At 61.9% G+C, this 108957-nt stretch carries 91 protein-coding genes, 2 tRNA genes, 3 pseudogenes and 1 other annotated feature (1 of these 97 running past the window's edge); of the genes and pseudogenes, 55 read left to right on the top strand and 41 right to left on the bottom strand.

All coding sequences use genetic code 11. The annotated features are described in order from the left end of the window. Window positions 1-131: 131 nt before the first annotated feature. Window positions 132-359, bottom strand: coding sequence for a hypothetical protein (locus ACSZPK_RS08500; RefSeq protein WP_437880989.1), 228 nt, complete (start codon window positions 357-359; stop codon window positions 132-134). A gap of 193 nt (window positions 360-552) precedes the next feature. Between ACSZPK_RS08500 and ACSZPK_RS08495 the strand changes: the two genes are divergently transcribed. The 5 genes from ACSZPK_RS08495 to ACSZPK_RS08475 all read left to right on the top strand — a co-directional run bounded on the left by ACSZPK_RS08495 (window position 553) and on the right by ACSZPK_RS08475 (window position 5796). After that, window positions 553-855: a His-Xaa-Ser system protein HxsD gene (locus ACSZPK_RS08495; RefSeq protein WP_437880988.1), complete on the top strand. Its 303-nt coding sequence runs from the start codon at window positions 553-555 to the stop codon at window positions 853-855. Beyond that, window positions 848-2347 carry a His-Xaa-Ser system radical SAM maturase HxsB gene (gene hxsB / locus ACSZPK_RS08490; protein ID WP_437880987.1) on the top strand — a complete coding sequence of 500 codons (1500 nt, stop codon included), beginning with the start codon at window positions 848-850 and terminating at the stop codon, window positions 2345-2347. The genes ACSZPK_RS08495 and hxsB overlap by 8 nt, the downstream gene beginning before the upstream one ends. Before the next feature lie 2 nt (window positions 2348-2349). Next, window positions 2350-3579 (top strand): His-Xaa-Ser system radical SAM maturase HxsC, encoded by a 1230-nt coding sequence (gene hxsC / locus ACSZPK_RS08485; RefSeq protein ID WP_437880986.1) that lies wholly within the window; start codon window positions 2350-2352, stop codon window positions 3577-3579. Beyond that, complete coding sequence (hxsA, locus tag ACSZPK_RS08480) at window positions 3576-4202, top strand: His-Xaa-Ser repeat protein HxsA (RefSeq protein ID WP_437880985.1); 627 nt, start codon at window positions 3576-3578, stop codon at window positions 4200-4202. Before hxsC ends, hxsA begins: the two co-directional genes overlap by 4 nt. A gap of 730 nt (window positions 4203-4932) precedes the next feature. Then, on the top strand, window positions 4933-5796 hold the full coding sequence (locus ACSZPK_RS08475) for a phage integrase N-terminal domain-containing protein (protein WP_437880984.1): 864 nt from the start codon (window positions 4933-4935) through the stop codon (window positions 5794-5796). Window positions 5797-5834: 38 nt separating this feature from the next. On the opposite strand, the gene ACSZPK_RS08470 is transcribed toward ACSZPK_RS08475, so the two are convergent. Together ACSZPK_RS08470 and ACSZPK_RS08465 are read right to left on the bottom strand one after the other, a co-directional pair. Beyond that, window positions 5835-6632, bottom strand: coding sequence for a hypothetical protein (locus tag ACSZPK_RS08470; protein ID WP_437880983.1), 798 nt, complete (start codon window positions 6630-6632; stop codon window positions 5835-5837). Window positions 6633-6885: 253 nt separating this feature from the next. Further along, a pseudogene (locus ACSZPK_RS08465) lies at window positions 6886-7180 on the bottom strand (tyrosine-type recombinase/integrase); the annotation flags it as partial. Between the two features lie 542 nt (window positions 7181-7722). Between ACSZPK_RS08465 and ACSZPK_RS08460 the strand changes: the two are divergent. Then, complete coding sequence (locus ACSZPK_RS08460) at window positions 7723-8040, top strand: type II toxin-antitoxin system PrlF family antitoxin (RefSeq protein WP_437880982.1); 318 nt, start codon at window positions 7723-7725, stop codon at window positions 8038-8040. Next, window positions 8040-8510: a type II toxin-antitoxin system YhaV family toxin gene (locus tag ACSZPK_RS08455; RefSeq protein ID WP_437880981.1), complete on the top strand. Its 471-nt coding sequence runs from the start codon at window positions 8040-8042 to the stop codon at window positions 8508-8510. The genes ACSZPK_RS08460 and ACSZPK_RS08455 overlap by 1 nt, the downstream gene beginning before the upstream one ends. A 215-nt stretch (window positions 8511-8725) precedes the next feature. Here ACSZPK_RS08455 and ACSZPK_RS08450 read toward each other — a convergent pair whose 3' ends face one another. Beyond that, entirely contained in the window at window positions 8726-9421 is a 696-nt protein-coding gene (locus ACSZPK_RS08450; RefSeq protein WP_437880980.1) for an XRE family transcriptional regulator, read from the bottom strand. Window positions 9422-9598: 177 nt separating this feature from the next. On the opposite strand from ACSZPK_RS08450, the gene ACSZPK_RS08445 reads away from it, so the two are divergent. From ACSZPK_RS08445 to ACSZPK_RS08385, 13 genes are all read left to right on the top strand, one after another. Next, window positions 9599-10591 (top strand): ABC transporter substrate-binding protein, encoded by a 993-nt coding sequence (locus ACSZPK_RS08445; RefSeq protein ID WP_437880979.1) that lies wholly within the window; start codon window positions 9599-9601, stop codon window positions 10589-10591. Between the two features lie 37 nt (window positions 10592-10628). Then, a complete protein-coding gene (locus tag ACSZPK_RS08440) occupies window positions 10629-12818 on the top strand; it encodes a TonB-dependent receptor (protein WP_437880978.1) in 2190 nt (729 codons plus the stop codon). A 13-nt stretch (window positions 12819-12831) separates the two neighbouring features. Next, window positions 12832-13923 carry an ABC transporter substrate-binding protein gene (locus ACSZPK_RS08435; protein ID WP_437880977.1) on the top strand — a complete coding sequence of 364 codons (1092 nt, stop codon included), beginning with the start codon at window positions 12832-12834 and terminating at the stop codon, window positions 13921-13923. Continuing rightward, a complete protein-coding gene (locus tag ACSZPK_RS08430) occupies window positions 13913-14659 on the top strand; it encodes a nitroreductase family protein (protein WP_437880976.1) in 747 nt (248 codons plus the stop codon). The genes ACSZPK_RS08435 and ACSZPK_RS08430 overlap by 11 nt, the downstream gene beginning before the upstream one ends. A gap of 23 nt (window positions 14660-14682) precedes the next feature. After that, the gene (locus ACSZPK_RS08425) at window positions 14683-16182 is read left to right on the top strand and encodes an NAD(P)-binding domain-containing protein (protein ID WP_437880975.1); all 1500 of its coding nucleotides are present in this window, start codon (window positions 14683-14685) and stop codon (window positions 16180-16182) included. Between the two features lie 73 nt (window positions 16183-16255). Further along, the gene (locus tag ACSZPK_RS08420) at window positions 16256-17467 is read left to right on the top strand and encodes an acyl-CoA dehydrogenase family protein (RefSeq protein WP_437880974.1); all 1212 of its coding nucleotides are present in this window, start codon (window positions 16256-16258) and stop codon (window positions 17465-17467) included. Beyond that, a complete protein-coding gene (locus tag ACSZPK_RS08415; RefSeq protein ID WP_437880973.1) occupies window positions 17467-18282 on the top strand; it encodes an ABC transporter permease in 816 nt (271 codons plus the stop codon). Before ACSZPK_RS08420 ends, ACSZPK_RS08415 begins: the two co-directional genes overlap by 1 nt. Further along, entirely contained in the window at window positions 18279-19046 is a 768-nt protein-coding gene (locus ACSZPK_RS08410) for an ABC transporter ATP-binding protein (RefSeq protein ID WP_437880972.1), read from the top strand. Before ACSZPK_RS08415 ends, ACSZPK_RS08410 begins: the two co-directional genes overlap by 4 nt. Window positions 19047-19096: 50 nt before the next feature. Further along, on the top strand, window positions 19097-20248 hold the full coding sequence (locus tag ACSZPK_RS08405; RefSeq protein ID WP_437880971.1) for an MFS transporter: 1152 nt from the start codon (window positions 19097-19099) through the stop codon (window positions 20246-20248). 172 nt (window positions 20249-20420) lie between these two features. Further along, window positions 20421-22868 carry a TonB-dependent receptor plug domain-containing protein gene (locus ACSZPK_RS08400; RefSeq protein WP_437880970.1) on the top strand — a complete coding sequence of 816 codons (2448 nt, stop codon included), beginning with the start codon at window positions 20421-20423 and terminating at the stop codon, window positions 22866-22868. A gap of 7 nt (window positions 22869-22875) precedes the next feature. Further along, the gene (locus ACSZPK_RS08395; protein ID WP_437880969.1) at window positions 22876-24342 is read left to right on the top strand and encodes a DUF3526 domain-containing protein; all 1467 of its coding nucleotides are present in this window, start codon (window positions 22876-22878) and stop codon (window positions 24340-24342) included. Further along, window positions 24339-25697, top strand: a complete 1359-nt coding sequence (locus tag ACSZPK_RS08390) for an ABC transporter permease subunit (RefSeq protein ID WP_437880968.1) — start codon at window positions 24339-24341, stop codon at window positions 25695-25697. Before ACSZPK_RS08395 ends, ACSZPK_RS08390 begins: the two co-directional genes overlap by 4 nt. A 10-nt stretch (window positions 25698-25707) precedes the next feature. Next, window positions 25708-26418, top strand: a complete 711-nt coding sequence (locus ACSZPK_RS08385; protein ID WP_437880967.1) for an ABC transporter ATP-binding protein — start codon at window positions 25708-25710, stop codon at window positions 26416-26418. Here ACSZPK_RS08385 and ACSZPK_RS08380 read toward each other — a convergent pair. The 3 genes from ACSZPK_RS08380 to ACSZPK_RS08370 all read right to left on the bottom strand — a co-directional run bounded on the left by ACSZPK_RS08380 (window position 26415) and on the right by ACSZPK_RS08370 (window position 29216). After that, entirely contained in the window at window positions 26415-28265 is a 1851-nt protein-coding gene (locus ACSZPK_RS08380) for an asparagine synthase-related protein (protein ID WP_437880966.1), read from the bottom strand. The two genes, ACSZPK_RS08385 and ACSZPK_RS08380, sit on opposite strands and share 4 nt — an antisense overlap. A gap of 12 nt (window positions 28266-28277) precedes the next feature. Further along, window positions 28278-28988 (bottom strand): lasso peptide biosynthesis B2 protein, encoded by a 711-nt coding sequence (locus ACSZPK_RS08375; RefSeq protein ID WP_437880965.1) that lies wholly within the window; start codon window positions 28986-28988, stop codon window positions 28278-28280. A 72-nt stretch (window positions 28989-29060) separates the two neighbouring features. Next, a complete protein-coding gene (locus ACSZPK_RS08370; protein ID WP_437880964.1) occupies window positions 29061-29216 on the bottom strand; it encodes a hypothetical protein in 156 nt (51 codons plus the stop codon). A gap of 228 nt (window positions 29217-29444) precedes the next feature. Between ACSZPK_RS08370 and ACSZPK_RS08365 the strand changes: the two genes are divergently transcribed. Then, window positions 29445-30371 (top strand): hypothetical protein, encoded by a 927-nt coding sequence (locus tag ACSZPK_RS08365; protein WP_437880963.1) that lies wholly within the window; start codon window positions 29445-29447, stop codon window positions 30369-30371. Here the strand turns inward: ACSZPK_RS08365 and ACSZPK_RS08360 are convergent. From ACSZPK_RS08360 to ACSZPK_RS08350, 3 genes are all read right to left on the bottom strand, one after another. Beyond that, window positions 30368-32146: an ABC transporter ATP-binding protein gene (locus ACSZPK_RS08360; RefSeq protein WP_437880962.1), complete on the bottom strand. Its 1779-nt coding sequence runs from the start codon at window positions 32144-32146 to the stop codon at window positions 30368-30370. The genes ACSZPK_RS08365 and ACSZPK_RS08360 overlap by 4 nt on opposite strands. A gap of 115 nt (window positions 32147-32261) precedes the next feature. Next, a complete protein-coding gene (locus tag ACSZPK_RS08355; RefSeq protein WP_437880961.1) occupies window positions 32262-33536 on the bottom strand; it encodes a lipase family protein in 1275 nt (424 codons plus the stop codon). Between the two features lie 70 nt (window positions 33537-33606). Then, entirely contained in the window at window positions 33607-36015 is a 2409-nt protein-coding gene (locus ACSZPK_RS08350) for a TonB-dependent receptor plug domain-containing protein (protein WP_437880960.1), read from the bottom strand. Window positions 36016-36381: 366 nt separating this feature from the next. Here ACSZPK_RS08350 and ACSZPK_RS08345 point away from each other — a divergent pair, with 366 nt between their 5' ends. Further along, window positions 36382-36891: a MarR family winged helix-turn-helix transcriptional regulator gene (locus tag ACSZPK_RS08345; RefSeq protein ID WP_437880959.1), complete on the top strand. Its 510-nt coding sequence runs from the start codon at window positions 36382-36384 to the stop codon at window positions 36889-36891. A 20-nt stretch (window positions 36892-36911) separates the two neighbouring features. Here ACSZPK_RS08345 and ACSZPK_RS08340 read toward each other — a convergent pair whose 3' ends face one another. The 3 genes from ACSZPK_RS08340 to ACSZPK_RS08330 all read right to left on the bottom strand — a co-directional run bounded on the left by ACSZPK_RS08340 (window position 36912) and on the right by ACSZPK_RS08330 (window position 40744). Further along, window positions 36912-37940 carry an aldo/keto reductase gene (locus tag ACSZPK_RS08340; RefSeq protein WP_437880958.1) on the bottom strand — a complete coding sequence of 343 codons (1029 nt, stop codon included), beginning with the start codon at window positions 37938-37940 and terminating at the stop codon, window positions 36912-36914. Continuing rightward, entirely contained in the window at window positions 37937-39361 is a 1425-nt protein-coding gene (locus ACSZPK_RS08335; protein WP_437880957.1) for an NAD(P)-binding domain-containing protein, read from the bottom strand. Before ACSZPK_RS08335 ends, ACSZPK_RS08340 begins: the two co-directional genes overlap by 4 nt. Before the next feature lie 63 nt (window positions 39362-39424). Then, a complete protein-coding gene (locus ACSZPK_RS08330) occupies window positions 39425-40744 on the bottom strand; it encodes an LLM class flavin-dependent oxidoreductase (RefSeq protein ID WP_437880956.1) in 1320 nt (439 codons plus the stop codon). Window positions 40745-40865: 121 nt separating this feature from the next. Here ACSZPK_RS08330 and ACSZPK_RS08325 point away from each other — a divergent pair, with 121 nt between their 5' ends. From ACSZPK_RS08325 to nikE, 6 genes are read left to right on the top strand one after another with little or no spacing between them, the layout of a single operon-like run. After that, entirely contained in the window at window positions 40866-41927 is a 1062-nt protein-coding gene (locus ACSZPK_RS08325; protein ID WP_437880955.1) for an ABC transporter substrate-binding protein, read from the top strand. 9 nt (window positions 41928-41936) lie between these two features. Continuing rightward, window positions 41937-43484 carry an ABC transporter substrate-binding protein gene (locus ACSZPK_RS08320; protein WP_437880954.1) on the top strand — a complete coding sequence of 516 codons (1548 nt, stop codon included), beginning with the start codon at window positions 41937-41939 and terminating at the stop codon, window positions 43482-43484. Window positions 43485-43486: 2 nt separating this feature from the next. After that, on the top strand, window positions 43487-44665 hold the full coding sequence (locus ACSZPK_RS08315) for a MalY/PatB family protein (protein WP_437880953.1): 1179 nt from the start codon (window positions 43487-43489) through the stop codon (window positions 44663-44665). Further along, window positions 44662-45606, top strand: coding sequence for an ABC transporter permease (locus tag ACSZPK_RS08310; RefSeq protein WP_437880952.1), 945 nt, complete (start codon window positions 44662-44664; stop codon window positions 45604-45606). The genes ACSZPK_RS08315 and ACSZPK_RS08310 overlap by 4 nt, the downstream gene beginning before the upstream one ends. A gap of 8 nt (window positions 45607-45614) precedes the next feature. After that, window positions 45615-46448 carry an ABC transporter permease gene (locus ACSZPK_RS08305; RefSeq protein WP_437880951.1) on the top strand — a complete coding sequence of 278 codons (834 nt, stop codon included), beginning with the start codon at window positions 45615-45617 and terminating at the stop codon, window positions 46446-46448. After that, on the top strand, window positions 46445-48067 hold the full coding sequence (gene nikE / locus ACSZPK_RS08300; RefSeq protein ID WP_437880950.1) for a nickel ABC transporter ATP-binding protein NikE: 1623 nt from the start codon (window positions 46445-46447) through the stop codon (window positions 48065-48067). The genes ACSZPK_RS08305 and nikE overlap by 4 nt, the downstream gene beginning before the upstream one ends. Before the next feature lie 400 nt (window positions 48068-48467). Here nikE and aqpZ read toward each other — a convergent pair whose 3' ends face one another. Beyond that, window positions 48468-49166 carry an aquaporin Z gene (gene aqpZ / locus ACSZPK_RS08295; protein ID WP_437880949.1) on the bottom strand — a complete coding sequence of 233 codons (699 nt, stop codon included), beginning with the start codon at window positions 49164-49166 and terminating at the stop codon, window positions 48468-48470. Between the two features lie 444 nt (window positions 49167-49610). Then, window positions 49611-49736, bottom strand: a pseudogene (locus ACSZPK_RS08290) (DUF4113 domain-containing protein); the annotation flags it as partial. 107 nt (window positions 49737-49843) lie between these two features. On the opposite strand from ACSZPK_RS08290, the gene ACSZPK_RS08285 reads away from it, so the two are divergent. Then, window positions 49844-50812 carry a hypothetical protein gene (locus ACSZPK_RS08285; protein ID WP_437880948.1) on the top strand — a complete coding sequence of 323 codons (969 nt, stop codon included), beginning with the start codon at window positions 49844-49846 and terminating at the stop codon, window positions 50810-50812. 29 nt (window positions 50813-50841) lie between these two features. Here ACSZPK_RS08285 and ACSZPK_RS08280 read toward each other — a convergent pair whose 3' ends face one another. The 5 genes from ACSZPK_RS08280 to ACSZPK_RS08260 form a co-directional block, all read right to left on the bottom strand. Further along, entirely contained in the window at window positions 50842-51102 is a 261-nt protein-coding gene (locus ACSZPK_RS08280; protein ID WP_437880947.1) for a hypothetical protein, read from the bottom strand. Beyond that, window positions 51099-51458, bottom strand: coding sequence for a hypothetical protein (locus ACSZPK_RS08275; RefSeq protein WP_437880946.1), 360 nt, complete (start codon window positions 51456-51458; stop codon window positions 51099-51101). Before ACSZPK_RS08275 ends, ACSZPK_RS08280 begins: the two co-directional genes overlap by 4 nt. 137 nt (window positions 51459-51595) lie before the next feature. Next, a tRNA-Cys gene (locus ACSZPK_RS08270) sits at window positions 51596-51669 on the bottom strand. A 340-nt stretch (window positions 51670-52009) separates the two neighbouring features. Beyond that, window positions 52010-52333 (bottom strand): YbaN family protein, encoded by a 324-nt coding sequence (locus tag ACSZPK_RS08265; RefSeq protein WP_437881019.1) that lies wholly within the window; start codon window positions 52331-52333, stop codon window positions 52010-52012. 72 nt (window positions 52334-52405) lie between these two features. Then, complete coding sequence (locus ACSZPK_RS08260) at window positions 52406-52996, bottom strand: biliverdin-producing heme oxygenase (RefSeq protein WP_437880945.1); 591 nt, start codon at window positions 52994-52996, stop codon at window positions 52406-52408. Between the two features lie 339 nt (window positions 52997-53335). On the opposite strand from ACSZPK_RS08260, the gene ACSZPK_RS08255 reads away from it, so the two are divergent. From ACSZPK_RS08255 to ACSZPK_RS08245, 3 genes are all read left to right on the top strand, one after another. Further along, the gene (locus ACSZPK_RS08255; protein ID WP_437880944.1) at window positions 53336-53899 is read left to right on the top strand and encodes an RNA polymerase sigma factor; all 564 of its coding nucleotides are present in this window, start codon (window positions 53336-53338) and stop codon (window positions 53897-53899) included. 98 nt (window positions 53900-53997) lie between these two features. Further along, entirely contained in the window at window positions 53998-54912 is a 915-nt protein-coding gene (locus ACSZPK_RS08250) for a FecR family protein (protein ID WP_437880943.1), read from the top strand. Between the two features lie 97 nt (window positions 54913-55009). Beyond that, on the top strand, window positions 55010-57580 hold the full coding sequence (locus ACSZPK_RS08245) for a TonB-dependent receptor (RefSeq protein ID WP_437880942.1): 2571 nt from the start codon (window positions 55010-55012) through the stop codon (window positions 57578-57580). A 217-nt stretch (window positions 57581-57797) separates the two neighbouring features. On the opposite strand, the gene ACSZPK_RS08240 is transcribed toward ACSZPK_RS08245, so the two are convergent. After that, the gene (locus ACSZPK_RS08240; protein WP_437880941.1) at window positions 57798-58901 is read right to left on the bottom strand and encodes an AraC family transcriptional regulator; all 1104 of its coding nucleotides are present in this window, start codon (window positions 58899-58901) and stop codon (window positions 57798-57800) included. Between the two features lie 244 nt (window positions 58902-59145). Here ACSZPK_RS08240 and phbB point away from each other — a divergent pair, with 244 nt between their 5' ends. The 7 genes from phbB (at window position 59146) to ACSZPK_RS08205 (ending at window position 69366) form a co-directional block, all read left to right on the top strand. Next, window positions 59146-59892, top strand: a complete 747-nt coding sequence (phbB, locus tag ACSZPK_RS08235; RefSeq protein WP_437880940.1) for an acetoacetyl-CoA reductase — start codon at window positions 59146-59148, stop codon at window positions 59890-59892. 57 nt (window positions 59893-59949) lie between these two features. After that, window positions 59950-61128, top strand: coding sequence for an acetyl-CoA C-acetyltransferase (locus ACSZPK_RS08230; RefSeq protein WP_437880939.1), 1179 nt, complete (start codon window positions 59950-59952; stop codon window positions 61126-61128). Window positions 61129-61209: 81 nt separating this feature from the next. Beyond that, window positions 61210-62904 (top strand): class I poly(R)-hydroxyalkanoic acid synthase, encoded by a 1695-nt coding sequence (gene phaC / locus ACSZPK_RS08225; protein WP_437880938.1) that lies wholly within the window; start codon window positions 61210-61212, stop codon window positions 62902-62904. Window positions 62905-62929: 25 nt separating this feature from the next. Next, window positions 62930-64003, top strand: a complete 1074-nt coding sequence (locus ACSZPK_RS08220) for an HlyD family secretion protein (RefSeq protein WP_437880937.1) — start codon at window positions 62930-62932, stop codon at window positions 64001-64003. Then, window positions 64000-66744, top strand: a complete 2745-nt coding sequence (gene rbbA / locus ACSZPK_RS08215) for a ribosome-associated ATPase/putative transporter RbbA (protein WP_437880936.1) — start codon at window positions 64000-64002, stop codon at window positions 66742-66744. The genes ACSZPK_RS08220 and rbbA overlap by 4 nt, the downstream gene beginning before the upstream one ends. Before the next feature lies 1 nt (window position 66745). Next, entirely contained in the window at window positions 66746-67861 is a 1116-nt protein-coding gene (locus ACSZPK_RS08210) for an ABC transporter permease (protein ID WP_437880935.1), read from the top strand. A gap of 128 nt (window positions 67862-67989) precedes the next feature. Continuing rightward, window positions 67990-69366 carry a TolC family outer membrane protein gene (locus tag ACSZPK_RS08205; protein ID WP_437881018.1) on the top strand — a complete coding sequence of 459 codons (1377 nt, stop codon included), beginning with the start codon at window positions 67990-67992 and terminating at the stop codon, window positions 69364-69366. A 216-nt stretch (window positions 69367-69582) separates the two neighbouring features. On the opposite strand, the gene ACSZPK_RS08200 is transcribed toward ACSZPK_RS08205, so the two are convergent. The 3 genes from ACSZPK_RS08200 to ACSZPK_RS08190 are packed head-to-tail and all read right to left on the bottom strand — an operon-like array spanning window position 69583 to window position 74287. Then, window positions 69583-70791 carry an acetate/propionate family kinase gene (locus ACSZPK_RS08200; protein WP_437880934.1) on the bottom strand — a complete coding sequence of 403 codons (1209 nt, stop codon included), beginning with the start codon at window positions 70789-70791 and terminating at the stop codon, window positions 69583-69585. After that, window positions 70788-71726, bottom strand: a complete 939-nt coding sequence (locus ACSZPK_RS08195; RefSeq protein ID WP_437880933.1) for a bifunctional enoyl-CoA hydratase/phosphate acetyltransferase — start codon at window positions 71724-71726, stop codon at window positions 70788-70790. Before ACSZPK_RS08195 ends, ACSZPK_RS08200 begins: the two co-directional genes overlap by 4 nt. Further along, window positions 71723-74287 carry a DUF3141 domain-containing protein gene (locus ACSZPK_RS08190; RefSeq protein WP_437880932.1) on the bottom strand — a complete coding sequence of 855 codons (2565 nt, stop codon included), beginning with the start codon at window positions 74285-74287 and terminating at the stop codon, window positions 71723-71725. Before ACSZPK_RS08190 ends, ACSZPK_RS08195 begins: the two co-directional genes overlap by 4 nt. A gap of 331 nt (window positions 74288-74618) precedes the next feature. Between ACSZPK_RS08190 and ACSZPK_RS08185 the strand changes: the two genes are divergently transcribed. The 3 genes from ACSZPK_RS08185 (at window position 74619) to ACSZPK_RS08175 (ending at window position 77643) form a co-directional block, all read left to right on the top strand. After that, window positions 74619-75194: a phasin family protein gene (locus tag ACSZPK_RS08185; RefSeq protein ID WP_437880931.1), complete on the top strand. Its 576-nt coding sequence runs from the start codon at window positions 74619-74621 to the stop codon at window positions 75192-75194. Window positions 75195-75352: 158 nt separating this feature from the next. After that, on the top strand, window positions 75353-76165 hold the full coding sequence (gene xthA / locus ACSZPK_RS08180) for an exodeoxyribonuclease III (protein ID WP_437880930.1): 813 nt from the start codon (window positions 75353-75355) through the stop codon (window positions 76163-76165). A 110-nt stretch (window positions 76166-76275) separates the two neighbouring features. Then, a complete protein-coding gene (locus tag ACSZPK_RS08175) occupies window positions 76276-77643 on the top strand; it encodes a phosphate ABC transporter substrate-binding/OmpA family protein (protein ID WP_437880929.1) in 1368 nt (455 codons plus the stop codon). A gap of 18 nt (window positions 77644-77661) precedes the next feature. On the opposite strand, the gene ACSZPK_RS08170 is transcribed toward ACSZPK_RS08175, so the two are convergent. After that, entirely contained in the window at window positions 77662-78879 is a 1218-nt protein-coding gene (locus ACSZPK_RS08170; RefSeq protein ID WP_437880928.1) for an acyl-CoA dehydrogenase, read from the bottom strand. Between the two features lie 129 nt (window positions 78880-79008). Between ACSZPK_RS08170 and ACSZPK_RS08165 the strand changes: the two genes are divergently transcribed. The 4 genes from ACSZPK_RS08165 to ACSZPK_RS08150 all read left to right on the top strand — a co-directional run bounded on the left by ACSZPK_RS08165 (window position 79009) and on the right by ACSZPK_RS08150 (window position 83943). Continuing rightward, window positions 79009-79956 (top strand): LysR family transcriptional regulator, encoded by a 948-nt coding sequence (locus ACSZPK_RS08165; protein ID WP_437880927.1) that lies wholly within the window; start codon window positions 79009-79011, stop codon window positions 79954-79956. Window positions 79957-80058: 102 nt separating this feature from the next. Continuing rightward, window positions 80059-82014: an acetoacetate--CoA ligase gene (locus tag ACSZPK_RS08160; protein ID WP_437880926.1), complete on the top strand. Its 1956-nt coding sequence runs from the start codon at window positions 80059-80061 to the stop codon at window positions 82012-82014. An 85-nt stretch (window positions 82015-82099) separates the two neighbouring features. Further along, entirely contained in the window at window positions 82100-83062 is a 963-nt protein-coding gene (locus ACSZPK_RS08155) for a DUF4431 domain-containing protein (protein ID WP_437880925.1), read from the top strand. A gap of 143 nt (window positions 83063-83205) precedes the next feature. Then, window positions 83206-83943 carry a substrate-binding periplasmic protein gene (locus ACSZPK_RS08150; protein ID WP_437880924.1) on the top strand — a complete coding sequence of 246 codons (738 nt, stop codon included), beginning with the start codon at window positions 83206-83208 and terminating at the stop codon, window positions 83941-83943. Window positions 83944-84355: 412 nt separating this feature from the next. Here the strand turns inward: ACSZPK_RS08150 and ACSZPK_RS08145 are convergent. The 8 genes and pseudogenes from ACSZPK_RS08145 to aroC form a co-directional block, all read right to left on the bottom strand. Then, window positions 84356-84946 (bottom strand): annotated as a pseudogene (locus tag ACSZPK_RS08145) (IS3 family transposase); the annotation flags it as partial. Next, window positions 84590-84720, bottom strand: a sequence feature (AL1L pseudoknot). It overlaps the preceding pseudogene by 131 nt. 351 nt (window positions 84947-85297) lie before the next feature. After that, a tRNA-Gly gene (locus ACSZPK_RS08140) sits at window positions 85298-85373 on the bottom strand. 67 nt (window positions 85374-85440) lie between these two features. Then, the gene (gene pgsA / locus ACSZPK_RS08135) at window positions 85441-86016 is read right to left on the bottom strand and encodes a CDP-diacylglycerol--glycerol-3-phosphate 3-phosphatidyltransferase (protein ID WP_437880923.1); all 576 of its coding nucleotides are present in this window, start codon (window positions 86014-86016) and stop codon (window positions 85441-85443) included. Between the two features lie 33 nt (window positions 86017-86049). After that, window positions 86050-87870 carry an excinuclease ABC subunit UvrC gene (gene uvrC, locus ACSZPK_RS08130; protein ID WP_437881017.1) on the bottom strand — a complete coding sequence of 607 codons (1821 nt, stop codon included), beginning with the start codon at window positions 87868-87870 and terminating at the stop codon, window positions 86050-86052. Between the two features lies 1 nt (window position 87871). Next, window positions 87872-88516 carry a response regulator transcription factor GacA gene (gacA, locus tag ACSZPK_RS08125; RefSeq protein ID WP_437880922.1) on the bottom strand — a complete coding sequence of 215 codons (645 nt, stop codon included), beginning with the start codon at window positions 88514-88516 and terminating at the stop codon, window positions 87872-87874. 384 nt (window positions 88517-88900) lie between these two features. Next, window positions 88901-89446 carry an acireductone dioxygenase gene (locus ACSZPK_RS08120; RefSeq protein WP_437880921.1) on the bottom strand — a complete coding sequence of 182 codons (546 nt, stop codon included), beginning with the start codon at window positions 89444-89446 and terminating at the stop codon, window positions 88901-88903. A 45-nt stretch (window positions 89447-89491) separates the two neighbouring features. Then, window positions 89492-90649, bottom strand: a complete 1158-nt coding sequence (locus ACSZPK_RS08115) for an MFS transporter (RefSeq protein ID WP_437880920.1) — start codon at window positions 90647-90649, stop codon at window positions 89492-89494. Further along, window positions 90646-91737, bottom strand: a complete 1092-nt coding sequence (gene aroC / locus ACSZPK_RS08110) for a chorismate synthase (protein ID WP_437880919.1) — start codon at window positions 91735-91737, stop codon at window positions 90646-90648. The genes ACSZPK_RS08115 and aroC overlap by 4 nt, the downstream gene beginning before the upstream one ends. A gap of 121 nt (window positions 91738-91858) precedes the next feature. On the opposite strand from aroC, the gene ACSZPK_RS08105 reads away from it, so the two are divergent. Then, window positions 91859-92824 carry an alpha/beta hydrolase gene (locus ACSZPK_RS08105; protein ID WP_437880918.1) on the top strand — a complete coding sequence of 322 codons (966 nt, stop codon included), beginning with the start codon at window positions 91859-91861 and terminating at the stop codon, window positions 92822-92824. A gap of 58 nt (window positions 92825-92882) precedes the next feature. After that, on the top strand, window positions 92883-93659 hold the full coding sequence (locus ACSZPK_RS08100; RefSeq protein WP_437881016.1) for a hypothetical protein: 777 nt from the start codon (window positions 92883-92885) through the stop codon (window positions 93657-93659). Window positions 93660-93670: 11 nt separating this feature from the next. Here the strand turns inward: ACSZPK_RS08100 and prmB are convergent, their stop codons facing one another. Next, complete coding sequence (gene prmB, locus ACSZPK_RS08095; protein WP_437880917.1) at window positions 93671-94585, bottom strand: 50S ribosomal protein L3 N(5)-glutamine methyltransferase; 915 nt, start codon at window positions 94583-94585, stop codon at window positions 93671-93673. Between the two features lie 158 nt (window positions 94586-94743). Between prmB and ACSZPK_RS08090 the strand changes: the two genes are divergently transcribed. The 3 genes from ACSZPK_RS08090 (at window position 94744) to ACSZPK_RS08080 (ending at window position 96245) form a co-directional block, all read left to right on the top strand. Then, complete coding sequence (locus ACSZPK_RS08090; protein WP_437880916.1) at window positions 94744-95337, top strand: cysteine hydrolase family protein; 594 nt, start codon at window positions 94744-94746, stop codon at window positions 95335-95337. Between the two features lie 14 nt (window positions 95338-95351). Next, window positions 95352-95909, top strand: coding sequence for a Smr/MutS family protein (locus tag ACSZPK_RS08085; protein WP_437880915.1), 558 nt, complete (start codon window positions 95352-95354; stop codon window positions 95907-95909). 120 nt (window positions 95910-96029) lie between these two features. Continuing rightward, window positions 96030-96245, top strand: coding sequence for a bacterioferritin-associated ferredoxin (locus ACSZPK_RS08080; RefSeq protein WP_437880914.1), 216 nt, complete (start codon window positions 96030-96032; stop codon window positions 96243-96245). 106 nt (window positions 96246-96351) lie between these two features. Here the strand turns inward: ACSZPK_RS08080 and cysG are convergent, their stop codons facing one another. The 6 genes from cysG to ftsK form a co-directional block, all read right to left on the bottom strand. Further along, entirely contained in the window at window positions 96352-97743 is a 1392-nt protein-coding gene (cysG, locus tag ACSZPK_RS08075) for a siroheme synthase CysG (protein WP_437880913.1), read from the bottom strand. A gap of 70 nt (window positions 97744-97813) precedes the next feature. Further along, the gene (gene serS / locus ACSZPK_RS08070) at window positions 97814-99094 is read right to left on the bottom strand and encodes a serine--tRNA ligase (RefSeq protein ID WP_437880912.1); all 1281 of its coding nucleotides are present in this window, start codon (window positions 99092-99094) and stop codon (window positions 97814-97816) included. 27 nt (window positions 99095-99121) lie between these two features. Next, complete coding sequence (crcB, locus tag ACSZPK_RS08065; protein WP_437880911.1) at window positions 99122-99496, bottom strand: fluoride efflux transporter CrcB; 375 nt, start codon at window positions 99494-99496, stop codon at window positions 99122-99124. Continuing rightward, entirely contained in the window at window positions 99493-100818 is a 1326-nt protein-coding gene (locus ACSZPK_RS08060; RefSeq protein WP_437880910.1) for a replication-associated recombination protein A, read from the bottom strand. The genes crcB and ACSZPK_RS08060 overlap by 4 nt, the downstream gene beginning before the upstream one ends. Window positions 100819-100827: 9 nt before the next feature. Then, the gene (gene lolA, locus ACSZPK_RS08055; RefSeq protein ID WP_437880909.1) at window positions 100828-101454 is read right to left on the bottom strand and encodes an outer membrane lipoprotein chaperone LolA; all 627 of its coding nucleotides are present in this window, start codon (window positions 101452-101454) and stop codon (window positions 100828-100830) included. Window positions 101455-101473: 19 nt separating this feature from the next. Beyond that, window positions 101474-103900, bottom strand: coding sequence for a DNA translocase FtsK (ftsK, locus tag ACSZPK_RS08050; protein ID WP_437881015.1), 2427 nt, complete (start codon window positions 103898-103900; stop codon window positions 101474-101476). A gap of 198 nt (window positions 103901-104098) precedes the next feature. Here ftsK and trxB point away from each other — a divergent pair, with 198 nt between their 5' ends. From trxB to infA, 4 genes are all read left to right on the top strand, one after another. Continuing rightward, complete coding sequence (gene trxB, locus ACSZPK_RS08045; protein ID WP_437880908.1) at window positions 104099-105046, top strand: thioredoxin-disulfide reductase; 948 nt, start codon at window positions 104099-104101, stop codon at window positions 105044-105046. A 33-nt stretch (window positions 105047-105079) separates the two neighbouring features. Then, window positions 105080-105784, top strand: coding sequence for a leucyl/phenylalanyl-tRNA--protein transferase (gene aat / locus ACSZPK_RS08040; RefSeq protein ID WP_437880907.1), 705 nt, complete (start codon window positions 105080-105082; stop codon window positions 105782-105784). A 17-nt stretch (window positions 105785-105801) separates the two neighbouring features. After that, window positions 105802-106509, top strand: a complete 708-nt coding sequence (locus ACSZPK_RS08035) for an arginyltransferase (protein WP_437880906.1) — start codon at window positions 105802-105804, stop codon at window positions 106507-106509. Window positions 106510-106607: 98 nt separating this feature from the next. Continuing rightward, on the top strand, window positions 106608-106826 hold the full coding sequence (gene infA, locus ACSZPK_RS08030; RefSeq protein ID WP_002553999.1) for a translation initiation factor IF-1: 219 nt from the start codon (window positions 106608-106610) through the stop codon (window positions 106824-106826). A 62-nt stretch (window positions 106827-106888) separates the two neighbouring features. Here the strand turns inward: infA and clpA are convergent, their stop codons facing one another. Continuing rightward, a protein-coding gene (clpA, locus tag ACSZPK_RS08025) for an ATP-dependent Clp protease ATP-binding subunit ClpA (protein WP_437880905.1) crosses the window boundary here: on the bottom strand, window positions 106889-108957 show its 3' portion. The gene runs 202 nt beyond the window's last position; 2069 of the gene's 2271 nt are visible here — the last part of the coding sequence; its start codon lies beyond the right edge, outside the window — the gene reads right to left on this strand; it ends in the stop codon at window positions 106889-106891.

The following is a 108957-nucleotide window of genomic DNA, read 5'->3' as shown; positions in this document are numbered from 1 at the left end:
CCCTGGGAGGCATCACCCCCAAACAGAAGCTGGCCATTGCGGCCCGACATCTACTTCTGGCGAGTACTAAAAATGGGGGGATTACTCTCATGAGCACATGGGTATCAAACAGGGACCCGCAGTATAAAGGGCTAGAAGCGCCACTGGATTTCGACGGCATTGGTGCCCGGGGCAACATATCCGGCAACGGTCTTCCAGCCACCCCACACAAGGAGACCGCGCCCTTCGTACTGGAAGATCAATGGAGGAATCGTCGTGGGGACTTGGGCATCGCCTCTTTGAAGCAAGACGGTCAGGTAACTGGAGCCCAATGCGGCCAGCACGACGAATAGCAGATAGTTGAGCGCTCGAAGACGCATATCAAAATCCTTTTCAGTGAAGCCTTCCTAGCCAAAACAAATTAGATCAGAAGCAGCATGGCGCCAAGGCTGCACCAGCTCAGACGAAAGTCGGGCTCTACTCTAAGCACAGCTGGAATATTCTTGCATGGCAAATTGCCTTCATCTCTGGCAATATCCTTTTGAAGGATAAGGCTAAGGAAGGCGAACTCACGTGGTGTGGACACAGATCATCGTAATCGACGAGAGCGCGTATCCGCTCAACGTGGCGCAGAAAGCTGCATATGCCTTAGCCGCAACGCTCTCGATACTGATTACTCGCCAGGACGGCAACCTGCATCTGACGGTTACCCCAGCAGACCTGCGAATCGACACTCCTCATTTAAGCGAAGCTCAAGCACGTATCTTGATTACCCGCTCGCTGAATGACTTTGCACTCCGGCAGCAAATCCAACTGGAAACCTTCGGCCTACGGGAGCTTCTAGCCGGCGTCGCGCTCAGAGAGGCAGGTGTCTAAGGTGACGGCAGCGATCCTGACCAGGGAAGTCGGTTACAAGCTTCTACCCTTTCGGTTTCTCCGGCTGGATGACACCAGTCCAAACAATCTGCTGATTACCGCAGAAACCGGCGAGTACCTGTTTGTCTCTGAGCAGCAGCTTCGGCAGCTTGTAGGCAAACAGCTTGAGCGCGGCACCCCGCTCTACAAAGATCTCTTGGCCCGGCACTTCATCTACGAGCCGCAAAGACACAATCCTATCGCCGAGATCGCCGCGCAGTACCGCAGCAGAAAAGAATTTCTGTTTGGCGGGTCGGCTCTGCATCTGTTCGTGGTGACACTGCGCTGCAATCACACCTGCCAGTACTGCCAGGTGTCACGGGCACCACTGGGCGGATCTGGCCATGACATGTCGCAAGAGCATGCAAGCCATGCCGTAAACCGGCTGTTCGAATCGCCCTCGCCCGTCCTTACCGTGGAGTTTCAGGGCGGAGAGCCGCTGCTAGCCTTTGATCGCATTCGGCAAATTGTGGAAGAGATCGCTGAGCGAAACGAACACGAGAAACGCAGCATCCAGTTCGTCATCAGCAGCACGCTTCATCACCTGACAGATGAAATACTGGATTTCGCAAAGATCCATGGCATCCAGTTTTCTACGTCCTTGGATGGCCCTGCTTTCCTGCACAACGCCAACCGTCCTACCCCTGGTAAAGACGCCTACGAACGTACGCTAAAGGGCATCCAGTGGGTCAGGGAGCGTCTGGGGAATGATGCGGTATCGGCGCTGACAACTTTGACGGCCAATAGCCTGCAGCACCCTCACGCTATTGTTGATGAGTACGTGCAGCAGGGTTTCAACAGCATCGCGTTACGACCTCTCAGCCCATACGGATTTGCGAAGAAGTCCAGCCAACGCTTGGATTACTCGATGGCTGAATACATCGACTTCTACAAGACCTCGCTGGCCTACCTGATAAACATCAATCAGCAGGGTACGTACCTATCCGAAGGCTACACATCCCTTTTACTCAGCAATGTCCTGACTCCATTTTCATCAGGCTATGTGGATCTCCGATCGCCCGTTGGCGCAGGGATAGGCACCCTCCTCTACAACTACGACGGCGACGTCTATCCCTCGGATGAAGCACGCATGCTGCTCGAGATGGGAGAAGACGGTTTGAAGTTGGGCTACGTGGCGCAGCCGTTACAGGAGCTTTTGGGCTCGCCAGTGATTGAACTACTTCTCTCCGCTGGCGTGGCCGAGGCGCTTCCAGGCTGCTCGGATTGTGCGCTGGTACCTTACTGCGGCGCCGACCCTATAGAGCATTTCGCGCGTCTAGGAGATCCCATCGGCCACCGCGCATTCAGCACCTTCTGCCAAAAGAACTCGGAGCTGCTTACTCACCTGTTTCGCCTGCTCCGTGATAATGACGACGACACACAGAGAGTGCTGCTCTCCTGGTTAGCCCGGCGATCCCTAGGGGATCTGCCAGTAGCCGACTACAGGGGGTAACGATGCTTCGTCTCGATACTCAATTCGATATTCATAACTTGGCGCGCACCCGGCTCTTCAAGGTCACTACTCCTGCAGAGCTGATTGAGAAAGGCACGGCGGTGTGCGCAGGTGAGCCAAGCTTGAGCGATCTTGCACTCTGGCTAGACGAGCCTGAGTCAGACTATTCGAAGCAGCTGCTGGCGCTACCTGTCGGCTGCCTGCTGCTCCCAACAAGTGACACTGCCGTTGATGGGTTTGATGGCACTCAGCTGGTTAATCCGAATGACTCGACCATCGTTCAGCCCGGGGATGTAATCGTCGTTTCTCCAGACTCCCGGGTTGTTCGGGTACTCTATCGTCGCGGCTCCAACAGCAATCTGTTGTTCATGACAGATCGCTGCAACAGCCTCTGTTTGATGTGCTCTCAGCCGCCCAAAGACATCGATGATCTGTGGCACGTCGAGGAGAATCTGAGGCTAATCGACTTGATGGATCCTGGCGAAGAGCAGATTGGGATCAGCGGTGGCGAGCCCACACTCTACAGAGAGGGTCTGCTCGAAATCATTGCCAAGGCCAAGCTGGTCATCCCAGAAAAATCCCTGCATCTCTTGAGCAATGGCCGCCTACAGAGCGACCCAAGTTGGATCGCTTATCTGCAGGCTTTAGCTCATCCGCAGTTGACCTGGGGCATCCCCCTGTATGCCGACAACGTTGATGATCACGACCATGTCGTCCAGGCGCCCGGGGCTTTCAGCGAGACGTTACGTGGCCTCTACAACCTCGCCCGTGCAAATCAGCGCATTGAGATTCGTGTCGTTCTGAGCAAGCTCACGGCCCCAAGGCTGCCAGAGCTGGCGCATTTCATTTTCAGGAACATGCCCTTTGTGCAACACGTTGCCTTGATGGGCATCGAGAACATGGGGCTGGCGAAGAAGCACTATGACGAGTTGTGGATTGACCCACTGGACTACCAAAAGGAGCTGAGTCAGGCGGCTCATTTCCTGGATGTTCGTGGCTTGCCCGTTTCGGTCTACAACCTTCCTCTCTGCGTGCTTGAGCCCTCGCTCTACCCGTTTTACCGGCAGAGCATTTCGGACTGGAAGAACCTGTTCATCGAAGCTTGCCAGGGCTGTGCGGCTGTCACGCAGTGCGCTGGTTTCTTCAAATCCCATTCAGCTCGGTGGCAAAGCCGAGGCATCCATCCAATATCAGCAACAGAGCTGGGCACATACGCAAGGAGAGCACTATGAAACTCATCAGTCGATGGAAGCTACTGATTGGCCAAGCCGTGACCATGCTTCCGGTGGTCGCCACCTCCATGGCCCATGCCAACCAGGCAGCCTTGGCGGGTGTCGACTGGACGCCTCAAACAACTGATGAGCCGCCGGTGTTCAAGAACACGCTGAACTCGGTCGACGCTGTGAACATTTATGCGGCGCACCGATCTCACAGCTCCCATCGTTCACACAGCTCTCATCGCTCGCACTACAGCGGCTCCGGTGGCGGCTATAGCGCACCGCGGGCATACACACCGCCTTCCGCCCCTGCTCCGCGAACCACCTACAGCGTTCCCAGTTCATCGACTCCGTCCTATGGCTCAAGCTCCAACTTGAGCGGCTCCGCAAGGAATTCAGCACCGAGCACGCAAACAAGTCCTCAACGCGCGCGGTCGACTAGTGAAGATCTATCGCTCGTGATCATGCGCGTGCAGATGGCATTGATGGTGAAGAAGTATTACACCGGGAGTATCGACGGCCTTATGGGTAACGGCACGCGTGGCGCGTTGATGGCGTTTCAGATGGATTCCGGACTTCCGGTTAACGGGAAGATGGATACGCAGACACTGAATGCATTGGGTGTGGCGATTCCATAACGGATACGAATGCCCGCTATCGCCCAGCAGCCGCTCCTGGCCAGAAACAGCAGCTTGAAAGAGTTTACGAATCTATGGTCGATTCAATACCCTCATTTCCTAGGTACAGTTGATTGGGAGCAGCCCGCCGACATCCTGAGCCACCACAGCTACTTCCCGAAATGCGGTCTGGCGCAGCATCCTATTGTCTCTGTCGCACATGATGATGGCCCGCGATACTGGCCCAGCAGTGACCTACCGGCAGGTGTAACGCCGGACATGCTGGCGCAGCTTCCATGCGCCGTCATTGCGCGGGCCGTATCCATCCGGCCACCCCAAAGGCACCGGCTTCTGCAAGTGCCAGTCCGCAAGGATGAAGCCACCCCAGGCGCGCCAGGCTCGTTCGCGCGCCGCCCTGTAACAGGGTGAGCCACCTTCCTCATCAAGCCATCCGACGTCGTCCCATCCGCCGCAGCGTCCTGCTGCCTGTCTGTCCCATGCCCCGCTGTCGTCATCTGCCGGGAGCTTTCCCTTATCCCATCCACAGGTGGTTTATCCATGCACTACGCACGATGACTGGCCGCCCGGTCTTCCCACAGGAAGCAAGACGGACGCCTCATTCCGAGGCAACGGGTGTGCTGAGCACCCAGGCCCTTCGCCCTTCGGGGATCTCGCAATAGCGAGTTGGCAATAACACTAACCGATCAAGTTCTCAGCATGGCGCTACAGCCAGGACACAGAGAGGCAGGCGGTGGATGATTTGACGTGGACGCTGAAACAGCTGTGCCGACGCAACCGTGACGGCAGCTTCGCCACACAGGCCGACCGGCAGCGCTCCCTGACGCTGATGGCCCGCCAGTTGCGTGACACCGGGTTCAACCAGATGCAGGCCCGCTCGCTCAAGGGCAAACACGTCGATGCGCTGCTCAACCAGTGGCAGGCGCAGGGGCTGTCGACCGGCACCCTGAAGAACCGCCTGAGCCATCTGCGCTGGTGGGCCGAGAAGATCGGCAAGGGTGGTCTGTTGCCTGCTGACAACCGCCACTTCGGCATTCCCGAGCGCCAGTACAGCACCAATCAGAGCAAGGCGCAGACCCTGGACGAGCGCCTGGAGGCCATCCGCAACCCGCATGTGCAGATGAGCCTGCGCCTACAGGCCGCCTTTGGGTTACGCCGCCAGGAGTGCATCAAGTTCCAGCCAGCCTGGGCCGACCGGGGCGACCACATCGCGCTCAAAGGCTCATGGACAAAGGGCGGCAGGCCGCGCAGTGTGCCCATCACCACGCCGCAGCAACGGACGGTGCTCGATGCAGCCCGGACGCTAGCGGGCGCCGGTTCGCTGATCCCGGCGCACAAGTCCTATATCCAGCAGCAACATGTGTATGACGGCCAGTGCAAGGCGGCAGGCCTGAGCAACATGCACGGCCTGCGCCATCAGTATGCCCAGGCAAGGTATGAGACGCTAACCGGCTGGCAGGCACCGGCCACAGGTGGGCCGACTGCGAGTGCGCTGACCCCGGCCCAACGCCAGATCGACGCACAGGCCCGCCAAATCATCAGCCACGAACTCGGCCACGAGCGCCCTCAGATCGTCTCCCAATATGTAGGGCGCTAGTATCCATAGCTGCCATCTTGCCGCTCAGCAGTCCCCGGCTAGCCTCGTCGCAGCCAGAGATCATACGCATGACCCGAGAGCATGAAGTAGGCCGCACCGAGCAGTATGATGAGAAGTACGACGCCGCTGATTTGCGCGGAAAATCGGGTGTAACGCGCCAGGCCAAACCAGAACGAGGACAGTGCGCCGCTGGTACGTTGGTTCATCAGGGCAAGGTAATGCAGTGATCGCAACGCAGCGACAAACGTTGCACCGATCCCCATCACAACCCCGAAAAGCTGGGACAGTATCCAGATGCGATGCTCATTCTTCAGCACCTCAAAATAGTAATCGATGATCCCGTAACGAAAAGCCGCCTCACGTGCGCCGGCAATAATCCCCGCTTGAGCAAGCTCCGTCAGGTAGATCGATGCGCCCACCGCGACCAGGGGCGTGAAGATGTACCAGCCCCACTCTGCGCTGTTGTACTGCCCACGGATAGCAGAGGCAAAACCTGCGGCAAGGATAAAAGCCGTGCAGGAAAACACCCCATTCAACCAATAGTGCAGGATGTCACTGGCGTAACGGCTGTATCCCCAGATAACAACGGCCACGACCATAAACACAGCACCAACATAACCCCATACATCGCCCGAAGACGATGATGTTCCGCGATTTTTATTCACCACGACCGTTTGCCTGAAGATAACAACGGTCTGCTGTACCGTTGCAGGTGCCGCAGGCGAAGGTGAATGGTTGAATCCGGCAAACAGCAGACCCAGAATTACGCTCACAAGCGGAGAAATAACGGCACTTTGTACAAGTGGGTTATTGACCCAGGTAACAAACGCGTCCAAGAAATACTCCTTTCGATGCTCTAGTCGTTATACGGCTCGACAGAAAAAGCCGCCTACGGAGCAAGGCTGTCAGTGAATGACACCCCTTACCGCAGACGGCTTAACTATTGGTTTCGCCGCAATTTACTGTATTTTTATACAGATTAAAATTATGAAACGAGCATCACACCGGCTGCGCCAGCAGTCACAGATAGCTTTCGATCCCCGCCATGCTGTGCGGCGGCGCCTGCGGGAGTACGGGCTGAGCGATCAGCTCGCAGGCATCAAGCCGGTCAGCCCAGTCCCGCATCATCATCCGGCGCTGCTCCACATAGTCCGCATGGTTGTAGGCCGCGCGGATCTTGTTGGGATGCATGGGACAACTGCACCTCGATCCATTCCTTCGGATAGCCCAGTTCGTTGAGCGCCGTAGAAATCGTCGCCCGGATGCCGTGTCCGGTCAGCCGGTCGGCATAGCCCATGCGATGCAGCGCGCCGTTGATCGTGTTTTCGCTGATGCACTCCTTGAGGCGGCTGCGATGCAACAGCAGGTAGTGCTGCGCGGGGCGCGCGAGCTTGCTCGTCGATCAGCACGCGCACAATGCGATGGCCTGCTGGGGCAGCGGCACGATGTATCGCGACAATTCGTAAACCCTTGGCGGCGATCCTCCGTCGACCTAGCCTATGAACCGAATACCTTCCTAAGAGCAACCCGCCTACGCCTTCCGTATCTTTCAAGCATGCCCCTACTGGTCTGAAGGCCCGATTTTTCTGCTACCAAGCCCCTTCGACAGTGATTTCCAAGCTCCGAAGGCAAAAACTGCCCTGCCCGAAATCGCCATTCTTGATCGCCGATCCACCGTGCGCGAGCGGGGGTACATTTGGGGGTATTTTCATCATAAAAAACTTCTAAAGCATTGTTCTAGAAGCATGTCAAAATGTTCTGCGGCGATCCGGAGAGTCTTTAACGATCGAGTCCCTGGACGTGGTGTAACTCATGCTGCGGTGCTAATGGACGTCCACCCTGCCTCTGCTTGACCAGCAGAAAACCAAGATTGTCAGCGTAAGGATTATTCCTTACCATCCAATCAACTCATCCAGGAGAGCGCTCATGCCTACCATCCACGAAATCGCCACCCTGACCTCAAAAGGCCAGGTCACCTTACCCAAATCCGTTCGCCAGCTACTGGGCCTAGATACCGGTGGCAAGATCGCGTTCGATGTGCGCGCCGGTGAAGTGGTGGTCAGCCGCGTGGAAGCCATTCATGAAGACCCTGCCATCGGCGCATTCCTAGGTTTGCTGGAGGCCGACATCCGCAACGGGCGCAACCTCACCACGCTACCGCAAGACCTGGCCCAAAGCATGCTCGCCAACGTAGGCCGCGATGTGAATCTGGACGAAGATATTGACGGTGAGGTCGCGCTCTGATGCAGCGACATGGCTGGACGCTGTTGTTCCATGAAGGTGTGATCGTACAGCTACGTAAACTGCAAGAAGCTACTGCACGGGCTGAACAGAACGACCCGCAGGGCTTTGAAACCAATGCCAACGTCAAGCTGTTCCAGGCCTTGAGCCAATTGATTCTGGACGTGGTGCCAAGGGATCCGGCATGCGATAAGTTCCGCCAGGGCAATACACTGGGAACAGCCTACCGCCATTGGCGGCGAGCGAAGATCGGCAGACGATTCCGGCTGTTCTTTCGTTACGACTCGAAATCCAGGGTGATTGTCTACGCATGGGTCAACGACGAAGACACCTTGAGGTCAGCAGGCAGCAAATCCGATCCTTATGCTGTGTTCGAGAAAATGCTGGGCCGGGGCAATCCTCCGGATGACTGGGATACGCTGATCGCCGCCACGAGAAGCGACTGGAGCGAATCCGAGCCCTATGTTCTTTGAGCTTCGTCGCTCGAAAAAACACCCGGATGGCCCCTACTCGCTCACCAGACTCACTTAGGGGTATCGCTAGAGGCATATCTCCGCTTTTTTGAAAACGGCACCCAGGCCATGCCTTCCGATCATCCCCCGGTTTCTCGGCGACAACTCGGCGATGCTTTTATCCCCTCGCGGGCAGAGCCAGCAAAAACGCCTCATGCACTTTCCGCCTGAGCGCTCTAGAAAAGACTGCCACGCCAGACCACCCGACCAATCACATCAATCGTATCGCGGTCGACTTCAATGGGTTTGATGATCGGGTTGTCGCTGATCAGCCTGAGATGACCATCCAGATCATTCTGCACCCGCTTGATCAATACGGTTCGCTCCTTTCGTAGGGCGTAGATATCGCCATCCACGATATCCCGCTGGGTAATGTTGACCAGCACCGTATCGCCATTGGATATCGTCGGTTCCATGCTTTGGCCAGACATATAGAGGCCGGCCAGGCTCGCATCATCCATGCCGTGTTTACTCAGCCAGAAGCGACAGAATCCAAGCCCAGCCAGGGTTTCTGGCTTCAATGGCAGTTCCGCGTCCATATCTTCTTCGCGCAACGCACGCCTGCCCTTGTACATGGGCAAGAGCGTGAGGCTGCTGGTATCCCCCTTGACTACAGGCGACTCCATCCGATCAGGTCGCCCTTCCCCCGTCATCAACCAGAGCAGATCGACACGGGCAGCGCGTGCCAAGGCTATCAGCACCCTGCGAGTGGGCTGCCCTCCAGCCAGGTAGCGCTGGAAGCCGCTTTGCGAAACGCCCGCGCTCTTGGCCAAGGCATTGGCACTGCCCACCCGGGCAATCAACACACGCAGCCGCTCGATGAATGCCGACTCTTCCTCATGCTCGACCTGATCAGCTTCCAAATTATCCATGACACACCTTATAAGGTTATATTAATTCGTTATAGAGAATTATATTTAAACTAAAGAACTAATAATGTCTAATCATACAACACATATTAACTCTATAACGATATATATTTATTTTTTAACTTTATAGAGATAGAGCCAAGGGGCAGTACCGTGCGCATGCAGAGAACACTATCGAATATGACGTCCGCGAGTCGCCGCAGCTTCCTGTGGAAAGCCTTTGTCGTCAGCGCCGTCGGCTGCGGTTTTCCACTCGCACGGGTGCTGGCGAAAAGTGACGATCTGGCCCGGGTCGTACTGCGCATCGCCAATGCCAAAGGCAGTGACGAAACATTCTTCAGCCAGGCAGGCGTCGACGACACGCCTTATCAGATTCGTCCGGTCAGGCTGGGCCAGGCCTCTCTTTCCGCCGAGGCGTTGAACGCAGGGGCCTACGACTTCGCTCTGCAGTCGAACATCTCCTCGGTATTCCTGCCAGCGCAGACGCCCATTCGCCTGGCGGGCTTCATCGGCTTTCGCGGCGAAGCGTTCAAACTCTATGTGCGCAAAGGCGCCGGCATCGATACGCCAGGCCAGATCAAGGGCAAACGCGTCGCCTTCATGCGTGGCGGCCCATTGCACCTGATGCTTCTGGAGGTTCTCAAGCAGGAAAAGCTGACTCTTGCCGATATCCGCCCGGTCGCCCTGAGTGCCCAGGACTCCGCCTCGGCCTTCATCTCCGGTGACGTGGATGTGGTGCTTGCCGGCATGTATGCGCCCAGCTACCAGATCGAACAGAGCGGTGGCGAGTTACTGGTGGGCGGCGAGCACTTTCCCGGCTTCGCCAACAATAATGGCTATGCGGTCGCGGTACACCGCCAGGTTCTCACGGACCCGGCGAAAAAACAGGCCGTCAGCGACTACATCAAGCGTCTGAAGGAAACCTGGAGCTGGCTCGACCAGCATGAAGACCTATGGGCAGCAGAGCTGGGCCGCCTGTTCGGCGTACCCGCGCAATTCATCCTCAAGCACAGGCCTCGACCGTATCAGACGGAGATTCTTGCGAGTAGTGACGGGCGTTCGCGCCTGGATTATGTAGCGCGCTCGTTCCTCGACGGAGGAGCGATTCCCGCGCTACCCGATACGAGCAGGTTATGGGATGACGAGTTGGAGTCCCTCATACCTGCAACTTGATCCGCTGGATCTTCGCTAGTTCTCAACTGGAGTCATCATGGAACTTTCTGTTCGCAGAGGGCAGGCCCCTTTTCGCCGAAAAAAACTCGCCGCATTCCTGGCGCAGGCAGCATTCGTCACCGTACCGGCTGTCAGCCAGGCGCAACAGGCAACCGCCACAGACAATCAATCGACTGCGCTCGAGGTGGTGAAAGTGACCGCCGAGCGTCGCGAAACTGAACTGCAGAAAACCCCTGTCTCGGTGGGCGTCGTCAGCAGTGCGGACCTCGAAAAAACCGGCTTCCAGCACCTCTTCGACATCGAGAAGAACGTCGCTGGCGTGTCCTTCTTCAAGGGCGCCTCCAACCAGCAGTCATCGATTTTCATCCGCGGCGTAGGTACGACCAACCAGGGCTATACCCAGGCCGTTGGCGTCTATATCGATGACGTGCCCCTCGCCCGTTCGGTCGCCGCCGGACAATGGGATCTGCCTGACCTGGAGCGTATCGAAGTGCTTCGTGGCCCCCAGGGCACCCTGTACGGGCAGAACTCCTCGGCGGGAGCGGTCAGGATCATCTCGCGCAAGCCCACCGATGAAAAAGTTGCCTGGGTATCCGCCGGGATCGGTAACTACGAAGCCCGGGAGTACAAGGGTTATGTCTCCGGGCCCCTGGTCGAGGAGCGCCTGTCAGGCAGCGTGGCGTTTTCCTACAACGAGCGCGACGGCTTCGGTCGTAACCTGTCGACCGGCGATCACATCAACGGTGCCGATACGATTTCCGGCCGGGCCAAGTTGCGCTTCACCCCGAGCGATGACTGGGACGCCATCTTGACGGTCGATGGTCTCGTCGACAAATCCGACAACGGCACCAACACCACGCCGCTGAACTATGGCAACACCAGCCCGCGCGACAGCTGGGCGATCCAGGACCTGACCAAAAGCAGGCTCGAACGCAGCGGCGTGAGCCTGAACGTCACCAAGGAGCTCAACGACACGTTGAGCCTGCGCTCGATCACCTCGTACCGCACCTACGAGCACGATCCAGACTACATGGACATCGGCGGCCTGCCGCGCTACAGCAATACCTGGCACCAGACCATCGAGCAGGACCTGTTGTTCCAGGAATTCCAGTTGCTCGGAGAAGTCAACGACGCTCTTTCCTATACCGCTGGCGTGTTGTTCCAGAATGAGAAGTGGGCAAACGATAACTGGAGTTATCGCGGTAACGGCGGCCCGATCACCCGGCAGTTGGCACGTACCCGCTACGACACCGACGACATTGCCCTGTACGGCCAGTTCGACTATCGCCTGAGCGAACGCTGGACGATCACCGCGGGCGCCCGCTATTGGAAAACCGAGCAGACCTACGACGCCAGCGCCTACACACTCGATGCCAACCTTGACCCGCTGTCACGCACGTTCGCGGTCAGTGACTTCGAGAAAACCTCTCATGGCGTGACTCCGCGCCTGACCATCGGCTACCAAGTGACCCCCGAGGCGTATCTGTATGCGAGCTATACCGAGGGCGCCAAGTTCGGAGGCTACAACCGCAGCGCCGCGAACAGCCAGGTCGCCAGCGTCGCCGCCGATCCCGAGGAAGTGAAGGCCTACGAGATCGGTCTCAAGACCAATTCATTCGACAACCGCCTGCAGATCAACGCGGCATTGTTCTACAACGACTACAGCGATTACCTGGCCGTCGTCTCCAACCCGACGATCAACGGCACTACATACGGCGGCTCGGTGCTGATGAACGCGGCCAAGGCCGAGACCTACGGTGCCGAACTGGAGGTTCGCGCAAAGATCACGCGAGGCCTGGACTGGAACTTCTCGTTCGCCTACGTCGAAAGCGAGTTCAAGGAGTTCTTCGACCCCTATGGCAACAGCCCCTATGAAGGCAACCAGTTGCCGTTCGCGCCGAAGTACCAGGCCGCCACCGGGCTCAGCTACACCCACGGCCTGAGCAACGGCGACGAAGTCAGCCTGTACGGCTCGGTGCAGTTCACCGATAGACAATTCAGCGACCAGGTCAACAACCCGCGTGCGGCGATCCCCAGCCGTACCACTGTCGATCTCGGCGCCGACTACCGTTTCGCCGACGGCCACTGGAGCGCCGGGATCAAGGTGCGCAACCTGACCGACAAGGACCACATCATCCTCAAGAGCTACATACCGGCCTACGGGATCGAGTCCGCCGCCTACGATGAACCACGCACAGTCGTCGCCAGTGTGCGTTATGACTTCTAAGCCGGAGACGATGATGAACAAGCCTCATCTGGACCGTCTCTGGTACACCCGCTGTGGCGTACCGACAAGCTTTGGCGTGGCCATGCACCATGGCTGGATCGGCGAACGCCTGGCCCTGGATGGCACTCGCATCGAGTCGCTGAAGGAGTCGGCGGACCCGGTGATCCGTGCCTCGCACTTCGACCACTCACTGCCCTTCTCGGTACGTTACGGCGGCGCGAGCCCGGCGATCTGGGCCCGTTCGACGGGACGCGAGACACGCCTCATCGGCCTGGCGACGACGCGTGCCCGACAACTGCTGGTGACCACCCCGGAGTCCGCCCTTGAGTCGATAGCCGACCTCAAGGGCAAGCGCTTCGGCGTGCCGCTCTGGCACAACCAGCCGATCGACTTCCAGCGGGCAACGACCCTGCGCAACCTGGAGAACGCCCTGCGCGAGCAGGGGCTGAGCCTGGCGGACGTGGAACTGGTGGACTATCCGGTCGGCGCGCGCTATGCCGACGAGGCCATGCACCGGGTGCCCGGCACCCAGGCGTTCGGGCCACGCAAGCTGCCGGGCAAGAACAGCGAAATCCTCGGTCTCATTCGCGGCGAGGTGGACGCCATCTACCTGCACGGCGCCCACAGCGCGGCGATGGCTGACGGGCTGCAATTGAACGTGCTGGCCGATGTCAGCGAGGTGAGCGATCCCCTGCGCTGGGCGCACAACGACAACCCGCTGCTGCTGACCGTGGACAAGCAACTGCTCGACGAGCACCTCGACGTCGCGGTCAGCCTCGTCGAGCAGATCCTGTGTGCCGAACAGTGGGGACGCGAGCAGCCGCAGGCGCTACGCCAGATAGCGGCGCGGGAAGTCAACAGCAGTGAGTACTGGATCTGGAAGACCTACGGTGACGACGGCCTGCAACTGCGCACCGACCTGGCGGCACCATCGCTCGCCGCCGTACAGGATTTCGCCGACTTCCTGCTCCGCGGGCAATTCATCGAACGCCCCGTGACGGTCGCCGAATGGATCGACCCGCGCCCCTTGGAACTGGCGCGAGCGCGCCTGCATGCCGCCGAAACCATCATCGAATCGACAACGGATCACACCCATGCCCAATGAAACCATCAGGCTGCTGCAATCCCATCGCAGCGACCGCCATTTCACCGACGAACCGATCGCCGAAGACGTGCTGGACGCGATCATTCGTTCAGCGCAGCAATCGCCCACTCATCGCCATGGCCAGCAGATCAGCCTGGTGGTGGTGCGTGACGCACAGACCCGACAGCGCTTGTTCGAGGTAACGGCCGGCCCCCAGCCGCAGATTCTCAAGGCGCCGGTGTTCATCCTGGTGACGGTGGACTATCACAAGACCGGCATCGCCGTGGCCAATGGCGGCAGCGAACAGCACATCCAGGAAAGCCTGGAAGGCTGGACGGTCGGCGCTGTCGATGGCGGCATCACCCTGGCGACCCTGAGCATCGCCGCCCGCTCGTTCGGTCTCGGCGCGGTGGCGATCGGCGCCATTCGCCACGATCCGCAGCCGGTCATCGACCTGCTTGGCCTGCCGCGCTGGACCTTTCCCCTCGTAGGCATCTGCATCGGCCACCTGGCCAGTCGGTCCGAGGTGAAACCGCGCCTGCCGATGGCGACCTATCGCCATGATGAGCGCTATGACGCCGCTGCACTGACAGCGGAAATCCTCGCCGCCTACGACCGCACCCTGCTCGCCCACTGGGCGTCGGTGGGGCGCCCCGACGGCACCTCCTGGACGCAGCGAGTACAGCCCTACAGCACCTCCGTCCACCCTGAAACCAAGATCGTGGCCGAACGCCAGGGTTTTACCAACGTCGAGTGACGGCTTCGCAGCAAGGAAACACGATGAGCACTTTGCAACAACTCCAGGATAACCTCGCCCAGTCCTTCCGCTGGTCGGCGCCGCAGCCGGCCGCCTGGGTCCCGCCCCTGGCCGGCAGCGACCATGACGTGGTCGTCGTCGGTGGTGGCCAGAATGGCGTGGCGATCGCCTACGGCTTGCGCCGCCAGGGCGTCAACAATGTACTGGTGATCGACCAGGCCGAGAGAGGCAATGCCGGCATCTGGAGCAACATCGCACGCATGAAGCAACTGCGTACCAGTAAATTCATCGCCGGCCCCGAACTCGGCAATCCGGCCCTGAGCTTTCGCGCCTGGTTCGAGACCCAGTTCGGGGCACAAGCCTTCGATGACCTCGACCGCATCCGGCGCGAAGATTGGGCCGCGTATCTGGCCTGGTACCAGCAGGCGGTACAGGTCGAGGTGCAATACGCTACGCGCTTGCTGCGCATCGAGCCGCTGAGCGGCGGCCTGTTGCGCCTGCACCTGCAGCAAGCCGGCAAGACACGCAGTGTGGTCAGTCGCAAACTGGTACTGGCGACCGGTTTCGGCGGCGCCGGGGAGAACAATATTCCGCCGGTGTTCCACGGGTTGCCCAAGGCACTCTGGGCGCATACCAGCGAGAACATCGATTTCGCCGCGCTGGCCGGCAAGCGCGTGGCCATCGTCGGGGCGGGGCCTTCAGCCTTCGACGCCGCTGGCGTGGCCCTCGAACAGGGTGCCGGCGACGTACACCTGCTGTGCCGCCGCAGCGCCATTCACCATCAGCCCAACACGCCGAAAGGCACGACGCTGCCGCAGCCTCCGGCAGCTGTCGCGGCGCCAGCCAAGGTGCCTTACGGGCGCAACTATCCGGGCGCCTTCCAGCACTTCCATCACCTGCCGGATGAAGTGCGCTGGAATTATCACTTCAACATCAAGATGGGCCCGGACTCGACGCCCGAAGACTCGATCCGGCGTGCCACCGCGTTCGCCAACTTCCACATCCACCTGAATGCGCCCTGGGATGGCGCGAGCCCTGGCGCAGACAACACGAGCGTCGAGTGGCGTACCCCGGACGGCGATGTGCTCGCATTCGATTTCGTCATCGCCGGCACCGGTTTTCGCATCGACCTGGCGACCCGTCCCGAACTCCAGGGAATCATCGAGGACGTCGCCCTGTGGGGCGATCGCCATAAACCTGCCAGCGGTCGTGAACTGGCCTCCGCGGCCCTGTATCCGTATCTGGGCGACAGTTTCCAGTTCCTCGAAAAGCGCCCCGGAACGGCCGCCCATATCGAGAACATCCATTGCTACAACTGGTCGGCGAGCCTGAGCTGCGGCAAGAACCTGAGCGACGTGCCCAGCATGCCCGAACTCGACCGGCTGATCGGCGGCATTACCCGCAGCCTGTTCCTGCAGGACCTCGAACTGCATACGGCACGCATCACCGGCTCCGAGGCCCAAGGCGGCACTGACAATCCCCACGCGGTCTATGCCGAAGCGCTCTGGCCGAAGAGACGCTGAAGGTCGCCGATTTCGCGCCAGGAGCGCCCCCTCCTGGCCCTGTACTCACCCTCCCATTTGCAGAAGTATTTCCATGAACCTCGATACCCGCTCCAGCATCGATAATGCGTTAGCTGCCGCCCGCGAACTGGCCACGACGTTCGCCACCGGCGCGGCCCAGGCCGACCGCCAGGCACGCCTGCCCCTGGACAATTTCAAGGCCCTGCACGAAGCGCGCCTGCTGTCGCTGGTCACCCGTAGCGAACACGGCGGCCTGGGCGGCGGCCTGGAGCACGCGCTCAAGGCAGTCAGCAGTATCGCCCAGGGCGAACCCGCCACGGCGCTGATCCTGGCCATGCACTATATCCAGCACGGCCAGATCGCCTTCGAAGACGGTTTCTGGCCCCAGACCCTGGCGGATCAACTGGTGACCTCGTCGAACGAGCGAGGCGCCCTGATCAATGCCGCCTATGTAGACCCCGGCAAGGGTTCCCTGTCCCATGGCGCACTGCCCGAGACCTCGGCGCGTCGCGAGGGCGACCACTGGGTCCTCAATGGCCACAAGCGCTACGTGACTGGCGCCGAATCGCTGAGCTGGATCCGGGTTTCCGGCGTGACCGATGAAGAACACCCCCGGGTCGGTTACTTCCTGGTCCCAGCACAACATCCTGGCATCCATATCGAGCGCACCTGGGACACCCTTGGCATGCGCGCCACCGACAGCCAGGACGTCAAATTCACTGAAGTACCGCTGCCGCTGGAGAACTTCTTCGCCGGCACCCCGGTAGGCCAGGACCGCCAGCAAGGTCCGCTGGACGCCGTCTGGTACCTGACGCTAGTCGCCGCCGTCTACCATGGCATCGGCCAGGCGGCTCGCAATGCCTTTGTCGAGTTCATCGCTGGATTCGTGCCAGGCGCCTTGGGCGCACCGCTCTCCAGCCTGCCGCGATTCCAGGATGCGCTCGGCGAAATCGAAGCCTTGCAACGCGCCTCAGAACGCCTGCTGAGCAGCATTGGCCACGACTATGACGAATTGATCGCACAGGGCGATCCGCTGCAGATCGAGCTACGTCTCAACGGCGATGCCGAAACCGCCCGCCTGCTGGTGCTGCGCAACGCCACCCAGGCCACCGCGCTCGCCCTGGAACTCGCCGGCAACCAGGGCCTGTCACGCAGCAACGACTTCGAGCGTTATCACCGCGATGTACTCTCGGCCAAGGCGCACAGCCCGAATGCCTGGCTGCTCAAGGCCAGCCTCACCCGCCGGGCCCTGAAGCGGCATGAGGCCGACAAGGCGAACGACTGATGGCCACGTCCACCATTGCACCTGGCCTGCCGCGTGCTCGTCCACGCAGTCGCGAGTTCATGTTGCGCTCGATCAGCCCGGTCGCCTTGCTGCTGATCTGGGAAGTGTCGTCTCGACTGGGCTGGCTGCCGAGCCACATCCTCGCGGCGCCCACTGCCATCAGCGTGAGCTTCTGGGATCTGCTCGAATCCGGCGAACTGGCCGGGCATCTGCTCGTATCCCTGGGCCGCGCCCTGTCCGGGCTGGCCATCGGGGTCTCCCTGGGGGTCGCGCTGGCCTTGTTCGCCGGCCTCAGCCGCGGCGGCGAATATGCCGTCGATGCGCCGCTGCAGATGCTGCGCACCCTACCCTCGCTGGCCCTGGTACCGCTGTTCATCCTGTGGCTGGGAGTGGGTGAGCAGATGAAAATCACCATGATCGCCAGTAGCACGGTCTTCGTCATCTACCAGACCCTGTTCTCCGGAATCCGCGGGGTCGATGCCAAGCTCGTGGAAGCGGCCAAGACCCTGGGACTGAACCGTTACGAGATGATCCGCTTCGTGATCCTGCCGGGAGCCCTGCCGTCGTTCTTCGTCGGCCTGCGCTTCGCCCTCGGGATTTCCTGGCTGAGCCTGGTGGTCGTGGAACAGGTCAACGCGATCAGCGGCATCGGTTTCCTGGCCAACGACGCCCGCGACTTTTCGCGCACCGACGTGATCGTTATCTGCCTGCTGATCTATGCATTGCTCGGGCTCGCCATCGACATGCTGGTGCGCTGGCTGGAGGCACGCGCCCTGGCCTGGCGCCCCAGCTTCATCGGAGGGCCCGCCACATGAACCGCGCCACGTCTCCCGTCGTAAGGCTGCGCGGTATCAGCCGGCAGTTCCATGGGCACCAGGTCATCGATGGACTCGACCTGGATATCCTCCCCGGCGAATTCGTGGTGCTGCTGGGCGCCAGCGGCTCCGGCAAGACGACCCTGCTACGCCTGCTGGCTGGCCTGGACCGTGCCGACGCCGGGCTACTGCAGGTTCCACCGGCAGTGGCCACGGTGTTCCAGGAACCCAGGCTGATGCCATGGATGCGAGTGCTGGACAACATCACCCTGGGCGTCCGCACCCGGGATGCCCGGCAAAAGGCGCAACAGGCCCTCGCCGAGGTCGGCCTGGCTCACCGTATCGATGCCTGGCCGAGCACCCTGTCAGGTGGAGAGGCACAGCGCACCGCCCTGGCTCGCGGTCTAATTCGCCAACCACAGTTGTTCCTGCTGGACGAGCCGTTTGCCGCGCTGGACGCCCTTACCCGCATTCGCATGCACGCGCTACTGCTGAACCTCTGGGTTCGCCATGATCCGGCGATCCTGCTGGTCACTCATGACATCAACGAAGCCGTGCTGCTCGCCGACCGTATCGTGGTGCTGAAACAGGGCAGCATCGAGCAGGATATCCGTGTGCCATGGCCACGGCCGCGACAACAGGGCGCTGCAGATTTCGACCAGGTGAGAAAGCAGCTACTGGCCATGCTGGGTGTGTTCGATGGTGTGGCCGACGGACTGTTGGAGCATTTCGAGGCGTTACCCGCCAAGCAGAATGCTTCGTGACGCCTGTGTCGAGCTGCGCTCACCCACGCAACGACTTCGTCCTGTTCTCGATGGGCGCGGGAATCCTTTCCGCAGGAACCTGGGCCCAACGCACCGCCATCGGATGGCTAGCATGGGACTTGACCCGTTCGGTACCCGCTGCCGGCCTGTTCATCCTGGTGGAGCTGTTCGCCGCGCTGTGGGTGGCACCGCTGGCGGGCGTGGTAACCGACCGCAGCCGCCCTCAGATATTGCTGACGATCACTACAGCAGGCTCGTGCATCCTGGCGTTATCGCTCGGCGGCCTGGCACAAAGCGCTCAGCTCACGCTGCCACTGCTGTGGATCATCGCCCTGCTCGATGCCAGCCTGAGGGGCTTCGCCCAGCCCTCACAGATGCTCGCCCCGGGGCTGCTGTGCAAGCAGGGGCAACTGCCGCGGGCCGTAGCCACGTCCGCAGTGACCATCGCCCTGTCCATCAGCCTCGGCCCCGCCATCGCCGGGGCGATCATGCACCTGCTGGGAAGTGTCTCGCTGGTCTTCCTGCTGAATGCTTTCACGCAAGTGTCCTTCCTGGCGGTGGTACGCACCCTGAAACGACGCTTGGATCGTCGGCCGCATCTGGCTGGCAACGGCATATGGCAAGAAATGCGAGAAGGCTTCGGTTATGCGTTAAAGACCACGAGCATTCGCCAAGTGCTTGGCCTCGCGCTGCTCTTCTCCTTTCTGGGGCGCCCCTTTATCGAGCTGCTGCCGACCCTGGTCGGCAATGTCTTCCAGGGTAACGCGGGTCTCCTCGCGTCATTGATGAGTGCGCAGGGCTTCGGTGCGCTCATCGGCTCGGTGTTCATGCTGTGCTACCGACAGGACACCAGCCAACTGTTCAAAACCCTTTGCTTCGCGGGTATAGGCATCGCCTGCGCGGTGCTCGGCATGGTCGCGACTGAGCAGCGGGAACTCATGCTGATTGCGATCTGCCTGGCCGGGCTGTTCCACGTCATCTGCAATATCTGCATGCAGTCCTTGTGTCAGTTGCGCAGCGAAACGAGGATCAAGGGACGGGTAATCGCGTTGTACAGCCTGATCTTTCGCGTCGTGCCATCGACCAGTGCATTTCTCGTCAGCCAAGCCGCGCCTTTGATTCCGATCAGCCTGCTCCTTTCAATCCTGGCGGTTATCCAACTGATCCTCTTCGCCAAAGCACTGATATTCGAAGCTGGATGAGCCATCACGTGGGCATATCCTGATGCCACACGCGTCAGTCCAGGCGCAACCGAGAGCCAGGCAGGCAACATCGCGTCTGGACGCAGGATGGCAATCGGCATGTTTGTACAATGTCTAAATACGTTATACAATAACATTACATTCTTGTAGACATGACAACTTGGCGGCGCGCATGGACGTGCTCCCAACATCAGCCACGCTCAATACACGCCAGCCAATGATAAAAAAATTCTCCGTTGTCAGGCCGCCAGCGCTGCTGGCGGCAAGCCTCATGGTTTTCTTGTCCGATACCTTGCCAGCGCTGGCGCAACAGCCCGCCATTCCAGATACAGTCGACAATACGGACGCTACGGATGCGGCGCCCGACGCCTGGGACACGACACTTGCGCCGATACTCGTCACCGGCAGCCATATCCGCGAGACTGCGACAAGCGGCTCGTCTCCGGTCATCGTCTTCGAGAAACAAGACATCGAGCGCATTGGCGTGGCCACGCTGCCGCAATTCTTCGAGAAGCTCCCACAAAACTTCGGCGGTGGCGCCAATGGCGCTAACGTCGCCAACCTGGGTCTGGATCGCGACACCGCGAGCAATTTTGGCCAAGGCACATCGATCAACCTGCGTGGCCTTGGCACAGGCACGACACTGACCCTGGTCAACGGGCACCGCGTGGCCTCGTCCAACCGTTACCAATATGTCGACGTATCGTTGATTCCACTCAGCGCGGTGGAGCGTGTGGAGATACTGACGGATGGAGCCTCCGCCATTTACGGCGCTGACGCGGTCGGTGGTGTCGTCAACATCATTCTTCGCCGTGATTTCACTGGATATGAAAGCGCAGCACGCGTTGGCACCACCACGAGTGGAGGCATGAACGAATACCAAGTCTCCCAGGCTGGCGGTTGGGCATGGGACGGGGGCCATCTCATGGCCACCTATGAATTTATGAAGCAGGGCTCTCTTTCCGCGACCGACAGGGATTTTTCGGAAAACGTCACCGTCAAGCCCTACGATCTCTATCCGGCTTCAGAGCGAAACAGCCTATACGTCGATGGCTCCCAGCAACTGAGCGACGTACTGACGCTCACCTTGACGGGTAGCCTTGCCAAGCGCGAAGTGGAAACCACGATCTCCGGAACCGCCGATGAAACCCGCCTATTCCCGCAGACACGGCAGTTCGATCTCTTCGCCGGACTGACTCTGGACCTGCCGCGCCAGTGGCAGGCCCGACTGAATGCCGGATATGGCAGGAACACCGTGCGCTACGAGCGAACCACGATCGCGGGCTCCTCCGCGACGACCGCCCAGCCGACCGACATGCAGTCGGACACCCGTTACCTGGAGCTGATCGCAGACGGCGAGCTGGCGACCCTGCCCGCCGGAGCCGTACGTGCAGCCTTGGGGACCAGCATCCGCCGCGATGGCTACGACTTTTTCGATTACCGCGGATTGGAGAAGCCGTATGACGTGCACCGCAACATTGCGTCCGTCTTTGGCGAGTTGAACGTCCCGCTGCTGAAAGACCTTCCAGGCATGCGCATGCTGTCGATGACGGCAGCGGCGCGCTACGACGATTACAGCGACTTCGGCTCCACGGTGAACCCCAAGTTCGGCCTGCAATGGGAAGTCACTGAGGATTTCACCTTGCGCAGCACCTACGGACGCTCATACCGGGCGCCGGTTTATCAGGACATGCAACCGAACAATACGGCCGTGGTGGCCCGCATTCCTAATCCAAACGCGCCCAGTGGAAGCACGGTGCTGATGATGCTTGCCAATGGCAATCCCGATCTCGGCCCCGAGCGCGCAAAGACCTGGACCGGCGGCTTTTCGTTCACGCCACGAGCACTGCCGGGGCTGAAGATCGACGCGAACTACTATCGCATCACTTACGAAGACCGGATCGATAGCGGCTACGCGGGCAGCTTCCCCTCCTTGTTCCTGGGGTCTACCGCAGCCTACTCGGATATCCTGACCTTCAACCCGACACCCGAACAAATCCAAAACGCTCGACAGATTGGATTGGCCGGACTTGGCTTGTTCGTTTCCCGGGTCGGCCCCTACGCCCTTCCCCAAGGAATGGACGAAACCAGCACTGAGGTCATCCTCGACAATCGCTTCCGCAACAACGCGTCCACCTCGCAGCGCGGGGTGGATCTGGATGCGTCTTATGACTTCAACATCGGCCAGACCGACGTCGCGCTCAGCCTTGCGGGGCAGTACATCATCGACTCCAAGCGCCGGGTCACCAGCACCGCTGCGGAAGTCGATGCCCTGAATGCCGTGTACCTGCCAGTGGATCTCAAGCTGCGCGGTGGAGTGGCCCTGACCCGCCAGCAGCTGGCGCTCGGTGTCTTCGTCAACTATGCCGACCATTATCGCGACTCCGCAAATCTCGACGATCCACACGTCGCGTCCTGGACCACCGTGGACCTGAATATCGGATACCGTTTCGCGCCCTCGTCATCGTCGCAGGAAGAAACACACCTCGCCTTGAACGTGCAAAACATCTTTGACCGGGACCCGCCCTTCGTCGTCAACAGCATCAACACCGGCTTCGATCCCACCAACGCCACCGCCTTGGGGCGTTTTGTCTCCATGACCCTGACGCATCAGTGGTAATCCGGCGATGGCCACTCGCCTTGCGGATGGCACCGTGACGCTGCTCGCACACTCCCAGACACTCGGCGTCGCTGCGACGCAGCTCACCCTGATGTGGCGTGAGCGGCGCGTGGTGTGGCTGGCGCTGGTGCTGCTGTGTCTCACCGCGACGTCGGTCGGCACCAGCGCCATACGCCTATCGGCCCAGGCACAAGAGCGGCAGGCGGTCGCCGAGGAGGAGGCTCGGCTGTGGGACGCTCAAGGCATGATCGATCCGCACGCCGCCGCGCACGTCGGCCGTGCGATCCCGGCACCGGTAAATCCACTGGCGACCTTCGATCCGGGGTTGTCTGACGTGGTGGGTGCTTCGGTGTTCATCGAGGGGCACGCGCAGAACCCGGCGCGTCACCGGCCGATCGAGGAAGGCGCGGCGCTGAGTCGCTTCGGCGGCTTTTCGGCCGCCTGGGCACTTCAGGTCGTTGCGCCACTGCTGCTCATTCTTGCCGGTTTCTCCACCCTGTCCGGCGACGTGGCACGGGAGCGGCTTCGCCAGGAGCTTGCCGTCGGCGGCGCCGCCACGGCCCTGGTCGGTGGACGGTTGCTCGCATTGGCGACCGTCGCTGGGCTGCTCGCCCTCGCCCTGTTTGGCGTCAGCCTTCCGGCCATCTTGCTGCAGGACGCGGCGGGCACTGAGCCAGGAGCACTGCTGGCTATCGGCGGTGCCTACCTGCTCTACCTGCTGGCATTCTGCGCCCTGACCGTTGCCATCTCCGGGCTGTGTCTTTCGGCACGTACGTCCCTGGTCGTGTTGTTGTGTTTTTGGGTCGTGGCGACCCTGCTCGTACCGCGCATGGCGCCAGCGGTTGCCGAAAGCCTGGTGCCCACGCCCTCCGCCCCGGCGTTCAGGGCAGCCGTCACCGAGGAGGCGGAGAGTGGCGCCGACGGCCATGATCCGGCCGACAAGCGGCTTGAGGCCATCAAAGCCGAGCTCATGGCCCACTACAACGTTGACGACGTCGCCGACCTACCGCTCAACTTCAGAGGCGTTGCCCTGGAGTTTGCCGAGAGAAATTCCACGCAAACCTATGCGCGGCACTTCGAGCGTATCTACGCCGCCTATCGGCAGCAGGAACGCGTACAGCGCGCCTTCGCGGCAGTCTCTCCGACACTCGCATTGCAGCCGTGGTCGCGCGCCTTCGCCGGAACCGACTTCGCGGCTCACCTGGCCTACCTGCGTGGCGTCGAGGACTATCGCTATCGGTTGATTCAAGCGCTGAATCACGAGGTAAAAACCCACAAGCCCCCGCCTGGCGAGCACTACCACCTTGCGGATATCGCGACGCTCTCGCGCGCCGTCGTCTATGCGCCGCAAGAGCAGAATCTGGCCGCCACGGCCTCAGCGCAGGCTCCCAACCTGGCGATTCTGCTGGGCTGGACGCTGCTGAGCCTCTGCCTGACGCTCGTCTCCGCAGCGCGCCTGGGACGGGTGGCATGAGCAGCATCGCCGTCGCAGGGTATGAGATGCGTCGCCTCCTGCGCGACCGCGCATTGGTGGGCCTGCTGCTCCTGCTCGTAGCGCTGGGCGCCTATGCCGCGTGGAACGGTACCGAGTGGGTCGGCCAGCGCATGACAGCCATCGACTTGCTCGCTACCGAAGAGCAAAAGATGCTCACGCGCGCGCGCACCTTCGTCGGGAAGGCTCCGTCGGTGCTGCCGCGCGTGCAACCCGTGCTGTCTCCGGGGGCAATGGCGGTGGTATCGATCGGGCAGGCCGATACCTATCCCTTCACCGCCGACGTCGTTGCGCTGGGGGATGCCACCCTGTTGTTCAAGCGTGTCTGGGCAGATATCGGCAGCCCAACCGCGCGTGCAGCCGGTCGCTTCGATCTGGCCTTCGTCATCGTTTTCCTGCTGCCCCTGGTCGTGCTCGCCGCCAGCTATGACCTGTGGTCGCGCGAGCGTGAACGCGGTGTCGCGGCCATGCTGCTGTCGCAGCCGGTCGCCCTGGGCCGGTTGATTGTCGTCAAGGCACTGGCGCGCGGCCTGGTCGTGCTGCTGCCCTCTGCCATGATCCTCACTGCCGCAGCCGCGTGGGCTGGCGCGCGCGACCCAGCCGGCCTGGCCTGCCTCGCTCTGATCGTCTTTACTTACGGCGGCTTCTGGCTGGCAGTGGCGGTGATGATCGGCCTGCGCGCACGGCGCTCCACAGAGGCGGCTATCGCCGCTGGCGCGGTCTGGCTGTTGCTCGTGGTCATCGCACCGTCGCTCGTGCTGGCCGGTATCGATCTGCTTGCGCCGCCGCCATCGGAAATACGCTTTGCCACCAACGTGAAGGCGCGGATGGCCCAGGTTACTGAACGTCAGCGCCTGCATCACGCGGTCAATCCCGCACCCGTTCGGGCACCCTCCCCCACCATTCCCGACTCGATGCGCGCCAGCTATGCCGACCTGGTTGATGCTGATCGGCAACTGGCGCCCATGCTCGCCGACCACAAGCGAGCCCGGGATGCGCGCCGCCAGGTGATGGACAACGTGCGCTTCCTGCTGCCGTCGGTCGCCGTGCAGGATGCGCTGGATCGCCTCGCTGGCGCGGATGCCGACCGTGCGCTCGCCTTCCAGGAGCAAGTCACCGTGTTCTGGCAGCAGCGTCGGCTCCTGCACCAGGCCTACCTGGAGCGCGACGCGATGCAGACGCTTGCCGAGTACGACCATCTGCCGCGCTTTGCGTTTCACGACACCGACAGCGTCTTGCAAACGGGCGTGCTGGCCGACCTGGCAGCGCTGATCGTTGCCGCCGGACTGCTCCTGATCGCCGCCTGGATCATGCGCGGCCAAGCGACGCAGCCATGAGGACCCGCACATGCTTTGCGCAAAGAACTTGACCAAGCACCACGGCCTGCACCGGGCGCTGGATGACGTGAGCTTCACTGTGGCGCCTGGGGAAATCTACTGCCTGCTCGGTGCCAACGGCGCCGGCAAGTCGACGACGATCAAGCTGTTCCTGGGCTTCATGGCACCGACGTCAGGCTCGGCCGAAGTGGACGGTCTCAACGCCCAGTTGGAAGCGCATGCGGTGCGCCGTCGACTGCTTTACATTCCCGAGACGGTCGCCCTATACGAAGAGCTGAGCGGCTATGAGAACCTGGACTATCTTGCGCGGTTGGCGAAGGTGGCCGATCGCTCCCCCGATCGCTTGCGCGAGGCTTTGAAGGCGGCGGGATTGAAGCCGGAGGTGTTCGACCGGCGGGTCGGCCACTATTCGAAGGGGATGCGTCAGAAGGTCGGCATTGCCCTGGCCATCGTCAAGGAAGCCAAGGCCTTGCTGCTGGACGAACCCACCTCTGGCCTGGACCCTGAGGCGTCCGCCGAATTCCACGATCTGCTCGTGCGCCAGCGCGACCGTGGGGCGGCAATCCTGATGGCGACCCACGACCTGTTCCGTGCGCGGGAAGTCGCTACCACCATCGGTCTCATGCAGGCGGGCCGCCTGCGACGGACGTTGCAGGCCGAAACAATCACTGCCAACGACCTGGAAAACCTTTATCTGGAGGAAATGAACCGGCATCGCTAGATTGCGGCGACTTCCGCGCTGCCAATGTTCGCCGCGCAACGTCGCAGCCATGCCTCGATATTGAGCTGGGGACCAAAGATTCCCAGCGCCTGCTTGGAGTGGTCCGGGCTGACGCGGCAGATGCCGGCATCGGCCAATCGACTGTCGATCCATCCGCGTTCTGCCAGGCGCCCGTCGACCAGCAGGCCCCTGATGAAGTCCCGGTGATGCCGAATAACGGCAACGGAGTGGTCGTCCAGGTAGCACTTCACCTTGCGCGACAGGACGGCCTGCGGAAGCAGGCCTTCGAAGGCTCGACGGGCAACCGTTCGATCCTCGGCATCGGCCATGAGCAGGTGCAGCGGGATGCGGGCAAACAACTCCACGACCGGCTGCGCGCTGATCGGCGAAACCCCGTGCCATTGTCCCGCGCCCTCGAACGGGTCCAGCACACTGACCGGGAACACCATCCTGCCGATGTGCGCCATCTTGTATGGCGAGACGCGATGCCCCCGGGAGATAGCGTGCCGCATCCATGCCGGCTGGGTAGCGGCATACGCGCCTGCCTCCATCTGAACCCACTCGCACGGATTGCCCCAGTTCTCGTTGATGCGTGGAGGCTTCTTGAAGATGCCATGCAACAGCGCATCCTTGAGCACGCCGTAGAGCGAGTCTCCCGACTGCGCGGTCTCGAACGCCACGCGCAGGAAGGTGCGATCGATACCATGCTGCCAGGCATAATCGATGGCGGGCGCGTTACCCTTGAAGCGCAGAAACACCGCATCGCCGCCGACCCCGGTAAACTGAACCAACTCCTGGCCCGGTTCCTTACCCAGGCAGGGGCGTCGATGAAGCAGATAGCCCGAGCAATGCGCCGGCCGCGCGGTCACCGGAAAGGCCATGATGTCTTCCAGCGAACAATGCTCTGCTCGCTCGTACTCGATGAACTCGCAACTGCGCCCGGATGAAGCGCACGCCCCCGTGACGGCCATTCGTGCAAACGCTCTTTCGTCCGCGCCGATGCCCGAATCGTAATGATGCACGCATTGCACGTGTGGACGGGAAGGCGCATGGAGCAACCCGGCCAGGATGATCGATGAGTCCAGGCCACCGGAAAGCTGCAACTGCACCTGGTCATGCTGGCTGGCCAGCGCACCGATGCATCCCAGCAAGGTCGAGCGCGCCAGTTGGACGGCCTCATTCAAATCCGTTATCGGATTCTCCGCAGCCTCCTTCACCACGTCCCAGTGACACTGGCGGGCAACGGGCCTGCCGTTGTGGATCGTGATGCCCTCACCGCCCTCAAGGGCGTCTACCTCTTCAAAAGCGGTCTGGCAGCTTTCTCGGAATGGGAACTGCAGCGAGTAGGCCAGATAGGACCAACGAATGGAGAACGTCCTCAGCTGCAGTTTCAGACAGTCTTCCATGTTGGAAAACACGATGGTCAGTGAATCGACAACCGTGATGAAGCATGGCAGTTCTGCAGAAGGATCACGGACGGCGAACCAGTTGCGCGTGGACGCGTCATGGCCGAAGGCGACGTAGCGACCCCAGTAACGCTGCACGAGGCCGCGGCCCTGCGTGCCGCACAGCGCATGCGCATCCCCCTCATCGAAAGTGGCTGGACTGGGCACCTCGCCTCCGGCGAAGGTCTTGGGGAAGAGCTTGCCAAGGACGACGAGCCGGCCTGCGTGGGTGCAGTCAAAGAAGCCCGGGTTGTCGCTCTGGTAATAGATCGCCGCACCTTCCTCGCGCAGCGCGCACGCAATGCCCGGGAAGGCCACCTCGATCTGCTCGGTGACCTTCTCGGCCTGCTCCACCGATGCGCATGACAGGCCATTCCAGAAGACAGCGATATAGCGATACATAGGCAGGCAACGTCATAACACCAGGATGGGAACCATCCGGCGCAGGTTGAAGGGAATGTCGGTCAGCACGTAGTCGCCATGCTGCAACCAGCAATGAGCCGTGAAAGGCGCAGTACGTACGGCGAACACCCACGAAGGGAAAAAACCGTACTTCGACAGAAACTCGCTCAGGGCAAAGCAATACAAAAAGCACTCGTCCGTCTTTTTGAAAGCAAGCGGGCGCAGCCAATCGAACATACGCACCAACAACGCCAACCGCTCCAGTTGCTCCTGTTCCTGCGGCTTGCGCTCGGCTCTGCGCTGAGCTCTAGCCACGATGGACTTGAATGGCACGAACTTTTTGCAGCAGGCGGCAAACGCCACCGAGACGGCGAACCTGTGCACATCACGCAATGTGATGCCTGGCTGCCCACGCGGCTCGCCCTCACGCATCCATCGCGTTGGCAGCGCAAGCATGGTGGACGTGGCCGGTTTGCCCAGCACCGGATCGCGGGTGACCAGACGGTGATCGATCAGTGACTGGAGAATCCTTGGGGTGCCTTGGCGACTATCTGCCTGCATGGGCCAGCCCAGGATATGGTCACCCAGCATCATCGCTTGGTGTTTGCCGATGGACAGGTACTTTCCCGAGTCCACATCCAGCAGCACGACGACCCCGCTGGCAACGCACACATGCGCATGACTGCTCAGCAGATAAGGACGCGATGGCTCCATCTCGCGCATGGAATCTCCCCTTCGAAACAGAAACGGTGCATACACCACATGCACCGCTACTTCTTCAACGACTCCGGCTAATCACGGCGAGGTGGTCGGGAAGATGCCATCCCACAGGGTTCCATGATTGTGCGCCTTGGTTTCAGAAACCACTGTGCCCAGATCGATGAGATCACTGCCATCCTGGTCCTGCTGGACGGCGTCTTCTGCTAGTCCAAGCTCAATCAACTCGTTCATGAACATTTCCTCTAGTCAGTATGTGGTCACACCCAATAACGACGACGGATGCGTGCGAACAGCCGCTGCAAGGGCCTTGGGGCAATTGCGTACGCGACAGCTAAAAGCTACTTTATAACGTAACCTTTGTGTAGCCTTTTATTTTTAGTCGTCAGGATGGCGACATGACGATGGCCCTGGACGAAGGAACTCAGATTGCATTCACTCAACCACGACACAGGGACAGAAATGAGTGCCAAGAGCAACGACGACGCGTTCGACCCCACCCTTGTTTTGCGTGGTCTGTTTCCATTATCGAGGTTGATTCGTTTCGTCCGGGAGCGTTGCCTGCCTGGGCATGTGGACGAATCGGTGCAGCTGGAGCAATGGCGCCAGGCAAAAGCAGTTGCACTTGGGCTCATCGATGAAGAAGCGGGATATGCCGACGATGTCGGCGTACAGGCGCTACCGGACGACTTGCAGCCGCTGGGTGCGGCGGCGTTGCGACAACCGTCGATGCATCGGATCACCAGTCAGGTGCCACGCTCCTGGTGCATGGTCGAAGTGGATCGCATGGTCGTCTTCCAGGATTCTCTCAACCTGCGCCATCTTGATGAGCTCAAGGGCTCTTTTCCCAGTGTTCCAAGCGCACGGGAGATCATGGAGCTTGCCGCCGGCCACGGGTCAAGTGCGCAACCGCCAGTGCATTACTCGCCGGCAGACGGCGACCATGCCTTCTCCTCGAAATCCAATGACCTGCGCTTTCTCGACGTGGCTGTCGTCGATCCATCCACGATTGCGCACTACGAGCCGTTTGGCGCGGCCAGCCATGCCATCGTTGTCTACCTCGGCTTCAGCGACAATGTCATCAGCGCCACCCGCGTTGGCAAGCGCGTCATTTTGACGAACGGCTCCCATCGCGCCTATCTGCTGCGCTCGCTCGGCTTTCGCCATATCCCATGCCTGGTGACAGATGCCAGCGACAGCGACCTCTCCGACATCCTGCTACCTGCAGCGATCAAGCAGGACCGCGAGTTTTATCTACGCTCGGCCAGGCCACCACTGTTCAAGGACTACAACGATGCACGCCTGACACAGGTCGTTCCGGTTATCAGGAAGAACTACGTTCTGCGCGCCAAGCTGGATCTGAAAAGAACCACGGTGCCCGCTACTTAGTTAGCCCGCGATCCGGGGGCATCAATGGAGTCTCCGCACTGGCTGCTGCTCTTGTCGCCGCCCAGCCAGATCACCCGGTCGCCGGGCGCAATGCTGGTCTGCCGATGGGTTATGGCAACCACCGTCACCTCGGATGCGAGGGCACGGATATGCACCATCACCTCTTGCTGGGTCGAATCATCCAGGGCGGAACTCGCTTCATCCAGCAACAGGATCGCGGGTTCTCCGTAAAGCGCACGCGCAATGGCGATGCGCTGGCGTTCGCCGCCCGATAGCTTCAGGCCACGCTCGCCAACGATGGTATCCAGGCCGTGTGGCAGCGCATCGATGAGCGCCAGGATCGCCGCTTTGGCTGCGACCTGGCGAAGGCGGGCGTCGTCTCGCAGGCGACCGAGCAGAATATTGTCCGCCAAGGTCTCGTTGAGCAGCATCACATCCTGTGGCACCACGGCGACCATTGCGTGCCAGTTGGCGCGGTCGATGCCCGCCAGGTCGATGCCATCGACCAGGATGCGGCCGGCATCGGGTTCGATGGTCTTCAGCGCCAGCTTGAAGATCGTGGATTTTCCAGCACCGGTTTCGCCCATCAAAAAGGTGATGCCGCCCCGCTCGATATCGAAGGTCACGCCTGTCACGCCGCGGCCATTGTCATACCGATAATCGACACTGTCGAATGTGATCCGCCCGTCAGCAGGAACGAATTGGCTTGCATCATGGAGACGCGGTTCCTCGGGGGCACGCCACAGCCTCAGCAGCGGGACCAGCATCGCCCGCGCACGCGCCACATCGTCGATGGCGCGCGCGATCGCCTCGAACGGAGTATTGAGCTGCAGCAGCAACAGATTGAACAGGACCAGATCGCCGATGCTGAGCGCGCCAACGTCGTAACGCGGGAGAAGCAGCATGAAGGTAATGATGAACTGGATCGCCAGCCCAGCCCCGAGCAAGCCGATGCAGCACAGACGCTGCAGCACATAGGCACGCCAGTTGTCTCGTACCCGCTGCGCTCTATCCGCGAACCGTTGGCTCATCCATACGTGACTCCCGAACTGGCGCAATGTCTCCATCGCATTCATGGCATTACCGACAAACCGGGCATTCTCCTGCCCCGCGTTGGTGGCTGCCTCCAGATAGGCGCGTGCACGCCGGGTGGCGATCGTCGAAAGACCGATGGCGGCGACGCCATAGATCACCACGACCAACACGAGCTGAAGATTGATCAACGCGCCCAGGGTGAACAGGCTCAGCAGGATCTGCAAGATGCCGGGAATAAAGGCAACCAGGGCCAACTGCACCAGGACTTTCAGTCCGCTGCGGCCCTTCTCGCCTGCCGCCTGGATTTCTGCCGGGTTATGGTCAATGAAGAATGCCGTGGTCTTCTTGAGGATGGCCGCAAAGTAGCGGGTGCTGGTGATGAAACCGAGGTTCTCCGACGTCATGAAGGACAAGTACTGCACCATCTGTTGCAGCGCCGAACCCAAGCCGAGCAATGCGCCATAGGCCACGAACGCCCAGAGCAACGCCGGCGCGCCTTCTTGCGGTAATCGATCGAGCAGGCGTGAAAACAGATAGGGCGCGGCCACGGTCGCCACGCTGGCCAGCACAACGATGGCGGCGACCCGTAGCAAGGCCCATCGGTCGGACTTCCAATAGGCAACCAGGATTTCAGATACAGGAGAGACCATGGCTGTGACCACCACCGGGGAAAAAGCCGCGTTACAGGCGCGGCAGTGGATGACGCCCCCGCCAGTTCCGCCGGCAGCGACCACAGCCATCGCCACGATAGAGGCGGATAGCCTTAGAGGGCGACCGCGATCATGCCTGCCATGGACCCTACATCAATATGTTACGATATAACAACCCATAAAGTCGGCCGACGCCCCCAAACCATCAGTGATCCCCCTGGGCTGTCGCCTGGTCACGGGGGCACGCAACTGCAGTGTGCCGTTGCACCCTTCGAGCGAACGCAATGGCATCGTCGAAAGAACGAGCGGCGGTATCGCCATGCCCTGCCCCGGCGTAGATGCGAGATTCAGCATGGGTCCCGGCGTCACAGATATCTTTGACCAGCTGCAACTGGTTGCTCGCGGGTAATGCAAGGTCGCTCGCACCTATCGGGATGAATGCGGGGAAGGCAAAGTCCAGACGTGGGAATGTCTGGTAGCGCTCGATCAATTCGGGCCGTTTGCGCAAGAAAGCCTGATAACGCTCAGCATGCATGACCAGTAGCTGGCTTCTCGGCCGACCGAGCGCAATGGCATCGGTGATTACGTCTGCCGTGCAAGCGGTTCTCAATCGGTTCAGCAAAGGAATGGCATCTGGCTTGAAACGATCTTCATCCATTAGCTCTGGCTCTAGCTGCTGGGCCACCATGAAGTTCAGCAGGTCATACCGGATGGATGAAGGATCGCCCCCTTCGCTGTCGGCCGGATCACGATCATCAGGCAAGGGGCCGGCGTGGCGATGGCGTTGGAAAACGATGCCCGAGGCTACTACTCCCGCAATCTGCAGATCCGGCGTGTAGCTGGAAGCGTATGAAGCGGCCGCGATGGCCGCCGTGCCGCCCTGGGAATGGCCGACCAGAAACAGCGGGCCACTCAACGCTGGAAAACCGGAGCGCGCGCCGAGCACCGCATCCAGCATGCTGAAGGCAAGGGCCGGTACGTTCATCAATGGATGCGGGCCTGTCACGCCGAGCCCCTGATAATCGCTGGCCACGATGGCGAAGCCGCTGGCAAGCCACTGGTTCAGGTACTGCTGGTCCTTTTGTGAGTAGCCCGCCCAGGATGGCGCGCATACGTCAGCCAGCCCCTTCGCGCCATGTCCCCAGATCAGCGTTGGCCATCCCCCTGCGGGCACCTGGCCACGGGGGATGAATACCTGGGCCGAGGCGTAAATGCGGCTTTGGCCGTCAAGACCGTCGGTCGAACTGTAGAGAATTCGTTCGCCAATGAGGGCGTTTTGCAAAACCTGGGAAGCAGGCAACGGTTGGTGACGGAGCAAGGCTCCATGTGCTGGAACCCTGGCGCTCCAGGCATAGAATGGGGACAGCTCCATGTCTCCTTGCCGTGCATCAAATACCTGCGTGGCATAACTTGGCGACCCAGACAACAGCAGTGCCACACACCCAAGCAGCGTCCGGCAACGCGGGTAGAAATCGCTCATGCTCGTCACTCAGACAAATGAAAAACCATGCAGCCGCGACCGACTGCATGAGTTCTACCTGTGTTGGTCCTCAGAAGTTGTAATCGAGACCGGCATACAGGAAGGTGCCGAAGGCGCCGTCCGGAGCGAATGCCGAATACTCGTAGACAACCGGTGCGCGCCCCGCGACATCCAGCTTCTCGGGATGGGTGTTGAACAGGTTGTCCGCGCCGACCCGCAACTTGAGCTTGTCGTTGACGTGATAGCCGATGTTCAGGTTGGTCACCCATTGGGCCGCCAGTTCCTGGCGATAACCCGGCGATGCATCGCGATACTCGCCATAGCGGATGAAGGCCAGGTCGATATCGAAGTCATCCACGCTATACAGGGCGCCGAAGCGCAGCTTGTTCTTCGGGCTGGCATCGGTCACCACGGTACGCGCCACATTGCCCAGCAGGTTCAGGCCTGAACCCTGCAACTGCGACGGCAGGTCGCGAACGCCGGTGATGACGGTATTCGATACGCTGGCGGCGGCCGACAGCTTGAGCGGATGCCGTGCCAGCTGGGTGCTGTAGTCGAACACCAGGTCCGCCCCCCGGGTCCGGGTGTCCAGGCCATTGGTGAAGAACGCCACGTTGCTGTAGTTGGTCACGCCTGCCCGCTGCAGTGCGGCGGTTACATAGGTGCCGCTCAGGCGATCGGTGAAGACCAGGCGGTCATCGATGTCGATCTGATAGGCATCCAGCGTCACCGAGACATTGGACGCCGGCCGGTAGACGAAGCCCAAGGTCAGGTTGAGCGACTTCTCTGGCTTGAGATCGGTCGCCCCGAGCGCTTGAGCGACCGGGCTGCTGACCGGCAGCACCGCTGACTGGTACAGCACGCCGTTGATCGGCACGGTCGAGGTCGATGAATAGGTCTGCTGCGCCAGCGACGGCGCATGGAACCCCGTGCTCACCGAGCCACGCAGGGCGAACTCGGGCGTGAAGTCGTAACGACCGCTGAGCTTGCCGGTGGTCTTGCTGCCGAAGTCGGAATAGCGCTCGAAGCGTATCGCCGAACCCAGCTGGAGCTTATCGGTGACCTGGTTTTCCAGGCCGAAATAGGCGCTGAAGTTATCGCGCCGGAAAGTCCCCGCGTCGGAGGGCTGCAATCCGCCATAACCCTGGGCCCCCGAGGGTGCCGAGTTACCGGCGTTGGGACCATCGGCAATCGGCACACCGCCGTTGATGTAGGACGCCGGATCGCCCGCGCGAGTCTGGATGCGCTCGTTGCGATAACCGATCCCGGCGGCGACTTCCAATGGCTTGGCCAGGCCGGCGACATCGATGCTGTTCTTGTACTCCAGGTTGGTGGAAACCTCGCTGCCGACCCGACCGCCACTGTAAAAACTGGTCGGGCTGTCGCTGCCCATGGAAACGTTCACCGAGTCATGCACGGATTCGTCATAGGCGTTGCGCCCATAACCGACGCTGAAGTCGAACTGCCCGCTGTCCCCTGCATCGAAACGCAGGCCAGTGGTCAGCGCCAGATCTTCGGTATCGGTGGAGTTGCCGGGCTGGTAGCCATCGGGGTAGTAAGCCCGATAGGTGTTGTTGTCCCGTGGCGGGCGCAGAAAACCGATGATGTCGGTGTTGCCCTTGGCATAGGTGGCGAAGGTATATCCGCGCAGCGTGTCGCTGAAGCCGTACTCGGAGTTCAGGCCCAGGGAATACTGGTCCGCCTCGCCCGAACCGTAGAACCATTTGCGCTGGGCGAAACTCGACTCGCGGGCATCGCCGGCGAAATACATCTGCCGGGTATCGGCGATGCCGTTATAGGCTTTCTGCCGGTCGAAGGTGTCGAGGCTCAGGGTCACGAAACCGTCGTTGGGCAGGGTAATGCCGTAGTAACCATTGATCGACTTGCGCAGGCCGTCGCCCTTGCTGAACTGGCCGACCTGGGTGGAGATGCCGCCGTGACCGTCATCGACTTCCTTGAGCACGATGTTGATCACCCCGGCGATGGCATCGGAGCCATACAGGGCCGAGGCACCGTCACGCAGCACCTCGATGTGGTCGATGGCACTGATCGGGATGGTGTCCAGATCCGAGACGTTGGCACCGGCACCAAACATTTCCGAAGGCGCCACGCGGGCTGACTTGTGGCGGCGCTTGCCGTTTACCAGCACCAGGGTTTCGTCGGGCGACAGCCCGCGCAGGCTGAACGAACGCACGGACTGGGCCGGACGGTTGGTGGTGTTGTTCTGCGGGAAGTTGAACGACGGCAGCAGGTTCTGCAGCGCCTGGGACAAGCTGGTGGTACCGCTGCGGGTCAGTTGCTCATTGCTGATCACGTCGACGGGCGCGGCACTGGTCAGGCGTGTCTGGTCGGTACGGCGCGAGCCGACCACCACCACGGTGTCCAGGCTGGCATCCGCTTTGGCACCGCCCTGCACCTCGGCGGACTGCGCGGGCACGCTGGCCAGGGCAGCACTGCCAAGCATGATGGCGCGCAGCAAGGTGTTCGTTCGGGCAAGCCTGAAGCCTTGCCGGGATAAAGGGTCTCGGGTATTTGGACTCGGCATGATGTTCCTCGTTGGATCATTTATACGTTCTCGTCGCCATCGCGCTCGGAACGACTTCTAAGCGCCTCGCAAGAGGCCAATGATCGGAAGCACCCCGCCTGGTTGTCCGGTTGAGGTTGATACGACCAACTGTTGACATCCTCAACAATAATGTTGAGAAGATCAACAGTCTGTTTTGTCTTTGCATATACCCAAAAGAAATAGAATTTGTACAATCGCCGCTGCGCCATCAGCGCTGCTCACTCCTGGCCCAAGGTGGTAACCTGCCGCCAATCGCCCACAGCATCCAAGGACACCGGTTTGGCACGAAACAAGACCCCCTCGCCTCCCGCCACGGCTACCCACGACAAGCAGGTCGACCTACTGGACAGCGGTTTTTTCTCCGAACTGACCAGCGTGTATTTCCGAATGGTGGCGAAGGAGCTCGGCCACGCCAGTGACACGCTGCTGGCCTCCACGCCGCTCGGCGCCGGGGCGGGTAAATCCTCCACGCTGTTCATGATCGCCGAACGCCCGGGCATCAGCCAGATGGAGATCGCCGACGCCTTCTGCAATGACCGCTCCGGCACCTTCCGCATCGTGCAGGGGCTGGAGAAGCAAGGACTGCTCAGGCGCGAAGTGGACCAGACGGAAAAACGCCGCCAGAACCTCTATCTCACCGTCGAGGGCGAGCAGGTCGCCACAGCGCTCAAGCGGGATATCCGCAAGCAGGAAGAAACCTTCTTCCAGGCCCTGCAGCCCAAGGAGCGCGTCGAATTGCGGCGCCTGCTGGCGAAACTCTGGAACTCCGGGGTCAAGCCCAACCTTTGAAAGTCGGGCTCGCCGCCGCCCTACTCCACGCGGTAGCTCGCCCCCTTGCGACGATAGTCCGGTTTCACCGCATCAACGCGCGTGCCCCAGGAGGCGCGCGGGTCCACCACGTCCTTGTCCACCCAGAAACGCTGCAGTTCCTCACGCACTACAGTGGCACCGATTCGCTGCAGGATATCCAGCGCCTGCAGATTCTCGTCCAGTTGTTCGAGCCGGGAAACGCCCACCACCACACCGCTGACATGGGGATTGGCCAGGCAGAAGACCAGGCCCAGTTGCGCCGGCGTCGCGCCAAGGCGCCGTGCCACGGCTTCGTACCCGGGTAACAGCTCGACCATGCGCGGCCTCAGTTGGCCATGATCGTAGGCCACCGGCCGGCTGGCATCCCGGCGTCCCGCCACCACACCGCCTTCCAGGCAATCGCTGGCATGAATGGTCATGCCGTAGGTTTCGAGCACCTCACGCATCGGCTCGCCCTCCGCCACCGAACGGCGGAACAGGTTGTAGCGCAGGTGTGTGGTCTGCGGTCCGGGCAGCCCGAGCCGAAGCGCGTGCTGCCAGCTCTGCTGCAACTGCTCGGCTGACCAGTTGGCCACGCCCCAGTGGGAAAACAGCCCTGCGCCGATCAGCTCGCCGACCTCGGCGACCAGCCCGGCCAGGTCGACCTGCTCATAGATGTCGCCCAGAATCAGAAAGTCCGCGCGAGTCTCGCCCAGGCGATGCAATTGCCGGCGTACCTGCTCGGCGATCGGCACGCTACCCACCCAGGCCTTGATCGACAGGGTGTAGCGCTCGCGGGCGATACCGGCGACACGAACGGCATGGGCGAACAGCACGTCGGTGAACGAGCCGATGTCCTCGTCGTCAGGGCGCACCAGCGTGCTGCCATACATACCCACGTCGAAGGCATTGACGCCCCTCGCGTGAGCCTGCCTCAGCAATTCAACGGTGCGCTCGAACGGCATGCGGTCATAGGTGTGCCAGGACCCCAGGGTCAGGGCGGAGACCTCCGGCCCGCCCGCCCCGATGCGCCGCGTGGCGATGCTCATCGCGCCTCTCGTCCGTGCCACAGGTTGGCGACGTATTCCTCACCGCTCAGGTCTGGCTCGACGTCACGGGTGAGACGCGCCAGATGCGCTTCGCGGTCGGCCAGGAACAGGTCCTCGCTGATGCCGCTGACCAGGCGCGGTACGGCGACGCGCAGGCTCGGAATGTCGCCCAGCACACGGCAGAAGGTGACGAACGCCGAGTAGTTGAAGGCGTGGATGTTCTTCAGGTACTCGCCATTCCCTGCGACCCTGGGCTGCAACTCGTACTTGTTGCCCAGGTAGGGATAACGCCCAACCGCCGCGTTGTTCGCCTCGGCCGGCGGCGTGTAGCGGTCCTGCCACAATGCGATATCGTCGGCGATGGCCTTGAGCTCGGGACGCAGTGCGGGGTCGACGGCAAAGCCGGTGGCCAGGATCAGGTGATCGAACGGCAGGCTTTCCTCAGCGCTGCGCACCCGTACCTGATCGCCTTCGACAGTCAGTTCGTCCCAGGCGGAGTCCAGGTGAATCCAGAAATTCTTGAACGCGGTGGCGCGCAGTACCGAGTCGGTCGGCGGGTTGGTACCCCGGGACAGGAAGTGATTGACCACCTGCCAGCGATCCGCATCGGGCAGCAGATGGAAACTGTCAGCGCCGGGGTAGACCGCTGCGCGATAGGCCGGGGTGCGTACCAGGTCCTTGCCACGTACGTACAGGTGCACCTCGCTGGCGCCCGCCTCCAGCGCCGTGGCGGCCTGGTCGAAGGCGGACGGGCCGGCCCCCAGCACGGCCACGCGCTTGTCGGCGAAGGAACTGAAATCGATGGACGAGTCGCTATGGCTGTAGAAGCGTTCCGGCAACTCCCTGACCAGCGCCGGGATGTTCGCCCCGCCCAAGCCCCCCAGACCGGTGGCCAGCACCAGCTTGCGCACCGTCAGCACCTGCTGCCCGGCTGGCGCTTGCAGGGTCACCGCGACATGCTCGCCCCTGGGCTCCACGGCCACCAGGCGGGTAGCGAAGCGGACCGGCACCTTGAGCACACCGCGCAGCCAATCCAGGTACTCGGCCCACAGCGGCGTCGGGATGCGGCCGATGGCGGCGAACGCCTCCGCGCCGTTGCGCGTCTCGAACCAGGCCTGGAAGCCGAGCACCGGGTTGCCCAGCTCCGGGCCAGGGGCCGTCTTCGGCGTACGCAGGGTTTTCATGCGTGCCCGCCCACGCCAGATGCTCTGCTGGCCTTCTTCGGCGGCATCGATCACCAGGCTGTTGGCGATGCCGGCACGCTGCAGGGCGTAGCCCAGGCTCAGGCCGGTGTGGCCGGCGCCGACGACCAGCACGTCGACATCCACGCCCGGCGTGGCCGGCACCCAGTTTTCCGGGGCCGGGCCGAGGTAGCCGAGGTAGCGCTGGACGAGTTCATCGGGGTTTGTCACTTCAGACACGTGTTGTTCTCCAGATCAAATACATGGCCGAACTCCACCCGGAGCATCGGTCCGCTGGCGGTCTCACTGACCGCGAAGGTGTTCGCGCAGCGTCGTTGCGCTGTACCGGGTACGGAACAGCCCGCGACGCTGTAGCTCGGGAACGACGCCACGAACGAATTGCTCGAAGGTGCCGGGGTAAGTGGTGGGCGCCAGCATGAAGCCGTCGCAGGCCTGTTCGGTGAACAGTTCTTCCAGGTAATCGGCGACCTGCTTCGGCGTGCCGACCACCTGTGGCGACATGGCACCAGCGCCATAACGGCGCGCAGTCTGCGCCAGGGTGAGGTTGTCGGCGGCAGCGGTGGCGCGGACCATTTCGAACTGGCCGAGCGAGCCTTCGCCCGGTTCGATCTCGGCCATCGGCTGGTCGGGCGAGTAACGCGAGAAATCGATACCCAGGTGCATCGACAGCAGCCCCATCGCCAGCTTGGGATGGATCAGGCTTTCCAGGTACTCGGCCTTCTCGCGGGCGATGCTCTCCGTCTCGCCGAGGACCACGTCGATCGACGGCAGGATCGCGCAATGCGCGGGGTTTCTGCCGGCCTGCTCCACACGCGTCTTGATGTCACGGTAGAACGCCTGCATCTGTTGCTTGCTCGACAGGATGGTGTAGACGATCTCCGCATGCCGGGCCGCGAACGCGCGCCCCTGCTCGGACGAGCCCGCCTGCATGATCACCGGGCTGACCTGTGGCGAGCGCGGGATCGACAACGGGCCGCGGGTGCTCACATGCTGGCCGGCGAAATCGGCGTAGCGGACCTTGGTGTGATCGGCGAACACGCCGCTTTCGCGGTCCATCTTCAGCACGTCGGGCTCCCAGCCCTGCCACAGCGCATGGCAGGCCGCCAGCACTTCATCGGCGCGCCCGTAGCGGGTATCGCGGGGCGGCAGTTGCTCGTGGCCGAAGTTGCGCGCCTCGATGGCGCTGTTGGACGTCACCACGTTCCACGCCACCCGGCCGTTGCTCAGGTGGTCGAGCGTGGCGAAGGTCCGGGCGATATGGTACGGCTCATAGAACGTGCTCGACAGCGTGACACCCAGGCCGATGTGCGACGTGGCCCGCGCCATCAGCGGCAGTACCAGCAATGGATCGAGCAGGCTCAGTTGCCCGCCGAGCCCCAGCGTCGCCTCGAAACTGCCCTGATAGTGATCGGAAAGCCCCAGGAAATCGGCGAAGAAACAGGCGTCGAAACAGCCCTGCTCCAGGACTCGCGCGATGTGCTCGTAACGCGATGGCCGCAACAGGTCCTCGATGTCCGAATCCGGGTGGCGCCACATTCCGTGGTGATGGCTCGTAGGGCCGGTCTTGAGAAAACCCACGAGATGCATTTTGCCTTGTGCCACTGCGGTTACTCCTGCCATCTTGTGCGCATCGACGGGCATGCTCTGCGCGATTTCATTGTTGACACTCTCAACAGATACGTTGATCCTGTCAACGAATTTTTCGCAGGATGTCTTCGCCATCATGATCCAGCCAGCGCTCCCCGATACCCTCTGGTACACCCGCTGCCCAGTGCCCTCGGCGCTGAGCATCGCCCTGCATCTCGGCTGGCTGGAGGAGACGTTCGCCGAGGTTGGGGTACAGGTTCGCTCCCTCGCATCGTCGAGCGAAAAAGCCACGCGCCAGGCGCACTTCGACTACAGCCAGCCCGCACTCTTTCGCCATGGCGGCAATGGCCCGCCATTGATGCAGCTCGCCAAGGGCAGCGACATCCGCATCATCGGCTGCTCCAGCCACCGCTCCTGGCGGCCGATCCTGAGCCTGCCCGAATCGGCGATCCGCGGCCCCGCCGACCTGCGTGGCAAGCGCCTGGGCATGCCCTTTCGCGACAGCGACAGCACCGACTTCTGGCGTGCCGCCGCACTGCGCGGTCGCGAAGGCCTGCTGGCAGTCGCCGGCCTCGGCGAGCAGGACGTCGAATCCACCCCGGTGCGTACCAACCGCTCGTTCATGGACGGCTCCAGCACCTCGAAGGCAGCGCGGGCAAGCCTCTGGGACGCCACCTACATGCTCGGTCACCAGCGCGAAGAAGCCTTCGCCCTGATCCGTGGCGAAGTCGATGCCTTCTACAGCCACGGCGCCATGGCCGCGCTGGTCAGCGGTTTTCTCGGCGCCCACGAGGTGGTCGACCTGGGCCAGCCGGGCAGCCCCATCGAAGCCAACAACGACACCCCGTTGCTATTGACCGTCAGCGGCGAACTGCTGGATCGCCATCCCGAACGGGTGACGCGCTGGCTGGTCCAGGTGCTGCGTGCCGTCGACTGGGCACGCGAGCACCAGCAGGCGGCCCGGGCGTTCATCGCACAGGATGCCGGCCTGATGCCGGAATTGGTCGAACGCGCCTACTCGGAGCGGATCATCGACCAGCTCGGCATCGATCTTTCCACACGCCACGTCGATCTGCTGGCCGCGCAGCATGACCACCTGCTACAACATGGCTTTCTCGGCGCAGCGGTCGATCTGCAACGCGCCATCGACCCCGCGCCACTCGCCGCCGCCCAGGCGCAACTCAATCGGACAGCTTGAATTCCTACCATGGCAAAACGCTCCCCGTTCCAAGGCTCCGGCATGTTTCGCCGGGACTTCCTGCGCAATTCGGCCAGCCTGGGCCTGGTCGCGCTGCTGCCAATGCCCTTGTTCGCCGGGACAACCGCCGGCAAGCGTGGCGGCGTGCTGCGCATGGCCTTCGCCAACGCTCCCGACAACCTGGACCCGCAGGCGACCGCGAGCATCTCCACCCTGCAATATGCCGTGGCGGTCTACGAAGCGCTGACCGTACTCGACGAGCAGAACCAAGCGCAGCCGCAATTGGCGCTGTCCTGGGCCGCCGAGCAGGAGGGTCGCGAATGGGTCTTGCAGTTGCGCCAGGGCGTGCGCTTCCACGATGGCCAGCCTTTCACCGCCAAGGATGTGGTCGCCAGCGTCGAACGCGCCCATGACAGCAAGCGCGGCCTCAGTGCCCAGGGCGTATTCGGCCCGCTGCTGCAGGTCATCGCGGAGCACGACCACCAGGTGCGCTTTCGACTCAGCCAGCCGTTCGCCGAGTTTCCCGTACAGTTGGCCCATCGCTGGGCCCGCATCCTGCCCGCGCACAATCTGGAGAACCTGCAGGACAAGCCGATCGGCACCGGCCCGTTCGTGTTCCAGGACTTCCAGCCCGGCAGCTCGTTGAGCCTGACGCGCAACGAAAGCCACTGGAGCGAATCCAAGGCCTACCTCGACGGCGTGAAGATCGTCGCCATCGGTGATGCGGTCGCCCAGCAGGCCGCTCTGCGCTCCGGCGTGATCGACTGCATCACGCAGATTTCACCGGAAACCTTCTTCGCCCTGCGCAGCGCGCGTGGCATCCAGGCCTATTCGGTGGCCTCCAAGGCATTCCAGCAGGTGACGCTCAATGCCGGCATCGCGCCATTCGACAATCCGACCCTGCGCGAAGCCTTCAAATACCTGCTCGACCGCAACTTCCTGCTGGCTTCGGCGCTGCTCGGCCAGGGCCAGGTCGGCAACGACATTCCCATGCCGGCCGGCAGCGCCCTGCCCGCGCTGCCAGCGCACGGCCGCGACCTGGACAAGGCTCGCGCGCTGTACCAGGCCTCGGGGGTCGGTCCGCTCGAGCTGAGCATCTATACCTGCAGCGAGCGCCCACCGCTGCCCAAGATCGCCCTGGCGCTGTCACAGGCCGCCGGGCAGATCGGCATCCGGCTGAATATCGTCGACGTACCGTTCAGCGAGTACATCAGCAAGGTAGTGCGCAAGCAGGCGATCTACACCAGCAACTGGTCGGCCGGGGCAACCCTCTATGAAAACCTCTACCTCAACTACCACAGCAAATCGCGCTTGAACTACAGCGGCGTGGAAGTGCTGCCGGGGCTGGACGCGCAACTCGATGACCTGCTGGGCGAGGCCGACCCGCAGGCGCGCCAGGGCAAACTGGAAAAACTGCTGCCGGAACTGCATGCCAAGGGTGATCGGCTGATTCCCTACTTCCGCAACCAGATGGGCGCCACCCGTGACTCGGTGCGGGGCTTCGCGCCGCCCGCCTACGACGTCATCGACCTGGCCAAGATCTGGCTGGACACTTGAGCATGTCGCCCATGGCCGCTACGCAACTGCAACTGTCGCCGGTATCGCAGGCACGCCGGGTGAATCTCAAATGGTCACGGTTCGCCGATGACGTCATCCCGGCCTGGGTCGCAGAATCCGACCTGGGACCCGGCCCCGCCGCGCTCGACCTGCTCAGGCAACGCGTGGATGAAGCGAACCTGGGTTACGACGCCGATGAGGAGCGTCTCGGCGCCTTGCTCGGCGATGCGTTGTCCAGCCATCTGCAGCGACGTTACGACTGGGCCTTGCCGGCCGCTCACATCCGCCCGCTCAACGACATTGGCCAGGGCATCGTCGCCGCACTGTGCGCCTACACCGAGCCGGGCGACGGCATCGTGGTGCAGACCCCCAGCTACCCGCGCTTCAGAAAACTGATCGAAAGCTGTGGCCGGCGCTTCGTCGCCAACCCGCTGCGCCGCGGGCCCGAAGGTTACCAACTGGATCTTGAGCACCTGGCCGACTGCCTTGCCCAGGGTGCGCGCGCCATCGTCCTGTGCAATCCGCACAATCCGACCGGACGGGTCTTTAGCGTCGACGAGTTGCGGGCCATTGCCGCGCAGGCCGAACAGCATGGGGCCTACCTCATCGTCGACGAGGTGCATGCCGACCTGGTGTTCGACGGCCAGCACGTACCGCTGGCGAGCCTGCAGGCCAGCGAGCGTGTCGTCACCCTCGCCTCGACCTCCAAGAGCTTCAACCTGCAGGCACTGCGTTGCGCGGCCATCGCCTTCGGCAGTGAAGAACTGCTGCGGCGCTTCGACCAGAAAATTCCTGCGGCCTTGCTCGGCAGCCCCAGCCCGATTGGCATAAAGGCCAGCGCAGCCTGCTGGGCCCACGGCGACGCCTACCTGCACGCCCTGCTGGAGCACCTGCGCAACCAGCGTGACCGCATCACCCGCTTCTTCCAGCGGCAACAGCCCCGTGTCGGCTTCGCCAGCCCCCAGGCCACCTACCTGTACTGGCTGGACTTCTCAGACTTCGACCTGCCGCAGGACGCCGCCAGCTACCTGCTCGCCAATGCCAGGGTCGCCCTCAGCGCGGGCCAGCATTTCTCGGCGGATGCCTCGGCCTTCGCCCGGCTCAACTTTGCCACTTCGACGACCTTGCTGGACGAACTGCTCGAACGTATCGGCGCCGCCCTGGCCGGGAGCGGTCGATGATCATCGGATTCATCCTGCGTCGCTCGGCATTCCTGCTGCTCAACCTGTTGCTGGTCTCGATCCTGATCTTCCTGATCGTCAACGTACTGCCGGGCGACATCGCGCGCATGATCCTCGGCGAACACGCCAGCGACGCCGAGGTTGCCCAGTTGCGCGAAACCCTGGGACTCAACCTGCCCCTGCTGGCGCGTTACCTCGACTGGCTGGGCGACCTGCTGCACGGCGACCTTGGCCAGTCACTCAGCCTGCATCGCCCGGTGGCCGAACTGATTCATGGACGCCTGCTCAATTCCCTGATTCTCGCCGGCCTGGCACTGGCCATGGCGGTGCCGCTGGCCCTGCTGCTCGCCAGCGTGGCGGCCAACCGGCCGGGACGCCTGGCAGACCGGCTGATCAGCCGCACCACCACCCTGTTCTTCTCGCTGCCGGAATACGTGATCGCGATCCTGCTGACCCTGATCTTCAGTCTCTGGCTGGATGTACTGCCCGGTTCGAGCCTGATGGACGCCAATGCGTCGCCGTTGAGCGATCCGCTCGCACTGGTCCTGCCGGTGCTCGCCACCTGCCTGCCGATGCTCGCCTACCTGGTACAGATCACCCGCGCGGGCCTCATCGATATCCTGCATAGCGAATACGTACGCACGGCAACCCTCAAGGGCCTGTCTCGGCGCACGGTGATCATTCGCCATGCCCTGCCCAATGCGCTGCCACCGACGGTCACCGAGATGGGCCTGAACTTCGGCTACCTGCTGTCCGGGCTGGTGCTGATCGAAACCATCTTCTCCTACGCCGGCATCGGCCAGCTCACCGTTCTGGCCATCAACAACCGCGACCTGCCATTGATCCAGGGCTGCGTGCTGGTCAGCGCCTTCGCCTACAGCGCGGCCAACCTGCTCGCCGACGTCGTCGCCCTGCTGCTGACGCCGCGCGTGCGTAACTGATCCAGCTCATGTCTTTTTTGGTTGCCCAGCACATGCCTCGCCTCAATCGCTCGCTGTATTTCGTCATGCTCGCCGTGTTGCTGATCCTGATCGCCCCCGAGCTGGCACCCTATTCGTCGGAGCAGTTCGACGCCACGGCAGTGCTGTCCCCGCCATCCTGGAGCCATCCGTTCGGTACCGATGAGTACGGCCGCGATGTCCTCAGCCGAGTGCTGGAAGGTACTCGTCCAACCCTGTTGCCAGCGCTGCTCAGCGCCCTCATCGCGGTTGCCGCCGGCACCCTGACCGGCCTGCTGGCTGGCTATTGGGGCGGCTGGCGCGACGAGTTGGTCATGCGTAGCCTCGACGTGCTGATTTCGCTGCCAGGACTGATCCTGGCCATGCTGGTGGTCGCCGTGGCCGGCGGCCAGTTGTCCACCGCCGTGGCGGCAATCGCCCTGGTATTCTGGCCGCGCTCTGCCCGCCTGATCCGTAGCGCGGTGGTGGAGCTCGCTCAGCGCGACTTCATCCTCGCCTGTCGCATCCGCCAGGAACGCACCACCTACGTCCTGCTTCACGAGCTGCTGCCCAACCTGTGGCCAATCGTGGTGGTCGACCTGGCGCTGCGCATCGCCTATGCCATCCTCATCGCGGCCTCGCTGAGCTACCTGGGGCTGGGCGTGCACCCGCCGACCCCGGCCTGGGGCCTGATGGTCAAGGAAGGCCAGCAATTCATCCAGTTCGCCCCCTGGCTGGTGATATTTCCATGCGCCGCCATCTCCCTCGTGTCGCTGCTGACCCTGGGCTTCGGTGAGCGCCTGCGGCGAATCCTGTCCATCCACGCTTCGGGGACACATCGATGAGCAAGCAAGCTGTCGCAGTTCTCGACATCCGCGACCTGACCGTGGTCTACCGGGACCGGCAACCACCGGCCATCGCCGACCTTTCCCTGAGCATCGCGGCTGGTGAGTCCTACGGGCTGATCGGCGAGTCGGGTTCGGGAAAATCGACCACGGCCTCGGCGATCCTGCGCAACCTGGGCGAGGGTCGGGTGATACGGGGCCAAGTCAACTTCGAAGGCGGCGACCTGGCGCTGCTCGCCGAAGGGCAAATGCAGGCACTGCTGGGCAATCGCATCGCCTATGTCCCGCAAAACGCCTTGAGTGCGCTGAATCCCTCCATGCCTGTCGGCCGCCAGATCGGCGAGGTGCTGCGACGCCATACCGACATGGATACTGCCGCTATCGGCAGACGGGTCGTGCAACTGCTCGAACAGGTCGAACTGCCCGATCCGCACCTCCTGGCCAGGCGCTATCCCCACCAGTTGTCCGGTGGTCAACAGCAGCGCGCACTGATCGCCATGGCCCTGGCCTGCACCCCTCGCCTGCTGATCATGGACGAGCCCACCACCGGGCTCGATGCCGACACCACGGTAAAGCTGATCCAGCTGATCGAGCGGCTACGCCAGGAGACCCACTGCGCGATCCTCCTGATCAGCCACGACCTGGGCATCGTTTCACGTCTCTGTTCACGGGTCGGTGTACTCCTGGCCGGGCGCCTGGTGGAAGAAGGCAGCGTCAGCGAAATTCTGCAGCGACCCCAGCACGCTTATACCCGGCGCCTGCTCGATGCCATTCCGCAGTTGCTCGAAGACGCCAGAGCAAAACCACATCGCCCGGCCAGTGACAGGCCGGCCATGCTGACAATCGACGGACTGGACAAGACCTTCAGGCAGTGGCACATGCCACTGCGCATCCAGCACAAACATGCACTGTCCAAGGTCGCGTTGCAGGTGCGCTCCGGCGAAATCGTTGCCATAGTCGGCGAAAGCGGCTCGGGCAAGTCCACCCTGGCCCGCTGCATCATGGGCATGCTCGCCCCCAATAGCGGCACCCTCAAACTGGACGGCGAACCTCTCGCCGGGCTCGCCGCGCACCGCCCCGCTCAACGGCAGCGACTGCTGCAGATGGTGTTCCAGAACCCCGGCAGCTCGCTCAACCCCCATCACGACGTACGCCGGATCATTGCCCGCCCACTGCTGCAAGCAGGCGAAACCGATGCAGGCAGGATCGACGAGCGTGTGCACCTGGCACTCGCCCAAGTGCAACTCACGGAGCAACACCTGGCGCGCCTGCCGCATCAGCTATCGGGCGGCGAGAAGCAGAGAGTGAGCCTCGCTCGAGCATTGATCTGCGACCCCGAACTCCTGGTCTGCGACGAGCCGACATCGGCACTCGACGTATCCGTGCAGGCCTCGGTGCTGGAAACGCTGCTGGCACTCAAAGAGCAGCGCCAGATGGGCATCCTGTTCATATCCCACGATCTTGCCGTGGTGCAGAAAATCGCCGATCAGGTTCTGGTAATGCAAGACGGCAAAGTCGTCGAGTCAGGCTCTGCCGATCAAGTGCTGACTCGGCCTCGACATCACTACAGCCAAAGCCTGATCAAGGCGAGCCACCTGAAATCCTTCAAAATGCTGTGAAGGGGTTTTCTGAGGACAATAAAAACCCCGCAGGCGCTAACCTGCGGGGTTTTCCAATATGGAGGTCGATGTCGGAATCGAACCAGCGTACACGAATTTGCAATCCGCCATTTAAAATCAAACACTTCGCGGGTTCGAATGCTCTGCGCGTCCCATTACTCAGTCGAAACTATGCCGGCTCTACCCCGCGTCATATCTAGGTTCTGTACGAAAAGTCGTCGAGCGAAGGTCAGGCGAGGCAAAAACGGGTGAGGAAGCGGAGTTTACGCGTTGTAAATGAGCATTCCGAACCCGTTTTTAACGAAGCATCACCGAGCGCAGGCACTTTTCGTACATAATCTAGGGCCTACCCTCCAGTTCTGGAACTGTTTTTCAGGCCCCCAATACCCTCTCAGAGGCCTCAGTCCTCCGACAGCAATATCTTGTACAGCAACGCACCGATTATCGCGCCAGCGATTGGTGCAAGCCAGAACAGCCAGAGTTCGGATATGGCATAGCTGGGGCCGAACAATGCCGGCCCCGTGCTGCGAGCAGGATTCACAGAGGTATTGGTCACGGGGATCGAGATTAGATGAATCAGCGTGAGACAAAGCCCGATCGTCAAGCCCGCAAAGCCAGCTGATGCCCGCTTTGCTGTAGCGCCGAGAATGACAATCAAGAAGACAGCCGTTAGAACGACTTCGCACAACGCGGCAGCGAACAAACCATACTGGCCCGGCGAATTTACGCCGTAGCCGTTGGTGGCGAAGCCGCCGATATCTGCCCCAGGCTTACCGGTGGCAATCAGATAGATCACTCCTGCGGCTGCGATGGCGCCGATCACTTGGGCGATGATATAGCCGGGTAGCAGGGCGGGTTTGAAGCGCCCTGCTACCGCTAGGCCAACTGACACCGCTGGATTGAAGTGCCCCCCTGAAATCGGCCCCAATGCATAGGCCCCGGTCAACACTGTCAGGCCAAAGGCTAGCGAGACTCCCACAAAGCCAATACCGACATCAGGAAAGCCCGCCGCGAGCACGGCGCTGCCGCATCCACCTAGAACCAGCCAGAATGTGCCTATGAACTCGGCAGCTAGTTTCTTCGAAGTATCGTGTTCCATGATTTCCTCGTTCTGCGTAGTTGCAATGACTCGATGGCAGGCAGCCCGCCACTCAGTTAAGTTTCACGAACGCGGCTGTACTCTATCGACATGCCTCATTCGCCGCCAGCAACTCGCGTTCGTAGCCCATCCGTCGGCGGCGATTAGCAAGCAGCCACCCTCGTCTGTTGACCTCCTTCTGGTAGCCAGCCGCTTAGGCTTCGCGATGTTATTCGCGCCCTGAGCCCAGTTGTCTTTACGGATAGGAGGAACAGGCAGTGCGACAGGATCTGGTCATTGGTGATGGTCAGAGTCTGCTGCGGGCCGCCGCGTGATGCGAACCCCGGACGGCCACGTCACTGTCCGCTATAGGCCGCTAAATACCGAAGTAGCGGCGATACCCAAAGGCCCATGGCGGACAGACTAGGACCGGCTTTGGTCCAAAATGGGTCCAAGCCATCGTGCTCAGTTGCCAACCCTCCACAGCTGGTCGATTCGAGTCGTGAAGCTCTGGCTCATCATCTCCCTTCTCATGCCCCATGCCGGCTGAACCGGAATCCCTCCCGGGCGAAGCGTCCCCCTGCCCCACCGAGGGCTGGAGTATAGCCAGAGGCCTCTCCACTTTTCGCCTACACTCATTCATTCGCTGACCAACCTATCGCCACCTCAACAAGGAAAGCTCTGACGAGGAGCGTCAAATGAATACAAAGAAAATTTTCATAATAATATTTGCTGGCGAGGGAAAGGATCTATCACAAAGTGCAATGGGATTCATGTACAAGTACATGATGAAACCAGAGACTGAATATATAGCAATAGCAAGAGCCTCCACACCAGACACTCTAATTCCCGTAGCGATTTGGGACAAAGTCAGTGGAAAAATCCACCACACAATCAAAAAAGGACCTAACGAAACAGAAGAGCGTGAGAGTCAGGTTTTAAAGATAAGAGAAGATAATGAAATCGCACTAGGAGACGAAAAAAATATAAAAAAATACCGTAGAATTCATGAAAATACCGCCATTATCGTTTCTCATGGATCAGGCTTCACAATGGCCGGAATGATGCCAGAGGAAACAGCAAAATTTCTTGTCGACATGAAAGAAAAACAACAACTACCACTCTTCACCAAGATAGTTCTAGACGTATGTCACTCCGGAACTCACTATGACCCATTTCATGCTCCCCAAGGTACTTATAATCCGTGGACACAGAGAGATGGTAACGACAAAAAACGACAGAACATAATCGAAAATCTTAAAAAAGTAGGTGATAGAAAGTCAAAAAATGAACTTAAAAAATTCAATAAGCCTGGCACCCATAGTATCTACGACGACACTGAGTACGGAAGCGTTATTCATAACAACTCAGCACAGGAAGAAATAGAGTTCAGCCTTGCCTTTCGATTTCTAAACGTATACGCACGAACAGCAGGAGATAATAATATATTAATTGCGGGATATGCAGGAGTAGTAACCGCCGCTCACCCCGACAAAGAAAACGCCAGCTTAGGCGGAGTAATCGATAGCGGTAGAAAAGTAACAGAGAACGATGGACGGCCAATGAGCGAGCAGAGATCAGAACTTAAAAGATCATATATATTTAAATACGCCGATAAAAAAATAACCGCACTTTCTGAACTAGCAGATTGGACTGACCGTATATAAAAGAGTACGCGCGATGTGCTGCATCCGGCCTAATGACATGCTTCATTTGCTTGCTGCAACTCCCGCTCGTATCCGATTCGCTGGCGGCGCTCAGCGAGCAACGCCCTCGCCTTCACCTCAAGACTGTCGGTCTTCTTCAGGCCGGCGGCCGCCCAAGGCGGCACCGCTATTCCCTTAGTCCGGTATGGCACAGCCACCGGCACCTCTACGCACACAATGCGTGGCTCAGGCTCTTCAACTGCCTGGCCAGCGCACCCCGCCAGCGCCGCGAACATCGACACCAGCCTCATAGCCCCAACTCCCGATCAATCACGCTCTCGGCCGCGGCGCATGCATCGCCGCCGGTCCGGTAGTCAGCCTCAGACTCAGTTCGTGCCAGGGCCTGGGCTTTCTCGGCCTGGGCTGCCCGCGACTGCTCAGCGGCACGCAGACCCGCCAGGGCGGCGTTCTGCTCCCCAACCTGGACCAGCAAGGTCGAACGAGTCTCCCGACAGGCGACCAGCTTGTCGTTCGTCTCCTGCTGCTTGCCCTGCAACTGCGACAGATCGCCCTGCAAATCGACGACGCGGACCTGCTGGCCACCGCCGATCAGCACAAGGGCGAGCAGCCACCAGAACCAGGTCGGTACAGCACTCGCCCAGCTCATGGTTTCACCAAGAACAACGCCCGCTCAGCGTTGCGGCGTCGGGTCAGCCCTGCCAGCACCTTGCCGCCTGCCTTGAATTCACTTTCTCGAGGGCAATAAAAAACCCCGCAGGCGTTAACCTGCGGGGCTTTCGAATATGGAGGCCGATGTCGGAATCGAACCGGCGTACACGGATTTGCAATCCGCTGCATAACCACTCTGCCAACCGGCCTCAAATGAAGACGCCGCATAATGCGGCGTCTTCGTCAAACTGGAGCGAGACTATAATCTATACATCAACTCCTTGATTTACAAAGAGTTTTTGATCCCGCTTCACAGGATGGACGAGATTTTGGACTAAGTTCGGCCTGATGGCAAGGCCCGTACCGATTTTTTTTCATACACCTCCATATACAGCCACCACCATCGCAATGATTCAATGGCGAACGAGCCGTGCTCTGAATGGCACGCCGTGTCAACGCTCTTCCTCCATAATCGCGCCTGCTGACGCGGCCTTACCGCTACCGCAGCCTCACAGAGTTGCGCTCACGCACAATGCACGCACGGCTCACCTACCCGGCCTTCGGATTCTCTGGCCGCGACCAGATGAACAGCGCCCCGCACCCTATGCCCGCCGCGGCAAACAGCACCGAGGGCATATGGTTGACCGTCAGCAGCAGGACACTCAGCGCCAGCAGCATGGCCAGGCTGGCCACCCACTTGGTGCGCCGGGCGATCAGGCCGCCGTTCTTCCAGTCACGCAGCAGCGGGCCGAACAGGCGGTGATTCTCCAGCCAGGCGGCCAACCACGGCGAGCTGCGCGAGGCAGCCCAAGCCGCGAGCAGAACGAATTCGGTGGTGGGCAGCCCCGGCAGTATCACCCCGAGCATGGCCATGCCGATGCTCAGTAGGCCACCAGCAGCCACAGCCAGCGCTGCCAGGCTGAATGCCTCCGCGTGGTTTCAGCTTCAGGCAAAGCAGCGTTGCAGATGCACGGAGAAACGCTCGAAAGCGGCAATTGCCGCGGCCTCGGCCAGACGTTCCTGCTCGGCATCCAGCTCGACGCGATCGAGCACGGCAGTGAAGGCTTTCCAGCCCTGCGCGCGACCGCCTTCCGGCTCACCCAGGTGGCGTGCGCCGAAGGTCTCGCTCAATCCCAGCGCCGGCATGCGCTTGAGTAGGAAGGCCGCTCCTAGCTTGGAACCCTCAGAGACGAACAGCCAGGCCAGCGCCTCGCCCAGCCCCATGCTCCGATCACGGATGCTGTCGTCGCTCTCAGGTAGCGCACGCTGCAGATCGACCAAGTCCAGCACAGCCTGCTCGACACGACAACGTTGCGGCAGATCAGGGATCAGCTTGATCAGTTCGGGATCGTTGTAGAGTTTTTCCAGGTCGTACTGGAACAGATACTGGGCCGCCACGAAGTGGGCAAACCGCTGCGTACTGGCGAAGGGGTCGTGACTCTTGACCAGATTGTCGAGACGGCTGTGCGGCTCGTGGGTGATCTGGTTCAGGCGCTGCGAACGCAGCGGATGGGACAGTTGCGAAGAGGCGGTCATGGAAAGCTCGCTGAAAACCGGCATGGAATAAGGCAGTCCTGCTCCCCCGCAGCGCTCGGTGAAGCATGCAGGGTATTCGACCACCACTGCCTTATAGAGACGAACGAACCTGCCAAGCTCCGTAAAAATAGCGCCACGCCCTGTAGGAGCGACTTCAGCCGCGAATTTCGCGGATAAAGTGTAATGCCGCCCGTCCGCTCCTACAGCGGCATGCAGCCGCTAACACAGACATAGCCAATAAATTCGCTCCGCCCCCTGCTCCGCTCTTTCGTGACATTTGAACCCATAGCGCGATCGTCCTGCCATGTCACACAGCACCAGTAGTCCGGCTTATTAAAAATGATTATTATTAGCTACGTAGTCGGCGAACCGGGCTTGCCAGTGACCATTTCCAATCTAGACAGCGTTTTCCTCAGCCAGCGCACTCCGCTGCTGCGCACGCTGGTGAAAATCGTGAAGAACGCCAGCATCGCCGAGGAGCTGGTACAGGAAACATACCTGCGGGTTGCCCGTAGTCTGCGCGAGAAACCGGTCGATCACCTCGAACCCTTTCTGTTCCAGACAGGCCGCAACTTGGCGCTCGACCATCTGCGCCGCGAGCGCATGCAGTCGCGCACCATGCTCGACGACGTGCCGGACGAAATCATGCAAGCCGTCCCCGCCCCGGGCTCCTCCAGCGAGGACAGCCTGCACGCCGAACGTCTCCTGCAACGCTTGGGCAGCGCGCTGGAGCAATTGAGCGAGCGTCAGCAACGCATCTTCATCCTCAGCCGCTTGCATGGCCTGGGCTATGCAGAGATCGCCGCCGAGCTTGGCGTATCGCCCAGCACGGTGCAGAAAGAGCTCAAGCTGATCATGGCGCTGTGCATGACATTGCTCGAGCGTTTGACTCCGTCGACATGAGCGACTATCGCTTACCTCCGCGTTCGGCCAGAATGTCGCCCCCGGTTTTCGAGAACAGCCCGATGCACCAGCAGCAGGGATCACCCACAGACAGCGACATGCCTTTGAGCCAGGCGCTGGACTGGCTGCTCCTGCTGGAAAACGCCGACGACGACTGCCGGGTACGCTTTGCCGCATGGCTGGCCGCCTCGCCAGCCAATGCCGAGGCCTTCGAGCGCGCCCAGCGCTGCTGGCAATCGCCCGTCCTGGTGAGCGCTGCGACACGCCTGGAGCAAAGCCAGCAACAGACGCCCAGGCGACCAAAGCGCATGGGCAGGAGCCTGGCAATTGCCGCGTCGTTGCTGCTGATGGTCGGCGTCACCTTGCAAAGCGACCTGTTACTGCGTCTGCGCGCCGATCATGTCACCGCAGTGGGCCAGCGCCAGAGTCTGGATCTGGCCGACGGTTCACACGTACTGCTCAACACCGGCAGCGCATTCTCCAGCCAGATCGACGAACGCCAGCGAGTCACGCAGTTGCTGCGCGGCGAAGCCTACTTCGACATCGCCAAGGACAGCAGCCGCCCCTTCCAGGTCAATGCCGGCCCTATCCTCATCTCGGTACGCGGCACCGCGTTCTCCGTACGCTATCTCGGCGATACCGTCGAAGTCAGCGTCGCGCGCGGCGAAATAGAAGTCCATGCACGCGGCAACGACACACGCATCTACCTGGCCAGCGGCGACAGCATCCGTGTCAGCCCGGACGGTGTCGGCAATCGCACCCACGGCAGCACAGCCAGCCAGCTTGCCTGGGTTCAGGGCCGTCTGATCTTCGATGACCGCCCCCTGCACGAAGTGCTGGACGAACTGCGGCGCTACTACCCCGGCTGGATCATCAACGGCAATTCCCGCCTGGATAACCTGCGCATCACCGGCAACTATCGCCTGAGCGAACCCACCGACATCATGCGCTCCCTGGCGCAGGTGACCTCGGCCCAGCTCCACGAGTACCCATCGCTGCTGATTCTCAACTGAGGAAAACAATTTTTACGCTCATCAGGGGCTCGTTCGTCCCGTCATAACAATGCAAACAATTCGCATTAACTGACGAACACCAACAGAGAGTCCATCGATGCCCCTTCACACCCGACGCCTGAGTTCCCTGCGGCTGTCCAACGCCAGCCTGTCCTTGCTGGCGCTCTCCATTTCCTGCGCAAGCCTGCCGCTGGCCCATGCCAGTGACGTCTCGCCCATCGCCGAGCAACAGAGCCAGGGCGGTTATCGCTTCGCCATCGAGCGCCAGCCGCTGGTCTCCGCGCTCAACGCCTTCAGCGAAGTCACCGGCTGGCAGGTCGGCCTGCCAGCGCAACTGGCCAACGGCATCGAATCGCCGGGTACCAGCGGCCGTCTGTCGCCGGAGTTGGCCCTGGCACGCCTGCTCGAAGGCACCGGCCTGAGCTACCGCAACGTCGGTGAGCACAGCGTGGTGCTGGTCAAAAACCCTGCGCAATCGCTCGCACTACAGCCCTTGACGGTCACCGCCACACGCCGGGAACAGAGCGTGGACGCAGTACCCGTTTCGGTCAGCGTACACGACCGCACCACCCTCGACCGCAACAACGTCAACACCATCAAGGAGCTGGTGCGCTTTGAGCCCGGCGTTTCCGTCGGCGGCACTGGCCAGCGCGCCGGCATCACCGGCTACAACATCCGCGGTATCGATAGCGACCGCGTTCTGACCCAGGTCGACGGCGTCGAAATTCCGGCCAGTTTCTTCTATGGCCCCTACGCCCAGACCCACCGCAATTACGTCGACCCAGAGATCGTCAAGCGCGTGGAAATACTTCGCGGCCCGGCGTCGGCGCTGTACGGCAGCAACGCCATCGGTGGCGCGGTCAGCTACTTCACCCTGGATGCGGACGACATCATCAAGCAAGGCCGCGACACCGGCGCACGCCTGAAGACCGGCTACAGCTCGGCCGACGACAGTTGGCTGACCTCCGCCACCGTCGCCGGCCGCTACCAGGACTTCGACGCCCTGCTGCACCTGTCCCAGCGCAACGGCCACGAGACCGAGTCCTACGGCAGCAGTGGCGGTACCGGCCTGGGCCGTACCGAAGCCAACCCGGAAGACGCGCGCACCACCAACGTCCTCGCCAAGCTGGGCTGGAACTACAACGATACGGATCGCCTGCAACTGACCTACGAGAAATACAAGAGCGACATCGACACCAACCAGCTCAGCGCGGTAGGCGGCCCGTTCAATGCCGGCAGCGGTTTCGGCTACTACCAGGGGCGCGAAGGCAACGACACCGTCACCCGCGAGCGCTTCGGCCTGGAACACAGCCTGGCCCTGGACAGCCTGCTGGCCGACAACCTGAAGTGGAGCCTGAACTACCAGATCGCCAAGACCAACCAGAGCACCACGGACCACTACGTACCGACCAACTTCTTCACCGGTGTCGCGACTCGCGACGTGATGCGTTATCGCAATACCTACTACAAGGATCGCCAGTGGGTGATCGACGCCCAACTGGACAAGGCCTTCGCCCTCGGCGACACCGATCATCTGCTGACCTACGGCCTCAATCTCAAGCAGCAGAAGATCACCGGCCTGCGTACCGGCTACTGCGTGGCCAACTCAGGCACCTGCGCATCCAGCGACGGCCTGACCACCGTGAGCGACTTCCCCGATCCGACCGTCGACGTCTACGGCCTGTTCGTCCAAGACGAAATCCGCTGGAACCAATGGACCTTTCTGCCTGGCCTGCGCTACGACTACACGCGCCTCGATCCGCAGCTGACCGACGAATTCCTCGCCGGCATCACCGCCAGCGGCGTCACCGAATACAGCGACGAGGCCAAGACCTGGCACCGTGTCTCGCCCAAGCTCGGCGTCACCTACACCTTCGATGACCACTACACCTGGTTCGGCCAGTACGCCGAGGGCTTCCGCACGCCGAGCGCCAAGGCACTGTATGGCCGCTTCGAGAACCTGGCCGGCGGCTACACCGTCGAACCCAACCCGGACCTCGACCCGGAGAAAAGCCGCGGCGTGGAAACAGGTCTGCGCGGGCAGTTCGACAGCGGCAGCTTCGACGTGGCGCTGTTCTACACCCGTTACCAGGACTTCATCGACGAGAATGCCCTGACCGCCGGCTATAGCACCACCACCTTCCAGAGCCAGAATATCGACCGCGCCAGCATTCGCGGCGTGGAGCTCAAGGGTCGCCTGAACCTGGACAGCTTCGGCGCCCTGCCGGGCCTCTACGTCCAGGGCTCCATTGCCTATGCGCGCGGTCGCAACGACGACACCGGCGAGCCGCTGAACAGCGTCAACCCACTGACCGGCGTGTTCGGTCTGGGCTACTCGCAGGAGCGCTTCGGCGGTCTGCTGAACTGGACGCTGGTCAAACGCAAGACGCGTATCGACACCAGCGCCTTCAACGCCCCGGACGGAACCAGTAGCCAGTTTGCCACCCCAGGCTTCGGCATCCTCGACCTGACCGGCTACTACAAACTGACCGACGACCTCACCGTCAACGCCGGCCTGTACAACCTGACCGACAAGAAATACTGGCTGTGGGACGACGTGCGCGGCTACGACAGTGCTGGTGAAGCCGGTGTGCTCTATCCCGCCAACCTCGACCGCCTGACCCAGCCGGGTCGCAACTTCTCGATCAACCTGGTCTGGAATATCTAGAAGCTGTTCACGATCTCGTGGAGACACGATGTAGGAGCGGCCTCAGTCGCGAATTTCGCGGATAAATCCGCTCCTGCAAGCGTTCATCAGCCAGCACGTATAACGTCAACAAACCCTGTTTGGCTGATTGCCTGCTGTGACAGTGGAACAACATAAGGCGGAATCGTCTTACCTCACACCTCGTGCCCGCGAAACGTATGGCACAGCGCGTTGCGCGTCAGCATGAACACGCCTCGCCGCAACGACAGGCGCACGGGGAACGCTCGTCGCCCCCCTGTTGCTCATCGAGATCGTCACCGTCGGTGCCGTCCGCCAGCGCCCCGTCGCCGAGCCGATAGCGCCCTGGCGACATGCCGAACCAGCGCAGGCAGGCCTTGTGGAAGCTGCTCTGCTCGAGGAAGCCGAGGCGCTCGGCCACCTGCGCCAGGCCGTCCCGGGTGTGGCGCAGGTAATGCTCGGCCAGTTGCCGTCGCACGGCGCCGAGCACATCCTTGAATTGCACGCCCTCACGTTCCAGGCCGCGTTGCAGGGTGCGTTTGCTGACACACAGCGCTTTCGCCACCAACTCCATATCGCAGCCGCCCCGATCCAGGTTCTCGGTGATCAATGTGCGGACTCGCGCGACCAGCGAATTGCCGCACAGCAGACTCAGGCGGGCCTCGGCAAAATTCTCGTGCAGTGCGGCCAGCGCTTCGTTGGCCGTGCTCAGTGGCGCCAGCAGTTCCCGTGTGCCGAATAGAATGCTGAGCTGGACCACCCCGAAATGCAGTGGGCAGTCGAACAGGCGCTGGTATTCGGAAATATCCGCTGGCGGCGGGTAGTCGAATTCGATTGCCAGCGGCTGCGGCAGGTTGCCGCCGGTCAGCCAGCGGCAGAATCCCAGCAGCGCGGCGACACCGGCATCCGAAAACTGCCTGGGACGGGTGATACCCGCTTCGGGGTGCTCCTCGAACGATAGTCGATGACAACCCTGCTCCCGGGAGAAGAGCACGGTAACGCCATTGCCGAGTAACGGCATGAAACGCACCAGACGCTCCAGCGCCTCCTTCAGGTTGGGGCTGGACATCATCACGTAACTCACCAGGTGGAAACTTCCCGGCAGGAAATTCGCGTAGCTCTTGAGACCGATATTGGCGTTGCCTGACTCGATGGCCGCCAACTCCAGCAGGCGGTAGATCGTCCTGCGCCGGAAAAAGCCATCCGCCTGCTGCAGGCGTTGCCTATCCAGTCCGGCGTCACGGCACAGGCGCGCCACATCCAGGCCTTCGGCCATGAAGGTGTTCACCAGAAGCGCGGCAAAACTAGCACTGACCCTGTACATGCTGCCCTTCCTCATAAGACGCCACGCCCGCGACCCAACGCCTGCGTGTCTGCCTGACGCATGCTACATGCGACAAAACCACCGCTGTTGATCCAGATTAAGGATCAGACGACTTCTCGAGACTAATGTCCCCGGATGCCAGCACTGGCACGAAATGACAGTCGAGTGTCGTCGAGGAACGTTTCCGACGAGTGACATGCTGCCGAATACTGGGCCACATGCCCACTCACAAGGAACGAAGCACATGGGAACCTCCAATCGCATCGCACTGGTCACCGGCGGCATGGGCGGCATCGGCACTGCCATCAGTCAGCGCCTGTACAAGGACGGTTTTACCGTGGTCGTCGGCTGCAGCCCCGACTCCAGCCGCAAGAATGCTTGGATCGCCCGGCAACTCCAGGCCGACTATCACTTCCACTGCGTCGACTGCGACATCACCGACTGGGAGTCCACTCGCCAGAGCTTCGAGTTGGTTCGCGAGAACCTCGGGCCCATCGACGTGCTGGTCAACAATGCCGGCATCACTCGCGACGCCAGCTTTCGCAAGCTGACCGTGGAAAACTGGAAGGCGGTGATCGATACCAACCTGAGCGGTCTGTTCAACACCACCAAGCAGGTCATCGAAGGCATGCTGGCCAAGGGCTGGGGACGGATCATCAATATTTCCTCGATCAATGGCCAGCGTGGCCAGTTCGGCCAGACCAACTATTGCGCGGCCAAGGCCGGCATCCATGGCTTCAGCATGGCCCTGGCCCGCGAAGTCACCGGCAAGGGCGTCACCGTCAATACCGTTTCCCCCGGCTACATCCAGACCGACATGACCGCGGCGATGCGCCAGGACATTCTCGAGGGCCTGGTCGCCGGCATCCCGCTCGGCCGCCTGGGCAAACCCGAGGAGATCGCCTCGATCGTCGCCTGGCTGGCCTCGGAGGAATCCGCCTATGCCAGCGGCGCGGACTTCTCGGTCAATGGCGGCATGAACATGCAGTAGCGCCACGCGCAGACACAGTGTTCCCCCTCCCTTCAGGTTGCAGAAACGGAAGTGCATATGAACGATGTCGTCATTCTCGCCGCCAGCCGCACCGCCATCGGCAGTTTCCAAGGTGCGCTGGCCGGCATTCCCGCCGCCGACCTGGGCGCCGCGGTAATCAAGCAGTTGCTACAGCAAACCGGGCTGGACCCGGCTCAGGTCGACGAGGTGATCCTCGGCCAGATCCTCAGCGCCGGCAGCGGGCAGAATCCGGCGCGCCAGGCGGCGATCAAAGCCGGCCTGCCCCATACGGTGCCGGCACTGACCCTGAACAAGGTCTGCGGCTCCGGGCTCAAGGCGGTGCACCTGGCCGCCCAGGCGATCCGCTGCGGCGACGCCGAACTGGTCATCGCCGGCGGCCAGGAGAACATGAGCCTGGCCCCCTACGTACTGCCCAAGGCCCGTACCGGCCTGCGCATGGGCCATGCCGAACTGCTCGACAGCATGATCAGCGACGGCCTGTGGGATGCCTTCAACGACTACCACATGGGCATCACCGCCGAGAACCTGGCGCAGCGCTACGCCATCAGCCGCGAAGCCCAGGACGCCTTCGCCGCCGCCTCGCAGCAGAAGGCCGTGGCCGCCATCGAAGCGGGTCGTTTCCGCGACGAGATCACGCCGATCCTGATTCCCCAGCGCAAGGGCGAGGCCCTGGTTTTCGAGCGCGACGAACAGCCCCGTCCGGGCACCACGGCCGAATCCCTGGCCAAGCTGAAAGCGGCCTTCAAGAAGGACGGCAGCGTCACCGCCGGCAATGCCTCGACGCTCAACGACGGCGCCGCCGTGCTGTTGCTGGCCAGCGCCGCCAAGGCCAGCGCCCTGGGCTTGCCGGTGCTGGCGCGGATCAAGGCCTATGCCAGCGCCGGTGTCGATCCGGCGTTCATGGGCATCGGCCCGGTGCCGGCCACCCGCCGCACCCTGGAGAAAGCCGGCTGGACGCTGGAAGACCTCGACCTGGTCGAGGCCAACGAAGCGTTCGCCGCGCAATCCCTGGCGGTCGCCGAGGAACTGCGCTGGGATTGCGAAAAAGTCAACGTCAATGGCGGTTCCATTGCTCTGGGTCATCCCATCGGCGCATCCGGTGCACGCATTCTGGTCACCCTGGTGCACGAACTGATACGTCGCGACGCCAACAAGGGGCTGGCCACTCTGTGTATCGGTGGCGGCCAGGGCGTGGCGCTGGCCATCGAGCGCTAGTCACCCGCGTAGTTCGAGAGCATGCCAAGCCTGCCTGATCGGCAGGCGCGGCTTTTGTCTTTTCAGTGCAGATGGACGTTCATGGACAATTCCTTCAGCGGCTATTGGTCGGGCCAGGCGCCCTTCAGCGCCAGCTTCGCCATACACCAATTGCGCCTGTGGGTAGCCAGCAGCCCCTGGTTCGACGGGTATCGGCACGATGCCTGGTTCGAGCTGCCCGCCGAGCGCCTGGAACAGTTGCAAAGCGACTACCAACAGCAGTGGAGCACCCTCGGCCAGCGCCTGCTGAGCAGCCAGCCATTCAGTTTCGACGACCGGCGATTTGCCAGCGGCAACTGGAGCGACCCGCTGTTCGGCTCCCTCGCCGCCTTCTACCTGCTCAACTGTTCGTTTCTGCTGCAACTGCTCGATGCCCTGCCGATCGACGAGGAAAAGCCGCGCCTGCGCCTGCGCTACCTGGTCGAGCAGACGCTGGCCGCCAGCGCGCCGAGCAACTTCCTGATCAGCAATCCCGACGCCTTGCAGCGCCTGCTGGAAACCCAGGGCGCCAGCCTGTTCAACGGCCTGCTGCACCTGGGCAGCGACCTGCGCGAAGGCAAACTGCGCCAGTGCGACCAGGGCGCCTTCGAGGTCGGTGTCAACCTCGCCATCACCCCCGGCGAGGTGGTGTTCGAGAACGCCATCTTCCAGTTGATCCAATACCGGCCATTGGGCGAGAGCCAATACCAGCGGCCGTTGTTCATCGTGCCGCCGGCGATCAACAAGTACTACATCCTCGATCTGCGCCCGGAGAACTCGCTGGTTCGCCACCTGCTGGAACAGGGCCACCCGGTATTCCTGATGTCCTGGCGCAACTTCGGCCAGGCGCAATCCGGGCTGACCTGGGACGAGCTGATCCAGGACGGCGTGATCAGTGCCTTGCGGGTCACCCGGGCGATCAGCGGCGAGCGCCACCTCAACTGCCTGGGGTTCTGCATCGGCGGCACCCTGCTGAGCACCGCCCTGGCGGTGCTCGCCGCCCGGGGCGACAAGGACATCGCCAGCCTGAGCCTGCTGGCGACCTTCCTCGACTACCGGGATACCGGGCCGATCAGCGTCTTCGTCGACGAGCAACTGGTGGCCTACCGCGAGCGCACCATCGGTGGCCAGGGCGGCGCCACCGGCCTGTTCCGCGGCGAGGACATGGGCAATATCTTTTCCCTGCTGCGGCCCAACGAGCTGTGGTGGAACTACCATGTCGACAAGTACCTCAAGGGCGATAAGCCACTGCCCCTGGACCTGCTGTTCTGGAACAACGACAGCACCGACCTGCCCGGCCCCATGTACTGCTGGTACCTGCGCCACACCTACCTGCAGAACGACCTGAAATCCGGCGAACTGGACTGCTGCGGGGTCAAGCTCGACCTGAGTGCCATCGAGGCGCCGGCCTACCTGCTGGGCACCCACGACGACCATATCGTACCCTGGCGCAGCGCCTACGCCAGTACGGCCCTGCTGTCCGGCCCCTGCCGTTTCGTGCTGGGTGCCTCCGGGCATATCGCCGGGGTGATCAACCCGCCAGCCAGACAGAAGCGCCACTATTGGCTGAACGAGCATATAACGCAGGAGCCCGACGCCTGGTTCGCTGCCGCCGAACAGCATCCCGGCAGTTGGTGGCACGACTGGTTCGCCTGGCTGGCCGACCATGCCGGCCCGCGCCGCGCCGCCGTCATGCAGATGGGCAATGCCGAGTATCCGGCCCTGGAGCCCGCGCCTGGCCGCTATGTAAAGCAATGAACACCTGGATTTGGGAAGTCGACTGATGAAGCAGCAGCACAGGAAAAACCTCACCCGTGTGGCGGTCGTGGCCGCCTTGGTCGCCGTTGCCGCCCTGGTCTGGATGAAGGTACGCCCAAGCGGACTGGGAGAGGGTTTCGCCAGTTCCAACGGCCGTATCGAAGCCACCGAGGTGGACGTGGCCAGCAAGCTGGCTGGCCGGCTTCTGCAAATCGAGGTCGATGAAGGCGATTTCGTCGAAGCCGGGCAGATCCTCGCGCACATGGATACCCAGGTACTCGTGGCGCAGTTGAACCAGGCCCAGGCCCAGGTACGCCAGGCGCAGAACGCCATCGGTACGGCCCACTCCCAGGTCACCCTGCGGCAAAGCGAGAAAATCACCGCCGAAGCCGTGGTGCGCCAGCGTCGCGCCGAACTCACCGCCACGCAGAAACGCCATGACCGCACCGCGATCCTGGTCAAGCGCAATGCCCTGCCACTCCAGCAACTGGACGACGACCTGGCTGCCCTGCAGAGCGGCCAGGCCGCCCTGGCCGCCGCGCAATCCCAGGTGGTCTCGGCCCAGGCCGGCATCGAGGCCGCGCAATCCCAGGTGATCGAGGCCGAATCGGCGGCGCAGGCCGCCCAGGCCAGCGTCGAGCGCCTGCAGGCCGATATCGAGGACAGTCAATTGAAGGCGCCGCGCAGCGGCCGCGTGCAATACCGTATCAGCCAGCCCGGCGAAGTGCTCGCCGCCGGCGGCAAGGTGCTCAACCTGGTCGACCTCAACGATGTCTACATGAACATCTTCCTGCCCTCGCAACAGGCCGGCCGGGTCGCCCTCGGTTCCGACGTGCATCTGGTGCTGGATGCGGCGCCGCAGTATGTGATCCCGGCCAAGGTGACCTTCGTCGCCAGCAGCGCGCAGTTCACGCCGAAGACCGTGGAGACCGCCAACGAACGCGAGAAACTGATGTTCCGGATCAAGGCGCGGATCGACCCCGACCTGCTCAAGGCGCATCTGGACCAGGTCAAGACCGGCGTCCCCGGCATGGCCTACCTGAAACTCGACGATGCCGCCGAATGGCCGCAAGACCTGCAGATCCGGATTCCACAATGACGCAGAGCCCCTCCGTCGTGGCGCAGTTGCTCGATGTCAGCCTGCGCTACGGCCAGACCTGCGCGGTGGATCGCGTCAGCCTGGAGATTCCCGCCAGGCGCATGATCGGCCTGATCGGCCCGGACGGGGTCGGCAAGTCCAGCCTGCTGGCGCTGATCGCCGGTGCGCGCAAGCTGCAGGAAGGCACGGTGCGGGTGCTCGACGGCGACATGGCCGACGCCGGCCACCGCCGCGCCATCTGCCCGCGCATCGCCTATATGCCCCAGGGCCTGGGCAAGAACCTCTACCCGACCCTGACCGTGTTCGAGAACCTCGATTTCTTTGGCCGGCTGTTCGGCCAGGACGCAGCGGAGCGCAAGGCACGCATCGCCGATCTGGTGCAGAGCACCGGCCTTGCGCCCTTCACCGAACGCCCGGCGGGCAAGCTGTCCGGCGGCATGAAGCAGAAACTCGGGCTGTGCTGCGCGCTGATCCACGACCCGGACCTGTTGATCCTCGACGAACCCACCACCGGCGTCGATCCGCTGGCGCGCAACCAGTTCTGGGAGCTGATCGAGCGCATCCGCAAGCGCCGTCCCGGCATGAGCGTGCTGGTCGCCACCGCCTACATGGACGAAGCCCAGCGCTTCGACTGGCTGGTGGCCATGGACGACGGCCAGGTGCTGGATACCGGCACCCCCGGCGAACTGCTCGAGCGCACCGGCAGCGACAACCTGGAAGAAGCCTTCATCGCCCTGCTGCCCGAAGCCAAGCGCAGCGGCCACCATGCCCTGGTGATTCCACCACGCCCGGCGGCCAACGGTGAGAACGCGGTGGCCATCGAGGCGCACGGCCTGACCTGCCGCTTCGGCGATTTCGTCGCCGTCGATCACGTGGACTTCCGCATCGAACGTGGGGAAATCTTCGGCTTCCTCGGCTCCAACGGCTGCGGCAAGTCGACCACCATGAAGATGCTCACCGGCCTGCAGCCGGCAAGCGAAGGCGAAGCCTTCCTGTTCGGCCAGCCGGTCGATCCCAGGGACATCGAAACCCGTCGCCGGGTCGGCTACATGTCCCAGGCCTTTTCCCTGTACAGCGAGCTGAGCGTGCTGCAGAACCTCGACCTGCACGCCCGGCTGTTCCACATTCCGGCACAGCAGCGGGCTGGCCGCATCCAGGCAATGCTCGACAGATTCAGCCTGCAAGGCGTCGCCGAGCAACTGCCGGCCGACCTGCCCCTGGGCGTGCGCCAACGCCTGTCGCTGGCGGTGGCGGTGATCCACAAGCCGGAAATCCTGATCCTCGACGAGCCCACCTCGGGGGTCGACCCGATCGCCCGCGATGGTTTCTGGGAACTGCTGATCGACCTGTCGCGCCAGGATGGCGTGACCATCTTCATTTCCACCCACTTCATGAACGAGGCACTGCGCTGCGACCGCATGTCGATGATGCACGCCGGCCGGGTGCTGGACAGCGATACGCCGCAGGCGCTGATGGACAAGCGCGGCCTGGCCACCCTGGAAGAGACATTCATCGCCTACCTGCGCGATGCCGCCGGCAACGACGAAAGCCCCCCGGAGGCCGCGCCGGACATAGCGTCAGAAGGCTCGGGCAGCCCCGCCGGCGCGCCGAGATCACGCTTCAGTCCGCGCCGCCTGTACAGCTATACCCAGCGCGAGTCCATGGAACTGCGCCGCGACCCGATCCGCGCCACCCTGGCCCTGCTCGGCACGGTGCTGCTGATGTTCATCATGGGCTACGGCATCAGCCTGGACGTGGAGAACCTGAACTACGCGGTGCTCGACCGCGACCAGACCACCACCAGCGCCGCCTACGCCCTGAACATCGCCGGCTCGCGCTACTTCGTCGAGCAAGCGCCGCTGCGCGACTATGCCGACCTCGACCAGCGCATGCGCAAGGGCGAGATCAGCCTGGCACTGGAGATTCCGCCCGGCTTCGGCCGCGACCTCAAGCGCGGCGAGGTGCCGCAGGTGGGCTTCTGGGTGGATGGCGCCATGCCGACCCGCGCCGACACCGTCAAGGGCTACGTGCAGGGCATCCACCAGAGCTACCTGGAGGAACTCGCCCGCGCTTCGACCCAGGCGGTGGCGGCCAGTCCGTTCGACATCACCCTGCGCTACCGCTACAACCCCGACGTGCAGAGCCTGCCGGCCATGGTGCCGGCGGTGATCCCGATCCTGCTGATGCTGATCCCGGCCATGCTCACCGCCCTCGGCGTGGTACGCGAGAAGGAACTGGGCTCGATCACCAATTTCTACGTCACCCCGGTGACCCGCCTGGAATTCCTGCTCGGCAAGCAGTTGCCCTACATCGGCCTGGGCATGATCAACTTCTTCATGCTGGTGGCCCTGTCGGTGCTGGTGTTCGACGTCCCGGTCAAGGGCAGCATGCTGACCCTGACCATCGGCGCCCTGCTCTACGTGATCTGCGCCACCGGCCTCGGCCTGCTGATGTCGTCGATCCTCAACAGCCAGATCGCCGCCATCTTCGGCACCGCCATCGCCACCCTGCTACCGGCGACGCAGTTCTCCGGCCTGATCCACCCGGTATCGGCCATGGAAGGCGCCAGCGCCTTCATCGGCAATATCTATCCGACCAGCCACTTCCTGACCATCAGCCGTGGCGTATTCTCCAAGGCCCTGGATTTGCACGACCTGTACCTCTATTTCATTCCCCTGCTGTTGACCATTCCCGTGCTGACCCTGCTCAGCGTCGCCGGCCTGAAGAAGCAGGAGCATTGAGATGCGCAAACTGAGCAATATCCTGCAACTGGGCATCAAGGAGCTGCGCAGCCTGTACCGCGACCCGGCGTTGCTGCTGCTGATCGTCTACGCCTTCACCCTCGGCATCTACTCCAGCGCCAGCAGCGTGCCGGAAGCCCCGCACCGCGCCACCATCGGGGTGATCGACGAGGATCGCTCGCAGTTGTCCCAGCGCATCGTCGCGGCCTTCCAGATGCCCTACTTCATCGCCCCGAAATCGATCACCCTGAAGGAAATGGACAGCGGCATGGATGCGGGCCTCTACACCTTCACCCTGAACATACCGCCGAACTTCCAGCAGAATCTGCTCGCCGGGCGCCAGCCGAGCATCCAGCTCAACGTCGACGCCACCCAGGTCAGCCAGGCCTTCACCGGCGCCGGGCATATCCAGCAGATCATCAGCGACGAGGCCAGCGGGTTCCTGCAGCGCACGCGCGGCGCGGCGACCCAGTCGGTCGAGGCGGTGGTGCACATGAACTACAACCCCAACCTGGTACGCGCCTGGTTCGGCTCGGTGAACGAAGTGATCAACCAGATCACCATGTTGTCGATCATCCTCACCGGCGCCGCGCTGATCCGCGAACGCGAGCACGGCACCATCGAGCACCTGCTGGTGATGCCGGTCACGCCGTTCGAGATCATGTGCGCCAAGGTCTGGTCGATGGGCCTGGTGGTCCTGACGGCCTCGGCCATCGCCCTGACCCTGGTGGTCGAGGGCTGGCTGGAGGTCCCCATACCGGGCTCCATCCCGCTGTTCCTGGGCGGTGCGGCCCTGCACCTGTTCGCCACCACCTCGATGGGCATCTTCTTCGGCACCCTGGCCCGCTCGATGCCGCAACTGGGCCTGCTGATCATCCTCGTGCTGATACCGCTGCAAATCCTCTCGGGCGGCATGACGCCCCGTGAAAGCATGCCGGAGGCCGTGCAGCACATCATGCTGCTGGCGCCCACCACGCATTTCGTCGAGTTGGCCCAGGCCATCCTCTTCCGCGGTGCGGGCAGCGCCATCGTATGGCCCCAACTGGTGGCGCTGGCCATCATCGGCGGCCTGTTCTTCGTCGGCGCGCTGTCGCGGCTGCGCAAATCATTGCACTAGGTAAGGATCGATCGATGCCGAAGCGCCACTCACACCCGACTCCCCTGCCCACGCGCGGCACGCAAGCTGTCGCCCCGCTGTCTGGCAGCGCCGCGCTGGCGCTGCTCGTCGCCTGCGCGTCAAGCGCAATGGCCTGGGCGGACACGGCCCCGCTGCCGGTGCGCGCCGACCTGATCTCCGTGTACCAGGAGGCAGCCGCCAACAACGCCGACCTGGCCGCCGCACGCGCCGACTACCAGTCCCGCCGCGAAGTGCTGCCACAGGCCCGCGCCGGCCTGCTGCCGAACCTCAGCGCCAGCGCCCAGATCAACGATACCCGCAGCGCCCTGCAGACCCCGTCGGCGACCCTCGCGCGCAGCGGCAGCTTCTACCAGGCCAACCTCAGCCAGCCGCTGTTCCGCGCCGATCGCTGGTTCCAGCTGCAGGCCGCCGAGGCGCTCAGCGAGCAGGCCGCCCTGGAGCTCTCGGCCAGCGAACAGAACCTGATCCTGCAAAGCGCAGAAGCCTACTTCTCGGTGTTGCGCGCCCAGGACAACCTGGCCTCGACCAAGGCCGAAGAGACCGCCTTCAGGCGCCAGCTCGACCAGGCCAACGAACGCTTCGAGGTCGGCCTCTCGGACAAGACCGACGTGCTCCAGGCCCAGGCCGGTTTCGACACCGCCCGGGCCAACCGCATCATCGCCCAGCGCCAGGTCGACGATGCCCTTCAGGCCCTGGTGACCCTGACCAACCGCGACTACCGCAGCATCGAGGGCATCCAGCACAGCCTGCCGATCCTGGCGCCCGTGCCCAATGACGCCAAGGCCTGGGTCGATACCGCCGCCGCCCAGAACCTCAACCTGCAGGCCAGCAACTTCGCGGTCGCGGCCGCCGAGGAGACCCTGCGCCAACGCAAGGCCGGCCACGCCCCGACCCTCGACGCGGTGGCCAGCTACCAGAAAGGCGACAACGACAGCCTTGGCTTCACCAATACCGGCATACCCGGCGACCCGGTCTACGGCAACGACGTGTCGCAACGCAGCATCGGCCTGCAACTGAACATCCCGTTGTACAGCGGCGGCCTGACCAGTTCCCAGACACGCGAGGCCTATCAGCGCCTGAGCCAGTCCGAGCAACAGCGCGAAGGCCTGCGCCGGGAAGTGGTGCAGAACACCCGCAACCTCCACCGTGCGGTGAACACCGATGTGGAAACGGTACAGGCGCGCAAGCAGTCGATCATTTCCAACCAGAGTGCGCTGCAAGCCACGGAAATCGGCTACCAGGTCGGCACGCGCAACATCGTCGACGTGCTCGACGCCCAGCGCCAGTTGTACAGCGCGGTGCGCAACTACAACGACGCGCGCTACGACTACATCCTCAACAACCTGCGCCTGAAGCAGGCCGCCGGCACCCTCAGCCCGGAGGACCTGCAAGCCCTGGGTGGCTACCTGAAGCCGGACTACGACCCTGATCGCGATTTCCTGCCGCCGGATGCCTCATCCCGCGCAGCCAACGCCCCCCTATGACCGAGGGGCTCTGAGTTTTGTGTAACCGGATCAGATGAGCAAGACGCCCCCATCACCGACGAACTGCTGGATCAGCTCCTGGCCAACCACCAGAACCCTGAAACAGAAAGGCAGCGCTGACAGCCTTTACGATCGACCACGAAGGCCGACGCCCGGACACAGTCCCCTACCACAGGCCGTATTTACCGATCAGGGACAGGCGTTGCGGGGTGAAACTTATGGGCTGGACTCCTGGTACAGACGCCAGGCATGGCGGGCAATCATGCTTTCCTCGTCGGTGGCGACCACCAGCAGCGGCCGCGCGCTGTCGCTGCCGGAGATCCGCTCGGCATGCCGGTCGTTGGCCGCTGCGTCCAGGCGTAGGCCGAACAGCGGGGCCAGGTGCGTGACCACCTGGCGGCGCAGCTCGGCATCCTTCTCGCCGATGCCGGCGGTGAACACCAAGGCGTCCAGACCGCCGAGGCTGACAGCCAGGCAGCCGATCTCCTGGGCGATGCGGTAGGCGTAATAGTCGATGGCCAGTTGCGCACGCGGCGCGGTGCTGGCGCGCAGGCTGCGCATGTCGCTGCTGACCCCGGAAATACCGAGCAAGCCTGACTGGTGATAGAGCATGTGTTCCAGGCTGCGGGCATCTTCGCCGTTCGCCAGCAGGTGCAGCAGGACGCCGGGGTCCAGGGCGCCGCAGCGGCTGCCCATAGGCAGGCCATCCAGGGCGCTGAACGCGGTGGTCACCTCGACGCTCCTGCCGCCCTCGATGGCGCACAGGCTGGAGCCGTTGCCCAGGTGGGCGATCACCAGCTTGCCGGCGGCCAGCGCCGGCGATTGCTTTTGCAGGTACTGGCTGATGTATTCGAACGACAGACCGTGGAAGCCGTAGCGGCGGATACCCTGTTCATAGAGGGCATAAGGCAGGCCGAAGAGTTGGCTGGGCAGGCTACGCCCGACATGGAAAGCGGTATCGAAACAGGCGACCTGGGGCAACTCCGGCTGGCTGTCGAGTAGCGCCTGGATTGCCGCCAGGTTGTGTGGTTGATGCAGCGGTGCCAGGGGTTCCAGTTCGCGCAGGCGTGCCAGCTTCTCGGCATCGATGCGCAGGGGGGCACTGAACGCCGCGCCGCCATGCACCACGCGATGGCCGACCAGTGCCAGGCGCTGGCCCCGTAGGTGTTCGCCGAGGGCCAGGTGGATCTGCCGGAAAGCCGCCTGCATGTCACCGATCTGCTGTGCGCTGAACGAGCGCTCGCAGACGCTGCTGCCGTCCGCCAGGATGACCCGCAGCCGCGGCTGGATGCCGATACCGTCCAGCTTGCCGCGGGCCAGCAGCACGGGTTCGGTCTCGCCGCGCCGACCGGCGAACAGGCCGGTCTTGATGCTCGACGAACCGGCATTGATGGTGAGGATCAGTTCCTCCTGGCGCGCGCTCATGTCAGCGCCTCGACCGCCAGTGCCGTGCGCCTGGCCTCGGCCAGCAGCACGCCGAGGGCGCAACTGGCGATGCGCGCGCGGACGCTGTCGGCCCGGCTGGTGAGAATGACCGGTACGCGGGCGCCGAGGACGATGCCGGCCGCTTCGGCGCCGGCCAGGTAAATCAGTTGCTTGGCCAGGATATTGCCGGCCTCCAGATCCGGGGCGAGGAGGATGTCCGGATCGCCGGCGACCTCGGACTGAATACCCTTGAGGCGTGCCGCTTCGGCGCTGATCGCGTTGTCGAAGGCCAGGGGGCCGTCGAGCAGGCCACCCTGGATCTGCCCGCGCCGCGCCATCACCACCAGCGCCGCCGCTTCCAGGGTCGAGGGCAATTTGGCGGTGACCGTCTCCACCGCCGACAGCAGCGCCAGCTTCGGCCGCTCGACGCCGAGCACGTGCAGCAGGTCGATGGCGTTGCGGCAGATATCCGCCTTGTCGTCCAGGCTGGGAAAGATATTCACCGCCGCGTCGGTGACGAACAGCGGTTTGTGGTAGCTGGGCACGTTCATCGCGTACAGGTGGCTGAGGCGCCGCTCCGTGCGCAGGCCGCTGTCGCGGGCGATCACCGCCTGCAACAACTCGTCGCTGTGCAGGCTGCCTTTCATCAGCAGTTCGGCGCGGCCGGCACGCACCAGCTCGACCCCGCGCGCGGCGGCGGCATGGCTGTGTTCCACGGATTCCAGCGGCCAGCCGGCGATATCCAGGCCTGCCGCCGCCGCGGTGCTCTCGATCCGGTGCCGCGGGCCGACCAGGATCGGTGCGATCAGCCCGGCGTCCGCGGCTTCCAGCGCACCGCGCAAGGCGCCGGCCTCGCAGGGGTGGACCACGGCGGTGGGCACCGGGGCGAGGCCGGCGCAGCGCAGCAGCAGATCCTGATAGTGATCCTGGCTCATTGGTCGGTACCTGCTGGGTCGTTGGCCAGGCGCTTGCGCCTGCGGGCGTTGGCCGGGCCAGGGGCACCGGGGTCAACCGGTTCGCCGTCCTGTGGTGTACGGCTCTCGGTCGTTACCTTGGCCGTGGCGGCCTTGCCTCGACGTGTCCTGGCGGTGGTCGCTTTACCGGCGCCGGCCGCTTTTGCGGTCTTGTCGGTGGCGTTGGCTGGTCGAGCGTGTGCGCTGTCGGAAGCGGCCTGCTCAGTCGTGTCGCCGGCTGTCGCGTCCGTGGCGGTCGGCGACTCGACGGGAGGCAGGGCGAAGTCGGGCATGGGGCGTTCGAGCACGCGGTGCAGTTCGCGCCATAGTTCACCCACGGCGCCCTCGGCGGTGTGCAGTTCCGGCACCAGCTGGATGACGGCGTCCAGCACCTGCTGGCGCTCGCTCGGCGTGCGCAGCAACAGCGGCAGGCTGCTCAGGCTCTGCGCGGGGTGGGCAAACACCAGCAGGCCTTGCAGGCGCACACTGTCGCGCAGGGCGATGGGGTCGAGGGCGAGCTGTTGCACGAGCTGGCGGCCTTGCTGGGTGAGGCGCTCGATCCGCTCCTTGCTGATGCCATGGCTGGTGCTGCCGAGCAGGAACAGGATGCGTGCGAGGGCTTCCAGCCGACCGCCACGCGGCAGGGCATCGTGCAGCCGCGCGATCAGCGCTTGATCCTGGACGCTGGCGCGCTTCTGCGGATTCTGCGCTTTTTGTCCACCGGTGAGCGTGCTCAGTCCGCCATAGAAACCGTGGAAGCACAGTTCTTGGATCGCATCGCGCAGGTCGCGGTAGCCATCCAGCTGCGCTTCGACGAAGTTGGAAGACAGTGCCTGCCAGGCCAGCAGCGGATTGTCCGCGGCCACCGTCCGACGATTGCCACGCACCTGTTCGGCGGAGCCGGCCAGCCACCAGAGCGCCGGGTTCAGGCTGCTCCAGAACACCTGTTGCTGGTGGAAGGGATGCGCCTTGCGGATGACCTCGGCCATGGGTTCGTTGATCAGTTGGCGCATCGTCGGGCGCACGAACCAGTCGTAGAGGGTGCTGTTGAGTTCCGAGAGGCGGTCGACCAGGGCGAATTCACGCTCGTCGTCGCGCTCGTCCTGGTCGTGGCTGAGGATATCGGCGATGCGCCGGGATTCGAAGTGCACCTGATACTTCCGCCCGTCTTCGGCGGCTGCCGGCAAGTCGTCGATCAGCAGTTCGTACAGACCGGCCGGCAGCGCGCCGATGCTGTCGATGGCGCCCAGCAGTTCGCGGTGCTCGCGGCGGGCCACCTGGCCCGAGACGAAGATGCCCAGGTGGCCGATGCTGGCGTGGCGCAGGTAGACGATGGTGCGTCCGGCGCTGCGCAGGGCCAGGTCGCTGGGATAGACGTCGGCGATCCAGTTCAGCGCCTGCTGTGGCGGGGTGATGTTGTCGCCATAGGAGCAGAACACCACCACCGGCGCTTCGATGCGCTTCAGGTCGATTGCGCCGCTCTTGCTGCGCCCGAAGCTGCCGGCCAGGCGGTTGCCGATGAACAGGTCGTCGACGATGGTCTCTATTTCCTCGCTGTTGAGCAGCGTCGGGCTGCCCCACCAGCGTTCGAAGTCGAGAAAGCGCGGCGCCTCGCTGTCGACCTGGCTGAACAGGTTGTAGTACTTGCTCCAGTGGGTGTTGGCCGGGTTCAGGCTCTCGAAGTTGCTGACCAGCCAGGCGCCGTCGAAGCGACCGTTGCCGAGGTCGCTGCCCAGCCGCGTCATCCAGCTGCCGCCGAGCAGGCCGCCGGCGTAACGCATCGGGTTTCTGCCATTGACCCCGGCCCAGTACGCCAGCGGCGCGCCATTGATGATCACCAGGCCCGGCAGTTCCGGGCGGGCGGCGGCCAGCCCCATCAGCGCCCAGCCAGCCTGGCAGTTGCCGATGATCACCGGCTTGCTGGTATCGGGGTGGCGGGCGCGGACCGCCTCGATGAAATGCGCTTCGGCCTCGGCGATATCGGCCAGTGTCTGTCCTGGTGCGGGAAAGTGGCTGAAGGCGATGAAGTAGGTGGGATGCCCGGCCCTCAGGCTTTCACCGATCTCCGAGTCTTCCTTGAAGCCGCCGATGCCGGCGCCGTGGCCGCCGCGAGGATCGACGATGATCACTGGCTGGCGGCTGTCGTCGCTTGGCTGGTTGGCCCCCGGGAGTATCCGCAGCAACGAGTAGTTGACCGGGTGGGGCAAGTCGTGGCCATCGATCAGCAGTTCGTGGTCGAACTTGAGCAGCAACGGGTACCCCGCGCGCTCATGGGCCAGGGTGTTGTCGCCCCGCTGGCGCAGGGTGTCGAGGAACAGCAGGCTGCGCTGGCCGAAATCGGCCAGGTATTCCCAGCAATCGCTGATGCTGGGCTGGCGCAACTGACCAGCACGAACGGGCGCAAGGATATGTTCCTGGCGCTGGCGCAAGGCGCCGAGGAGGATCTGCACGTGCAGGCGATGCAGTTCGCCTATGTGCTTGAACAGGCCGTGAAACGATGCATAGTGGTCTTCTTGCTTTGCAAAAAAACTTTCCTGGGTCATGACCGTCTCCCATAGCCGGCAGGTCTACGAGCCGTAGGCCTGGCATAGGCTGCCCGTTCAGATTGGCTCGATTTTCGTCGGTTTCGGCGAATGATCTCTTATAGCCAATGCTTGTGACTGATGCAAAGTTTTTTGTGCATCGCACAAAATCGCTTGCAAAGCTTTTTTTGCGGCGCAAGAATCGAATGGCGCGCCTGGCTGGCGCCCCCATCGTTCCACCTTCAGGTGCGAAGCCGAAACACCGAAGCTCGTGAGTCGGCACTGCGCACGGTTGTCCTGGAGGCGGAGTCAGGCCCTATACCGAGCCATCCCGTTGCCTGGAGACCCAACCATGTCCTTTTTCGATACGGAAAAACTGCACAGCACCCAGAAAGCCAACCTCGACCTGTTGCAACAGATCAGCAGCAAGGTATTCGAGGGTGTCGAGCAGCTCAGCCAATTGCAGTTCAAGACGCTGCGCGCCTCGAGCGACGATCACTTCGACAGCTTCCGCAAGCTGCTCTCGGCCCGCGACCCGCAGGCTTTCGCCGAGCTGCAGGCCTCCTTCGCCCGGCCCACCGCCCAGGCCGAACGTCTGCTGGAGTTCAATCGCCAGGTGTACGAACTGATTTCCGGCACCCAGTCGGAAATCGCCAAGCTCGCCGAGCGGCAGATCGAGACGGGCGCCAAGCAGGTGCAGGAACTGGTGGAGGTGATCGCCAAGAACGCCCCGGCCGGGGCCGAGCCGGCGGTGGCGGTACTCAAGTCGGCGCTGGAGAGCGCTGGTAGCGTCTACGAAAGCGCGCAGAAGGCGGCGAAGCAGGCGGCGGAAATCGCCGAGAACGGTATTGCCGCGGCCGCTTCTGCGGCTGGCCAGGCGACCCGTGAAGCCGGCAAGGCGGCGGGCGGTTCGCGCAAGCAGGCCTGACAGGCTGTGGCCTGAAACATCAGCCCGGCGGTTTCATGCCACCGGGCGCGCGACGGGCTTAGGGTCTGTTGCCGTTTCGTCGCGACAACGCGGCTTGCGCCGAAACGTCAACAGACCCTAGCATCGCCCTTCTACATTCTTGCCGGTAATCGCTTTCCATGAAGATCGTTTCCTTCAACATCAACGGCCTGCGCGCCCGTCCTCACCAGTTGCAGGCGCTGATCGAAAAACACCAGCCGGATGTGATCGGCCTGCAGGAAACCAAGGTCAGCGACGATCAGTTCCCCGAAGAGGAAATCCGCCAGCTCGGCTATCACGTGCACTACCACGGGCAGAAAGGCCATTACGGCGTCGCCCTGCTCTCGCGCCAGGAACCGCTGGAAATCCACAAAGGCTTCCCGGATGACGACGAGGACTCGCAGCGGCGCTTCATCTACGGCACCTTCGCCGATGCCCAAGGCAATTCGGTAACGGTCATGAACGGCTACTTCCCGCAAGGTGAAAGCCGCGACCATCCCACCAAGTTCCCGGCCAAGGAGCGCTTCTACGCCGACCTGCAGCGACTGCTGATCAGCCGTTTCCTGCCTGACCAGGCCCTGGTGGTCATGGGCGACATCAACATTTCGCCCGAAGACATCGACATCGGCATCGGCGAAGCCAATCGCCTGCGCTGGCTGAAGACCGGCAAGTGCAGCTTTCTGCCCGAGGAACGCGAGTGGCTGGCGACCCTCAAGGGCTGGGGCCTGGTCGACAGTTTCCGCCACCTCAACCCGGCAGTGAACGACCGTTTCAGCTGGTTCGACTACCGCAGCCGTGGCTTCGAAGACGAGCCCAAGCGTGGCCTGCGCATCGATGTGATCCTCGCCACCCAGGTTCTCCAGGCACGCTTCAAGGACGCCGGGGTGGATTACCAACTGCGCGGCATGGACAAGCCCTCCGACCATGCGCCGATCTGGCTCGAGCTTGCCTGACAGCCCCTGAGCAAGCGCCTCTATCACGGGGCTCTCGCCCGTAACGGAACTGCAATCATTCCGACTTAATCTGCGCGGCATCTTCTCCCTGAGCACAAGGTAGCCGTCGCATGTCGCGTACACGATCGAGCAGCGATCAACACATCTGGAGCCGAGCCTGTACCTGGTTGACGCTCGGTTTCATCTGCTACGCGATGCCCTGGTCGGTATTCGCCGCAGAACCGATCACGGTGCTGCGCATCCAGGGCTCCAACACCATTGGCGCCAAGCTGGGCCCGGCCTTGATCAAAGGCCTGTTCGAGCAACAGCAACTGAGCAATGTGCGGGTTGAAAACACGGCTATAGAAAACGAGCAGCAGGTGCTCGGTGTCGATGCCAAGGGCCGCACCCTGCGTATCGCCATCGCTGCCCACGGCTCCAGCACGGGCTTCACCGCCCTGCTCGACGGCAGCGCCGACCTGGCCGCCGCCTCGCGGCCGATCAAGGACAGCGAAGTCGCCGCCCTCGCCGCCCAGGGCGACATGCGCAGCCCCGCGGCGGAGCAGGTAATCGCCATCGACGGCCTGGCGATGATCGTCAATCCAGGCAACTCGCTCGATTCACTGACCACCGATCAACTGGCCAGCATTTTCTCCGGCCAAACCCAGACCTGGGAGCAGCTCGGCGGCAAGGGCGGGCCAATCGACCTCTATGCCCGCGATGACAAGTCCGGCACCTACGATACCTTCAAGGAACTGGTGCTCGCCGCCCACGGCAAATCGCTCGCCAGCTCGGCGAAGCGTTTCGAGTCCAACGACCAGCTCTCCGACGCCGTCAGCAGCGACAAGCGCGGCATTGGCTTCACCGGCCTGCCCTCGGTGCGCCAGAGCAAGGCACTGGCCATCGCCGACGGCCAATCGCGCGCAATGCCGCCGAGCGTGACCCTGATCGCCACGGAAGACTATCCCCTGTCACGGCGCCTGTTCTTCTACCTGCCGCCCGCCAGCACCAACAGTTGGGCCAAGGCCCTGGTCGAGTTCGCCCACAGCCCGGCCGGCCAGGCCCTGGTGGAAAAGAACGGCTTCATTTCGCAGACCGTCCAGGCGGTCAAGGTCGAGCCGCTCGCCGGCATGCCGGCCAATTACATGAAGCTGGCCAAGGACGCCCAACGCCTGTCGGTCAACTTCCGCTTCAAGGAAAACAGCGCGACCCTGGACAACAAGGCACAGCGCGACATCAATCGCCTGCTCGACTACCTGCAAACAGCCGGGAAAAAGCAGCACAAGGTCGTGCTGGTCGGTTTCGGTGACCCGAAGAGCATCCCATCGCGCGCGGCATTGCTGTCCAAGCTGCGCGCGATGGCGGTACACCGCGAGCTGATCAGGGCCGACGTGATCGTCAAGGAAGTGATCGGCATGGGTGACCAGTTGCCGGTAGCCGCCAACTCCGCGGACGACGGCCGCGAGAAGAACCGCCGCGTCGAAGTCTGGGTGTACTGAGCAGCGCGAAAGCCTGAATCAGCGCGCCTGGCGCGGCAGGTACCTGCCGATTTCGTGCTTGCCGATGGCCGCCCGGTGTACCTCGTCCGGGCCGTCGGCCAGGCGCAACGTGCGCTGCATGGCGTACCAGTAGGCCAGCGGAAAGTCATTGGAAACCCCGGCACCGCCGTGCAACTGAATCGCCCGGTCGATGACCTTCAAGGCCACGTTCGGTGCCACCACCTTGATCTGCGCGATCTCGCTGGCGGCCACCTTGTTGCCCACGGTATCCATCATGTATGCCGCATTGAGGGTCAACAGGCGCGCCTGGTTGATCTCCATGCGCGATTCGGCGATCAGGTCGAGGTTACCGCCCAGGCGCGCCAGTGGCTTGCCGAAGGCCGTGCGTGACGCCGCGCGCTGGCACATCAGTTCCAACGCGCGCTCGGCCATGCCGATGGAGCGCATGCAATGGTGGATGCGTCCTGGGCCAAGGCGCCCCTGGGCGATCTCGAAGCCTCGCCCCTCGCCCAGCAGCACATTCTCGTAAGGCACCCGTACGTCCTCGAACAGCACCTCGGCATGGCCATGCGGGGCATCGTCGTAACCGAACACCGGCAGCGGGCGCAGCACCTTGACCCCTGGCGTGTCCAGCGGCACCAGGATCATCGAGTGCTGCTGATGGCGAGGCGCCTCGGGATTGCTCAGGCCCATGAAGATCATGACCTTGCAACGTGGGTCGCAGGCACCGGAGGTCCACCACTTGCGACCATTGATGAGCCACTCGTCCCCGTCCCGGCGGGCATTGGCCTGCATGTTGGTCGCATCCGAGGAGGCGACATCCGGCTCGGTCATGGCGAACGCCGAGCGAATCTCACCCGCGAGCAACGGCTCCAGCCATTGCCGTTTCTGCGCCTCGCTGCCGTAGCGCACCAGCACCTCCATGTTGCCGGTATCCGGCGCGGCGCAATTGAACGGTTCGGCGCCTATCAACGAACGGCCCATGATCTCGGCCAGCGGCGCGTATTCGATAGTGCTCAGACCCGCGCCGTATTCGGAATCCGGCAGGAACAGGTTCCACAATCCCTCGCCCCTGGCTTTGCCTTTCAGGTCCTCCATGATCGCCGTCGGTTGCCAGCGATCCCCCTGGGCAACCTCCTCCTCGAAGATTTTCTCGGCCGGGTAGACGTAGGCATCCATGAATGCCGTGACACGCTCACGCAACGCCTCGACCTTGGGTGAATAGGCGAAGTCCATGGCAACCTCCTTGCTGGATGAACCTAAACCCTACAAGCGCAACAAAAAATTACCTAATCCATTTCCGCCGCTTATTAACATCCATCAGCGATATGCGATGCCCATAACAACAACAGCCGGGACAAGCTCATGAACCTGAACAAGGTCGACCTCAACCTCTTCATCGTGTTCGACGCGATCTACAGCGAAGCCAACCTGACCCGCGCCGGACAAATCGTCGGCATTACCCAGCCAGCCGTATCCAACGCCCTCGCCCGCCTGCGCGAGACCTTCAACGACCAGCTCTTCGTCCGTACCGCCCAGGGCATGGTGCCAACCCCCATGGCGCAGAACATCATCGGACCGGTACGCAACGCCCTGCGTTTGCTGCGGATCTCGGTGCAGGAAAGCCGTACCTTCAATGCCCGCGAGGCGACCAAGGCCTACCGCATCAGCATGACCGATATGATCGAGTCCGTGCTGTTGCCACCGCTGTTCCAGCGCCTCCGGCGCCTGGCGCCATCGGTGAGCATCGAGAGCCTGTTGAGCAAGCGCCGTGAAACCACCTCCGAACTCGCCGCCGGGCGCCTGGACTTCGCCATCGACGTGCCACTCAACACCGACCCACAGGTGCGCCACGTCAAGCTGATGGAGGAACGCTACGTCTGCGCTGTGCGTGTCGGTCATCCATTGGCCAAGGAGCGCTTGAGCCTGGATGAATACCTGTCGCTGGCACATATCCAGATTTCCAGCCGGCGCAATGGCCTGGGCTACGTCGACCTGGCACTGGGCAAGCTTGGCCAGCAAAGGCGCGTCGCCTTGCGTTCGCAACACTACCTGATGGCCGGCTCGGTGGTGCAAAGCACCGATATGTCGATGACGGTGCCCGAGCGCATCGCCCGTCGCCACGGCCTGCACTACATGGCGCTGCCCGTGAATGACGTGCCCGCCCTGGAAAGCCATCTGTACTGGCATGAAAGCACCGATCAGGACCCGGCCAACCGCTGGATGCGCGAACAGCTCATCGAGCTGGCCGAGCAGATCAATAGCCAGGAGAAACGCCTGCCGAGAAGCGTGGAGCATGCTGCGCTGGCGTGATGGCACGGGCAACCGACACCAGCGGCATTGCCTGGAACATGGACGGAGGCTGGCTGGCACGCTGAGCCATACTCGATCCATGTGACCGAACAAGGAACGACCATGAGTGACGCACTCTGGACTCCATCCGCCGAACGAATCGCCAGCACGCGCATGGATGCGTTTCGTCGCTACGTGAATCAGCGCCATGCGCTGGGGCTGGCGGACTATCACGCCTTGCACGCCTGGAGTGTCGACGCCCGTGCCGACTTCTGGCAGGCCATCGTCGACTTCTTCGCCGTGCAGTTCGCCACGCCTGCCGAGCATGTGCTGCGTGAAGGCGAGCAGATGCCCAGTGCCCAATGGTTTTCTGGCGCCACGCTGAACTTCGCCGAACACCTGCTGCGCCGCGACGATGAGCATCCGGCGCTGATTGCCATCACCGAGCACGGCGAGCGTGAACAGCTCAGTTATGAGCAACTGAGCGCGCATGTCGCCGGGCTGCAGCGCAGCCTGGAAGAAGTCGGTATCGGGCCCGGCGATCGAGTCGCGGCCTTCATGCCCAACACCTGGCAGACCGTGGTAAGCATGCTTGCCACCAGCAGCCTGGGCGCGATCTGGTCGTCCTGCTCTCCGGACTTCGGCACTCAGGGTGTGATCGATCGTTTCGGCCAGATCGAACCGACGGTGCTGATCGCCTGTGCCGGCTACCGTTACGGCGGCAAGGTCCTGGACCTGCGCGACAAGCTCAGGGAAATCCTCGCTCAGTTGCCGACTCTGCGCCAACTGGTCGTCGTGCCGTATGCCCTGGGCAGCATTCAGCCCGAGGCGCTGCACAGCCAGGCGCAAACCACACTGTGGAGCGACTTCTACCAGCCGGCGGGCCAGCCGCGCTTCGTCCACCTGCCGTTCGCCCATCCGCTGTACATCCTCTATTCCAGCGGCACCACTGGCGTGCCCAAGTGCATCGTCCACAGCGCCGGCGGTACATTGCTGCAACACCTCAAGGAACACGGCCTGCACAGCGACGTCGGTGCCAGCGATACCTTGTTCTACTACACCACCTGCGGCTGGATGATGTGGAACTGGCTGGTCTCCGGGCTGGCCCAGGGCGCGACGCTGGTGCTGTACGACGGCTCGCCGTTTCACCCCGGGGCCTCGCGCCTGCCGGACCTGATCGATGCCGAGGCCATCAGCGTCTTCGGCTGTAGCGCCAAGTACCTCGCCGCCCTGGAGAAAAGCGGCGAGCGCCCGCGTCACAGCCATCGCCTGGACAGCCTCAAGACCATTCTTTCGACCGGCTCGCCGCTGGCGCATGAAAGCTTCGACTACGTCTACCGCGAGATAAAGCACGAGTTGTGCCTGTCCTCCATCTCCGGGGGCACCGACATTGTCTCCTGCTTCGCCCTGGGCAGCCCGGTCCTGCCGGTGTATCGCGGCGAGCTGCAATGCAAAGGGCTGGGGATGGATGTCCAAGTGTGGGACGACCAGGGCAAGGCCGTGATCGGCGAGAAAGGCGAGCTGGTCTGCTGCCGGCATTTCCCCTCGATGCCCATCGGTTTCTGGAACGATGGCGCCGGAGCAAAACTCCACGACGCCTATTTCGCCACCTTCCCCGGCATCTGGGCCCATGGTGATTACGCCGAAGAAACCCGCCATGGCGGACTGATCATCCACGGCCGCTCCGATGCGGTCCTCAACCCCGGTGGAGTGCGCATCGGCACCGCGGAAATCTACCGTCAGGTGGAGAAGATCGACGAAGTGCTGGAATCCATCGCCATCGGCCAGGAGTGGGACAACGATGTGCGCGTGGTGCTGTTCGTCCGCCTGCGCGAAGGCCTAATCTTGGATGACGACTTGCAGGCAAGTATCCGCCAGGTGATCCGCCGCCATACCACGCCACGCCATGTGCCGGCCAGGATCATCCAGGTCGCGGACATCCCACGAACCATCAGCGGCAAGCTCGTCGAGCTGGCGGTGCGCAACGTCATCCACGGCCGAGCGGTGAAGAATACCGATGCCCTGGCCAATCCCCAGGCGCTCGAGCTGTATCGTGACCTGCCGGCACTGCGTGACTGAGGCGCATCTCTCACGCCGGCCATAGGCGATGACCGGCCTGGCCATTTATCATGCAGGCTCGTTTTCATCGAGATGGAACCTCACCATGGCATCGCTGCCCCGTGCCCTGCTCTGCCTGGGTCTGGCTACCCTGCCCACCGCTGCCGCGCTGGCCAGTCCCTGCCAGGATTTCAGCCCCCGCCAAGCCACCCTGGACGGCACCCTGGAACGCCAGGTATTTCCCGGCCCGCCCAACTACGAAGACATCGAAACCGGCGACGCGGCGGAGACCGGCTTTTACCTGAGCCTGGCCGAACCCGCTTGCGTCAGAGGCAACCAGGATGAGGCGGATATCGGCGCGGACGATGATGTGCGCCTGGTGCAACTGGTACTCGACCAGGCTGGTTTCGACGCGCTACGGCCCTTTCTCGGACAGCCGGTTACCCTGCGCGGCCAGTTGTTCTCCGCCTTCACCGGCCATCACCATGCGCCCTTGCTGATGGAAAAGGTCGAACGCATCGAAACCCTCGCCAGTACGGTAGTGAACTGTGCCGAGCTTGCAGAAGACAGTTTTCCCCGCAGTTTCCCATCGCCCTGGACCAGTACCGTCGTCGCCGCAACGGACCTCTATGCGGCGCCTAATCTGGCTTGTGGTGATTCGCAGCGCGCCGTTCCAGCCAACGCCAGCGTAGTGGTGGAAGGATTCAGGGGCGACTGGGTCGTGGTCCGCTACAGTGACGACGTGGCCGGCTGGCTTCCCAGCGGCCAGTTGAGCACAGCGGACGCTAACACCGCGGGCGCGCCGCCCCCACGACCGAACGACGCGGAAGTCGCGGCCCTGCCCGATGACGTGCGTGTATTCATCGAGGGCTATGCCACCTGCGAGCATTTCGCCGGCGAGGAACCCTACGACGAGGAGCGCGGCAAGGAAATCGGCGATGCGCTCGCCGAATACTGCCCGCCGATCAACCAACGCCTGAAAACCCTGGCGCACAAATACCGCGACGATCCGGTGGTGACACGGGCGCTGTCGACTTTCGAGCCGGTCGACTACTCGCCGCGCAAATGAAGCCAGGCATCCGCCTGGCGGCATGTCCGCCCCACGCGCTCCAGCCCGCGCTCTTCCAGCTATCCGGCAGCCACGCGCCGGTAATGCGCCGAATCGGCCAGCGGGCTCCTATACTGGCCTGATCTGCCTGCCCGGATCACCTCATGCGCGCGCTGGTCCTGCTCTCCATCGCCTGTTCCCTGATGCTGCCGAACGCCAGCACTGCACGAGACGGTCTGCCGACCGTGGAGTTGTACATTCCACAAGCGCCGCCCCTGGCCATGCCCGAACCGGGACACCATCACGGCATCACCGGCGACCTCACCCTGGAGGCGATCAGGCGCGCCGGCTATCAAGCGATCCTGCATACCGCGCCCTGGCTGCGCATCCAGAAGCAGGTCCAGGAAGGTTCTGGACGATTGATCATTCCCCTCACCCGGACCCCGGAGCGCGAGTCGCTGTATACCTGGGTCGCGCCGATCATGGCCCTGCCAAGAGCGTTTTTCAGCCTCGATGAGCCAGTGGCCAGCTTCGAGGAAGCCAGAAAACGCTACCGCAACATCGCTGTCGGCCTGGGCACGGTGCAGTTGGAAATCCTCCTGGCCAATGGCTTCAGGCGCGAGCAGATTCACGCTCTGCGCCTGGGCGAGAACCCTGTGGCGCTGCTGCAGAAGAAACGCATCGACGCCTGGTTCACCACCGTGCCCGAAGGCCTCTACATCATGCAGGAAGCCGCCCAGCCGACCCTGCGCATGAGTCCGCCACTGACTGACTCGCAGCTCTACCTGGGCTGCTCGCTGGATTGCGACCCGCAAGTGGTCGAAGCCCTGCGCGAGGCGTTCGACAGCCTGCGCAACGACGGCAGCATCCAGCGCATCTACGACAGCTATCTGTCCAGATGAGCCTCCCCGAGCGCCTCTGCGGATTCTTCGTCCGCCATCAAACCTATAGGCGCCATTTTTGCGACCAGTAAAACACTGGCACAATGGCCCCCTGCAAATTTGAGGAACCGATCATGTTCAGGCGCTTGCTAAGTGTTAGCTTTGCAAACAAGGAGTTAAAGTAGCCCAAAGATCCCATGGTGTTGGCCCCAACTCTGAGTCCTTTCGAGGGGATTTACATCAGATTGGAACCTGGCAATGGAGTTTGTTTGGGCTACGAAAGATTTGGTGATTGACGGACGCCCTTATCCCGGCTTTCCGATTCTGCTGTGGGACACAATGGAGAGCTGTGTCCCTGCTAACGACTTCTTCCGCCACTACATTCTGCGCGGAGTCATAGGGTCGCAGAAGTCCTGGCCAAGTACAGGCCCTACTGGCCACGCCTTATGCCCTGCAATCCAGCTCGACGCATCAACCGCTCCACCGTGCATCTGGCAGTTTCGATGCCTTCTCGCCGGAGCTGCTTCCAGACCGTCACTGCGTCATAGCACTGCATGTTGGCGTCCCACACGCGCTGGATCTCCAAGCTCAATGCCTCATCGCGTCGAGCACGGCGGCAGCGCAGTTTCGGGTTACGCTGCTGCGCCGTGTGCCTGCGGTAACCGGACGGGCGATCTGCAACACACGACAGACCGACTCGACCCCGAGACGGTCGCGATGCTGGTCAACAAATGCCCTCAGGACTTGCTGCGGCGCAGGAAGGCCTGCCCGTCGGGCTCCGCCTGGGCAAAATATGCACTGGCCAGATGCAGAATCTCATTGTCTTTGCGCAATTCGCGGTTCTCCCGTTCCAACGCCTTGATACGTTCACGCTCTTCGGTTGTAGGCCCGGGGCGCTGGTCTGCGTCGGTCTGCTGGCGACAAATCCAGCAATGCAGGGTTTGCGCTGCACAGCCAATCTTCGGTGCAATGGCCTCAATAGCAGCCCACTCGGAGGGGTGGTCGTTCAAGTGCTCCAAACCATGCGCACGGCACGTTCACGGACTTCAGGGGAGTAGGTCGTAGTCTTTTTCTCATGGCCTCATCTTCTCAAGAGTTGAGGCCGCCACGAAACCCGGGGTGATTCAAACGGTTGCATCTGAAAGTGCCATAGCTGAACTCCTAACATTGCGTTAGAGCCTGATATGGCCTCGTCACCCTAACACCCACCACAAGAAAAGCGAAATCGAAGCTGCTGGGTTGATGGACTAAAAAATGGACTAAATAGGCCTGGATACCGGTGGATTTCAGTAAAACTTTGCGGCACAAAAAAAGGGCCAAAAGGCCCTTTTTTCAATAGTTTATGGATTTTTATGGATATCCATAAACCAATATTTGGAGCGGGAAACGAGACTCGAACTCGCGACCCCGACCTTGGCAAGGTCGTGCTCTACCAACTGAGCTATTCCCGCTTGTCTTGGTGACGGGCGCCATTCTATACGTTCCCGGCGGTGCGTCAAGCCCTTGATTCAAAAAACTTTATTTTTTCTCGGTGTCAGTGCTCAGGTGTGGCCAGGCTGCCAGCAGGTACTGGAACATCGACCACAGAGTCAAGCCGGCAGCCACGATGAGCAGCGCATAGCCCACGATCACCAAGAATGTCACTTGCGGAGGATTCGCCAAAAGGATTACCAGTGCCAGCATCTGTGCTGCGGTTTTCCACTTGCCCAGGTTGGAGACTGCCACATGGGCACGTGCGCCCAGCTCAGCCATCCATTCCCGCAGAGCCGAGACCACTATTTCGCGGCCGATGATGATCACCGCGGAGAGTGTCAGCAGCACATGCATATACCCCAACTGGGCATGCTCTTCCACCAGCAGCACCAGTGCCACGGCGACCATCAACTTGTCCGCCACCGGATCAAGGAAGGCTCCAAAGGGCGTGCTCTGCTCCAGGCGACGCGCGAGATAGCCATCGAACCAGTCCGTTACCGCCGCAAACGCGAAAACGGCGCTCGCGGCCTGATAACTCCAAGAAAACGGCAGATAGAACAGGAGAATGAAGACAGGTATCAGCAGAACACGTAACACAGTGAGCAAATTCGGGATATTCATCGGGGCCACTGACCAGCGAATTGAGCGCGCATTCTACTCGCTGTGCAGGGCCGCATAAATCGACTCGGCAAGCTTTTTACTGATTCCGGGAGCCTTAGCTATCTCGTCGGAACTCGCACGAGACAGTTCCTGCAGGCCACCAAAGTGCTTGAGCAGTTCACGCCGACGTTTCGGGCCGACACCCGCGACCTGCTCCAGCGAAGAAACTTTGCGCGCCTTGCCTCGACGAGCCCTGTGCCCGGTAATGGCGAAACGGTGCGCCTCGTCGCGGATCTGCTGGATCAGGTGGAGTGCCGGGGAGTCGGCCGGCAAGGTGAATTCATGGCTGGGCTCATTTAGATAGAGGGTTTCCAGGCCCGGTTTACGGGTAACACCCTTGGCTACACCAAGCAATATCAGCTCAGGAACGGCCAGTTCCTGCAAGACTTCCCGCGCCATCGCCATCTGCCCCTTACCGCCATCGACCAGGAGGATGTCAGGCAACTTGCCCTCGCCTTCCTTCAGCCTGCTGAAACGGCGCGTCAAAGCCTGATGCATGGCGGCATAGTCGTCGCCTGGCGCAACGCCTTCGATGTTGTAGCGACGGTAGTCAGATTTCAGTGGTCCCTCCGGTCCGAATACCACGCAAGATGCCACCGTGGCTTCGCCACTGGAGTGGCTGATGTCGTAACACTCAAGGCGCTGCGGCGTCTCGGACAGCCCAAGCGCCTCGGTAAGAGAGTCAAAACGAGCAGCAACGTGCTGTCGGTTGGCCAGCCTGGCGCCCAGCGCCTGCTCGGCATTGGTCACAGCTAGCTGTTGCCAGCGCGAACGCGTTCCACGCACTCGATGGCTGATCGCTAACTCGCGTCCACGAGACTGCGCGATAGCATCAGCGAGAGTCGGAAGATCCTCATGGAGGACATTGACGATCACCTCCGACGGGAAGTCGCGCTCCTGGCCCGCCAGGTAATACTGGGCGAGAAATGCGACCAAGACGGCCCCTCCGTCCTCTTCAATACCAACCTGAGGAAAGAAACTCTTGCTACCGAGCATACGCCCACCCCGTACGCTCATCAGGTGCACACAGGCGCCGCCCGGATTGACGATGGCCGCGGCGATATCTACATCGCCCGTGCCTCCCTCCATGCTTTGCTGGTCCTGAACCCGCCGCAGCAGGCCAATCTGATCGCGTAGTTCTGCAGCAAGCTCGAACTCAAGGCTCATCGCAGCCTTCTCCATGGCCGCCGATAACTCGTCGGTCAGCGCCGTACTGCGCCCCTCAAGGAACATCACCGAATGCCGGACATCTTCAGCGTAATTCTCTTGAGACGGCAATCCGACGCAAGGCGCCTTGCAGCGCTTGATCTGATACTGTAAGCAAGGACGCGTGCGATTTCTGTAATAGCTGTCCTCACACTGGCGAACCTGAAATGCCTTTTGCAAAAGGCCAAGGCTTTCACGCACGGCCCCCGCACTGGGATAAGGACCGAAATAGCGCCCTTTCTCCTTCTTTGCCCCGCGGTAGATCCCAAGACGAGGGTAATCGCCATCGGACAAGTGGATGTAGGGGTAGGATTTATCATCACGCAGCAGGATGTTGTAGGGCGGCCGCCACTGCTTGATCAGCGTCTGCTCAAGCAGCAGGGCTTCGGTTTCATTCGCAGTAATCGTTGTCTCGACGGATGCGATTCGCGCAACCAGGGCTGCAGTCTTCGGAGCCAGCCCGGTCTTGCGAAAATAGCTGGCAAGACGCTTTTTCAGGTTGGAGGCCTTGCCGACATAAAGCAGCCTGGCCCCGTCATCGAACATTCTGTATACACCTGGCCTGCCACTACAGGTGGCCAGGAATGCGACCGCATCGAAGACTGGCATTTCAGTTGACGGCATCCACCATGCCGTGACGAACCGCCAGCAACACCAACTCAACGTCGCTGGAGACCGAAAGCTTTTCGTAGATGCGATAACGATAGGTATTGACCGTTTTCGGCGACAGGCAAAGCTTGTCGGAAATGGTCTGTACCTTCTGGCAATTGGCGATCATCAAGGCGATCTGAATCTCCCGCTCGGACAGTTGCTCGAACGGCGAGGCGCCATTGTTGGGCTGGAAGGATTTCAGGGCCAGCTGCTGGGCAATGTGCGGACTGATGTAACGCTGCCCAGCAAAGGCCATGCGAATTGCCTGGATCATCTCTTCGAGCGCGGAACCCTTGGTCAGATAACCAGCCGCACCGGCCTGCAGCAGGCGAGTCGGGAACAGATCATCCTCACAGGCCGTCACCGCGATCACTTTCAGATCTGGATGGCTTCGGAGCAGTTTCCGGGTTGCTTCAAGGCCGCCTATGCCTGGCATCTTCACATCCATAAGGACAACGTCAGGCTTCAGCTCACGGACTTTTGTCAGAGCCTCCTCTCCCGAGTCAGCCTGACCGATGACCTGAATCCCCTCGATGTCGAGCAACATCCGGGTAATGCCCATTCTCACTAGATCGTGGTCGTCGACCACCAGAACCTTAATCAAGCGACACCTCGCAGTATCAAAAACGCCGCTTCGCGCAGAGATTTTGACGCACAAGCCTCAGCAATCCGGAAACCTTGGCTTCAATAAAGCCAAATACATAACGCCAAAAGTCCGTATTAGCAGCCGCTTACACAGGATACAACGAGGAAACACAGACGGATGCAGCCAGGCAACCATATGCCCGGCCTGCTGGATGCCGACGCAACACCTGACTTCCAGGCGCCAGCCTGGGGCCATGAGCACGCTACGACAGCGACGAGTCTACCCCATTATCCGAGCCGAGGGACAAGCGCGACACGCTATCCCCATAAGAAATAGATGGATAAATCCATTGAAGCCGGACCAACGTATCTCTATGGGTACGCGTGGGCGCGCTATCCCTGCTCAATCGTCCAGGCGCACAAAACCTTGAGCGACAGGATCCCCCGTGAACTCAGCCTGCCGCCCAGCGGGCGTCCTGAACAGGCGAATGAGCACAATATGCGCAGACTCGCCAATGTCGAGCCAGTGACGAGTCCCAGCCGGAATTGTCAGCAGATCGTTGCGCTCGCAAAGGATTGCGTAAACGCAGTCGCCGATATGCAGGTTTACCAGGCCTCGTCCAGCGACGAACAAGCGCAGCTCATCTTCGGGGTGACGATGCTCTTCGACCAAGCGGGCCCGTAACGCGCTGCTCTGCGGGTGGTTTCTGTCCAGGCTGAGAACATCGAAGACCTCATACCCTTGTTGGCTCATCAGTGCGTCGAGCTGTACTCGACAGGCTGCGACCACCTCATGCTCGTCGGCCCCCGGTCGAATTGGCCCGTTAACCTGCAAGCGCTCGAAACCCACGCCAACCGCGGCCAACGTGCTGGCGATGTCGGTCCAATCGTTCAACAGTTTGTTAGGTAATTGCGGGCTGCTCTGATGATAGACAGTCAAGCTACTCATTGAAGGTTCCTTAGCTGCGGCGATGCGCAATAAAAATGCCGTGACTCACTGCTGCGCCTCGTCAAATCGGGCGCTCATGATAACCGCTGCGGCAAATGCGGCCAGACTGGCCAAGGCAAAGGTCAAGCCCGGACCGATGAGCTTCCAGCTGTAACCGGCATACAGCGCTCCGAGAGCGCCACCCGCGCCGGCCAGGGCGGCGTAGAGCGCCTGGCCCTGGCCTTGTTGCCGAGGGCCAAAACTACGCTGGACGAAGTGTACGGCCGCCGCATGGAAACTGCCGAACGTAGCAGCATGCAGGACCTGGGCAAACAACAGCACGGCCAAATGCTCGGCCATGAAGCCCAATAGCAGCCAGCGCAAGGCCGCGATCAGAAAACTGGCCACCAGCACCTGACGAAGATCGAAGCGATCGAGCAGGCGCGTCATGGCCATGAAGACCAGGATTTCCGCCACGACGCCCAGCGCCCATAGAACCCCGATCAATCCGCGGCTGTAGCCCAGGGTTTCTAGATGAATGCTGAGAAATGTGTAATACGGGCCATGGGAAAGCTGCATCAGCGCCACACACAGATAAAAGCTCATCACCCCCGGTCGGCGCAGTTGTGCCAGAAAACCGTCCTCTCGCCCAGTCCAGCGCTGGTCTGCAACAGGCTGGGCATCTGGAACCCAGATACTGCTGAGAACGATACCGGCAATGATCAGCACTAATGCATAAGGGTAAGCCGCCATACCCAGGCATTCGAACAATTCGCCAAGGCCTACAACCGCCAGGATGAAACCAATCGAGCCCCAAAGCCTGATCTGCGCATAACCGGATGCGCGCTCGCGAAGGTGAGCCAGCGTAATGACTTCGAACTGCGGCAATACCGCATGCCAGAAGAATGCGTGCAGCGCCATGACCATGGCCAGCCAGGCGTAGGTCTGTTCGACGAAGATCAGACTCAGGCTGAACAGCGTGCATAACGCGCCGATCCGCACAATCAACAAGCGCCGCCCACTGCGGTCGCCCAGCCAACCCCATAGATTGGGCGCGATACAACGCATCAGCATCGGGATGGCAACGAGCTCGCCAATCCGGGCGGGAGAAAAACCAAGGTAGGCGAAATACAACCCCAGGAACGGCGCCGTGGCGCCGAGCAGGGCGAAGTAGAACAGGTAGAAGCCCGACAACCGCCAGTACGGTAACGGCAAAGCCCTCACAGCTGGCGGAGTACCGGCGTAGATACACTCACGTCAGCGTTCTGCCCACGGTGACGCAGCAGATGATCGAGCAGAACAATGGCCATCATCGCTTCGGCAATGGGGGTGGCACGAATGCCCACGCAGGGGTCGTGGCGCCCCTTGGTGAGCATATCCAGCGCTTCACCTTCGACATTTATCGAGCGGCCCGATGTGGTAATGCTCGACGTCGGCTTCAGCGCAAGGCTGGCAACGATTGGCTGGCCAGAAGAAATACCGCCCAGCACCCCGCCTGCGTTATTGGAAACGAAGCCTTGCGGCGTCAATTCGTCACGATGCTCGGTGCCGCGCTGGGCCACACAAGCGAAGCCAGCACCGATCTCCACGCCCTTGACCGCATTGATGCTCATCAGGGCATGAGCCAGATCGGCATCCAGGCGATCGAAGATCGGCTCGCCCAGCCCCGGCATCACGCCATCGGCAACCACGGTAATCCTGGCTCCGACCGAATCCTGATCACGGCGCAGTTGATCCATATAAGCCTCAAGTTCCGGGACTTTTTCAGGATCAGGGCTGAAGAAGGCGTTTTGTTCGACACTGTCCCAGCTTTTGAACGGAATCTCGATCGGCCCAAGCTGGCTCATGTAGCCACGAACCTGAATGCCGAAACCGGCCAGTACCTTCTTGGCGATAGCCCCGGCAGCGACCCGCATGGCAGTTTCCCGCGCCGAGCTGCGGCCACCGCCACGGTAGTCACGGATGCCATATTTATGGTGATAGGTATAGTCGGCATGAGCCGGACGGAAGACATCCTTGATCGCCGAATAGTCCTTGGACTTTTGGTCGGTGTTGCGAATCAACAGGCCGATGGCCGTGCCGGTGGTCTTGCCTTCGAATACCCCGGAGAGGATTTCCACCTCGTCCGCTTCCTGGCGTTGCGTCGTGTGGCGACTGGTCCCTGGCTTGCGGCGATCAAGGTCACATTGCAAATCCAGCAGCGAGAGCTCGACGCCTGGCGGACAACCATCGACGATGGCGACCAGCGCCGGGCCGTGGCTTTCGCCAGCGGTGGTTACGGTGAACAGCTTGCCGTAGGTATTGCCGGACATGCAGCGCGCTCCGCGAATTCAGGCTTGATCTTAAAGGCCGGCAGTATACCTAGCGATGACGATTGATAGAACCTTGCAAGCGTTTGATGCTCGAATGGCGACCCTGCCCAGAGGCCTTTTGATGCGCCTGTTTCTGCTGATCGCCCTGTCGTTCCTGCCTGCCCTGCTGCAGGCCCAGACCACACTGCACCGCCCCATCGTACTGGTCACCTCGAGCGGAACACTTTACGGCAGCCTGTTGCTGCCCAAGCACGACGGCCCTATGCCCGTTGCCCTGCTGATTGCGGGGTCAGGCCCTACTGATCGCAACGGCAATAACCCCCAGGGAAACAACGACAGCCTGCGCAAGCTTGCCGAGTTGCTGGCCAAACACGGAATTGCCAGTGTCCGCTATGACAAGCGTGGAATAGCAGCCAGCAGGCTTGCCGGCCAGGACGAACGCAACTTGAGCGTTGAGGCCTATAAAGACGACGCGATTGCCTGGGCCCGCCAACTAAAAGCGGATACACGCTTCTCGCGCCTCTATCTGATTGGCCACAGCGAAGGCGCGCTGATTGCCAGCCTGGCTGCGCCGCGAAGCAGGGCCGATGCGCTGGTCAGCATCGCCGGCAGCGGACGACCGCTAGCACAAGTGCTAGAAGAACAACTGCGCAAACACCAGCCACCCGCCCTTCTCCCGGAAAGCCTGGCGCTGATTCGCAGTCTTGAACAGGGGAAAATCCACAACTTGGTCAGCCCGCAGTTGATGGTGCTGTTTCGCCCAAGCGTTCAGCCCTACCTCATATCGCTGTTTCGCCAGGACCCGGCAAAAGCCTTCAAGGCAACGCGAATGCGGGCTCTTATCATCCAGGGAAGCACTGATATGCAAGTCAGCGAAGAAGACGCAAAGCGACTGCACGAAGCAAGACCCGATAGCCAGTTGGCACTGGTTCCGGGCATGAACCATGTGATGGCCATCGTTCCCGCAGATGCACAACGCCAACTGGCATCCTACGACGATCCCGGGCTTCCGCTTGCCGATTCTCTCGGCAACTTGTTGAGCGACTTTCTCAACATCGACTCCAGCCCTCGCAAAAACAGCCGATAAGCCTTTGCCGGCCCCCCCCACGCTGGCATGCTTCAAGCAACCAGACAGGATGGCCGTGATGAGCGACACCCCCTCGCAACCTCAAATAGAAGAAGTACCGTCGACGCCTCATCCCTGGCATGACTTGCCAGCAGAGCAGTTTCGCTTGCTACGCCTCCCCCCGCTTCCGACTGACCGCGAAAGCGGTCCCAGGCCGTTGCGCTTCGTTCAACTTGGCCGCGTCGAACGGCATTCTGCCGAACAGAGCCTGCTGCGCCTCACGCTATCCCTGCCCGGGCAGCGCGTTCGCCCCGAGCAGAACCATATCGAAATCTGGCTCGACCACCGCAAGCGCACAGTGCGTTTCGTCGATGATGCCAACTTCAGCGTCGAGCCAGATAATCGGGGCCTTGGGCGCTTCCTTATGAGCCAGGGCATAAGCTGGGCACAACGACGCGCCCCAGGTTATGCCGTGGAAGGCGGCAGTCTGCCGGGCAAAGGCAGTATCGCGGAAGGCAGCAGAATGCGTCGCGACCGTATTCTGCAAGCACTGGGCTTCACGTTGAGCAGCGAGGGGGAAGCGGACGGTAAAGTAGGCTACGGCGCAGCAGGACTCAATGTACTGAAGGCTGGCTGGAATCATGAGAAGGTTCAGCCGCTGGAGCTACTGGAGGCGGCAGTCATGCTGCAGCAAGCCGACCGCAACCTCGCCGAGCAGGAGGTCAGCTTGCGCAAGCTCGAAGAAAAAGTGGCCATCCTCAAGCGCGAAGACAGCAGCCTACGCTTCACCATTGGCTGCCTGGCCATATTCGCCGTGTTCCAGGCGGCCCTACTGATCTGGATCGCCACCCATTGACCTAGCGCCCCTCAAGGCCGCAGACGAGTCTTGAACAGGGCCTGGTGCTCACGACACTGGCTGGCGGCCAACAGAAACACGCCGTGGCCACCCTGCTCGAAATCCAGCCAGGTGAAATCCACCTCGGGGTACAGCGCCTCGACATGAACCTGGCTGTTACCCACCTCGATGACCAGAACACCGTGCTCACTCAAATGATCCGCAGCCTGGGCCAGCAGGCGACGTACCAGATCCAGTCCGTCATCGCCACAGGCCAACCCCAGCGCAGGCTCGTGCTGGTATTCAGCAGGCATACCAGCAAAATCCTCTGCATCGACATAGGGCGGATTGGAGACGATCAAGTCAAAGCGCTGCCCAGGAAGACCGTCGTAGCCATCACCTTGCACGGTATAGACACGCTCCTCCAGGCCGTGGCGCTCGATGTTCTGGTTAGCGACCTCCAACGCCTCGAAAGAAATATCTGCCAGCACCACTTCCGCCTGTTCGAACGCGTAAGCACAAGCAATGCCGATACAGCCGGAGCCCGTGCATAAATCAAGGATCCTTGCCGGCTGCTTAGGCAGCCAGGGCTGAAACTGCTCAGCAATCAACTCAGCTATAGGCGAGCGAGGCACGAGTACCCGCTCATCAACCAGGAACGGCAGCCCACAGAACATCGCTTCGCCAACGAGATAGGCCGTAGGGATACGCTCCTCGATACGACGGCGCAGTAAATCGCGCAAGTGTTCAATCTCGTCTTCTTCAAGGCGGCAATCCAGATAAGCGTCAGCGACTTCCCAGGGCAGATGCAAAGCACCGAGAACCAGTTGGCGCGCATCATCCCAGGCATTTTCGGTGCCGTGTCCGAAAAACAGGCCCTCACGATGGAATTGGCTGACAGCCCAGCGAATATGGTCGCGCACGGTACGCAGGTGGGATCGGGACACAGGTTCACCTCCAGAAATGGCCGCCGATTCTAGAGGCTGCACGAATGTATTTCACGCCCATCGACAGGCCCTGGCAAAAAATCATCAATGGCGCAAGAGTTCACAGATGAACGCTGGCGGCGGAGAATAGAGCAACAGCCGCATTTGGAGTTTGCGTCATGCCCAAACCAAAAACCCTGTTTCAGTTGACCGGCCGCGGTTATGCGCCGGCCACCCTGGGCAAGGCAACACTGGTCATCATCGATGCCCAGGAAGAATATCGTAGCGGGATAGTGCCTTTGCCGAACATCGATGCCACATGCGAGGAAATCGCCGTTCTTCTCGCGGCAGCCCGTAATCAGGGCAGCGCTGTCCTGCATGTTCATCACCTGGGCATTCCCGGCGGTTTTCTAGACCCTCAAGGCAGTCGCGGCCATTACATTGCAGGCCTGGAACCGATAAACGGCGAAATCGTCGTGGAAAAACGCCTGCCCAATGCGTTCGCAGGCACCGACCTGCACGAACACCTACAACAGATCGGCCACCTCGACCTGATCGTTTGCGGGTTCATGACTCACTCCAGCATCAGTACCACGGTGCGCGCAGCCAAGGATTACGGGTACCGCTGTACGCTGGTCGACACAGCCTGCGCAACACGTGACATCCCCTCGGCAAGCGGTGTGATCACTGCCAGTGAACTGCATCGCATCGAGATGGCGGCACTCGCCGACAATTTCGCCACGCTGGTATCCCATTCTCGCGAGCTTATTTGAACCACCGCCCCCCTATGCAAGACGACGATTCTTCCCTCTTCCAGACCGCCGTTCATGGCGTCAGGCCCATGACCCATGATCGTGCGGACATGGGCAAGCCCAAGTCCGACCGGCAACGCCTCGACGCCGCGCGCAAGGCTGCAACCGCCAGGACCGGCGAAGTCAAGATCGATGGCCTTTCCGATCAATTCGTCATTGATGTCGGCGCGGAAGATGAGCTTCACTGGGCACGCGATGGCGTTCAGGATGGCCAGATGCGCAAGCTGAAAGCGGGCCAGGTCGCTTTCGAAGGCAGCCTGGACCTTCATGGCATGAGCGTCGAGAAGGCTCGCCAGGTGCTCTGGGAGTTCTTTGACGAAGCGGCACGGATGGAAGTCAGATGCGTGCGCATTACCCATGGCAAGGCCGCTCGCATGGATGGGAAACGACCACTGATCAAGAGCCATGTAAACACCTGGCTGCGTCAGCATGCCCAGGTCCTGGGCTTTACCTCATGCCTGCCCCGGCATGGCGGAACAGGCGCAATCTATGTATTGCTCAAGCGCACGATGCTTGATGGAAGGGACGAATAGAACCTGCCGCTTCAAGCCTCAGCATTTTTCTCAGATATTTCGTCGCCCAGCTTTGACACGTATTCTCATTAACATTAGTATCCGTACGCAACAGCAATCAGTTCTCATCGAGCCTGCTTTATGTACGTATGCCTTTGCCAGGGTGTTACCGACGGTCAAATTCGTGATGCGATCTATGAGGGCTGCTGCAGCTATCGCGATGTACGCGAAACGCTCAGTGTAGGAACTCAATGCGGCAAATGCGCCTGCCTGGCCAAACAAGTTGTCCGGGAGACCTTGAACGAAGTCCAGATTGCCCAGGGCGCAGCCTACTCAGCCGAATTCGTCGCCGCCTGACACACCCGCTGAATTTTGAACGCCCGATGATCCATCGGGCGTTTTGCTTTGTGTACTTCGAAATTCTATTCGCGCTTAACTGCCCGCCCCGCCCTTCGATGTCCGCTCAGCTTTCCGCTCCTTCGAACCAGGCCAGCTTGTCTCGCAGGCTGACAACCTCGCCGACGATCACCAGGGTCGGCGCATGCACCTCATGCTCGGCCACCAGTTGCGGCAGGTTGCCAAGCGAGCCGGTGAACACCCGCTGATGCTGCGTTGTGCCCTGCTGCACTAAAGCCGCGGGGGTGTCCGCAGAGCGACCGTGGCGAATCAACTCGGCACAGATGGTCGGCAAGCCGACCAGGCCCATGTAGAACACCAGGGTCTGGCCCGTAGCGCTCAGTTCCTGCCAAGGCAGGTTGAAGCTGCCATCCTTGAGGTGACCGGTGACAAAACGTACCGACTGCGCGTAGTCGCGATGCGTCAGCGGGATACCGGCATAGGCCGCACAGCCTGAAGCAGCCGTGATACCTGGCACCACCTGGAACGGGATACCCTGCTCGGCCAGTTCCTCGATCTCTTCGCCACCGCGACCGAAGATGAACGGATCGCCGCCCTTCAGACGCAGCACACGCTTGCCCTGCTTGGCCAAGTTGACCAGCAACTGGTTGATCTGCTCCTGGGGCAATGCGTGGTCCGCACGACGCTTGCCCACGTAGATGCGCTCAGCGTCCCGACGGCACAGTTCGATGATCGCTGGCGCCACCAGGCGGTCGTACAGCACCACGTCGGCCTGCTGCATCAGGCGCAGTGCGCGGAAAGTCAGCAGGTCCGGATCGCCCGGTCCCGCACCGACCAGATACACCTCGCCCAAGGCCTGGACCTGCGCACCGCCGACCTTGGCCTGAAGCAGCCGCTGCGCCTCGCCCTGGCGACCAGCGAAGACGTGCTCGGCAACCTCACCCTGGAATACGTCTTCCCAGAATACGCGGCGTTGCTGCACATCAGGGAACAACGCCTTGACCCTGCTGCGAAAGCGCTTGGCCAGCTCAGCCAGTTGCCCATAGGTCGAAGGAATCCAGGTCTCGATCTTGGCGCGGATAAGACGTGCCAGTACCGGTGCATCACCGCCGCTGCTGACCGCGACGATCAGCGGCGAACGGTCGACGATGGCCGGGAAGATCACACTGCACAGCGCCGGCGCATCCACCACATTCACGGGCATTCCGCGCAGTTGGGCATCCTGGGAAACCTCGGCATTCAGCGCCTGGTCATCAGTCGCCGCGATAACCAGTGCGGCCCCCAGCAGGTCATCGGCCTGGTACTGGCGGGTGAGCGCCTGCGCGCCCGTACGGCTATCGACCAGCGCCTGCAGTTCTTCGTGGATGCTGGGCGCCACCACCCGCAACAGCGCACCTGAGTCGGCGATCAAGCGGGCCTTGCGCAAAGCGATCTCCCCCCCACCCACGATCAGCACCGTGCGGCCTTGGAGTTTATGGAACAGCGGTAGGAAATCCATGGATCGACTCGGCCAGTAAAAAGAAAACGGGGCGACTTTCGTCGCCCCGTATTATGCGCTCGGTTACTTGTCAGCCAATGACTTCGATGCCGGCCATGTAAGGTTTCAGCACCTCGGGCACACGGATGCTGCCATCGGCCTGCTGATAGTTCTCAAGCACAGCGACCAGTGTCCGGCCAACGGCCAGGCCTGAACCGTTCAGGGTGTGGACCAGCTCCGGCTTGCCGGTTTCCGGGCTGCGGTAACGCGCCTGCATGCGGCGCGCCTGGAAGTCGCCACAGTTGGAGCAGGAGGAAATCTCGCGGTATTTGTCCTGGCTCGGCACCCAGACCTCCAGGTCATAGGTTTTGGTCGCGCTGAAGCCCATGTCGCCAGTGCACAACGCCAATACGCGATAAGGCAGCTCCAGCAGTTGCAGGACACGCTCGGCGTTGGCGGTCAGGCTTTCCAGGGCCTCGAAAGACTTGGACGGCTCGACGATCTGCACCATCTCGACCTTGTCGAACTGGTGCTGGCGGATCATGCCGCGGGTATCACGGCCGGATGCACCCGCCTCACTGCGGAAACACGGTGTGTGGGCGACGAATTTCAGCGGCAGTTGCTTGGCCTCGACGATGCTGTCGGAAACGATGTTGGTCAGCGACACTTCCGCCGTCGGGATCAGGTACAGGTCCGCCTCGCCATCGCGGCCGATCTTGAACAGGTCTTCCTCGAACTTCGGCAGTTGGCCAGTGCCCTGCAGCGCAGGCGCCTGGACCAGGTAAGGCGTGTAGGCTTCCTCGTAGCCATGCTCGGCGGTGTGCAGGTTGATCATGAACTGCGCCAGGGCACGGTGCAGGCGGGCGATGGGGCCGCGCAGCAGGGCGAAACGAGCGCCGGATAGCCTGGCAGCGGTTTCGAAATCCAGCCAGCCGTGCTGTTCGCCCAGGCTGACGTGATCCTGGATAGCGAAATCGAAGGTGCGCGGCGTGCCCCAGCGGCGAACTTCGACGTTGCCATCCTCGTCCTCGCCGACCGGCACCGACTCGTGGGGCAGGTTCGGGATGCTCAGCAGCAGGTTGTCCAGCTCGGTCTGGATATTGTCGAGCTCGCGCTTGCCTTCATCCAGCTCGCCGCCCATACGATCGACCTCGGCCAGCAGCGGCGCGATGTCCTCGCCACGTTGCTTGGCCTGCCCGATCGATTTGGAACGCGTGTTGCGCTCGGCTTGCAGTTGCTCGGTACGGGTCTGTACGGATTTGCGCCGCGCCTCGAGCTCTTCGATACGGGTCACGTCGAGCTGGTAGCCACGGGCGGCCAGGCGGTTCGCGATGTCATGCAGTTGAGTACGAACCAGTTTGGAATCGAGCATGGGATGTTCTCTTGTCTAAAGCGTCATTCAGAGTCTGGTCAGCGTCAGCCCGGCCCAGGTCGCAAGCAACCCACCGAGTACGCTCAGCAACGCATAGCCGATGGCCAGCGGAGCCTGCCCTCCCTCCAACAAGCGCAGCGTGTCGAGGGAAAACGAAGAAAAGGTGGTCAAGCCACCGAGGAATCCAACCACCAGGCCAGCGCGCAAGGCCAGCGGAATTTCAGGGCGCAGCAAAAACAGGCCGTAGAGATAACCGATCAGCAGGCAGCCGACAATGTTTACCGCCAGGGTCGCCGTATAAAAATGCTGGGGCCAGTGGGCATTGACCCAATTTCCCGTGGCGAAACGCAGCAAGGTGCCGGCCACTCCACCCACGGCAACTGCGGCGACCACACCGATCATGGCTCTCTCCTCCTGCGCGGGCTGTTCGCATCCAACTTGGCCAAGTGCGCAAGCTTATCGCGGATTTTCAGCTCCAAGCCACGGGGAACCGGCTGATAATACTGACGCGGCTCGAGCGCCTCGGGGAAGTAGTCCTCACCGGCGGCGTAGGCATCCGGCTCGTCGTGGGCATAGCGGTATTCGTCGCCGTAGCCCAGCTCCTTCATCAGGCGTGTCGGCGCATTGCGCAGGTGCAACGGCACCTCCAGCGAACCATTCTCGGCCGCATCGCGCATCGCCGCCTTGAAGCCCATGTACACCGCATTGCTCTTCGGCGCACAAGCCAGGTAGACGATGGCCTGGGCGATGGCCAGTTCGCCCTCCGGGCTGCCCAGACGCTCCTGTACGTTCCAGGCATCCAGGCACAGGGTCAACGCGCGCGGATCGGCGTTACCGATATCCTCGCTGGCCATGCGCACCACACGCCTGGCTAGATACAGCGCATCGCAGCCACCATCGAGCATGCGCGCGAACCAGTAGAGCGCGGCGTCGGGGTTGGAGCCGCGAATCGACTTGTGCAGCGCGGATATCTGGTCGTAGAACGCCTCGCCGCCCTTGTCGAAACGACGGCGACTGTCGCCGAGCAGGTTCTGCAGCAATTCAGGCGCTATCTCATCGCCGTCGTCCACTAGGTCGGCAGCGTTTTCCAGCAGATTGAGCAGGCGCCGACCATCGCCGTCCGCAGCAGCCATCAAGGTCGTGAAGCTTTCCTCGGGCAAGGTCAGGCGTCGCTTGCCTAGCCCCTTGTCCTCGCTCAATGCACGCGCCACCAGCTTGCGCATGGCCGCCTCGTCGAGGCTCTTGAGCACATAGACCCGCGCGCGGGACAGCAACGCGTTATTCAGCTCGAACGAGGGATTCTCGGTGGTCGCACCGATGAAGATCAGGGTGCCGTCCTCCACATAGGGCAGGAAGGCGTCCTGTTGCGACTTGTTGAAACGATGCACTTCATCGACGAACAGGATGGTCCGCCGGCCATACTGAGCAGCCTGCTGCTTGGCCATCTCCACGGCCTGGCGGATTTCCTTGACCCCGGAAAGCACTGCCGAGATGGTCTCGAAGTGCGCATCGGTGACCTGTGCCAGCAATCTGGCCAGGGTTGTCTTGCCTACGCCCGGCGGCCCCCAGAACACCATGGAATGCAGCGCACCCTGCTCCAGCGCATCACGCAGCGGCTTGCCCCGACCAAGTACGTGCTCCTGCCCGACGTACTCGTCCAGGCTGGTCGCTCGCAGGCGCGCCGCCAACGGCTGGGATACAGGGGCAGAGCTGAACAGATCCACGGACGAAACTTACTCCTGGATCACATCGGCGCCTTCCGGCACCTTGAAATCGAACTGCCCGGCGTCGATGGACTCGTTCATCTTCACGCTCAGGAACAGAATGTTGGTGCGCTGGCCAACGCTGTCGATCAATTGCATGTCGTTGATCACGCCACGGCGGAACGACAGGCGCAAGTTGTCGAACAATGTGTCCTTGGCCTTGGGCTTGAGGGTGAAGTCCACGACTTCGCCAGCTTCCTTGAAGGAAATCTCGAAGTTCTCACGAATCTTCGAAACATCACCGGACAGCAGCAATGCCGGCGTGTGGGTCAGGCGTTGATCCAGGCTCTGAATGGTCACCTGCATCAGGTCCGGATCATACAGCCAGACTTTCTGGCCATTGGAAACCAGCAGTTGCTCCTGCGGCGCGTCGGTGTGCCAGCGGAACAGCCCAGGGCGCTTCAATGCCAACTCGCCAGCGGTTTCCTGCAATTGTGTGCCAGAGCCATCCAATGTCAGTTGGGAAAAGCGTGCGGTCATGGTCTGAGCCTGGCTGAGTAGGGTCGTCAGTCGCGTTGCCGCAGCATCGTCGTCGGCATGTGCGGAAAGGGCAAAACAGGCCGTTGCGGCCAGCAACAACATGCGTAACAGGCGCATGGAAATCCTCTTGGCTGACTTAGTCTCGAATCGGCCCAGGCGCGATCACCTCACGCGAGCCATTGGTATTCATTGCGGTCACTACGCCGGCCATTTCCATCGCCTCGATCATCCGGGCGGCGCGGTTATAGCCGATCTTCAACTTGCGCTGGACGGCTGAAATCGAAGCGCGACGGCTTTCCGTCACGAAGCGCACGGCTTCGTCGTACAACGGATCTTCCTCGCTGCCCTCACCACCTTCGCCACCGCTGCCGCCTTCGAAGCTGCCACCGCCTTCATCGGCTCCGGCCAGGATGTCTTCGATATAGTCCGGCGCACCGCGCTGCTTCCAGGCCTCGACCACGCGATGGACCTCATCGTCGGAGACGAAGGCGCCATGGACACGGATCGGCAAACCGGTGCCGGGCGGCAGGTAGAGCATGTCGCCATGCCCCAGCAATTGTTCGGCACCACCCTGGTCGAGAATGGTCCGCGAGTCGATCTTGCTGGACACCTGGAAGGCCATACGCGTAGGGATGTTGGCCTTGATCAGGCCGGTGATCACATCCACCGATGGCCGCTGGGTCGCCAGGATCAAGTGAATGCCCGCCGCGCGTGCTTTCTGGGCGATACGGGCGATGAGCTCTTCGACCTTCTTGCCAACGATCATCATCATGTCGGCGAATTCGTCGACCACCACCACGATGGTCGGCAGCGTCTTCAGCAGTGGCGCCTCGTCTTCCATGCTTTCCCGACGATAAAGCGGATCGCTCAGCGGCGTACCGGCCTCCTCGGCATCCTTCACCTTGCGGTTGAAGCCTGCAAGATTGCGCACGCCCATGGCAGCCATCAGCTTGTAGCGACGCTCCATCTCGGCGACGCTCCAACGCAAAGCGTTGGCGGCCTCCTTCATATCGGTCACCACCGGACACAGCAGGTGCGGGATGCCTTCGTAGATGGACAGCTCGAGCATTTTCGGGTCGATCATGATCATTCGCGCATCTTCCGGCGGCGACTTGAACAGGATCGACAGGATCATCGCGTTGACACCAACCGACTTACCCGAGCCGGTGGTACCGGCAACCAACAGGTGCGGCATCTTCGCCAGGTCGGTGATTACTGGTTTGCCACCGATGTCATGGCCCAGGGCCAGGGTAACCGGCGACTTGGCGTTGTCATATTCCTCCGAAGACAGCACCTCGGAAAAACGCACGATCTGCCGGTCTTCGTTGGGGATCTCGATGCCCACGGTCGTCTTGCCCGGAATAACCTCGACCACCCGCACACTGATCACTGCCAGGGAGCGCGCCAGATCCTTCGCCAGGTTGGAAATCCGACTGACCTTCACCCCTGCCGCCGGCTGGATTTCGAAACGGGTAATGACCGGTCCTGGATGGACCGACTCGACCAACACCTCGACACCGAACTCCTTGAGCTTGATTTCAAGCAGACGCGACATGCCTTCGAGGGATTCGGGCGAATACTGCTTCTGCTTCTTCTCCGCCACGTCCAGGATAGAAATGGGCGGCAGAGTGCCCGCCACGGCGCTGTCCTCGAACAGCGGCACTTGCTTCTCCTTGAGCACGCGCTTGCTTGGCTCGGGAGCCTTGGGTGCAGGCGGAGGCGCAATCACAGGTGCGGCGCGGGTTTCCCGCTCACTCATGTGCTTGCTCAGCGATTCCTCGCGGGCGATCAGGCGCTCCTTGACCTTGGCCTGCTCGCGACGGTCATGAACCACCGGCGCGGCAACCTCGCTGACCCGATCATCCACCTCGCGCAATTGCGCGACCAGTTGCTTGCGCTCGGTACGGGCACTCCACCAGCGGTTGACCAGACTGTTGATCAGCTCGACCAGGTCCAGGGTGATCTTGCCGGTCAGGTCCATGACCTTGAACCACGACAGATCAGCGAAGACGGTCAACCCGAACAGGAACAGGGAGATAAACAGCAAGGTGCTGCCCTGCACGTTCAGCGCCTTTACCGTCAAGGCACTGAGACTTTCCCCCAGCGCCCCACCCGCCGACGCAGGCAAGCCCGTGCTGTCGACGAAATGGATATCGGCCAGCGCAGAGCCGGAAAGCACGAGGAACACAAGACCAATGAGGCGCCAGGAGAACAGCCAGCCGCTCCACTGCCAGGGCTGGTGGCGATTACGGAACACCTGCCAGGTCTTGACCGCGAGCAACAACGGAAAGACATAGGCGAAATAGCCCAGCGCCATGAATAGAATGTCGGCGCACCAGGCACCGGCGCGGCCCGCGGCGTTATGCACCTGTTCGGCGTTGCTGGTATGGCTCCAGCCGGGATCGCTCTGGTTGTAGGTCAACAGTGCCATCCACATATAGAGGCACAGCGCGCCCAAGGCGATGAGCGCACCTTCCTTGAGGCGATACTGGAGTTGCTGGCGCCAGATCGGCGGCTGAGCGGCTGGGGAAGAATTCTTCAAAACGTTTTCGATCCTACGCAGCGTATCGACGGCTGCTCGACTGAACACTCAAAAAACCGGGCCATTGTACGGATTTACAGTAGTCATGACACGTATTCAGGCTGGCCCGGGCTTTTGCGACGCTGTCGCCCTTCGGTGTAGCATACTCGGCAATTCCTCACGCGCGGCTCAATTGGAGCACGCATTCTCTTTTGTGACAAAGACTTATGGGGTCTTTTTATGAGCGACGTCAAGCATTCCAGACTGATCATCCTCGGCTCCGGTCCAGCGGGTTACACCGCGGCCGTCTATGCTGCCCGCGCCAACCTCAAGCCCCTCGTCATCACCGGCATGCAGCCTGGCGGCCAATTGACCATCACCACTGAAGTCGACAACTGGCCCGGCGACGTCGAAGGGCTGACCGGCCCCGCACTGATGGAACGCATGCAGAAACACGCCGAGCGCTTCGATACCGAGATCGTCTACGACCACATCCACACCGCCGAGTTGCAGAGCAAACCGTTCACCCTCAAGGGCGATAGCGCGACCTACACTTGCGACGCACTGATCATCGCAACAGGCGCCAGCGCCCAATACCTGGGCCTGCCTTCCGAAGAAGCCTTCTCCGGCAAGGGTGTTTCCGCCTGCGCCACCTGCGACGGCTTCTTCTACCGCAACCAGGTGGTGTGCGTGGTCGGCGGCGGCAACACCGCAGTGGAAGAAGCCCTGTACCTGTCGAACATTGCCAAGGAAGTCCACCTGGTGCATCGCCGCGACAGGCTGCGCGCCGAGAAGATCCTGCAGGACAAGCTGTTCGACAAGGTCGCCAACGGCAACATGCGCCTGCACTGGAACCATTCCCTGGATGAAGTGCTGGGCGACGCGACTGGCGTTACCGGTGTACGCCTGAAAAGCACCGAAGACGGCAGCACCAAGGAACTGCACCTTGCCGGCGTGTTCATCGCCATCGGCCACAAGCCCAATACCGACCTTTTCCAGGGCCAACTGGAAATGCGCGACGGCTACCTGCTGGTCCGTGGCGGCGGCGAAGGCAATGCTACCGCGACCAGTATCGATGGCATCTTCGCGGCCGGCGACGTGGCCGACCACGTTTATCGCCAAGCGATTACCTCGGCAGGCGCAGGCTGCATGGCCGCACTGGACGCCGAGAAGTACCTCGATATCTGAGCAGGCAGGGCGGTACTGCCGCCCTCCCCTTTCATGCTGACCTGGCTGAGCCGCGACAATCTCGACTTCCCGCCACTGGAAAAGGCTTTGCGCGAGCCCAACGGACTACTCGCGGCCGGCGGCGACCTCTCGCCCGAACGCTTGACCACGGCCTACCAGCACGGCTGCTTCCCCTGGTATCAGGAGGGTCAACCACTGCTCTGGTGGTCGCCCGACCCTCGCACCGTTCTCTTTCCAGAAGAACTCCATGTGTCACGAAGCCTGGCCAAGCTCATGCGCCAGCAGCACCTGCGGGTGACCCTCGACCAGGATTTTGCTGCGGTCATCAAAGCTTGCTCCGAGCCACGCGAATATGCGAATGGCACCTGGATAACCGACGCCATGCAGGCCGCCTATCGGAATCTTCATGAGCGCGGGCTCGCCCACTCCGTCGAAGTCTGGCAAGGCGAAGAGCTGGTTGGCGGCCTCTACGGGATCGCCATGGGACGGCTGTTCTTTGGCGAGTCAATGTTCAGCCGCGCCGACAATGCCTCGAAGGTCGGCTTCGCCACATTGGTCAGCAAGCTTCGCGACTGGGGCTTCGTACTGATCGACTGCCAGATGCCGACCCGCCACCTGCACAGCTTTGGAGCAAGGCCCATCAGTCGAGACGATTTCGCCCACTACCTGGCGGAACATGTGAATGCCGAAGCGCACTGGCTTGGTAGCGAAGAAAACCCTGGCATACACTTGTCGTAGGTTTTCGAGGGCTGACCATGACCGAACTGGCTCGCCTCAAGTTCTATGCCACACAACCGCATCCGTGCAGCTACTTGCCCGAGGAACAAGCTACCACGCTGTTTCTCGACCCCAGCCAGCCCATGGATGTGAAAGTGTATGCGGAGCTCTCCGATGTAGGCTTTCGCCGTAGCGGCGATCACCTCTACCGCCCTCACTGCCAGCGCTGCACGGCTTGCATTCCTGCACGCATACCCGCCGACCGTTTCATCCCGACGCGCCAACAGCGACGCATCATCAAGCGCAACGAGGAAATCCAAGTACGCGCGGTGCGCCCCAGCTTCAATGAAGAATATTACGGGCTCTATGCGCGCTACATAGAGCAACGCCACGCGGACGGCGACATGTATCCGCCCTCGCGGGAGCAGTTCACCACCTTCCTGGTACGCGACCTGCCGTTCTCGCGCTTTTACGAGTTCCGCGAACAGGGTCGCCTGCTGGCCATCGCCGTGACTGACGTTCTGCCCAACGGGCTTTCGGCGGTCTATACCTTCTACGACCCTGACGAAGAGCGCCGCAGCCTGGGGCGCTATGCCATTCTCTGGCAGGTAGGTGAAACCGCACGCCTGGGCCTGGGCGCCGTCTACCTGGGCTACTGGATCCGTAATTGCCGCAAGATGAATTACAAGACCCAGTACCGCCCCATAGAGCTGTTCGTCAATCAACGCTGGGTTGTCCTTAGCTAAGACCCTTGGCGCACGGTGGACTTTTCGGGCACAATGCACGCCGCTTTTGCCTGGGCACTCGCACCGGGCCATCAACTGGACACCGAGGGCTTTACTGCATGTCGAAAGAAGACAGCTTCGAAATGGAAGGCACTGTCGTCGACACCCTGCCAAACACCATGTTCCGCGTGGAGTTGGAAAACGGGCACGTCGTTACCGCGCACATCTCCGGAAAGATGCGCAAGAACTACATTCGAATCCTGACCGGCGACAAGGTACGCGTCGAATTGACGCCTTACGACCTGAGCAAAGGCCGCATTACCTACCGCGCCCGCTGAGTCGACGTCGAAAATGAAAACGCCCGGTACGAGCCGGGCGTTTTCATTTCAGCGATGAGCCCTCATGCGGGCTCGGCAGTTGTTTCGAACTCGAAGGTCAACTCTCCCGCGCTCAGGTCGACGTGCACCACGCCACCGTGCTCGGCGAGTTCCCCGAAGAGAATCTCCTCGGCCAACGGACGCTTGATGCGATCCTGGATCAGACGAGCCATCGGCCGCGCGCCCATCTGCACGTCATAACCACGCTCGGCCAACCAGCCACGCGCCGCCTCGGACACCTCGAGCTGCACGCGCTTGTCTTCGAGCTGGGCCTGAAGTTCCGTGAGGAACTTGTCGACGATGCTCTTGATCACTTCGTGACTCAGGCGGCCGAACTGGATGATGGTATCCAGTCGATTACGGAACTCGGGCGTAAAGCTCTTCTTGATCACCTCCATGGCATCCGAGGCATGGTCCTGCAAAGTGAAGCCAATGGATGCGCGCGATGCCGTCTCGGCACCGGCGTTGGTGGTCATGATCAGGATCACGTTGCGGAAATCGGCCTTGCGCCCGTTATTGTCGGTCAGGGTGCCGTGGTCCATGACCTGCAGCAGCAGGTTGAACACTTCCGGGTGCGCCTTCTCGATCTCGTCGAGCAACAGAACGCAATGGGGCTGCTTGGTGATCGCCTCGGTAAGCAGGCCGCCCTGGTCGAAACCGACATATCCGGGCGGTGCCCCGATCAAGCGGGACACGGTATGGCGCTCCATGTACTCGGACATGTCGAAACGCACCAGCTCGATGCCCATGGCCTTGGCCAACTGACGCGCCGCCTCGGTCTTGCCGACCCCGGTAGGGCCAGCGAACAGGAACGAGCCGACAGGCTTGTCCGGCGACTTCAGGCCGGCACGCGACAACTTGATGGCCGTGGCCAAGGAGTCGATGGCCGCATCCTGGCCGAACACTGTCAGCTTCAGGTCCCGCTCCAGGTTACGCAGCAGTTCCTTGTCGGAACTAGTGACGTGCTTCGGCGGAATCCGCGCGATCTTGGCGACGATATCCTCGACCTGGGCCACCTCGATGCGTTTGACGCGACGCTCTTCCGGCTGCAGGCGCTGGTAGGCGCCCGCCTCGTCGATCACATCGATGGCCTTGTCCGGCATATGCCGGTCATTGATGTAACGCGCGGCCAGCTCAGCGGCGGCACGCAGCGCTTCGTCGCTGTACTCGATGTGATGGTGCTGCTCGAAGCGGGTACGCAGGCCGCGCAGGATACCCACGGTGTCTTCCACCGACGGCTCGCCGACGTCGACCTTCTGGAAACGCCGCGCCAACGCACGATCCTTCTCGAAGATGCCACGAAACTCCTGGAAGGTCGTGGAGCCGATGCAACGAATCTCCCCCGAGGACAGCAGTGGCTTGAGCAGGTTGGACGCATCCATCACCCCACCGGATGCAGCTCCCGCGCCGATGATGGTGTGGATTTCGTCGATGAACAGGATTGCATGAGGGCGCTTGCGCAACTCGTTGAGCAGTGCCTTGAAGCGCTTCTCGAAGTCGCCGCGATACTTGGTACCCGCCAGCAATGCCCCCAGGTCCAGCGAGTAGACCACGCTGTCAGCCAACAAGTCGGGCACCTGGCCATCGACGATGCGCTTGGCCAATCCTTCCGCGATCGCGGTCTTGCCCACTCCAGCCTCACCGACCAGCAGCGGATTGTTCTTGCGCCGACGCGCAAGGATCTGTGCGACACGCTCGACCTCATGCTCACGACCGACCAATGGATCGATGCGCCCCTGGCGCGCCTGCTCGTTCAGATTGCTTGCATAGGCTTCCAGCGGATTGCCAGACGCAACGGACTCACCCGATTCCTCATCCTGCATTTCCTGCTCCCCCTCGACCTGATCTGCATGCCCGGGAACCTTGGAAATACCATGTGCGATGTAATTGACCACATCGATGCGCGCCACGCTCTGCTGCTTGAGCAGGAACACGGCCTGGCTCTCCTGCTCGCTGAAGATCGCCACGAGCACGTTGGCGCCGGTGACCTCTCGCTTGCCAGAACTTTGCACATGGAACACCGCACGCTGCAGGACGCGCTGGAACCCTAGCGTTGGCTGGGTCTCACGCTCCTCGTCGTGCTGTGGAATCA

This window comes from Pseudomonas sp. LRF_L74 (assembly GCF_965644255.1).
GTDB lineage: Bacteria > Pseudomonadota > Gammaproteobacteria > Pseudomonadales > Pseudomonadaceae > Aquipseudomonas.
This window is presented reverse-complemented; position numbering and strand designations above follow the sequence as displayed.

Excerpts from the sequence above, each read along its gene's own strand:
- ACSZPK_RS08500 (WP_437880989.1), bottom strand. The coding sequence starts at position 359 with ATGCGTCTTCGAGCGCTCAACTATCTGCTATTCGTCGTGCTGGCCGCA.
- hxsC (WP_437880986.1), top strand. The coding sequence starts at position 2,350 with ATGCTTCGTCTCGATACTCAATTCGATATTCATAACTTGGCGCGCACC.
- hxsA (WP_437880985.1), top strand. The coding sequence starts at position 3,576 with ATGAAACTCATCAGTCGATGGAAGCTACTGATTGGCCAAGCCGTGACC.
- ACSZPK_RS08460 (WP_437880982.1), top strand. The coding sequence starts at position 7,723 with ATGCCTACCATCCACGAAATCGCCACCCTGACCTCAAAAGGCCAGGTC.
- ACSZPK_RS08455 (WP_437880981.1), top strand. The coding sequence starts at position 8,040 with ATGCAGCGACATGGCTGGACGCTGTTGTTCCATGAAGGTGTGATCGTA.
- ACSZPK_RS08450 (WP_437880980.1), bottom strand. The coding sequence starts at position 9,421 with ATGGATAATTTGGAAGCTGATCAGGTCGAGCATGAGGAAGAGTCGGCA.
- ACSZPK_RS08445 (WP_437880979.1), top strand. The coding sequence starts at position 9,599 with ATGACGTCCGCGAGTCGCCGCAGCTTCCTGTGGAAAGCCTTTGTCGTC.
- ACSZPK_RS08440 (WP_437880978.1), top strand. The coding sequence starts at position 10,629 with ATGGAACTTTCTGTTCGCAGAGGGCAGGCCCCTTTTCGCCGAAAAAAA.
- ACSZPK_RS08435 (WP_437880977.1), top strand. The coding sequence starts at position 12,832 with ATGAACAAGCCTCATCTGGACCGTCTCTGGTACACCCGCTGTGGCGTA.
- ACSZPK_RS08430 (WP_437880976.1), top strand. The coding sequence starts at position 13,913 with ATGCCCAATGAAACCATCAGGCTGCTGCAATCCCATCGCAGCGACCGC.
- ACSZPK_RS08425 (WP_437880975.1), top strand. The coding sequence starts at position 14,683 with ATGAGCACTTTGCAACAACTCCAGGATAACCTCGCCCAGTCCTTCCGC.
- ACSZPK_RS08420 (WP_437880974.1), top strand. The coding sequence starts at position 16,256 with ATGAACCTCGATACCCGCTCCAGCATCGATAATGCGTTAGCTGCCGCC.
- ACSZPK_RS08415 (WP_437880973.1), top strand. The coding sequence starts at position 17,467 with ATGGCCACGTCCACCATTGCACCTGGCCTGCCGCGTGCTCGTCCACGC.
- ACSZPK_RS08410 (WP_437880972.1), top strand. The coding sequence starts at position 18,279 with ATGAACCGCGCCACGTCTCCCGTCGTAAGGCTGCGCGGTATCAGCCGG.
- ACSZPK_RS08405 (WP_437880971.1), top strand. The coding sequence starts at position 19,097 with ATGGGCGCGGGAATCCTTTCCGCAGGAACCTGGGCCCAACGCACCGCC.
- ACSZPK_RS08400 (WP_437880970.1), top strand. The coding sequence starts at position 20,421 with ATGGACGTGCTCCCAACATCAGCCACGCTCAATACACGCCAGCCAATG.
- ACSZPK_RS08395 (WP_437880969.1), top strand. The coding sequence starts at position 22,876 with ATGGCCACTCGCCTTGCGGATGGCACCGTGACGCTGCTCGCACACTCC.
- ACSZPK_RS08390 (WP_437880968.1), top strand. The coding sequence starts at position 24,339 with ATGAGCAGCATCGCCGTCGCAGGGTATGAGATGCGTCGCCTCCTGCGC.
- ACSZPK_RS08385 (WP_437880967.1), top strand. The coding sequence starts at position 25,708 with ATGCTTTGCGCAAAGAACTTGACCAAGCACCACGGCCTGCACCGGGCG.
- ACSZPK_RS08380 (WP_437880966.1), bottom strand. The coding sequence starts at position 28,265 with ATGTATCGCTATATCGCTGTCTTCTGGAATGGCCTGTCATGCGCATCG.
- ACSZPK_RS08375 (WP_437880965.1), bottom strand. The coding sequence starts at position 28,988 with ATGCGCGAGATGGAGCCATCGCGTCCTTATCTGCTGAGCAGTCATGCG.
- ACSZPK_RS08370 (WP_437880964.1), bottom strand. The coding sequence starts at position 29,216 with ATGAACGAGTTGATTGAGCTTGGACTAGCAGAAGACGCCGTCCAGCAG.
- ACSZPK_RS08365 (WP_437880963.1), top strand. The coding sequence starts at position 29,445 with ATGAGTGCCAAGAGCAACGACGACGCGTTCGACCCCACCCTTGTTTTG.
- ACSZPK_RS08360 (WP_437880962.1), bottom strand. The coding sequence starts at position 32,146 with ATGGCTGTGGTCGCTGCCGGCGGAACTGGCGGGGGCGTCATCCACTGC.
- ACSZPK_RS08355 (WP_437880961.1), bottom strand. The coding sequence starts at position 33,536 with ATGAGCGATTTCTACCCGCGTTGCCGGACGCTGCTTGGGTGTGTGGCA.
- ACSZPK_RS08340 (WP_437880958.1), bottom strand. The coding sequence starts at position 37,940 with ATGAGCATCGCCACGCGGCGCATCGGGGCGGGCGGGCCGGAGGTCTCC.
- ACSZPK_RS08325 (WP_437880955.1), top strand. The coding sequence starts at position 40,866 with ATGATCCAGCCAGCGCTCCCCGATACCCTCTGGTACACCCGCTGCCCA.
- ACSZPK_RS08320 (WP_437880954.1), top strand. The coding sequence starts at position 41,937 with ATGGCAAAACGCTCCCCGTTCCAAGGCTCCGGCATGTTTCGCCGGGAC.
- ACSZPK_RS08315 (WP_437880953.1), top strand. The coding sequence starts at position 43,487 with ATGTCGCCCATGGCCGCTACGCAACTGCAACTGTCGCCGGTATCGCAG.
- ACSZPK_RS08310 (WP_437880952.1), top strand. The coding sequence starts at position 44,662 with ATGATCATCGGATTCATCCTGCGTCGCTCGGCATTCCTGCTGCTCAAC.
- ACSZPK_RS08305 (WP_437880951.1), top strand. The coding sequence starts at position 45,615 with ATGTCTTTTTTGGTTGCCCAGCACATGCCTCGCCTCAATCGCTCGCTG.
- nikE (WP_437880950.1), top strand. The coding sequence starts at position 46,445 with ATGAGCAAGCAAGCTGTCGCAGTTCTCGACATCCGCGACCTGACCGTG.
- aqpZ (WP_437880949.1), bottom strand. The coding sequence starts at position 49,166 with ATGGAACACGATACTTCGAAGAAACTAGCTGCCGAGTTCATAGGCACA.
- ACSZPK_RS08285 (WP_437880948.1), top strand. The coding sequence starts at position 49,844 with ATGAATACAAAGAAAATTTTCATAATAATATTTGCTGGCGAGGGAAAG.
- ACSZPK_RS08280 (WP_437880947.1), bottom strand. The coding sequence starts at position 51,102 with ATGAGGCTGGTGTCGATGTTCGCGGCGCTGGCGGGGTGCGCTGGCCAG.
- ACSZPK_RS08275 (WP_437880946.1), bottom strand. The coding sequence starts at position 51,458 with ATGAGCTGGGCGAGTGCTGTACCGACCTGGTTCTGGTGGCTGCTCGCC.
- ACSZPK_RS08265 (WP_437881019.1), bottom strand. The coding sequence starts at position 52,333 with ATGGCCATGCTCGGGGTGATACTGCCGGGGCTGCCCACCACCGAATTC.
- ACSZPK_RS08260 (WP_437880945.1), bottom strand. The coding sequence starts at position 52,996 with ATGACCGCCTCTTCGCAACTGTCCCATCCGCTGCGTTCGCAGCGCCTG.
- ACSZPK_RS08255 (WP_437880944.1), top strand. The coding sequence starts at position 53,336 with ATGATTATTATTAGCTACGTAGTCGGCGAACCGGGCTTGCCAGTGACC.
- ACSZPK_RS08250 (WP_437880943.1), top strand. The coding sequence starts at position 53,998 with ATGCCTTTGAGCCAGGCGCTGGACTGGCTGCTCCTGCTGGAAAACGCC.
- ACSZPK_RS08245 (WP_437880942.1), top strand. The coding sequence starts at position 55,010 with ATGCCCCTTCACACCCGACGCCTGAGTTCCCTGCGGCTGTCCAACGCC.
- ACSZPK_RS08240 (WP_437880941.1), bottom strand. The coding sequence starts at position 58,901 with ATGTACAGGGTCAGTGCTAGTTTTGCCGCGCTTCTGGTGAACACCTTC.
- phbB (WP_437880940.1), top strand. The coding sequence starts at position 59,146 with ATGGGAACCTCCAATCGCATCGCACTGGTCACCGGCGGCATGGGCGGC.
- ACSZPK_RS08230 (WP_437880939.1), top strand. The coding sequence starts at position 59,950 with ATGAACGATGTCGTCATTCTCGCCGCCAGCCGCACCGCCATCGGCAGT.
- phaC (WP_437880938.1), top strand. The coding sequence starts at position 61,210 with ATGGACAATTCCTTCAGCGGCTATTGGTCGGGCCAGGCGCCCTTCAGC.
- ACSZPK_RS08220 (WP_437880937.1), top strand. The coding sequence starts at position 62,930 with ATGAAGCAGCAGCACAGGAAAAACCTCACCCGTGTGGCGGTCGTGGCC.
- rbbA (WP_437880936.1), top strand. The coding sequence starts at position 64,000 with ATGACGCAGAGCCCCTCCGTCGTGGCGCAGTTGCTCGATGTCAGCCTG.
- ACSZPK_RS08210 (WP_437880935.1), top strand. The coding sequence starts at position 66,746 with ATGCGCAAACTGAGCAATATCCTGCAACTGGGCATCAAGGAGCTGCGC.
- ACSZPK_RS08205 (WP_437881018.1), top strand. The coding sequence starts at position 67,990 with ATGGCCTGGGCGGACACGGCCCCGCTGCCGGTGCGCGCCGACCTGATC.
- ACSZPK_RS08200 (WP_437880934.1), bottom strand. The coding sequence starts at position 70,791 with ATGAGCGCGCGCCAGGAGGAACTGATCCTCACCATCAATGCCGGTTCG.
- ACSZPK_RS08195 (WP_437880933.1), bottom strand. The coding sequence starts at position 71,726 with ATGAGCCAGGATCACTATCAGGATCTGCTGCTGCGCTGCGCCGGCCTC.
- ACSZPK_RS08190 (WP_437880932.1), bottom strand. The coding sequence starts at position 74,287 with ATGACCCAGGAAAGTTTTTTTGCAAAGCAAGAAGACCACTATGCATCG.
- ACSZPK_RS08185 (WP_437880931.1), top strand. The coding sequence starts at position 74,619 with ATGTCCTTTTTCGATACGGAAAAACTGCACAGCACCCAGAAAGCCAAC.
- xthA (WP_437880930.1), top strand. The coding sequence starts at position 75,353 with ATGAAGATCGTTTCCTTCAACATCAACGGCCTGCGCGCCCGTCCTCAC.
- ACSZPK_RS08175 (WP_437880929.1), top strand. The coding sequence starts at position 76,276 with ATGTCGCGTACACGATCGAGCAGCGATCAACACATCTGGAGCCGAGCC.
- ACSZPK_RS08170 (WP_437880928.1), bottom strand. The coding sequence starts at position 78,879 with ATGGACTTCGCCTATTCACCCAAGGTCGAGGCGTTGCGTGAGCGTGTC.
- ACSZPK_RS08165 (WP_437880927.1), top strand. The coding sequence starts at position 79,009 with ATGAACCTGAACAAGGTCGACCTCAACCTCTTCATCGTGTTCGACGCG.
- ACSZPK_RS08160 (WP_437880926.1), top strand. The coding sequence starts at position 80,059 with ATGAGTGACGCACTCTGGACTCCATCCGCCGAACGAATCGCCAGCACG.
- ACSZPK_RS08155 (WP_437880925.1), top strand. The coding sequence starts at position 82,100 with ATGGCATCGCTGCCCCGTGCCCTGCTCTGCCTGGGTCTGGCTACCCTG.
- ACSZPK_RS08150 (WP_437880924.1), top strand. The coding sequence starts at position 83,206 with ATGCGCGCGCTGGTCCTGCTCTCCATCGCCTGTTCCCTGATGCTGCCG.
- pgsA (WP_437880923.1), bottom strand. The coding sequence starts at position 86,016 with ATGAATATCCCGAATTTGCTCACTGTGTTACGTGTTCTGCTGATACCT.
- uvrC (WP_437881017.1), bottom strand. The coding sequence starts at position 87,870 with ATGCCAGTCTTCGATGCGGTCGCATTCCTGGCCACCTGTAGTGGCAGG.
- ACSZPK_RS08120 (WP_437880921.1), bottom strand. The coding sequence starts at position 89,446 with ATGAGTAGCTTGACTGTCTATCATCAGAGCAGCCCGCAATTACCTAAC.
- aroC (WP_437880919.1), bottom strand. The coding sequence starts at position 91,737 with ATGTCCGGCAATACCTACGGCAAGCTGTTCACCGTAACCACCGCTGGC.
- ACSZPK_RS08105 (WP_437880918.1), top strand. The coding sequence starts at position 91,859 with ATGCGCCTGTTTCTGCTGATCGCCCTGTCGTTCCTGCCTGCCCTGCTG.
- ACSZPK_RS08100 (WP_437881016.1), top strand. The coding sequence starts at position 92,883 with ATGAGCGACACCCCCTCGCAACCTCAAATAGAAGAAGTACCGTCGACG.
- ACSZPK_RS08090 (WP_437880916.1), top strand. The coding sequence starts at position 94,744 with ATGCCCAAACCAAAAACCCTGTTTCAGTTGACCGGCCGCGGTTATGCG.
- ACSZPK_RS08085 (WP_437880915.1), top strand. The coding sequence starts at position 95,352 with ATGCAAGACGACGATTCTTCCCTCTTCCAGACCGCCGTTCATGGCGTC.
- ACSZPK_RS08080 (WP_437880914.1), top strand. The coding sequence starts at position 96,030 with ATGTACGTATGCCTTTGCCAGGGTGTTACCGACGGTCAAATTCGTGAT.
- cysG (WP_437880913.1), bottom strand. The coding sequence starts at position 97,743 with ATGGATTTCCTACCGCTGTTCCATAAACTCCAAGGCCGCACGGTGCTG.
- serS (WP_437880912.1), bottom strand. The coding sequence starts at position 99,094 with ATGCTCGATTCCAAACTGGTTCGTACTCAACTGCATGACATCGCGAAC.
- crcB (WP_437880911.1), bottom strand. The coding sequence starts at position 99,496 with ATGATCGGTGTGGTCGCCGCAGTTGCCGTGGGTGGAGTGGCCGGCACC.
- lolA (WP_437880909.1), bottom strand. The coding sequence starts at position 101,454 with ATGCGCCTGTTACGCATGTTGTTGCTGGCCGCAACGGCCTGTTTTGCC.
- trxB (WP_437880908.1), top strand. The coding sequence starts at position 104,099 with ATGAGCGACGTCAAGCATTCCAGACTGATCATCCTCGGCTCCGGTCCA.
- aat (WP_437880907.1), top strand. The coding sequence starts at position 105,080 with ATGCTGACCTGGCTGAGCCGCGACAATCTCGACTTCCCGCCACTGGAA.
- ACSZPK_RS08035 (WP_437880906.1), top strand. The coding sequence starts at position 105,802 with ATGACCGAACTGGCTCGCCTCAAGTTCTATGCCACACAACCGCATCCG.
- infA (WP_002553999.1), top strand. The coding sequence starts at position 106,608 with ATGTCGAAAGAAGACAGCTTCGAAATGGAAGGCACTGTCGTCGACACC.